This window comes from Hymenobacter polaris (genome assembly GCF_012927305.1).
Taxonomy (GTDB): Bacteria; Bacteroidota; Bacteroidia; order Cytophagales; family Hymenobacteraceae; genus Hymenobacter; species Hymenobacter polaris.
Window position 1 is genome coordinate 958,785 of sequence record NZ_JABBGH010000003.1, and the last position, 115,343, is coordinate 1,074,127.

The window sequence follows — 115,343 nt, forward strand, 5'->3', positions numbered from 1 at the left end:
GGGCCAGGGCCGCCGCGTTCACCTCAGCCTGAATGACCAGAACGCGCCCTAGGGCCTCAGTGCGGGCTTCGAGCGTGAGCGGGCCCATGCGCTGCTGGTTCTTGCTCAGCGTGCCGTCGCCGCGGCGCTCGCCGCCAGGCTGGCGCAGGCGGTTGGCCGGCTCACGCAGCCAGCGGTAAATCGGCTTGAGACCTTGCAGCGGGGCCAGGTAGGCCCACTGCGGCCGGCTCACCAGGTTGTCGAGCGCCGTATCGCGGCTAGCTAGCGGGCAGCCGGTGCAGCCGGTGCGCGCGTTCACTTCCTCGGCCTCGTCGCCCCCATAGGCCTCAGCCAGCAGCTTGGTGCTCCAGTCGCCAAACTCGGGCCTAGGGGCCCAGCTACGCAGCCACTCCCAGACGTGGCACACGCGCCAGTGCAGCAAGGGGGCCAGCGTATCGGTGAGGGCGGTGGGCAACGTTTGCTGGTACCAGCCCTGGCCGCACTCGGCCCCGTCCTTACCGCAGCTCATCACAATGCGCTGGTCACGCATGGCGCTTTCGCCCTGGCGCACGCCGGTAATGGTGAGCACCTTCTCGCCCAGGCCCCCGACCAGCTCGCGCAGAGCGGCTGTCATGGGGTCGATTTTAATCTGGCGCGTGCACCAGCGCAGCGTGTTGTTGTTGGGCGGGGGCACGCCGCGGCCCAGGATGTAGACTAAAAAACGCTTATCCAGCGGGGCCATGACGGTGCGCACGTCAATGCCGCGCGCCCGCAGGTCGTCGATGATGTCGCTGGCCGCCGCCATCAGGGGCACCAGCTCCATGCGCGTATCAGCAAAGAGCACGGTGAGCGTTTGCGGGCGCTGCACCTTGCCCGACTCGATGAGGTACACGAGCAGCGTGAGCGTGGCCGTGCTGTCCTTGCCGCCGCTCCAAGCCACGGCCCAATGCTTATGGGTAGGACCGTAGGCGTTCAGGCTTTGGGCCGTCAACTCAATGCTATCGGTCATCTGCAGCCGGCGCGTACCCTCAAAAAGATTGAATTGCTCGGTTTTCATGTTTCCAAAAGGAGAAATGTGGGTTTGGCAGGCAGCGAGCTCACCGAAGGCCACGCGGCCCAGCCCCTAGGGTGGCCCAGCCGCCAAGAGCAGCCGGGCCGATGGGTCGCCGTTACCGCAACCACGGGCGCGGGTTACCTGGGCGTTGCTGGCTGGCTTCCAAACCCTAGCGACCAGGTAAGTCGTGAGGTCCAGCCAGGTGCCCAGGCCGTACCTAGGACACGTAGATGACCGAGCAGCCGAAGCCGGTGAAGTACTCGACTTCCTGCTTGATGTACTCTTCCTTCTTGTCCAGCAGCAGGTCGAGCAGCTGCGGCGAGTCGAGGTAGAGCTTCACGCCTGCCGAGCTTTCGGCATCCACACCGAACTCGACTTCGAACGTCTCCTTGGGGTAGCCCTTGTAGATGGGCAGGTGTAGCTTGAAGGGCGCCGGGGCGCTGCCTTCGACCTTCACCGTGACGGCCCGGCGGGCGTTGCCATCCTGGTTGCTGGCTTCCTCGAAAAGCTTGTTTACCCCGATGCTCCAGTTACGTAAGCTGGTGATGAGGGCCACCTGCTGCTCCTGGCTGGCGAAGTAGGGCCGCATGCGCTTGACCAGCTCAATCAGCTGGGCCACGCCCCAGCGGTGGCCGGTGTTGAGCTTGAACTGCTCGATGGCGTCGCTGGGCGTGAGCGAGCCCGTAATGACGTCCGCCGACTCGTGGCTCTTCTCGGTGCCCACGAAGCGCACCTTGTTGTTCTCGGCGTCCACTTCGAAGGTGCACTGCAAGGGGTCGTAATTGTCTTCCTTGGGCGTCAGAAACAGGCGCGGCGTGTCCAGGCGGCCGGCGTAGCCGAGGCGGGCGGGGTGCTGCAGGGGCCTTTGGGCTTCGCCCGTGAGCAAGGTGTAGGTGCCGGGCGCTTCGGGCTTGAGCACAACGCCGGGGGTGTCGGTGGTTTTCATTGGAAATGAGTTAGTTAAAAAGTCGTTTGGCGGAATACAATTCGAGCACGAAGTGGGCGCGCTCACCCGGTTTGCCGATTTCCAGGCGCAGGCCGTTCCAGATGGCTAGGCAGGCCAGCAGGCCGAAAACCAGGCGGCAGAGCCAGATGAGGGCTACCAGCAGGTAGGCGAGCACGAGCACGGCCTAGGCGCTGGCGCGCATGTTGATGTGGCGCTGCGAATCTTCGGGGCCGGCGCTGCGGCGGCTGAGCCAAGTGCCGCTCTCGTTGTATTTGTCCACCCAGCGGTTGTCCTCGCTCAGGATGCTGTAGACCTTGCCGTACTCCTTCACCGCCTGGTGGGTGATGTCGTCGAGTAGGCCTTTGTTCTCCTTATTTAGGCGGGTGGCCTTGCCGTTGATTTCGGCCGTGACGGCCTTCTTTTCCTCGGCCAGCAGGTTCAGCGTAACCGAATTATCCACCAGCGTATTCTTGCGGGTCGTCAGCTCCTCCTCGCCCAGCGGGCGCATGTAGGGCTCTTCCTCGATAGTATGGGCCAGGGCTTCGAGGTTGTCGGCGCGCTCCTTGGGGGAGAGGCCCTGGAACAGGTCGGCCTGCCCATCGGGCGGGGCGGCGGTAAGCAGCACGGCTTCTTTCATAAAAAGAGGGGGAATTGTGGCCCTAGGGCCGGGTGAAGAATTAGGCCGCAATGGCCGTGAAGAGGTTGGGCAGGTGCCGGCGCAGCTGGAGCCGGTTGGCGCGCAGGCGCTCGGTTTCTTGCAGCAGGTCCTTGAGCGCCGCGGCCAGCTTCTCGGGGCACTCGCTTTTCAGGGCCCGCCACGCGGCCGAGGCGTAGATGGGGCGGGCGTTCAGGCCGGGGTAGTGCAGCAGCACCCGCAGCTGCTCGGCCGCGGGCAGCTTGCGGAAGTCGGCCGAGGCCCAGGCGCACATGGCCAGGCGCTGGGCGTCGCTGTAGCGCGGGGTCAGCAGGTGCGGTAGAGATGCTTCGGCAGGCTCCTGGGCCGGCCACTCGGCCTGGGGGCTGAGCACCGAGCGCTGGGCGCGAAACGGGCTGGGGGTGGTGAGAAAGTTGCGCGTGGCCATTAGCTTTGCAAGCAGAAAGCAGGGTTGAGTAATCAGCCTACAAGCCAGGCCATGGGGGTGCGACCCTAGGGCCTGGCTTTCTTGTTCACTGGCGAACCAGCAGCTGGCCGCCGGCCGTGAAGCGCCCCGAGCAGGGCTTGGGCTGGCCCAGGTAGTGCTGGCAGAGCTCGCCCTCGGCGTTGAGCACCAGCTCCTCGGAGTAGTCCAGGCAGGCGGCCACGTCCACGGCCGGCACGGCGAAGGGCAGGTGCCGCACGGGCTGCTCGTGCTCGTCTACTTCAGTCGCCGTAGCCAGCGCGTGCAGCAGCCAGCCGCCTACCAGCAGGCCCACCAGCACCAGCCCGAGGGCAACGAGCCGGTAGGTGCCCAGCCAGGCGGGTAACGCATCGGCGAGAAGCAGCGGGCTCATAGCTGGCAGCAGTTACCGGTGAAGGCATCGGCCGCGCGCTGCAGCCGCTCTTCCAGCACGCGGGCGAAGTCGGCCGCGCAGGCCTCGGGGCGGCTGGCCAGCACGTAGGTGTGGAAGTCGGCCGCCCCGAGGCAACCGTAGGCCTGGTAGCGCGGGGCGGGCCCCAGGCCTACTTCCAGCGTAAGCGACAGCCGCTCGTGGCCGGCCTGCTGGGCCAGCGGCAGCAGTCGAGCGTGCAGGGCCACTAGGTCCAGCTGCTCGGGGCTGGGCGGGGTCACGAGCGCCACCACTTTATAGGGCGCCGGCTCGTCGTGGGTGTGAGAAAGGCACATAGAAATCAGAAAAAGCGGGTGGGAGGGACGGTTAAGCGACTTTGCGCAGGGCCGGGCGCGTGAGCACCAGGGCTAGCTCTTCGGGGTGCTGGGCGAGGTTGCGCGCCTGCCAGGCCTGGATTTCCGAGAGCGGGATGCGCCAGCCGTGGGCCGTGCCGGTGGTGTCCACGTAGCGCAGCCGGCGGGTGTGGCTGGGGGCCAGGCGCAGGTAGGCGCGCACGGTGGCCGGGTCCAGGCTCAGCAGCTCGGCCACTTGCGGCACGGTGTACTGCGGGTCGGGCTGGGGCAGGGCGGCCGCCGCTTGCTGGGCGGCGCGCTCGGCGGCGTCGCGCACCAGCTGGGCCACGTCCAGGTTGTCGGGTAGCTGAAGGGAGAGCAGCATGAGAAAGAGGATTAGGCTTGTTCGAGCACCCGCACCGGGTTGCCGGCCAGCAGCAGCGGCTCGGCGTAGTCGCGCTCCTGGCTGTAGTCGATGTCGAGCAGGCACCCGGTGGCGACGATGCTGGCCAGGATCGTGCGCAGGCAGGCGCCGGGGCGCCAGGCCCGGCGCACGGCCCGTAGCAGCTGCTCCAGCTCCTGCGGGTTGACGGGCTCGGGGGCGGGGGGAGGCGTGGTATCGACCTGCATGAGTTTAGGCCGCTTTGCGCAGGTGCTGGGCCTGCTGGTTGGCGGGATACATGGGCACCACAATAGCTTCGGTCTGGCGCTCCAGGGCCAGGCACTCGGCCGAGTCGGTGAGGTCGATTTCGGTGAAGTAGCCCAGCGGAATGCCGGCAAACCAGCGCTCCACCTGGCCGGCCTCCGGAAAGCGCCGCGCCTGCCGTCCGGCGTAGGTGGTGCACTCGCTGGGCGAGGCCGGCACGTAGGCCAGTAGGCGCCAGAGCTGGCCCCGCGCGTCGAAGCAGGCGAGTTGGCCCAGCACCGGCAGCACCGTCCCGGCGGGGCGGCCGGCAAGGGGCTGCAGCAGGTGCAATAAGTCGGCTTCCTTAAAGCCATCTTGCAGATTATGAGACTCTTTGGGGTTGAGCGCCCCGCGAAGTGGAGGCAATAGGGTTTCAGCCATCGTGCGAATGGTGGAGGTGGTTGGTAGGAAAGGGAGGGGAGGAATGCGGGGGCTAGGCGGCTTGCAGTTGGACCAGCGATTCGAGCACTTCAGTTACTGCCAGGTCCGAGGAAGCCCCGTTGAGCACGTTGTGAATCTTCTTGCTGCCCTTGGCCGTGTCGTACTCGGGTAGCTTTTGGATGACGAGCTGGGCGACGTCCTTCGGCAGCCGGCTCCGGATAGCCAGCACGCGCAGTTTGAGGTCGGTGGGGGTCGGATTTGGGGTCGGTGCCATAAAAAATCTGGTGTACCTTTCTGTTGTTAGTGCTAGTGCTAGCAAATGTAGTCAACTATTACTCGTCTAGTCAATAGATGGTTGACTTTTTAAGTACTAATATTGACTAGATGTGTATAAATGACTGAGATAGAATCTTTTAAAATTCGCTTGGCACTTCTGCGCAAATCACGTGCAATTAGCCAAGAAGAATTAGGGGCTCACTTGGGTCTCACTAAGAGCGCTATCTCATCTTTTGAGAAAGGAAAAAGCTTCCCAGCTCCGGAGAACTTATTGAGGTTAGCGCGTCGATTTAATGTCTCGGTAGACTACCTGTTGACTGGTAAGGAGTCGGTTGTAGACAGGAATTTGATTGACACGGAGGGCCAAGAAGAAAATGACCAAAATTTTTCTTCGTATAAGGAGCCCACGTTAATAACTGAAGCTGCTAAGCCCCCTGTGACAGCCGAGCGCGGCGGGCGGCTGGAGGTGCTCACCGTGCAGGTGGGGCCCGATGGGGAAGAAAACATCGAGGTAGTAAACACACGGGCGGCCGCCGGCTACGCGCAGCACCGCGTGGAGCGGGAATACATCCGCAAGCTGCCTAGCTTCCGGCTGCCGGGGGCTCCCTATAACCAAGGCAGCTTTCGGGCCTTCCAAGTGGCCGGCGACTCCATGGAGCCCACCCTACGCGACGGCGACTGGCTTATCTGCCGGGCGGTAGAGAACTGGGGCCGCGACATGCGCGATAACCGGGTGTATGTGGTAGTGACCGAAGAAGACGTACTGGTAAAGCGCGTCATCAACCAATTCAACGAACGTGGGCAGCTGACGCTTGAATCCGACAACCGGGCCTTCGGGGTGCGCTTCCTGGATGGAGCGCTGGTAGGGGAGGTGTGGGAGGGCGTGGCCCGGCTCACGCGCAGCCTGGCGGGCCCTAGGGTCGATGTGCCCGACGAGCTGGCCCGCCACCGTGCTGATATAGCGGAACTCTTTGAGCGCCTTACCAAAGCCGGACTTTAATTATGCTGACCGCACCTGCTACGCCACTGCCCGCCTACGACCAAGCCCAGGTCGATAAACGCTTCCTAGTCGAGCTTGACCGCCTACTCCAGGCCGGCGCCTTCACCTCCTACCGGGAATGGGGGCTGACGCTCGGAGTAAACCCGAACTACGTGGCCGCCATCGCCGCGGGCCGCTACCACTGCAACCTGAAGCTGCTCTACGACACGGTGCGCCACTTTCCCGGCTGCGACTTCAACTACGTGGTGTTCGGCTCGGCCATCTACGCCCGGCCCGAGCCGAAGGAGGCGCCCAAGCGGGCGCTCGGGCGCCGGACGAAAGCCCCTATTTCAACTTAAAAAACGGCGCGCTCCCTGCCTAGGGACCGCGCTACAGGGAGCGGTGGCCGCCGGCTGGCTCCCGACCTGGCTGCCGCCCAAAACCGACCCCAAAAATCATAAAATACCAATTATGAACAAGTTGCGCAAAGCTAAACGCACCCAGGAGGGAGCGCTAATACTTAAGAGTGCCCGCCCTTACCGGCGGGCATTCTTTATTTATGATACCCTAGATGCCTTACCCGCCAGAAGCCAGTCCAGACCTATATTTGCAACCATTGGGGGATTAGCTCAGCTGGCTAGAGCGATTGCTCCGCAAGCAATAGGTCATCGGTTCGACTCCGATATTCTCCACCAAAAAGGCCTTGCCGCTTGCGGCAAGGCCTTTTTGGTGATAATGACCCCTAGGGAAGCCCGCTAGCAACTAGCTAGCTAGCGACCCACGGAGTACATTTTATGCTGCGGGCCGGCCCCGGTAATCTTGACGGACTGCCAGCCGGTGGGCAGGGTGGTTTTGCGCTGCACGAGGCCTAGGGGCGTGATGTCGAGCCCGCCGAAGCCCATGAGCACGGCCTGCAATACGCCGCCCGCGCCAGTGGCGAAGTAGGGATTGGTGCCGCCTTTCGTTTCGGCCAGCACGCGGAAGGGCGGGAGCAGGTTGGGCAGGTAGGCATCCTGAAAGAAATGCTGGGCCTTGTCGCCGTTGCCGAGCCGGGCGTAGAGCAGCGCGAAAATGGCCTGCGTCATGGCCGGCGTGCCCTCGTTGGGTACCCGCGTTTCGTAGTACGTCAGGTCTTTGCGAATTTGGGCGGGGTCGGTAACCACCCCTAGGGGGTAGGCCAGCAGGTTAACGTCGCCCTGCTTGATGCCCTCGCCGTGGTAGGTAGCGTGCTCCTGAATGGTACCGTCGGGTAGGCGCAGAATTGGGATGTTCTGCGCCACCAGGGCCCAGTCGGGGTTGGCAGGCAGGCCCAGCAGGCGGGCGGCGGCGGCGGCGTTCTGCAGGTTTACGCGGGCGGCGCCGTTGGTGAAGGCATCGTTGTCTACGTTCTCGGCCCACTCGTCGGAAGCCACCACGTTCTTGATGTCGTAGTGGCCGGGGCCGTTGCGCTCCACGCGGCTGGCCCAGAAGTCGGCCGTAGCCTGCAGAATGGGCCAGCCGGTCGAGCGCAACCAAGCTTTGTCTTGGCTCACGCAGTAGTATTGCCAGGCGGCCAGGGCCACGCAAGCCGAAATATGGTGCTCGAACGGGCCGCTGAGCGCCCAAACCGGCGTTTCCTCCACGCCCGTATCGGCGCTTTCCCACGGAAACATGGCGCCCTGGTAGCTGTGGGCCAGGGCATTGGCGCGAGCAGGCCCTAGGCGGCGGAAGCGGTATTCCACCAGTGACTTGGCGATTTCGGGGTGTAGCACCAGCAGGGCCGGGAACATCCAGGTGTCAGCATCCCAGAATACGTGGCCATTGTAGCCTAGGCCCGACAGGCCCATGGGCGAGGGCGAAAAGTCGGTGCCCGCCCGGCTGAAGCTGTAAAGGTGGTAGAGCATGCTGTGCACGTCCTGCTGGGCCTGCGCGTCGCCGGTTATCTGAATGTCACTTTTCCACAAGTCCTGCCAGGCCCGGCGGTGAAACTCCAGCAGGCGCTGCTTGCCTTCGAGGCGGGCAAAGATGGTCATGCGCTCGGCGGCGTTCAGCGGGTCGGGGTCGTGGGCCGAGGTGATGGTGGCGCCCGTCACACCGTAGCCGTAGGTCTGGCCCGCCTTCAACATTTTGCTGAACTTCATCAGGTGCATGTTGCTGTCCCACATCTCGTGGATGATGCGCGGTTCCTGGCCGTGGGGCTCCTCAAACAGGAAGCTGGTGCTGGCGCACAGCTGCAGCTTGCCGGTAGGGCTATTGGCCGTAGAGGTGAGCAGGCTAAGCGTGACGTGCGGGCGGTCAATCTCGTTGTAGTAGTTCTGGGCCTCGCGCAGGGCGTCGGGCGCCTCCATTACGCTGGCGGCCGTCAGGGCCAGGTCTTTCTTCGCCGCAATACTGATATCGAGCAGTACCGTGAAGGGCAGGTGGCGCAGGGCGTAGTAGGTGTAGGTAATGGTGGCCTTGTCCTGGTAGTCGAAAGTGGTGGTGAAGGCCGCCTGCTGCATATCGAGCTGCTGCCGAAAGTTGCGGGCGTCGCTGGCATTGAGGCGGTGGCCATCTATCTCCAGGTACATATTCAGCAGGTTGAAGCCGCTGAGGAAGTTACTGACCCGGCCGCGCCCATACTGGTCGTAGGCGCCGGCCAGCACCACGTTCTTCACCTTAAACGGCTCGGGCGACGACACAATACCCAAAATGCCGTTGGCTACCGTCACGCCGTAGTAATTGGCGGGGTCAATCTTATCGGCCGTGAGGCGCCAGGGGTCGGGTGCCTGCGCCTGGGCGCCTAGGGGCCAGCTAGCCAGCAAGAGCAGGCCAAGGTAGAGTAGCTTTTTCAACGGGCTGAGGGGTGGGAAATAGAAAGTAAGCAAGTGGGCAGCTGGGCGATTAGGCAGCTAAGTAGCTGCGGCTAAAATTGATAAGCAAGTAAAATGCAACTACTTGCCAACTAGCTTCTTAATGCCTTGAATAGGCAGTGGCAGAGACCCTAGGGCCTAGGCTGCCTGGATAGCCAGCACCCGCGCCTCAAAGGCCTCGTTGGGCAGGAAGGAGCGGTTTTTGACGCGAGTTTTGTAGGCGTACACGGTGTGGATGGAGTAGCCCAGGATGCGGCTAATCTGCTCGCTGTCGCTCACGCCCAGCCGGATAAGGGCGAAGATGCGCAGCTCGGTAGTCAGCAAGTTGTCGTCGGCCAACTGAATGCGGTCGGGCTCGGAAAACAGGGCGTTGAACTCGCGCACGAAGTTGGGGAACAAGTGAATAAAAACCGTGTCGAACCCTTTGAACAACTCGGCCCGCTCGGCCTTGATGTCGATGGCCTTTACCAGCTGCTGAGCGGCATTCAGCTGCTTGGTAGCCAGCAGGGTGCTCATCTTCTTCTGCAAAGCCTCCAGCTTGTCGAGGTAGCGCGAGGTATTGCTGAAGTAGTAGCCGATATACTCCTCTTTGATATGGTTGGCTTCGTTGAGGCCTTGATTTAGCGTTTGCAGCTGCTGGTTTAGCTCCTGCTGGCGAGCATTCAGACTCTGCTGCTGCTGATTAGTTTCGTGCAGCTCCTGGTTGGTGGCGGTGAGCAGGCGCCCCGCCTTTTTTAGGCGCTGCAATTGCACGTAGATAATAAAAGCAAAGGCCAGCAGCAGCGCAGCCAGCACCCCGATGGCCAGGGCATAGTGCTTGGCCTGCTGGCGCTGGCTTTCCACGATGTTGATTTTCTGGCCGTCGATGCGGGCCGTAAGGCGCGACATCTGCACCAGCCGCTGCCGGGCCTTGAAGAAGGTGGCCATCTTGCGCGCCTCCGTGATGTAGTAGTAGGCGCGCTGCAAATCGCCTTGCTGATAGCAAAAATCCGAAATTCGAAATAGTGCAATTCCCTCTTTAGTAGCCGATTCTAGGTCGCCAATGGCCGCGCGCAGCATCAGCTGCCGCGCTATGTCGCGCTGGCCGGCCTCGTCGTAGAGCTTAGATAAACCGCTGGTATAGAGGGCCACTGCGTGCGGCGCTAGGGGCAGCTGCACCAGCAGCGCGTAGGCCTGCTGCCCGGCGCGCAAGTCGCCGCGCTGCTTGGCCTTGAACAGCTGCAGGGCCAGGTACGCCTCGGAGCCGGGCGGGTAGTACTGCGCTGCGCTATCGGCATAGGCCTGCGACTTGACCACGTAGAACCGCTGAAAATTCGTGTCAATCGCAAAATCAGCCAGCTCAGCATAGGTCATGCTGCATAGCTCGTAGTACTCGGCTCGGTTGCGCGCCGCTAACTGTCGCGGTCGAATAGCCTGTAGCGTGTCGAAGCATTCTTTAAATAAACCTGCCGAGCGCAACGTAAAGGCCAATTTCATGCGGGCAAGCTGTAGCTTGTCGGGACTGCGCAGCCGCCGCGCTAGCAGGCCCATCTGCTGCGCATACGCAAAAGCCGAATCGTACTTGAATGTCTTGTATTCCTGGTGAATAAGTAAGGCTAAGTGGAAGCGCGCATTGTTGTCGGCTTCGGGCGAGTGAAACTCGGCAGTCAGCGTAGCTAGGCGGTCGAGACGCTGCCGGTCGAAGCTAGCTTGATGCGCCAGCGTTTGGTCGAGCACCAGCAGTAAGCTGTCGGTTTTGGCATCGAAGGACAAGCCAGGCCGCGCACTTAGTAGACAGCAACAGGCAACAAGGAGCCGCGCAACCGGCAAAGGAAGGGTGAACGACACGGGTGGGAAACGGCAAGAGTGGCAGGTACCGGCCTAGGGTAGGGGCGAAGCTCTACGCTAGGCGATGCTACAAGTATAGCGAATATAAGTGGGATAAAATGCAGTGTTTTGCCAATTTAATGCTTCTGGGTGCTTGATACTAAGCTGATATTATTTGGCTTAGTATATTGCATAGTATGCTGAATATCAGAAATTTTAATATTATAAAAATTAATATTTTTGATGCGGTGGCTGATATGGCCCGTGGAGAATCGGAAGCGCCGAATTTCTTTGCGGCTACTAGTAGGTGCAATCGTTTGCAGTTTGTCCTAATCAGGCTGCTTTCTAGAGTCATTGTACTAGTAGTCTTACCACGCGCTTTTTTCCCCACCCATGACCAACTGCCGACTCTGGCTAGTAAGCCTGTTGCTGGCCGGCCTAACGGCCGCCTGCGGTCAGAACGCTAAGACGGAGGCTACTGCTACGAGCGGTAGCCAGGCGGCCGCTGGCCCGGCTGCGCGTGCGGCGGGCGACACAAGTGGGCTAGGCAAGAAGCCCGGTTGGTGGAAGGAAACGGTGGTGTACCAACTGTATCCGCGCAGCTTCCAAGACAGCAACGGCGATGGCATTGGCGACCTCAAGGGCATCACGTCGCGGCTGGACTATCTCAAGAGCCTAGGTATCGGCACGGTGTGGCTGAACCCGATTTATGGCTCGCCCAACGATGATAACGGCTACGATATCTCTGATTATCGGGCTATTATGACTGATTTCGGCACGATGGCCGATTTCGACGAGCTACTACAGGGTATGCACGCACGGGGCATTAAGCTGGTGATGGACCTGGTGGTGAACCACAGCAGCGACGAGCACGCCTGGTTTAAGTCGGCGCGGGCTTCGCGCACCAGCCCCTACCGCGACTACTACTACTGGTGGCCCGCCGAGAAAGGCACACCGCCCGCTCGCTACAGCACTTTCGACGTGAAGAAGAATGCCTGGCAGTACGACGCGCCTACCAAGAGCTACTACCTGCACTACTTCTCAAAAAAGCAGCCCGACCTGAACTGGAACAACCCGAAGCTGCGCCAGGAAGTGTACAATATCATGCGCTTTTGGGCTGATAAGGGCATCGATGGCTTTCGCATGGATGCCTTCCAATTCGTAGCTAAGGACCCCACTTTTCCGCCCATGCCGGGGCTAACCGAGAGCAACTACACCAACGCCTATAACCACGGCCCGCATCTGCACGACTACCTGCAGGAAATGAACCGCGAGGTGCTCAGCCACTACAGGTTGATGACCGTGGCCGAGGGCGCGGGCCGCAACCCGCAGGAAGCCATGCTGTTTGTGGACCCCGCCCGCCACGAGCTGAACATGACCTATCACTTTGATGCGGTAGGCGTGGGCGACAAGCGCCAGGGCGGTTACAAGCTGAGCGAGCTGAAAAACGTGTTTGGGAAGTGGGAGCAGGAGTTTGCCACCAAGGGCTGGCAGTCAATTTACCTAGGCAGCCACGACCAGCCGCGCATCGTGAGCCGCTTTGGCGACGACCGGCCGGCCTTCCGGGCACCGTCGGCTAAGCTCCTCACTACCTTCTTACTCAGTATGCATGGCACGCCCTATTGCTACTACGGCGACGAGCTGGGCATGACTAACATCAACTTCACCAGCATGGCCGACTACCGCGATGTGGCGGCGCGCAACGGCTACCAGTTGGTAAAAGACCAAAAGGGCGATACGGCAACCTATCTGAAGTTCCTAGCCCACTTTTCGCGCGACAACTCGCGCACCCCTTTCCAGTGGAGCAGCGCCCCCAATGCCGGTTTTACTACCGGCACGCCCTGGCTGAAAGTGAATCCTAACTACTTGACTGTTAACGAAGCGGTTGAAACGAAAGATTCTAACTCGGTGCTCAATCATTTTCGGCGGGCCATAGCTATGCGCCAGCAGCACAAGGTGCTGGTGTACGGCCAATATGAGCTGCTGGATAAGGCCAATCCGCACATCTGGGCCTACACCCGCACCCAGGGGGCCGATAAAGCGCTGGTGGTACTCAACTTCTCGGCCACGCCGCAGCGCTGGCCCCTGCCAACCGGGCTAGCCGTGGCCGGCGAGCCCTGGCTAAATAACTATCCAACTTTTGCGGCCGGCCCCACCCTAGGCCTGCAACCCTGGCAGGCCCTGGTGCTACCGCTTAAGTAACTTGTTGAATAACAATTGATATTGTAGAGTATTTCTTGCCATTCACTTTTTTCAAGCTATGAAATACGCAGCTTCTTTCTCCCACCCTTCAGCGGCTTGGCGCGTCGTCCTCCAGTTCTAGAATTCCCCCACTTTTACTCTTTTCACCCATGAACAAAAATTTGTACGCACGGTACGCAGCGGGCGGGCCGCCGGCACCAGCCGCGGCTTTTGCTTTGCAAGCACTAGCAAAGAAGCTGCTCTTCTTTAGCCTATTGTGCCTGTTATTCCCGATGATGGCGCTGGCGCAAACCCGGCCGCTGTCGGGCAAAGTAACAGATACGAAAGGTGCCGGCCTGCCCGGCGTAACGGTAGTAGTGCCGGGCACCACCATTGGCGCCGGCACCGATGCCGACGGTAATTTCCAGCTGCAAGTGCCGGCCACGGCCACTTCCATCACGGTGTCCTTTGTAGGCTATGCCAAGCAAACGGTGAACATCACCGGCAAAACGACGGTGAACGTGACCCTGCAAGACGATGCGCAGGCCCTAGGCGACGTAGTAGTAGTAGGCTACGGCACAGTGAAGAAAACGGACCTAACCGGAGCGGTTTCGGCGCTAAATCCCAAAGACTTCAACAAGGGTACTTTCACCTCTCCCGACCAGCTCATCCAGGGCCGGGCCTCGGGCGTGCAGGTGACGCAGAATAGCGGCCAACCCGGCGGCGCTACTACCATCCGCATCCGTGGCAACTCGGCCGTGACGGGTACCGGCCAGCCACTATATGTAGTAGATGGTGTGCCGCTGGATGGCCGCTCGGCCACGCCTGGCTCCTCTACCGCCTTTGGCGATAGCCCTGGTAGCAACCCGCTCAACTTCCTGAACCCGGCCGATATTGAGAGCATCGACATTTTGAAGGATGCGTCGGCGACGGCTATTTACGGCTCGCGCGCCGCTTACGGCGTGGTTATTATTACGACCAAGCGCGGCAAGATAGGTGAGGCCCGGCTGGAGTTTGGCGTTTCGGGTGGCTTCTCCAAAATTCTGCGCCGCATCGACATCCTCAATGCCGACCAGTTCCGGCAGGCGCTCTCGTACTACGGCGCGCCGGCCACCAACGACAAAGGCCAGAACAACGACCCGCTGGGGGCGATTTTGCAAACGGCCCCTCTGCAGAACTATAACCTGGCGGCCAGCGGCGGCAACGAAAACGCCCGCTACCGCCTCTCCCTAGGGTACCTCAACCAGAAAGGTATCATCCGCACTTCGGGTATTGAGAAGTACACCGGGGCGTTTGCCGGCAACTACAAGTTCTTAGAAAACAAGCGCCTAGGCCTGGACCTCAACTTGAAGGTGACCCAGGTAGTCGAGCAGCTGGCCCCCGTCACCAACAACGGTGACTTCCGCGGTAGCATCATCGGCCAGGCGCTGCAGTGGAACCCTACCGACTCGCTCTACAGCGCCAACGGTCAGCCGGTGTCGCGCCTGGGTAGCACCACCATCAACCCGGTAGCTACGCTCAACTACTACCACGACCGCGCCCGCACTACCACGGCCCAAGTGTCGCTCTCGCCCTACTACAAGTTTACTGACTGGCTGGAGTACCGGGCGTTGTTTGCCGGCACTTACAGCACGGGTATCCGTCGCACCAGCATCGACCAGCGCCTCAATATTGCTGACTACCAGCAGTTAGGCTACGCAGCCATTAATACGGCCGAGCTGCTGACCCAGCAGATGACCCACACCTTGAACTTCAATAAGAAGCTAGGTAGCAACTTCAACGTGAATGCGCTGCTGGGCTACGAGTACCAGAAGTTCAACAACTCTACCAGCTCCCTCAGCGGCCGCGGGCCGGTGAACACGACCACGGGCGCCCCCATTGGCTTTGGTACCTACGGGCTGGACTACACCAACTACCTGCAGTTCTCCAACCCTTCGGGCCGCAACATCTCCTCGACCATAGACCCCGTGACGGAGCTACAGTCGTTCTTCGGCCGCGTAATTTTGAACTACAAGGAGCGCTATCTGCTGACGGCTACGCTACGCGCGGACGGCTCCACCAAGTTTGGTGACAACAACAAATACGGTTATTTCCCGTCGGTATCGGCGGCCTGGGACATCAGCCAGGAAGAGTTCTTCAAGGTGCAGGCCATCAACCAGTTCAAGCTGCGTGCTGGCTTCGGTGTAACCGGTAACCAGGAGTTTCCGGCTGGTGCGGCCCGTTCGCAGTACGCCTTTCTCAACAACAACGGCGGTATCAGCCAGATTACCAACGCCAACCCCAACCTGAAATGGCAGTCGGACGAGCAGTTTGACGTGGGTGCCGACTTCGCGTTGTTCAACAACAAGGTGACCCTGACGGCGGACTACTTCTACAAGAAGACTACCAACCTGCTGTACCCCAACATTCCGGGCTTCCCGGCTGCACCGGGTGGCAGCAGCGTAATCTGGTCGAACCTGAACGGGGAGATTGTAAACAAGGGCGTAGAACTCATCGCCAACGCCTCGATTTTTGACACCCCGGGCTTCGGCTTCACCATCGGCGGCAATGCCACCTTCGTGCGCAACTCGGTAGGCGGCCTGCCCGACGCCCTCATCATCCAGACTGGTGGCCTGAGCGGGCAGGGCCTGAGCGGAGTACTGGTAGAAACCATTCAGAACGGCCAGCCGCTCAACGGCTACCAACTGCCTGTCTACAACGGCCTCAACCCCACGACGGGCCTCTACAACGACTTTGGGGCTCGCCAGTACGCCGGCAACCCCAACCCCACTACGCTGGTAGGCTTCAACACCACCATCCGCGGGGGCAAGCTCTCGCTCACGGCTAATTTCACCGGCGCGTTTGGTAACATGCTCTACAACAACACCTTCAACAGCGTGCTGAACGTGAGCCAAATTCGCTCTGGCAAAAACATCGCCTTGGCCGAGTTCCAGTCGGGCGTAAAGGAGTCGCTCTCGAACGCCGTAACGCCTTCGACCCGCTACCTGGAAAGCGGCAACTACGTGAAGCTCTCGAACCTGACGCTTTCCTACGCCTTCGGCGACATAGCCGTGTTTAAGGGCCTCAACCTCTTCGCCATCTCCCAGAACCTGTTCCTCCTCACCAGCTATCGCGGCTTCGACCCCGAGGTGAACACTAACAAGGCCAACGGCGTGGTGCCCTCGGCTGGCATCGACTACACGGGCTACCCCCCGGCCCGAACTTTCACGTTCGGATTGAATGTATCGCTGTAATCCCACCCAAGCCTTTATCCTGTATATGAAAAAGATTTTAAGTGCGGCGGCGATGCTGGCCGTAATGCAGCTGGCCAACAGCTGCAAGATTAACGAAGAGTTTCAAGGCACCCTTACCCCCACGCAGGTAGCCGGCGGCACGGCCTCCTCGCTGCTTGATGGCGTGTATAACTCTATGCGTTCACCTTTTCAGGGAGCTACTCAGGTATTTGCCCTCTCGGAGGTAACTACGGATGAGCGCCTGATGCCCACCCGCGCCGGCGACTGGGACGACAACGGCGTGTGGCGCCAGCTGCACCTGCACACCTGGGATGCCAACCACAGCCAGGTGCGCGATGCTTTTGCCAACCTGGGTGGGGTAATATTTGCGGCTACCGACATGCTGCAGGCTCAGTATAATGCCAACACGCAGCAGCAGGCCGAAGCCCGCTTTTTGCGCGCCTTCGCCATGTACTGGACCCTCGACCTCTACGACCAGGTGCCATACCGCGAACCAGGTGAGCTAGTATCGAACAACGCACAGGTGCGCAAAGGCACGGCGGCGCTCGACTACATCATCTCGGAGCTGACGACGGTGATGCCTAACCTGCCCGACGCGCCTGCCTACCGCGCTACCAAGGATGCCGCTCGCTGCCTGCTGATGAAGTGCTACCTCAACCGCGGAGTGTACGCCAACCGGCAGGCGCCGACCTTCGCGGCTGCCGACATGAACTTAGTTATCGGCCTGGCCGACAACATTATCAACAGCGGGCGCTACAAGTTTGCCAATAACTACTTCGATAACTTCGCTCCCGACAATACCAACATCGGCACCGAAAATATCTTCACGGAGCTGAATATTGGGGGTGTAAGCAGCGGGGCTCAGTACGACCTGTGGCGCTTCATCTCGCACTACAACATGAATCCTTCGGGATATAACGGTCCCTGCGCCCTGCCGAGCTTCTATAACAAGTACGAGGCCAGCGACCTGCGCCGCGGCCAAGTATATAAATACACCAACGGCCCGGCTAACCCCGGCAACCGCGTAAACGTAGGTTTCCTTATCGGCCAGCAGTACAGCTTGATTAACGGTAATGCCCTAACGGACCGCCTTGGTAATCCCTTGGCTTTCACGGCAGCCGTAAACATCATTGAAACCGGCTCGAACCTGGAAGTGACCGGTATTCGGCCCATGAAGTACCCACCCGACTTCACCAACAACTCGGCGGGTACCATCGACAACGATATGGTGCACTTCCGCCTACCCGACGTGCTGCTGATGAAGGCCGAAGCCATTATGCGCGGTGGTACGGGCACTACGGCCGGCTCGTATGGCAGCACCCCGCTAGCCCTGGTCAACTCCATTCGCACGAACTCGACGCGGGCAGCCAGCGCCTTGAGCAGCGTGAGCCTCACCAACATCTACGATGAGCGGGGCCGCGAGCTATACTTGGAGCTGTGGCGCCGGCAGGATATGGTGCGCTTTGGCACCTACTTAGGGGCCATTGAGCAAGGCCCCACGAGCAGCGACCCCAAATACCTCATCTTCCCCATTCCAAACCAGCAGCTAGCCGTTAATCCCAACCTGACTCAGAACCCAGGATACTAGGTTCGGTAGCAGCAACAAAAAGCGGCTAGCTACGGCTAGCCGCTTTTTGTTAGCGCGCACTTGGTTGGTTTGCTAGCGGTATTTAGCCCGTAGCGGGCAGCGCAAGCGCGTGCGAGCCCAGTACAGGGCCTAGGGTAACGCTACGGCGCCACAGGCTAGGTGCCGGGCTTGCTTGGGCTGCGGGCAGCGCAGCGTTGGGCGTGGCCAAGGCTGGTAGTAGCCACCACTTAAACCACACTTTTGGCCCTAGGGCAGCTGCTAGGTGCTGCTCCAAAGCAGGCGGCTCTATATTAGCGAAACTGTGCTACCCCTTTAAAAGAGGCATACTATCCAGTAACTACCTGTATTTCAAATAGCGACATGCCAGCTCGCCGCGTTTCTATTGGCGATATCGCCAGCCAGCTTAAGCTGTCGCCTTCCACGGTGTCGCGGGCCTTGGCGCACAACCCCGACGTGAGCGAGACGACGCGCCAGCGGGTGCAGCAGCTGGCGCAAGAGCTAGGCTACCAGCCCAACCAGGTGGCCGTGGCCCTGCGTCGGGGGCATAGCAACACGCTAGGCGTGCTGGTACCACACCTGGCGGGTACGTTTTTCCCGGAGGTGGTGGATGGCATTACGGAAGCCGCCAGCCAGGCGGGCTACAACGTCATGATTTGCCAGTCGCGCGAGGATGCCGAGCAGGAGCGCAAAAACCTGGAACTGCTCATGAACGCGCCCGTGGCGGGCCTGCTGGTGTCGCTGGCCAGCTCCACCCAAAACTACGCGCCCTTCGAGGCGGTGCGCACGGCCAACCTGCCGCTGGTGTTCTTCGACCGGGCCATCGAGGGGCTTACGGGCGAGCACATTAGCTCGGTGGTGATTGACGACTACGCGGGGGCGTACATGGCCGTTTCGCACCTGGTGGAGCAAGGCTGCCGCCGCATTGCCCACCTGGCGGGGCCGCCGCATCTGGCCATTTATGAGCAGCGCCACCGCGGCTACGAGCAGGCCCTGCACGACCACGGCCTGCCCTACCGGCCCGAGCTGGTGTGCCCCATCGGCCAGCACCAGCCCGACGGGGCCGCCGCCATGCGCCAGCTATTGCAGCTGCCTTGCCCTCCCGACGCCGTATTCTCCTCCGGCGACTCGGCCCTGGTGGGGGCGCTGCAAGTATTGAAAGAGCTGGGCTACCGCGTGCCCGACGACGTGGCGCTGGCTGGCTTCAGCAACGCCGAGTTTACGGCCCTGACCGAGCCGCCGCTCACCACCGTTGACCAGCATAGCCACCAAATGGGCCGCGAGGCCGTCAACCAGCTACTGCGGATGCTGCACACCGCCACCCCCACCGCCGTGGTGCTGCGGCCCCAGCTACTGGTGCGAGCCTCCTCGCAGCGGGTGGGCCAGCAGCAATCGCTGGCGGGCTAGTAGCCCTAGGGCTGTACGCTGCCTATGCGCGTGTACCTACCAAAAAGCGCCGTTCCTGCATAGCAGGAACGGCGCTTTTTGGTAGGCATGCAATAACAATGCTGAACCTAAAAAGCGTTGCTAAGCCGCTTGCAGGTCCATGAGCCCGGTTACATCGGTGGGCGTGATGGCGGGGGTGGCGCCCTGGTGGGTGGCTACCAGCGCCCCGGCCGCGCAGGCAAAGCGCAGCATGGCGCCCGGCTCGGTGCCCGCCAGCCAGCCCCGCAGCAGCGCCGCCAAAAAGGCGTCGCCGCTACCGATGGTGTCGCGCACCTCTACTACCAGGCCGGGTGCTTGGTAAAGCTGCCCGCCGGTGTACAGCAGGGCGCCCTCGGCCCCGCAGGTAACGCATACGGCTTGCAGGCCGAAGCGCTCGATGAGCCAGCGCATGGCGGCGGGGCGGTCGGCGCTGGCTTCGCCCTGGCCAAACCAGCCCATAATTTCGGCTAGCTCGTGGTGATTCATCTTCACCAGGTGGGCCTTGCCCAGCAGGTACTCGGTCACTTCTTGGGTGTAGTGCGGCGGGCGTAGGTTCACGTCGAACACCCGGAAACGGGCGTGCTCGAGCAGGCGGTAGAGGGTTTCGCGGGTGCCGGCCTGGCGGGCGGCCAGGCTGCCGTATACCAGCATGGCTGCGCCGTCGAGGAGGTCGGCCAGCTCGTCTTCGTACTGAATATAATCCCAGGCTACGGGCTGCACTATCTTGTATACCACCTCGTTGGCGTCGTCCACGTTGGCCTTTACCACGCCCGTGAGGTGGGTTTTGCCTTGCTGCACGTACTGCGTGCTCACGCCCTTCGAGGCGATGAAGTCGAGCAGCTCGCGGCCCAACTCGTCGTCGCCCACGCGGCTGATGAGCTGCACCGGCTGCCCCAGCTGATGCAGGTGCACGGCCACGTTGAAGGGCGCGCCCCCCGGCTGCTGCCCGGTGGGCAGGATGTCCCAGAGTACTTCTCCAAAGCAAACAACTGGCTTCATGAGAGTTATGAATAAAAAGTTATGAGTTGGGGGGCCTAGGGCCGTGACAATAGGAAAGAGGAAATAGCAATGCACTAGGGTTACTTCCCAGCAACTCATGGCTTTTAACTCCTAATTCCTAATGCAGCACCAGCACTTTATCGGCGTCTTCCAAGGTTTTGCCCTTGGTTTCGGGCATCAGCTTCCACACGTACAGTAGCTGCAGCACCATCATGCCCGCGAAGATGGCAAAAGTGGTGCCGCCGCCCAGACTTTTGGCGATGGGCGGGAAGACGAACGTGACGATGGCCGCCATTATCCAGTGCGTGCTCGACCCCAGGGCCTGGCCCTTGGCGCGCACAGCGCTTGGGAAAATCTCGGAGATGAACACCCAAATAACGGCGCCCTGCGAAAAGGCAAAAAAGGCAATGTATACGAACAGCAATATCGGCACCGGCCCAAACTGCTTGGTATAGAAGGCGCGCGCCACCAGCCCTAGGGTGGCAATGAGGCCCACCGAGCCGATGAGCATCAGCTTGCGCCGCCCAAACTTGTCGATGATATTGACGGCCAGCAGCGTAAAGCAAAAATTGACCAGCCCAATGCCGGCGCTCGAAAGCAGCGCCGCCGCCGCGCCGCGCCCGGTCATCTCAAAAATGCGCGGGGCGTAATAAATAATGGCGTTGATGCCCGCCAACTGGTTGAACATGGCAAACAGGATGGCCAGCATGACCGGCCGCCGGTACTGCGGGTTCCAGAGCGACTCGCCGGGGCCCTGCTCGGCGGCGTTGGCCACCAAGATGGTGGCCACGTTTTGCTCGGCCGTGGCCGGGTCGATGCGGTTGAAGACGGCGCGGGCCTCGTCGGTGCGGCCGCGGCGCAGCAGCCAGCGGGGACTTTCGGGGATGCGGAACAGCAGCAGAAAAAACGCCAGGGCCGGGAAAGCCTGCACGCCCAGCATCCAGCGCCAGGCATCGGGCCCGACGTTTTTGAGCAGGTAGTTAGATAGATACGCCAGCAGAATGCCGAACACGACATTGAACTGGAACATGCCCACCATGCGCCCCCGCGACTCGGGTGGCGATACCTCCGAGATGTAGAGCGGCGCCGTGACTGACGAGGCGCCCACCCCTAGGCCCCCCAGAAAGCGGAACAGCATAAACGGTACCCAGGCCGGCGACAGCGCCGCCCCCACCGCCGACACCAGGTAGAGCACCGCAATCCAGCTCAGCGTAGCGCGGCGCCCCAGGGCATCGGACGGGACGCCGCCGAAGATGGCCCCAATGACGGTGCCCACCAGGGCAATGGAAATGGTGAGGCCCTGCTCGTAGTCGCTGAGCTGCCACACCTGCTGGATGGCCTTCTCAGCCCCCGAAATCACGGCCGTATCGAAGCCGAACAGCAGGCCGCCCAACGCCACGACGATGGACCAGAAAAAGACGTTTTTTTTCACGAGAATGGTGGGAAGGAGGAGATGGCAGGTAAGATAAGCAAGCGCCCATAAAGTGGTAGAAATACCTTGCCTAAATACTTGGTGGGCAGATTGCCTAAGCGGCTCTTCCTAGGGTGGGCGCACGAAAAAAGGCTGCCAGAATCTGGCAGCCTTTCACGTTCAGCTCTCCCTCATGATAGCACTTTTTTCACTCACTCCATAATTTGCCTAATCACTTATCTTTTAACTAATACCTCTAGCCTAGCATTCCTTACTTAACATGGATACCTCACTTGTTGCACTTGTTAGTTATAAAGGTGACCTACTCCAGACGCCCTCGCGGCGGCCCTAGGCCTAGCGGGGCGCCGCCCCTAAGTAGGGCGGCGCCAGTTGCTGACTAATTGGATAACTCACCTAACTCTGTAATCTTAACTATAGCGGATACTGCAGATAACCTCCCCCGACGTTATCTTTTATTATCACCACAATAATAGCTTAGTACTCGTTTTATTCCATATATAATACAATAATTTGGTGGCTGAACCTGCGACAAATATAGGGGAGTAATTTTTGAAAGTGCAAATTTATTTTGCACTTTTTTATTTATATAGTTTTCGAAGACTACTGCTTTTTGCCAGGTATTCCTGCGTTTTGAGCGTTGTCTGCATACTAATAGTTTTGACCGTTTAGTGCTAATACATTGCTTTACAGATGTCTAATTGATTGTATCGTTAGTCGGCCTGTAAAAGGTAGCCGATGGGTAGCAGTTTAGCATTGTGCCTGGGGCAGCACACAAAAAAGCCCCGCCAAATGGCGGGGCTTAAAAGTGGACAGTGCAAAAGCCAACATTTTCATAGCTCGTTACAATCTACGCAGCCGGGCGGCGAGCGGATTGCGGAGCTACGAGTTTTGGGCTCGCACCTGAGCGCGCAGCTGCTGCACTTCGCGCTCCAGCTCCAGGTTGCGGAAAATGACTTTCTGCTCCAGCTCGCGGTAGGCCTCCTGTAGCTGCTCCTGCATATTCTTCTGGGGCGTGATGTCGGTGATGGTCCCAATGAAGCGTTGCGCTTTGGTGCGGCCGGCATCGAAAAAGGCGCGGCCGGTGGCGCGGGCCCACAGCAATATTTGGCCGGTGGCGGGCGCGTAGGTGCGGTACTCAATGTCGTAGGTGCCGGGGCCGGCGGGGTCGTAGGCGGCAGCCACGGCAGCCTCGGTGGCTGGCCGGTCGGGCGGGTACAGCAAGGCCAGGAAGTCGTCGTAGGTGACATGGGCCGTGGGCGGCAGGCCGAATATCTCCTTGCAGCGGTTCGACCAGGTGAGGGTATCGGCCAGCAGGTCGTAGTCCCAGGTGCCTACGCCGGCGGCATCCACCGCCGTTTGGAGGCGCTCAAACGAAATTGCGTCGGGGGTCATGGATAGTGCAAAAAAGGGCCGGGTCCGCGCGGCTTTAACACCGCCGCGGCCCGGCCCAAAAATAAGCGTTAGTCGGTACCCGGCCCTAGGCTACCACAGCGTAGCGTAGAGAGCCACCACAATGCCTATTATAAGCAGAGCACCCGCCGTGAAAGTGGGGTTGGGCCGGAACAGGCTGGTATCTACTTCGAGGCCGCCGGTGCGGGTGCCGCGCTTGGCCTCTAGCAGGCTGATGATGACCATGCCCACGATGCAGAAAATAAACACGAAGCCCATGCGGTCGAGGAACGGAATCTCGTACACCCCGTTGACGGGTACCGCGAACCCTAGGGGGGCCAGGAACGACAAATCGACGAAGCCCGGCAGAAACTTGAACACCACCGACAGCAAAAAGCCGCCAATGGTGGCAAACATGGCCGCCGTGGAGGTGGCTTTTTTCCAGAAGAAGCCGAGGATGAACATGGCGAAAATGCCCGGCGACACGAAGCCCGTGTACTCCTGAATGTAGGTGAAGCCGCCCTTCTTATCAATGCCTAGGTGCGGGGCAATGAGGGCCCCCAGAATCATGGCCACGATAACCGCGATTTTGCCGGTGTTTACCAGCGTCTTTTCCGAAGCCTGGGGGTTGATGGCTTTCTTGTAGATGTCGAGCGTGAATATGGTGGCAATGGAGTTGGCTTTGCCGGCCAGCGAGGCTACCACCGCCGCCGTAAGGGCCGCAAACGACAACCCTTTGAGGCCCACCGGCAGGATATTGAGCAGCACCGGGTAGGCGCGGTCGGGGTTTACTTCGCCGCCCTGCATAAACTCGCCGGCCCCAAATACGTCCTGCTTATACAGGATGTAGGCCGCAATGCCCGGCAGCACCACGATGATGGGCATCATCAGCTTGAGGAAGGCCGCGAACAAAATACCGCCGCGGGCCGTGGGCAGGTCGGCCCCTAGGGCCCGCTGCGTAATGTACTGGTTGCAGCCCCAGTAGTTGAGGTTCACAATCCAGAGGCCGCCGAGCAGCACCGTCATGCCCGGCAGGTCGATGTAGCTCGGGTTGTCGCGCTTCAGAATCAGGTGGAAGTGGTCGGTGGCCTGGCTGTACATCAGGTGTAGGCCGTTGAGGATGCCCGTTTGGCCGTAGTGCTCCGATACTAAATTAATAGCCAAGTATGTGGTAGCCAGGCCGCCCAGGATGAGGAAAAACACCTGAATAACGTCGGTGAAGCCAATTACCTTCATGCCCCCTAGGGTGATGATGACGGCGCAAATGGCCAGCCCGTACATGCAGAAGTTGAGGTTGAGGCCCGACACGCTGCTAGCCGCAATAGCTCCCAGGTACAAAATGGAGGTCAGGTTCACAATCACGTACAGCAGCAGCCAGAACACGGCCATAATCATGGCTACCGTGCCGTTGTAGCGCTGGTGCAGAAACTGGGGCATCGTGAAGATGCGGTTTTTCAGGTACACCGGGATGAAGAACACGGCTACAATCACGAGCGTGACGGCCGCCATCCACTCGTAGGCCGCGATGGCGAGGCCCATCTTGAAGCCCGAGCCGGCCATGGCCACAAACTGCTCGGCCGAGATGTTGCTGGCAATCAGCGACGAGCCGATGGCCCACCACGTCAGCGAGCCCTCGGCCAGAAAGTAATCCTTGGAGTCGCCCTCCAGGCTACCGTCGTGGCCGGTTTTGCGGCGGTACACCCACAGGCCATAGCCCGCCACGATGATGAAATAAACGAAGAAGACGATGTAATCTAATCGGGCCAGCTGGTGCATGGGGCGGGAAAAAGGGGAAGGAGTAGCGAAAGTAGGGCAAAGATGAGCGTATCCGACTACATAATCGTTTGTGTAGTTTTTTTTGCCGATTATACCCCCTTGCTGCCTTCGATGCTGGCAGCCCCAGGGCCCTGCGGAGGTGGGGGCATCCTAGGGGCCCTGGGCGCCCCGGCCCTGGCGCGGCCACCAAGTGGCGGGCCGTCTTAATTTTGTAGGTATACCTACTAGTTGTTTGTGAAAAAAGCGCTTTACCTCGTCGGCTCCCCCAACCAAACGACGCAGATGCACCAGATTGCCGACCTGCTGGCCGACGAGTACGAGCCGTACTACAGCCAGCTGTACTACGATGGCTGGATGCGCGGCTTCTATAAATGGCTGCTGCGCAATAAGGTGCTTGATAAAACCATCGTGACGGGCCTGGTGAAGGAGAAGGCCGACCGCTACATTGCCGAGAAGCAGCTGCGCCGCGACTTCGAGAACCGCGAGCTGGGCCACGACTACGACCTGGTGGTGTGCTGCTCCGACATTGTGGTGCCCTGGCCGCTGCTGGCCCGCACCAAGAGCATCTTCGTGCAAGAGGGCATGACCGACCCGCTGCATTTGTGGGCGCGGCTGGTTAAGCGCTTCACCCGCTTTCCCATCCTGGCCATCGGCACCTCGCTCAACGGCATGAACAACTGCTGCGACGTGTACTGCGTGGCCAGCCAGGGCTACGCCGAGCACTTCGAGATGATAGGCGTGGACAAGGACAAGCTCATCGTGACGGGCATCCCGAACTTCGACGACGTGCAGAAGCTGCGCAACAACTCGTTTGAGCACCGTGGCTACGTGATGGTGGCTACCACCGACATGCGCGAAACCTTCCGGCCCGACAACCGCAAGAAGTTCATTAAGGAGGCCACGCGCATTGCGGCCGGCCGCCAGATGCTGTTTAAGTTTCACCCTAACGAGGAGATGGGCCGCGCCGTGGCCGAGGTGAAGCAGTGGGCACCCGCCAACGCCCTGATTTATACCAGCGGCAACACCGAGGAAATGATTGCTAATTCGGTAGAGCTGATAACCCAGTACAGTACAGTAGCTTACGTAGGGCTGGCCCTAGGCATTCCCACGCACTCCTACTTCGACGTGAACGACCTCAAGCGCAAGCTCCCCATCCAGAACGGAGGCCAGAGCGCCCGCCGCATTGCCGATATCTGCCGGCAGTTTGGCCGCTTCCAGGGCTCGGGGCCGGCTTTCTTGCGGCAGTATTGGCCGGCGGTACCCCTCACGGCCGCGTCGCAAGTGGCCGAAACCGCTTCCTAGGTTCCTGCGAAACTTTAAAGCGCCCGTTGTTACGGTTTGTACTGCTGGCGTTACACTTTGTACTACTGCTTATGCTCACCCTTATTCAAGCCCGGCGCGGGTCGTCACGCCTCCCCGATAAAGTCAGCCTCGACCTGTGCGGGCAGCCGCTGCTGGTGCGGCAAGTCGAGCGCGTGCAGCTGGCCACCCAGGCGGGTCGCGTGGCCGTCATCATCACCGACGAGCCCGGCGACGACCCGCTGGCCGACCTCTGCCAGCAGCACAGCATCGAGGTGTTCCGGGGCTCGGCGCTCGACCTGCTCGACCGCCACTACCAGGCGGCGCGGCACTTTGGCGAAAAGGAGGCCGTGGTGAAAATTCCGAGCGACTGCCCGCTCATCGACCCGGCGGTTATCGACAAGGTGCTGGGCTTTTTTGTGCATAACCTGGGCCAGTACGACTTCGTGAGCAACCTGCACCCCGCCACCTACCCCGACGGCAACGACGTGGAGGTAATGACCCTAGGGGCGCTGGAAACCGCCTGGCGCGAGGCCCGCCGCCCGCTGGAGCGCGAGCACACTACGCCCTTCTTCTGGGAAAACCCCGACCGCTTCCGCCTAGCCAACGTGACCTGGGAAACCGGGCTAGACTACTCGATGTCGCACCGCTTCACGATTGACTACCCGGCTGATTACCAGTTTATCAAGGCCGTGTACGAGGCGCTGTACCCCGGCAATCCTACCTTTAGCCTGGGCGATATTCTGACTTTATTAAAACAAAGGCCGGACATTTACGGCTTGAATGCCGACTTGGCCGGCGTGAACTGGTACCGCAACCATCTGGACGAGCTGCGGACGGTGGACGAAACGAACACGAAACAACTATAACCAGAACGTCATGCTGAGCTTGCCGAAGCATCTCTACCACGCCGCTGACCCTAGGTGTTAGCATTACTTGCGCGGTAGAGATGCTTCGACAAGCTCAGCATGACGTTCTATAAGCCCCTTATGACCCCTGAGAAAAAACAAGAACTGCAGGAGCTTGCCCTGCGCGTGCGCGAGCACATCGTGCGCTTGAGCACCGATGGTGGCTGCTTCACGGGCGCCTCGCTGAGCTGCACCGACCTGCTGGTGTACCTCTACGCCGACTTTTTGAACGTGCACCCCGGCAACCTGCAAGACCCCGAGCGCGACTACCTCTTCCTGAGCAAGGGGCACGACGTGCCGGCTCTTTACGGCGTGTTTGCCGAGCTGGGCTTCATGCCCAAGGAACGCCTAGATAACCACCTCAAAACCAGCGACTCCATCTACTGGCACCCCAACCGCAGCGTGCCGGGCGTCGAGTTTCACTCGGGCTCGCTGGGCCACCTGCCGAGCGTGGCCCTAGGGGTGGCGCTGGATGCGCGGCTGCGCGACCAAAACCAGAAGGTAATCGTGATAACCGGCGACGGCGAGTTGAACGAAGGCACCTGCTGGGAAGCCGTGCTGGTAGCCAGTGCCCACAAGGTCAACAACCTGACCTTCGTGGTGGACCGCAACCACTTCCAGGCCAACATCGCCACCGAGGAGCTGATTCCGCTGGAGCCGCTGGCGCCCAAGTTCGAGGCCTTCGGCGCCGCCGTGCGCCGCATCGACGGGCACGACTTCGCGGCCCTGGATGAGGCCTTCCGCGCCCTGCCCTTCGCCGACGACAAGCCCTCGGTTATCATCTGCGACACGGTGCGCGGCAAGGGGCTGCCCAGCATCGAGCGTCGCGCCGACCGCTGGTTCTGCAACTTCTCGGCCGACGAGGTGACCGAGCTGCTCAAGGAGCTGCACAGCCAGGAAGCTACCACCCTCACCAGCGAAACCCTCACCGTCCGTTAATCGCAGATTTAACGGATTGCGCAGCTACGCTCGCCTGCCTGCGGCGGCGAGCTGACTACGCGGACGTTAGCCGTTTTAGCTGCCTTAGTTACGTGGGTAGGGGAGCCATAGGAGCAGCCATATAGGCTCCTGCCAATTGTCGCCTCTACCAATCCAATAATATCGTCTAGTATCGTCCGCGTAGTCAGCTCGCCGCCGCAGGCAGGCGAGCGTAGCTGCGCAATCCGTTAAACCCGTTAAATCTGCGGTCATGAACTACGAACAGCTTATCCACGAAACGGCGCTGGCCGACGAGCGGCTCATTGTGATGACGGCCGAAAACCGCGCCCTCATCCGCAACCTACCGGGCCCCCTAGGGCGCCGCTTTATCGACACGGGCATCACCGAGCAAACGATGATTGGCGCGGCGGCCGGCCTGGCGCTGCGCGGCCGCGTGCCGGTGGTGCACGCGCTGGCCACCTTCCTCACGCTGCGCGCCTTCGAGTTTATCCGCACCGACGTGGGTATTCCGCACCTGCCGGTGAAAATCAGCTCGTTCGTGCCCGGCTTCTTGTCCGACGGCAACGGGCCGACGCACCAAGCCATCGAGGACATCAGCCTGATGCGCGGCATTCCGGGCATGACCGTGTTTGCCGCCGCCGACGAGCAGGATATGCTGGCCATGCTGCCCGCCATCTGGGCCTCGCCCGACCCGGCCTACGTGCGCGTGAATACCCGCCCCGCCACCTACCAGCACGCCCCCTTCGAAATGGGCAAGGCCGAGGTAGTGAGCGAGGGCAAAGACGTGACCATCCTCACCTACGGTATGCTATTCGAGCAGGCATTGGTAGCCAAGGACCTGCTAACGCAGGCCGGCCACTCGGTGGGCCTCGTCAACCTGCGCAGCCTCAAGCCGCTCGACACCGAGGCGGTGCTGAAGGTGGTGCGCGGCGGCAGCCTGGTAGTGACGCTGGAGGACCACTTCCAAACCGGCGGCCTCTACAGCATCGTGGCCGAGCTGCTGCTCGAAAATGAGCTGACCGCCAAGGTGCTGCCCCTGGCCCTGAAGGAGAAGTGGTACAAGCCCGGCCGCCTAAGCGAAGTGCTGGAGTACGAAGGCTTTACCGGCCAGCATATTGCCCGCCGCATCGGCGAGAAGCTGGGCGACCGCGCCGAGCAGTTTGCTGAGAAGACGAAGGTGCAGGAGAATATTTTTGCTGAGTAGTAATGCTTCCTTTGTAGCGTAAAACCCAAAAGGCGGTCATGCTGAGCTTGCCGAAGCATCTCTACCGAACGATACCCTAGGGGCGCGGTAGAGATGCTTCGGCAAGCTCAGCATGACGTTCTTTTTTAGTTTTTAGTCACCCGACAATTCCCATGAATTTCCCTAAATCCGACGACCTCTACGCGCGGGCCCAGCGCATCATGCACCCCGTGACCCAGACCCTGGCCAAGGGGCCGGGCCAGTACACCAAGGGTGCCTCGCCCAAGTACGTGAAGCGCGGCCAGGGTGCCCACGTGTGGGACGTGGATGGCAACGAATACATTGACTACCAGATGGGCATCGGCCCCCTGAGCCTGGGCTACGCCTACCCTAGGGTCGATGAGGCCATCAAGGCGCAGCTGGCGGACGGTATCACGTTCTCGATGATGCACGAGCTGGAAGTGGAGCTGGCCGAACTGGTGCACGAGGTAATTCCGAATGCCGAGAGCATCCGCATCAGCAAGACGGGCGCCGACGTGACCTCGGCTGCCGTGCGGGTGGCCCGCGCCTTCACCGGGCGCAGCCACGTGCTGTGCTGCGGCTACCACGGCTGGCACGACTGGTACATCGGCACCACGAGCCGCGATAAGGGCATTCCGGCCGAGGTGAAGGAGCTGGTAACGGCCTTCGAATACAACAACCTGGAGGGCTTTAAGGCGCTGCTGACGCCCGACGTGGCTTGCGTGATTCTGGAGCCCTTTATCTACGATGCGCCCAAGGATAACTTTCTGCACGAAGTGGCCCGCCTGTGTAAGGAGAACGGCACGCTGCTGATTTTCGACGAGATGTGGACCGGCTTCCGCGTGGCCCTAGGGGGCGCGCAGGAGTATTTCGGTATCAAGGCCGACCTGGCTACCTTCTCGAAAGCCTGCGCCAACGGCATGCCTATCGCGCTGCTCACGGGCCGCGAGGACGTGATGCGCCTGTTCGAGCAGGACGTATTTTTCTTCACCACCTTCGGCGGCGAGGCCCTGAGCATGGCCGCCGCCATGGCCACTATCCAGGAACTGCGCGACCAGAACGTGCCCGCCCGCTTGGCCGAGCAAGGCAAGAAGCTCAAGGACGGCTACAACCAGCTGGCCGCCGACCTGGGTTTGAGCGACTACACCAAGTGCTACGGCTACGACTGCCGCACGCTAGTCACCTTCGACCCCAAGGGCGGCAATCCGCTCGAAATCAAGGCCTACGTGCAGCAGGAGCTGTTTAAGCGCGGCATTATGTGGAGCGCCTCGCACAACATGAGCTTCTCGCACACCGACGAGGACATCGCCAAAACCCTGGCCGCCTACCAAGAGGTGCTGACGCTGCTGAAGGACGCCATCGACAAGCAGGACGTGGCCAGCCGCCTCGAAGGCGAGCCAGTAGAAGCCGTGTTCCGCAAAGTGACCAACGCCGCCCCGGCGCGGAAGTAGGTTATTAGCGCCTGCTCCGGCGTTGGCCTCACCCCTAGCCCCCCTCCGAAAAAGAGAGGGAAACTAGCTTCTAGTTTTAGCTCTAGCCTTTTTTTAAGTTCTGCCTAGTGGCTCACTGCTGGTTTCTAGAAACTAAAACTAGAAGCTAGCTCCCTTCTCTTTTTCGGAGAGGGGCTAGGGGTGAGGCCAACGCCGGAACGACAACCAAATGAATTATTTCGACCTCACCCACAAAACCGCCATCGTCACCGGCGCCTGCGGGCTTATTGGCCAGAAGCACTGCGAGGCGCTGGCCGAGGCCGGCGCCAACGTCATCGTGGCCGACCTCCACCTCGACAAAGCCCGCACGGTGGCCCTAGGGCTGCCCGGCGCCGAGCACCTGGCCCTGGCCGTGGACGTAACCTCGCCCGAATCGCTGGCCACCGCGCGCGACGCCATTCTGGCCCGCTTCGGCCACATCGACGTGCTGGTGAACAATGCTGCCATCAACGATATGTTCGAGAACCCCGCGCTGGCGGCCGACCTCAGCAAGTTTGAGAACTTCCCGGTCGAAACCTTCCGGCAGGTGCTGGAAGTGAACGTGACAGGGCTGTTTCTGGCGGCGCAGGTATTTGGCACGCCCATGGCCGCGCAGGGCAGCGGCTCCATCATCAACGTGGCCAGCACCTACGGGCTGGTGGGCCCCGACCAGAGCATTTACCGCAACGAGGCCGGCGAGCAGACCTTTTACAAGTCACCGTCTTACCCCACCACCAAGGGCGCGGTGGTCAACTTCACGCGCTACCTGGCCGCCTACTGGGGCGCCAAGGGCGTGCGCGTGAACACGCTCTCGCCGGGCGGCGTCGAGAACAGCCAGGACGCCTTCTTCATCAAGCAGTACAGCGCCAAAACGCCCCTAGGGCGCATGGCCGCGCCTACCGACTACCAGGGCGCGGTAGTGTTCCTGGCCTCCGAGGCCTCGGCCTACATGACCGGCGCCAACCTGGTGGTAGACGGCGGCTGGACGGCTATTTAGTCTGTAGCGCGGCCTTTGAGTCCGCGAGTGAGGCAGCTACCTATGTTGGCTGTTCAACTGGCGGACTGAAAGGCCGCGCTACAGCTGTACTGCCCGTCGGGCAGTAATTTAGCGTAAATTTTCAGTGAAATTTACTATATGAAACACGCCGACTTAACCGCTAAAGCCCGCCGCATTAAGCTGCTGCTGACCGACTGCGACGGGGTGCTGACCGACGGGGGCGTGTACTACGGCGAGAGCGGCGAGGTGCTCAAGCGCTTCAATATCCGCGACGGCATGGGCGTAGAGCGCCTGCGCGCCGTGGGTGTCGAAACCGGCATCGTGACTGGCGAGCGCTCGCCCTCGGTGCAGAAGCGCGCTGAGAAGCTGAAAATCAATGAGCTGCACTTGGGTATCAAGGATAAGGCCACGCTGCTAGGCGAGATTACCGCCCGCCTGGGCCTAGGGGCCGACGAGGTAGCCTTTCTCGGCGACGACACCAACGACGTGGAAGTGTTGGGACTGGTAGGCCTGGCCGCCTGTCCCGGCGACGCCACCCGCTTTGCCCGCGAGGCGGCCGACTACCGCTGCCGGGCCCGCGGCGGCCACGGCGCCTTCCGCGAGCTGGCCGAATTAATTATCAGCGCCCACGGCGGCAACGCACCCGACGAAAAGACTTCGGAGTAGAGTCCCGCGCTCAGCTTGTGCGCCTTGAGTGCTACCTTTCGTAAGGTTCGCCCCCCTAGGGCCCGGCTGCCGGCGGGGCCGGGCGCCCACCTCCTTAAAATAAACTGCTGCTACGGGCGTCGACTAGATGCCACTCCCGCTTACTTCCTTTTTTCTCACCCGTGCCGCTTCCCCACCTGAAACGGCACATAGCTAACAGCCACCACCGGCAAGCTACTAGCTTACAACTCTATGTCAGTAGTTCAAATCAAGAAAAACCGCGCCATCGGCCCCGGCCAGCCGTGCTACATCATTGCCGAAATCGGCATCAACCACAACGGCTCGCTCGACATTGCCAAGCAGCTGATTGACGCGGCCGTAACGGCTGGCTGCGATGCGGTGAAGTTCCAGAAGCGCACGCCCGAGCTGTGCGTGCCCAAGGACCAGTGGGAGAAGATGCGCGAGACGCCCTGGGGCACGATGAGCTACATCGACTACAAGCGCAAGACCGAGTTCGGCCAGAACGAGTACCAGGTAATCGACGACTACTGCAAGGCCAAGGGCATCGACTGGTTTGCCTCGTGCTGGGATGAGCCGTCCGTAGATTTCATGGAGCAGTTCCAGCCCGTGCTCTACAAGATGGCCTCGGCCTCGCTCACCGACAAGCCCCTGCTCGACCGCGTGCGCGCCACCGGCCGCCCCCTGATGCTGAGCACCGGCATGAGCACCCAAAACGAGATTAACGACGCCGTGAAGTACGTGGGCCTCGACAACCTGATGATTGCCCACAGCACCTCGGCCTACCCCTGCCCGCCGCAGGAGCTGAACCTGCGCATGATTCAAACTCTGATGCAGCAATTTCCGGGCACGCCCATCGGCTACTCGGGCCACGAAACCGGCCTGAGCACCACCGTAACGGCCGTGGCCCTAGGGGCTACGTTCGTGGAGCGCCACTTCACCCTCGACCGCGCCATGTGGGGCTCGGACCACGCCGCCAGCGTGGAGCCGGGCGGCATGGCCAAGATGGTGCGCGACATCCGCGACACCGAAGCGGCCCTGGGCGACGGCGTGAAGGTGGTGTACGAGAGCGAGAAGGAGCCCCTGCGCCGCCTGCGCCGCGAGGTAACCGCCGCCTAGGTTTACCTGGCACCTGAGCTGACGCTTACCTAAAAGAACGTCATGCTGAGCTTGCCGAAGCATCTCTGCCGCGCCACATGGGTTGTTCGGTAGAGATGCTTCGGCAAGCTCAGTATGACGTTCTTTTTTGCTATTCTGTTACCTGCATCCCATGCCCCAACACCTCGCCCTCGTTACCCTGGTCGTGCGCGACTACGACGAGGCCATTCGCTTCTATACCCAGCAATTAGGCTTCGAGCTATTGGAAGACACCCCCCTAGGCCCGGCTAAGCGCTGGGTGCGGGTGGCGCCGCCCGGCGCGGGGCCGGGAGCGTGCGGCCTGCTGCTGGCGCGGGCCGCCACGGCTGCCCAGCGCCGCAGCGTGGGCCGGCAGGCGGGCGGCCGGGTGGGCCTGTTTCTGTACACCGACGACTTCTGGCGCGACTACCACCAGCTACTGGCGCGCGGCGTGGTGTTCGAAGCGCCGCCGCGCGAGGAGCCCTACGGCACCGTGGCGGTGCTGCACGACCTGTACGGCAACCGCTGGGATTTGCTGGAGCCCCGCCGGGTGGCGGAGTAAGCTGCTGCCGGCTCCGAGGTAAAGGTGACCCCTAGGGGCCGGCCACGCGCAAAAGCGCCCGCCACCTTGCGGCAGCGGGCGCGTTCTCATAGCTCTCGGATAGAGGTGATTACAGCTTAATAGTTTTGCGTGACAGCACCTGGCCGCCCACTTCCACGTTGGCGATGTAGAGGCCGGGGACTAGGGTGGCGGCGGGCACGGTGAGGGTGTGGGTACCTGCCGGGTAGGCTTTGGCTTCCACCACCGAGGCTACTTTGCGGCCGGTTTGGTCGTAGAGCAGCACGCTGACCGGGCCGGCGGTGGCCAGCGTAAACGAGAGGTCGAACTGCTGCTGGAACGGTACCGGGCTTAGCTGCAAGCCGCTCATTATCTCAGGATTGGCCGCGCGAGCACTTAGGGTGGTGGCGTACTGCGAAAGGCTCAGGAAGTCGGCCATGAGGGGCGTCACGGACGTGTTGTCGAGCAGGCCGCGGCCGGTGAGCTGCTGGGCGTGGGTGCCGGTGTTGTCCTCGGCACCAATCCAGATATCCTGGGGCGTGTGGTTGCCGGGGGTGCTGCCGGCCGCGCCGCCGCTGCCGTTGGTATTGGGGTTGGAGGCGTAGGCCACCACAATGCGCCGGCCGGTGGCCGAGGTGGGGCTAGGGTAGTCGCGGCCCTGGAAGCTGCTGATGGTGTAGTCGGGAAACCAGCCGTTGTTGCCGCCGTCGCCGCGCACCAGGTTGGTGGGGGTGGCGTAGCCCGCCTCGGCCACGGCCGACTTGGTAATCTGGCCGGCGTAGGTGCGGATTTTGGTGCCGTTGCGCTGGGCGTCGGCCTCGTCGTGCAGGCCCGTCACGGCAAAGCCGCCGCATTCGTGGTCGCTGCTGCTGAAGATGAGCGTCTTGCCGTTGCCGCTGTTGTTCAAGAAATTGCGGCCCTCGCCCACGGCGTAGTCGAAGCTCAGCACCTCCTTAATCATATAGTCGGAGCCGTACACGTTGGCCTGGCGGGCGGTGCTGGGGGTAGCCGCGTACACGCCCTCGCCGCCGCCCACGTAGCTGGGCTTGTCGGCATCTACCACGTACTGGTTGGTGCTGCCCGAGCCGGCCACCACCGAAATGCCACCCGAATTGGCGTGGGCCAGGTGGTCGATGCGGCCGCCCTCTACCAGCAGGAAAAAGCCTTTGCCGTTGCTCTTGGCTTGCAGCACTTGGATGGCCACGCGCGTCATGTCGGCCAGCGAGGGCTCCCAGGGCGCGTCGGTCTGGCGGTCCTGCTCGTAGTTGTTGTGCGAGGCGTTGAAGAGGCCCAGCAGCTTCTTGCCGCCCGGCCCAAACTGCGTCAGGTCGAGGCCCAGCAGGGCGTCGCGGCTGTTCACGAACTTGTAGCCCCGCTGCTTCACGGCAAAATCTACCAGGTCCACGTCGTCCACGCGCTTGCCGCGGCCTAGGGTCACGGCCGCGCCCGCCGCGTTGGTAATGGGCTGGCCGGTGGCGTTCACGATGGCCTCGTAGGGGCTGGCCACGTTCTTGGGCAGAAACTGGCGCGAGCCGCCGCCCAGCAGCACGTCCACGTCCACGCCCACCTTGGGTGCCGGCAGCTGCCAGTCGCGGGTGGCCGAGTAGCGGTAGCTGGCCGTGGGGCTACTGTTGTAAATGGCCTCATACTCGCTTTCGGTCGAGGCAATGAACTGACTGGCAATGTAGTCCTCGAGGTCGCGGAACCAGATGTGGGTGGCAAAAGCGGCCGGCGTGGCGTGCGTGATGCGCGTAGTCGTGACCAGGCCCACGGCGTAGCCCTGCTTCTTGGCCGCCTCCAGGATGGTTTCGATGGGCTGGCTGGTGCTAGCATCCATCGAAATCACCTCGTTGTCTTGCTTGCCACGCTTGCCGCAGGCATACACCGAGGCGCCGGGCGCCGAGTCGGTAATCCAGGAGTTGAGCGAGTGCGTGGTGACGGTGGCGTTGTATTTGAGTTTGTCGAGGGCCAGCACCTGGAAGTTAACGTCGGTGGCGTAGCGCTTGCCGTCGCGGCCCTGGCCCATGGCCATGCGGGCGGCCGTCTTGGGCGCCAGCCCGAAGCCGTCGCCGATGTACATAATCACGTTCCTGTTGCTGGCTGAGGCCTGGGCCCAGCCCACGGCGGGCGCGCCCAGCGCCGCCAAGCACGTTGCGCTTAGGAGTAAAGAATTGACATTCATATAGGTTTGGTTAGGGGAGGAGGGGTTAGCCAGTCGCAAAGGTGCCCGGCCCACATTGCCCTGAGATGTGCCATTCATGAAGTTGCTGTTAACTCGCGTGGCGGCTCTAGGGGACGCACCAGATACCAAGCTAAAGGGCAGCGGTGCGCGGGCTCACTGCCATAAGAACCAGGCGCTGCCCGGCGTGCGTAGGGACGCGGCCCCACCGCCGGATGACTTATTTGGTAACCTGGGCGTCACGCTGCCGCAATGGCGCGGCCGGTACTTTGTGGGTATGCTTCGCGTGTTCTCTCCGGCCCCTGCGGCTATGTTGGTTGCTATTTGCTGGCTGCTGGGCCTAGGGCCCGCCCGCGCCCAAACCCGCTACGCCCTGCCCGAACCAGGCGGCGCGCCCGTGGCACTGCTGGCAGTTGGGAGCCATCGCTACCTCGTGGCCGAGCGCGGCGTGTACGAGCTGGCTGGCCGCCGCCTGGTGGGCCGCTACCGCAGCCCTAGTCCCATTCGCTGCGCCGTGGCCACCGACACGGCCCTGTGCCTGGGCACCGCTGCGGGCGGCGTTAGCATCAGCTGGCGGCGCTGGGCGGCGCACCCCCTAGGGCTGCCTGCCGAGGCGGCCGCCGCCCCGGTGGTGGCGCTGGCGCGCGGCGCGGCGGGCGAGCTGTGGGTGGGTGCGGCGGGCTACGGCGCCTACCGCGGCCGGCCGGGCGCCTTCGAGCCGGTGCTGCGCATACCCGGCATCAGCGCCGCCGTGGCTACCCCCGATAGCGCCGTGTGGCTGGGCACTAACCTAGGCCTGCACCGCTACCACCGCGGCCGCTGGACGCGCTACAACGAGGAGGGCGTGGCCAACTTCGAGATACCCGACAACCTGGTGGAAAAGCTGCTGCCTGACCACGCCGGCACCACCTGGGTGGTGATGTCGGACGCCGTGTGCGCCCTGCCGGCCGGCCCTAGGCCCCTGGAGCTGCCCACCGCCACCTACCTGGGCCGCCCCGGCAGCGAGCTGCTGGCCGCGGCCTACCTGCCCGGCGCGGGCCGCCTGTTTGCTACCAGCCTGGGGCTGCTGCTGCTGCCCGCCGCCTCGGCCGGCGAGTTTGGCAGCTTCGAGCCGGCCCCCGCTACCGACGTAGTAGCCGCTAAGCCGCTGCTGCGCCCCCTGGGGCTGCCCGGCCTGGCGGCCCCGCCCAGCATTGCGCAGCTCGATGGCCGCCAGCGCCTGTGGCTGGCCGATGCGCAGGGGCTACTAATGCTCACGGCGCGGCAGTGGCGCCGGGCGGCGGCGGCCAGTGCGGGTCCTTTGGCGGTGGCGCGGCCCTAGGGGGCTGAGTTGAGGCGGCGCCTAGTTTGTACTTTAGTGGTAGCGAAAAGCTCCTGGGCGCCGCGCTTGGCTGAACATTCGGCCGCGGCGCGTAGTTAGGGGAGCCATCACTAGTACTAACGCTACGCTATGCTGGAGTCGGTAAGCACGTTTTATCACAGCCTGGATGCGGTGGGGCGCACCACCCTCATTACCACGCCTATTCTGCTGCTGGCCGTGGCGGTGCTGCTGGTGCTGGAGCGCAAGTTTCCGTACCGCAAGGGGCTGCCGTTTTTCCGGGAGGGGCTGTTCGTCGATTTGTTCTGGTACACGCTGGTGCAGAGCTACTTCCTGCAAATCCTGATTTTTGGGTTCATCATCGCGCCGCTGGCCGCGCACTTCGGGGCCCGGTTCCACTTCGTGAGCAGCTGGCCGGTGGTGGCGCAGGTGGGCTTCTTCGTCATCACCCACGACTTCTACATCTACTGGTTTCACCGCTTCCAGCACAACAACGCCTTTTTCTGGCGCACCCACGAGGCGCACCACTCGGGCAAGCAGGTGGACTGGCTGGCCGGCTCGCGCTCACACTTCATGGAGATTGTTATCAATCAAACCATTGAGTTTGCGCCCATCATTCTCCTAGGGGCCAATCCGGTGGTGGTGCCCATCAAGGCGCTCATCGATGCGGTGTGGGGCATGTATATCCACGCTAATATCGACGTGAAATCGGGTAAGCTCCAGTACGTTATCAATGGGCCCGAAATGCACCTCTGGCACCACGCCGACCACGAGGAGGTGTACTACGCCAACTTCTCCACCAAGTTCGCCGTCTGGGACTGGCTGTTTGGCACCGCCTTCCGGCCCGAAAATCGCAAGCCCGAGCGCTGGGGGCTGCCCTACGCCTTCCCCAAAGATTACTTCGGCCAGCACGTGTTCTCGGCCTATCGCTACGACGAAAAAGCCCTGGCCGAGAAGTCGGCCGCCTTTCGCTACTACCACGGCCTGCGCTGGCGGGTGCTGAGCTGGGTGGCCGGGCGCGTGCCCGCCGCCAAGCACCTGCAAGGCTGGGAAGTGCCCGAGGAAGTGGCCGAAACCGTGCCCGCCCCGCGCCCCGGCGGCAATCCCGCGCCCGAAGCGGCAGTACCTTCGGCCGCCGCTGCCGAAACTAAACAACCCGCCCACGTCGCTTGAACCTGAGCTTTAACCCCGCCTGGCTGTACTTGCTGCTCGCTTCCGTGATGGAAGTGTGCTGGAACTACAGCCTCAAGTACACGAGCATCGCCAAGCTGCGGGCGCTCGATTGGTCGCACTTCTTCGCCAGCTCGGCGGGCTGGCAAACGCTAGCGCCCGCCGTGGGCTACATTGCCTTCGGGGTGGGCAACGTCATCTTCTTCTCGAAAGCGCTGAGCGTAATACCCGCTTCCACGGCCTTCGCCATCTGGATGGGCCTGGCCCTGGTGGGTATCAAAATCGTGGATACGCTGGTGCTGAAAGAAGCCTTCCAGTGGGTGCACGTGCTCTACATCGGGTTCATCCTAGCCGGCATTATTGGCCTGAAAACCAGCTCGAAGCCCGACGCCGCACCGCAGGAAGCCGCCCAGGCCGTGCACAACCAGTAACCAGCAGCCTAGAAGAGAAAACGTAAACAGGCGGTCATGCTGAGCTTGCCGAAGCATCTCTACCGAACAATAGCCCTAGGGGTCGTTCGGTAGAGATGCTTCGACAAGCTCAGCATGACCGCCTGTTTACGGTCTTTAGCTATTCAGCCCTGCGCTGCCCTAGGCGGCAGCTACTTCGGCTTGCTTAGCCAGTTGGATGTTGAAGATGAGCTTCACATCCTCGCCCACCACAATAGCGCCGGCTTCGGTGACGCCGCCCCAGGTGAGGCCGAATTCCTTGCGGTTGATTTTGCCGGTAGCCTCGAAGCCGGCCTTGGTGTTGCCGTAGAAGTCAACGGCCGTGCCGCCGTGCTCCACGTCGAGGGTTACGGGCTTGGTGATGCCCTTGATGGTGAGGTCGCCGCTGAGGGTATACTGCTCGTCGCCGCCTTTTTTGGTGAAGGACGTCGACTTGAATGTGATAGTCGGATACTGGCCCGCGTCGAAGAAGTCCTCGCCGCGCAGGTGCTGGTCACGCGTATCCTGGCTGGTGTTCACGCTGTCCACCTGGATGCTTACTTCCACCTGGCCGTTCTCAAAGCCGTCGCCCTCGGTTAGGGCCGAGCCAGCGAACGAGTTGAACGAGCCCGTAACGGTGGAGATAACCAGGTGCTTCACTTTAAATTGCACTTCGGAGTGCATGGGGTCGATGAGCCAGGTGGTAGCCATAGGAGAAAGTTGTTGAATGGAAAGGTGATGCCGCCGGTTGCCGGCCGCGCAAAGATAAACAGTGTACCTACATTAATTGTTGCGTGGCGCTTAAAATAATTGTTAAGCCCGCCGCCGAAGCCGCCAGTACCCGCCGCCGGAGTATCTTCCGGCTACCTATGCCCCGCCCGCTTTTCCTGCTGCTTGGCCTGCTGGCCAGCGCCGCCGTAGCCCGCGCCCAAAGCCTGCCCGTCATCACCCAAAACCCGCCCGGCCTGCGCTGGCAGCAGGTGCAAACGCCGCACTTCCGCGTCCTTTACCCCCTAGGGCTCGATACGGCCGCCCAGCGCACGGCCGCCCGCCTGGAGGCCCTGCACCAGGCCGATGGCCAGACGCTGGGCGTGGAGGCGCACCCGGTGGCGGTGGTGCTGCAAAACCAAACCACCGTCAGCAACGGCTTCGTCACGTTTCTGCCGCGCCACGCCGAGTTCTTCACCACCCCCGACCAAACCCAGGGCCTGGGCACCGTGGACTGGCTCGACGGGCTGGCGGTGCACGAGTTTCGGCACGTCAACCAGTTTGATAAGGCGCGGCAGGGCTTCGGGCGGGTGGTGGTGCCTTTGCTGGGCGAGGGGGGCCTAGGGGTGGCGGCGGTGGGCGTGCCGCAGTGGTTTTTTGAAGGCGACGCCGTGGGCACCGAAACCGCCCTCACGCGCAGCGGGCGCGGGCGCATCCCCCTGTTTGGGGTGGGGCTGCGGGCCAACCTGCTCAGCGGCCTGCGCTACGGCTACCAGGAGGCCGTGAACGGCTCCCTGCGCGACAACGTGCCCAACTGGTACGTGCTGGGCTATTACCTAACATCCTATGCCAAAGCCCACTACGGCGCCAACGTGTGGCGCCGCGCCCTCGACCAGTACTACCGCTTTCCATTCTACCCGTTTTCGTTCTCCAACGGCCTGCGCCGCACCACCGGCCTGCGGGTCGAGGACCTGTACCAGCGCACGATGGCCGAGCTGGACTCAACCTGGCGCGCCGAACTGGCCGCCCGGCCCGCGCCCACGCCAGTAACCGAGCTGGCCGGGCAGCCCGCCAGCCGCGTGTTCACGCAGTACCAATTTCCGCAGTACGTGAGCGATAGCACCCTTTTGGTGCTCAAAAGTGGCCTAGGCGATATTCAGCAACTGGTGCTGCTGTCGCGCCGTCGCCCGCTGTCCGCTCATCTAAATATTGTTGACTCGGTTGCGGCCGATTCGATAAAGCGACACTTGCCAGATAGCTTGGCGCGGCACGTGTTCACCCTAGGCCCCCTCAACCTGCCCGACATGCTGAGCGTGGGCGGCGGCCGGGCTGCATGGGTGGAGTTTCGGCAGCAGCCGCGTTGGGGCCAGGTGGTGTACTCGGAGGTGAAGGTGCTGGATTTGGCCACTGGCCGGGTGCACCGCCTGGCGCGGGGCACGCGCTACACGGCCGCCGCGCTCTCGCCCGACGGGCGCCAGCTGGTCGTGACGCAAACCAGCCCCGGCTACCACCACGCCCTGCTGGTGCTGGATGCCAACACCGGCCAAGTGCTGCACACCCTGCCCAACCCGCGCAACGACTTCTACCAGCAGCCGCGCTTTTTGGCCGATGGCCGCCTGGTAGCCGTGGCCCTGAGCGCCGCCGGCAAAACCCTGCAGCTGCTAAACCCCGCCACCGGCCAAACCCAAAACCTGCTGCCGGTAGCCAACGTGAACCTGGCTAATCCGCAGCCCTGGGGCGACTACGTGCTCTACAACTCACCCCAAACGGGCGTGGATAACGTGTTTGCCGTCAGCCAAAAAAATGGGTTGACTTACCAAGTGACCAACCGGCCCTACGGCGCCTACCACGCTACGGTGAGTCCCGATGGGCGGCACCTCGCCTTCCACGACTACCGCGCTACCGGGGCTAGGGTGGTGGAAATGCCCCTGGACCCGGCTACTTGGCTGGCCCTGCCCACCCCCGCCCGCCAGGATGCGCCCGCCGGCCCCTACGCCGAAAAGCTGGCCGCTGGCGAGCCCGCCGCGCCGCACATCACCGCCCTGCTGGCCTCGCCCGACTCGGTGGGGCCGCGCTACGGGGTGCGGCGCTACCGGCCGCTGGCCCACGCGTTTCGGCTGTTCAGCTACGGCGTGGTGCAAAGCCCCGACGGCGCCAACGTGAGCCTGGGCGTGCGCTCGCAAGACTACCTGAGCACCACCCAGGTTTTTGCGGGCCTACTCTACAACCAAACTGAGCGCACTCTAGGGGCCACCGGCGCGCTCAGCTACCAAGGCCTGCCGGTGGTGCTCGATGCCGAAATCAGCTACCAAGGCCGCAACGCCGCCCGCTACTTCGACCGCGCCCGGCCCCTCGATAGCCTGCGCCTCACGCAGTGGCAGGTGGCGCGGGTGCTCCTGGGCGGGCGCCTGCCGCTGGTGCTCACCCGCGGCAAGTACCTGCAAGCCCTGACCCTAGGGGCCTACTACCTGGGCGAGCAGGTGTACAACTACGTGGCGCCCTCGCGCAGCCTCTACGAAACCGGCCCCACCGCCCCGCTGCACGCCGTGCAAACCTACCTGAGCTACGCCAGCCAGCTCAAGCAAAGCGCCCGCGACGTGGCCCCGCGCGGGGGCGGCACGCTGCTAGCCACCTACCGCACCACGCCATTCGGCACCGCCTTGCAGGCTACGCAGGTGGGGGTGCAGGCGGGCCTGTACCTGCCCGGCCTGGGCCGGCACCACGCCCTGCGCCTGCGCGGCGGCTTCCAGTACCAGCAGCAAAGCCAGTACGCCTTTGCCTCAGCCATTTCCTTTCCGCGCGTCGAGCCCGACTACCTCAGCTTCGACCGCCTGGCCGTGGGCAGCGCCGACTACAACCTGCCGCTGGCCTACCTGCACGCCGCCCTGGGCCGGGTGCTCTACGTGCAGCGCCTGCGGGCCACCGCGTTTGGCGACTTCGCCCGCGGCAGCAACCTGCTGGCCGTGCAGCAGGGCCGCCAGCTGGTCAACCAGCGCTTCCTCACCGATTTCTACAATGCGGGCGTCGATTTCTGGGTCCTCTTCAACGTCTTTCACCTGCGCACCCCCCTAGAGGCCGGCGTGCGCATCGGCTACAGCAGCCTGCGCCAGCAGGTGCTAGTGCAGCCGCTGGCCTTCAGCGTGCGGCTGTAGGGTGGGGGCTGCACCAGCATCTGCCCTAGGCCCCTAGGCGCTGCAAAAGCTGGTTGCAAAATAGTAAGCTGCCTTGCGCCGCCTCGCGCAGTATACGGTGCTTTGAGGCGGTCTTACCAAGCAAAACGCCGTTTAAAGCGGCTGGCCCACCATGCCGGCGCAGCAGGGCACGTAGTGCAGAAAATCATCCATCTCCTCCAGCGTCTGGCTGGGGGCGGTGAGGTGAGCGCAGTGGCCGGGCGTGTCAATTACTACCAGCTGGCTATCGGGCAGGTGCTCGTGCAGGTAGGTGCCCACGGCCAGGGGCGCAATCACGTCGTGGGCGCACTGCAAGATGAGCGTGGGCGTGGTGAGCAGCGGCAGGTCGGCGCGGTGGTCGGAGAGGAAAGTGGTGCGGGCAAAGTGCTGCGCAATGGTGGGGTTGGTGCGCATGAAGCTGTTGCTCAGCTCCGCGATGAGGGCGGTGTTGCTGCTGCCCATCATAAGGGGTGCTACGCCGCCTATCCAACCCTCGTAGTTCTGCTCCATGGCCGTCAGCAGCTCCTCAATATCCTTTTTAGCAAAGCCCCCAGCGTAGCCTCCTTCGTTGACGAAACGCGGCGAGGGCGCCAGCAGCACCAGCCGCCCAAAGCGGGCGGGCTCGCGCACAGCCGCCAGCACCCCAATAATGGAGCTAATGGAATGCCCCACGAATACAACGTCGGTGGCGGCCAGCGCGCGCAGCACGTCGAGCAGGTCGTCGGCGTGGCCGTGTAGCGAGCCGTGGCGGGCGTAGTCGTAGGCTTCGGGCGAGGAGTTGCCCGCCCCAATCAGGTCGAGCAGCACCACGCGGTAATTGGCCTCAAACGCCGGGGCTAGCAGGCGCCACGAGCTTTGGTCGGCGCCCAGGCCGTGCAGGAAAACGATGGTGGGCGCGCCGGGGTCGGTAAGGCCCGAAATGGTCACGTTGCTGCGCTGCAGAATAGCAGTGGTATCCATAAAAGAGGAGAGGTAGAAAATGAAAAGAGAAAAAAGAATGCTTAACCTTCGTAAAAAACCAACTAGCCGGATTGCAGTATGCTCAAAGCGTTAAATTTTTGTATTTTTTAAGTATAATATCAATTGTGTAGCCTGTAAAGATTAGTTAGATGGGATTTTTTTATAAAGAAACAAATTAAAAAACCTCCCTTGCAAAAGCAAAGGAGGTTTCTAGTAATAATACTTTAGCTCATCCGTATAAACCGCAAAACAACCCGTAAAGATTGGGCCGCTAGCGCCGCCGAGCCGCTACAGCGTGCGGTACTCAAACTTGACCCGGCCCACGCCGCCGCTGGTGCTGGCCCGCGTGCCTAGAATGCGCAGCAGGGCGTAGGTGCTAGCCCCGCGCAGCCGCACCGCGTACACGTCGCCCGCGGCGGGGGTGCCCAGGTCGGCGCTGGCCGTGTTCTGGTACAGCAGCAAACCCACCTGGTTGGCGGTGGCCGTGGCGTAGGGATTGGCCGCGAGCTGGCTGCTGCTCAGCTTGTAGTAGCGCGTGGTGTTGGGCGCGCTCAGGGTGAGGGCGCCGCTGCCAGCGGTTGAGAGGCCGCTTACCTGCAGGTCTTTGCCAGTACTGGCGTTGGCGGCCGGCTCGGGCAAGCCCGCGCTCAGGTTAAAGGCCAGCGAGTCGGCGCTGCTGCCCCCGCCAAAGCTGACGGTGCCGCGCCGGGTGGTGGCCAGTGGGGTGCCGGCTGCCGCCACCGGCACCAGCGCCGAGGTGAGCGTGGTAGAGGTAGTTTGGGCGAAGGCCGTGAACACGAACTGCGCGCCGCCCGCCGCCGCGCTACCGCTCGGAATGCGCACGTCGATGGTGCGGCTGTTGACCACGCCCGCCGTGGGGGTTTTAATCACGCCCTGCCGCTGCAAGGCGCCGGTGGTGCCGGTGCGGGCGTAGTACACCAGGCTATCCACGTTCTTAAACAAGTTGCTCGGCGGGGTGGTGGCCCCGGTGGGCACTGTCGAGATGCCGCCCGCGTTCAGCGTAATGGCGTAGCCAAGTACGTCGCCGTTGGTTTGGGCGCTGGCCCCTAGGCCGTTGCGGTAGGTGAGGGTGGGCGTGCCATTAGTGAGCGTGGGCGAGCTGGCCACCGTGTAGGTAATGCGCCGCAGCCGCTGCCCACCATCGGCGAAGTTGAGCGTCACATCGACTCGCACGGCCGTGCCGATGGCGTAGGTGGTGGGCACGGTGTAGGGCACGGCCTGGGTGTTCACGGCCAGCGTCTGGTTGAACGTGCCGTTGACGGGATAGCTGCCCACCTGCGCCGAGTCGGTTTTGGTGGCTTGGAAAACGGTGATGGTGGTGGGATTATCACCCTGGTAGTACCCTAGGGTGAGGGGAATACTCTCGCCGGGGGCATACTTGGTAACCAGGGCGGTGGTATTGGGCAGCGCCAAGTTGGCGTAGCCGCCGGTGGGCGGGCCGGTGTAGGGGGTGGGCAGGTTGGTTTTGCAGCTGGCCAGCGCTCCCAGCCCTAGCAGTCCCAGCAGGCAGTAATGCGAAAGTTTCATGGCAGATAAGTCGGGAAGTGGAGGGGAGGCGGGCCCTAGGGCATGTCGAACCACAAAGGCTTGAGCACGTAGTCGTTGATGACGCCATTAGCCACGCCCGCGTCGCTGTAGAGCTTGGCCACGTTGGCCGGATTGTAGAGCACCTCGGTGGCGCCCGGCGCCAGGCGGCGCGGGTAGCGCAGCTTGGTATCGGTGGCGGCCAGCGAGGAGGGGTTGACGCCGCTGCCCACGGGGAAGGCGAAGTTGACGTAGATGCTGGGGTCAAAATCGAGGCGGCGCAAGTCCGACCACGAATCGGGGTTGAGGAACATGCCCAGGTACTTCTGCTCCATGATGCTGCGCAGCGTGACGGCGCCCGCCGTTTGGGGCACCGCCGCCGAGGCCAAATAGGCGTTTATCTGGCTGCTGGAAATGGTGGGGAACGTAACGGCCGGCAGGGCGTTGGTGCCGCCCTGGCCCACCTTGGTCATGTGCGCCGTAATGGCCGTGCGCAGCGCCGTGAGCGCCCGGCTGGTGTTGCCGGCCCGAAAGGCAGCCTCGGCCTCGATAAATTTCAGCTCGTGGTAGGTCAGCACCTCGAAGTACCCAAGGTCGCGGGCGTACCACGAGGCGTAGAAGTCGGTGTACGAGGGGTTGGCCGGCGGGAAGTAGCCGGGCGCGTAGTTGACGGTGGTGCTGGCGCCCACGCCAGGGTCGGCACCCACGCTGGTGGTAGGCACCAGAATGCCCCAGCGCGGGTCCGTGACGCCCGCGAAGGTGGTGCCGTTCAAGTACTTCACCACGTTGCTCGAAAGCACGGCCGTGCCGAAGTTCGAGCGCGTCACCCCAAAGATGTTGGTGGTGTTGGCCAGCGGCGCCACCGCCACCTGAAAGTTAATCTGCGCGTCGTCGGCACTGCTCGTAAAGGCTTTGTCGCACAAGGCCAGCACAGCGGCGGGGTCGTAGCTGCTCTTCTTAGTGAGGTGCTGGGCCTGGCGCGCCATCAGGGCGTAGGCCAGCCGAATCCACTTGCCGGTGTCGCCCTTATATAGGATGTCGCCGCTCTCGCTGGGCGAGCTGCTGTAGAGGGGCCGAAACTCGGCGCTGCTCGGCTGCTGCAGCTGCGCAATGCCATCCAGGCACAGCTGGTTGATGGTGGCGTAAAGCTGCTGCTGCGGGTCGTACTTGGGCGTGTAGTTGGTGCCGCCCTGGTAGGCCTCGGTGTAGGGCACGTCGCCGAGCATGTCGGTGGCGTGGGCCAGAATGATGGCTTGCATAATCTCGCCCGCTCCCACGTAGTAGGGCGAGCCCTCGGCCTTGGCCGCCGCAATCATGGGCGGAATGTTGCCGCCCGATTGAAAGTAGCTGTAGTTAAACGTGTTGGTGCTCTGGGCGTTGGTGAGGATGTACTGGTCGTTGCCACCGCTGTTGGCCGTGCGGCTCACCACGTACTGCGTAATGTAGGGCGTGCGCAGGGCCGTAAACATCTGCGTCTGAATACCATTGGAGATGATATTGGGCAGCAGGAAGTTGGGCGTAGTGGTAGACGGGTTGTTGGGGTTGTTGTTAACGTCCAGGAAGCTCTGGCACCCCGGCAGCAGCCCTAGGGCCCCCGCCAGGCTTAAAAGAAGATATTTTTTCATAAGGAAAAGCTAGTTGGAAAAGAACGTCATGCTGAGCTTGCCGAAGCATCTCTATCACGCCGTTTGCTAATCGTTGGCTAGGGCGCCTTGCGGCCCGGCCGAAGCGGTAGAGATGCTTCGGCAGGCTCAGCATGACGTTCTAGCGTAAGCGCTGACTAGCAGATGATTAAAAATTGACGCGCAGGCCCATGTCCACGCCGCGGGTGGCCGGGATGTTGCCGTAGTCGATGCCGCCCGAGCCGCCGCCGCGCACGCCGGCGCCGGCGCTGGCCGTTTCGGGGTCGGCGCCGCTGTAGCGGGTCAGCAGCACCAGGTTGCGGCCGGTTACGCTCAGCTCCAGGCTTTTGAGGAAGGAGCTGGGGCCGCCCAGCCACTTGGTGGGCAGCGCGTAGCTCAGGGTCACGTAGCGCAGGCGGGCCCACGAGCCATCCTCAATGAAGGGCGTGCCCACCTGGGCCAGGTTGCCGGTGTAGTAGGCCTGCGTAAGCTCGGCGGGGCGGGTGTTGGGGGTGTAGGTGGTGTTGCCGTTGGCGTCTTTGCCGCTGGCCACCACGCCGTCAAACGTCACCGTCTTGTAGCGGTCGAGGGTGCGGGTGCTGGTGCCCACCCCCGTCTGGTAGTAGTCGTTGCCGTTCACCACCACGCCGCCCACCCGGAAGTCAAGCAAGCTGGTGAAAACCAGCCCGTGGTAGCTGAACGTGTTGGTGAGCTGGGTGGTGAAGCGCGGCGCCCGGTTGCCGGCGTACACAAACGCCGAGCTGAACGTGGGCAGGCCCGTAGCGGCGTTGATAATCACCTGCCCGTTGTAGGGGCTGCTGGGGTCGGCCACCCGCACGTAGTCGGTGGAGGCGATGCCCGAAATGGGATGGCCGGGAAAGGCGCCGCCCTCGTGCACGTTGGTAATGAAGGTGTCGGACTGGTACACCACCGTCAGGGGCGAGGGCAGGCTCTCCACGTTGTTGGTGTTGTGGTAGAAGTTGGCCAGCACGTCCCAGTTGAAGCCCGAAGCCGTGCGCACCGGCGTGCCGCTGAGGCTGATTTCGACGCCCCGGTTGGTAACCGTGCCGCCGTTGATGTACTGCAGAATGAAGCCCGTGGCCTGGCTCACGCGGGGCGCGATGAGCTGGTCGGTGGTGCGCGAGGCGTAGTAGTTGAAGTCCAGCGACAGCCGGTTTTGCAGGAACTGCAGGTTGATGCCCGCCTCGTAGGTGCGGGTGCGCTCGGGCTTCAAAATGGGGTTCGAGCCATAGAAGTCGTTGCGAAAGCCCCCGCCGATGTAGGTATTGGTGGTGAGCGGCGACTGCACGCGGTAGGGCCCGGTGTCGCGGCCCACGTCGGCCACCGAAGCCCGGATTTTACCGTAATTCAGCACCGGGCTCTGGTCGAGGCCCAGGATTTTGGTGAACTCGTAGCCCGCCGCCGCCGAGCCGTAGAAGAAGCCTTTGCCAAAAATCTTGCCTTCGTCGGGCCTAGGTAGCGTCGACGACTGGTCGTAGCGCCCCTGCAGCTCGATGATGAGCTGGTTGAACAAGGTGAAGTTGAGGCGCCCGAAGTTGCCGATGAGGCGGCGCAGGGCGTCGCGCTGCAAGGCGTTGCGGTTCACCGTGTTGTTGAGGCCGATGAAGTCAGGATTCTGGAAAATTAACCCCACGTAGTCCACCGCCTGGTCGCGGTTTTCCTCAATGGTATTGCCCAAGATGAGCGAGCCGGACAGGAAGGTGCCAAACGACTTGTTGAACGTGGCCAGGGTGGTGGCCGTCAGCACGCGGTTCTGGTCCACGGTTTCGGCCAGGCCGCCGTTCTGGTTGCCGGGCAGCGAGGTGCCCACCGCCCGCACCGACGTATTGCGCGAGGTGTACACGTCTACCCCAATGTTATGGCTCAACGTCAGCCACTTGGTGGGCGAGAAGCTGAGCAGCGTATTACCAATAAAGCGGTTGGTGCGGTCGCTCTGCGGGTTTTTGGCGGCCGTCCAGTACGGGTTGTCGGCGTCGGCGTCCACGGCGGCGCCGCTCAGCGGCAGCAGGCGGCGGCGGCTGCCGTCGGCGTTGAGGTAATTGCGAGCGTCGTCGTTGCGCGGCCAGTTCAGCAGGCTCAGTAAGAAGCCGCCCGACCCTAGGGTGCCCGAGGTGCTGATAAGCCCCGGCCCCTGCACCGGCCGGGTGGCGCCCGAATTGAGGTACTGCGCCGAGCCCGTGATGCTGAGCTTGGGCGAAATCTGGGCCGAGCCCGAGATGCGCACCGTCGTCTTGTCGTAGCGGCTGCCGGGCGTTACGCCGCGCTGCACCAGGTTGGAAGCCGAGGCGAAGAAAGTGGCCTTGTCCGAGCCGCCCGACATGGTGAGGTAGTTCTGCGCGGCGTAGCCCTTCTGGAAAAAGTTGCCCAGGTTGTCGTACACCGGCTGGCCGGGGGCGAACTGCGGCCCAAACGAGCTGCGCGTAGTGGCGTCGTACACCCCGTTCGAGCCCTGCCCGTAGAGGCCCTGCATCTTGGGTAGGCGGTTCACCTCATCCACCGAAAACTGGGTGCGGTAGTTGAGCTGCGTGCGCCCGGCCGTGCCTTTCTTGGTGGTGATAACCACGGCGCCATTGGCGGCGCGCAGGCCGTAGAGCGCGGCGGCGGCCGGGCCCTTCAAGATGGTCATCGAGGCAATGTCCTCGGGGTTGAGGTCGCCGGCCCGGTTGGCGGCGCCCACCGAGCGGCCCAGCAGTCCGTTGAAGGCCGAGCCGCCACCCGGCGCCGTGCTTTCCTGAAACGACGAGTTATCCATTATCAGCCCGTCGATGATGAACAGCGGCTGGTTGTCGCCGTCGAGCGAAGTGCCGCCCCGGATAACGATGCTGGCGCCCTCGCCCGCCCCGCCGCCCGAGGACGTGATGTTGACGCCCGCCACCTTGCCCTGCAAGGCGTTCACCACGTTGGTTTGGCGCGAGTCCACAATCGACTGGCCGGTCACGGTCTGGGTGGCCGTCACCAGGTTGCGCTGCTCGTCCTTGATGCCGTAGCCCAGCACCACCACCTCGTCGAGGTCGCTGGCGTCGGCCCGCAAGCTTACGTCGAGCGGCCCGCTGCCCGCGCGGCGCTCCACGCTCACGTAGCCCACAAAGCTGAACACCAGTGTAGCCCCCGCCGGTACGTTGGTCAGCGTAAACTTGCCGTCGGCGTTGGTAGAGGTACCGTTGCTGGTGCCCTTCACCAGCACGTTCACGCCCGGTAGGGTCGTGCGGTCCGACTCTTGGCGCACCGTGCCCGTGACGGTGCCCACGGGGCTAGGCGTTTGGGCGGTGGGGGAGGTTTGGGCCAGGCCGGGCGGCGACAGGAGCACCCCCGGCAGCACGGCAAAGGGCAATAAGTAGCGTTTCTTCATGCAGCTGGAAAAAAGGATAATGCAAGCACAAAGCCCGAAAGTATCAATTTTTCCTGAATAATGCTACGCGGAGTTCGTCAATTCTTCAGGCAGCTAGCCTAGGCTGCGCCGCCCCTAGGCCCCTGGCCGGCGCCCACCCGGCCGCCCCTAGCCCTGCCCTAGCAGAAACTGCGTTTCCTCGCGCACGTCGGCCACCGCCAGGCGCGACTCCCGAATCAGTAACAAGCTGGCGTACAGCAGTAAGGAGGCGCCCACTACGCTTAGTAAGGCAATAACCCAGGCCGCCGAGCTGTTGGTCAGCTCGAAGAGGCCGATGGTGAATACCGTGCCCACAAACATGCCGAGGGCCAGGTGCAGCATGGTCATCACCTGCTGCAAAAGCTGCGCGCGCCGCGCCGCAAAGTGCAGCTGCGCCAGCAGGTGCGCTTTGGGCAATGCTTCGGGGGGCGGGGAAGGCTGATGCAGCAGGCCCGCCACCTCGCGCTGCCGGTCCAGGCTACGGCTCAGGCGCTGCGAGGTGGTCAGGATGAGCGAGCCGCAGGCCGACACCAGCACTGCCGGCGTAAACATGGCCGTGAGAATGCCTAGGGTGCTGCTGAGGGTGATAGTGGCCATAGGATTGAATCTGGCTAATACATCAAATAAAAACGTCATGCTGAGCTTGTCGAAGCATCTCTACCGCACGACGCTCTAGGCGGCGTGGTAGAGATGCTTCGACAAGCTCAGCATGACGTTGTAATAAGCTAGGATGAATAAGTAGCCGAGTTGCCCCCACTCACACCACTGCTTTCACGTCTACCTCCTTTTCCTTGAGCGGCGCCTTCACCTTGCCGATGATGTAGCGCATGCCTTTGTCCTGGGTCACGTAGTTCCAGGCCCAGGTGAGGAACACGGTGAGGCGGTTGCGGAAGCTGACCAGCGCCAGCACGTGCACCAGGCTCCAGCCGAGCCAGCCCAGCCAACCCGAAATGTGCAACTGCTTGCCAAAGAGCATGATATCGCCCACTGCCCGGTGCCGGCCAATGGTGGCCATCGTGCCCTTGTCGGCGTAGCGGAAGGGCTCCATGGCTTGCCCGGCCAGCAGGCGCATGAGGTTGGCGCCCAGCAGCTCGCCCTGTTGAATGGCGGGCTGCGCCACCTGCGGGTGCCCTTCGGGGTAGTCGGGCGTGGCCATTTGGGCAATGTCGCCCAGCGCAAAGATGTTGGCGTAGCCCGCCACCTGGTTGAACTCGTTGACTTGGTAGCGGTTGCCCTTCAGCAGCGCCTCGGGGGCTAGGCCCTGCACGGGCGCCCCCGTCACGCCGGCCGCCCATATCAGGGTGCGCGTTATCAGCTGCTCGCCCGTGTTCAGCGTCACCGTGTAGCCGTCATACGACTTCACCCGGCAGTCGAGCCACACCCGCACCCCCATCTTGCGCAGGTAGTTGAGGGCGTGCTCCGAGGCGTCGGCCGACATGCCCTTGAGCAGTACCGGCCCGCTCTGGATGAGGTGGATGTCCATCTGCCGGAAATCCAGCTCCTTGTAGTCCCTAGGGAACACGTGGTCGCGTAGCTCGCTCAGGGCGCCGGCCATTTCCACACCGGTGGGCCCGCCGCCCACAATCACAAAGTCGAGCATGCTGTTAAGCTGCTCAATATCGCCGATTTGGAGAGCCTGCTCGAAGTTGGAGAGCAGCGTATTGCGCAGCATAATGGCATCGGGCACCGTCTTGAGGCTGATGGAGTTGCGCTCCATGTCCTTATCGCCGAAGTAGTTACTGGTAGTGCCGGTGGCCAGCACCAGGTAGTCGTAGCGAATGAGGCCGATGCTGGTTTCGACCACCTGCGCGGTGGGGTCCACGGACTGCACTTCGGCTAGGCGGAAGTAAAAGTTGTCCTGCCCCCCCATAATCTTGCGAAACGGCGACACGATGCTGTCGGGGTCGAGGCCGGCGGTGCCTACCTGGTAAAGCAGCGGCCAGAAACCGTGGTAGTTCTGCTTGTCGATGAGTAGCACTTGCACCGGCGCATCGGCCAGGCTTTTGGCCAGGGCCAGGCCCCCAAAACCGCCGCCCACAATCACCACGCGCGGCTTGCCCAGCTCTTCAATCTTGGTAAGTCCTTCCATATCGATAAAAAGGTGGGCCGTTGCGCCCGCGTTAAGCACGTAATATCTAAGCTGCCTTAACGTAAAATACGACCGGGCGGCGGTACTGAGGCGTGAAGTAGCGGCACCGGGCTCGGCGTTGCGGGCCTAAAAGAAGCCCCGCCCCGCCCAGCCTGCCGCCCCCAAATAATAACGCCGAACCACTCCTAAGAGCAGCCCGGCGTGTTACTAGCCTAAACCCAACTTCTACTTGCTGTCCGTGTCCAGGCTCTTCATATAGGCTACCAGGGCGGCCCGGTCAGCAGGCGCCACCACGTAGAAGGGGTGCGGAGCCTTGGCGCCCCGCTTAGGGTCGAAGAGGGCGTCTAAGCCCTTTACCTCGTCGTCGTGCAAGAACACCGGCTTGCGGGCCAAGTCCAGCAGCAGGGGTAGGGCGTTGCCGCGGATGCCGCCGCCCGGGCTGGCGTCCACTACTATCATCTTGTCGTCGAAGGTGCCGGGTGCGTTCTGGATGGGCGAGAGCGGGGGCTGACGCATGGCAATGACCTTGGGGGCGTAGCCGGGCCAGATGACGTTCATCGGAATCAGGCGGCTCTGTACCGGCTGGCCCTGGTTGGTATTGTGGCACTGGGTGCAGTTCTGGCTCACAAATAGCGCCCGGCCTTTGGCCACTAGCGCGGCATCGGTAACGACGCCCTTGGGGGCGGGCAGCTGGTTGAGGTAGGCCTGCAGGTCGCGCAGCTTCTGCTCGTCTACGCGCTTGCCGGTGGGGGTAGCCAGCTCGCCGGCCTTGCCCTGCATGTGGGCCGTCACGAAGGGAATGCCCTGCACGCCGGTGGCCGCCAGCACCCGCTTGTAGCCCGCAATGAGCGAGTCGCCGGCCGTGCCGCCCAGAATGTGAATGAACGTGGCTCCGCCGGGCGTGGTAAGGTTGGTTTGGTCGAACAGCGCCGTGTACACGGTGTTGTTGAAGTCATTCAGGTCGCCGTTTTGGCCCGACGAGCCGTAGGGCGCGGCCAAATCCTGCCGGAAGAAAGGCGCGATGTGCACCGGGTTGCCATTGCCATCGGGCGAGTCGTCGAACATGCCCAGCGGGTAATACTTGGGATTGCTGAAGTAGGCGTCAAACTCGGCCTCGGTCGAGTTAGCCGTCAGGCCCTTGGGCGCGCGGCCGATGGTGCTGCCGTCGGGGTTTTGGAGCTGGGCCACCGGCATTAGGGCGCGGGTGTTGGCGCCCGTGGCCAGCAGCTTGCCTACGTTGAGCTGGTGCGGCGTAGGCCCGTCGATGCGCTTACCGATGGTGCCGCGGTCGCCGCTCAGCGCGAACATGGACTTGTCGGTAATGCCGTGGCACAGCGAGCAGCTGACGCCCACCATGTTGCCCTTAGGCACCATGCCAATAACCGCGTTGGCCTTCACCAGCTGCGTCATCACGGCGGGGTCATTGAGCCTAGGGGCCTTGCCGGGCGAGAGGTCGGTGCGGACCTCGCTCATGAAAGCCGTCTTCAGGTCGGCCGGAATGGCATCCACGTCGAAGCTCACCCCGGCTTTTAAGGCGTCCAGCACGGTCAGCTTGGCCTGGGCCATGCCCTGGGGCATGCGCACGGCATTGGTCCAAAAGCCCTCGGTGCCAAAGGTTTCGAAGCGGTACACGTCGCGCCCGGCCTCCACGCTGCCCGGCCGTAGCGCGGCGCTGGTGGCCGTCGCACCGGTTTTGGTAGTGTCGCCCACGGCCTCGTGGGCGGTGGTGGGCGAGTCGGCACTTGCGGTAGTGCTAGTGTTGGTGCTGCCGCAGGCGGCGGCCGCCAGCAGCGCCGCGCCCGATAGCGCCAGCGCCGGAAATCTAAGGTGGTGTAATGAAACCATCAGAATGGGAAGGGTTTGAGGAAAATAACCACCCTAGGGATTAGCCGAAGCTGGCTTTTCTAAGCCTACGTGCTCCGTACCGTGCGAGTTGTAAGGCTAGTGCCTACGTATTAGTACTTACGCGGCTAACTCAGCCAGCGCTGGCCAAAATCAAGATAATCAGTAAGCTATTTTAAAAAATAAGTTACGAATTAACTGGCGGCGTTTCTTCACCGCTCGGAGCTAAACTCGCCCGCGCCGCCCGCCGGCCGGGCCCGCAGCTCGACGCGCCGAATCTTGCCGCTGATGGTTTTGGGCAGCTCGGCCACCAGCTCGAGGCGGCGCGGGGCCTTGTAGGGCGCCAGGTGCGCGCGGCCGTAGGCCAGCAGCTCGTGGGCCAGCGCGGCCGTGGGCGCGGCGCCGGCCGCCAGCACCACAAACGCCTTCACCTCGTGGCCCTTGATGGGGTGCGGCACGCCCACCACGGCCGCTTCCACTACGGCCGGGTGCTCGAGCAGTACGCTCTCCACCTCGAAGGGCCCAATGCGGTAGCCGCTGGATTTAATCACGTCGTCGTCGCGGCCCACAAACCAAAAGTAGCCGTCCGGGTCGCGGTAGGCCTTGTCGCCGGTGTAGTACAGGCCGTGTTGAAACACGCTGGCCGCCCGCGCCGGCTCGCCGTAGTACTCCTTAAACAAGCCATTGGGCCGGCCCGTGTCGGTGCGCACCACGATGTATCCCTCGGTGAGGGCGGGCAGCTCGGCGCCCGCGTCGTCGGCAATGGCCACGTCGTACATAAACGAGGGCTGGCCCATGCTGCCCAGGCGCAGCTCGGCGCCGGGCAGGTTCACGAGCATGGCCGTGCTCTCGGTTTGGCCGTAGCCGTCGCGCAGCCAGTGGCCGGTGCCGCGCTGCCAGGCTGTAATCACCTCGGGGTTAAGAGGCTCGCCGGCGCTCACGCACTCGCGCAGGGCGGGCAGCGGGTAGGCCGCCAGGTCTTCGAGCACCAGCAGGCGCAGCACCGTGGGCGGCGCGCAAAACGTGCTTACCCGCTCGCGGGCCAGCATGGCCAGCAGCGGCCCCGCCGCAAAGCGCCCGCTGCCCTGGTAGGCCACTACGGTGGCCCCTATGCTCAGGGGCGCAAAAAAGCTGCTCCAGGCAAACTTGGCCCAGCCCGGCTGCGCCACGTTGCAGTGCCGGTCGGTGGGGCGCAGGCCAATCCAGGCGGCAGTGCTGAGGTGGCCCACCGGATACGAGAAGTGGGTGTGCGTCACCACCTTGGGCAGGCCCGTAGTGCCCGAGGTGAAGAACAGAAATAGTGGGTCGTCGGCGCGGGTGGGGGCGGGGGCGGCCTGGGTGCCTAGGCCCGCCAGCGCCCCAAAGCCAACCCAGCCGGGCCGGCTGGCGGCAGGGTCGCCCACCAGCATCTTCAGCCCGATGCGCCCCCCTAGGGCCTGCTCGGCCTCGTCAATCTTGGCGGCGTTCTCGGCGTCGGCCAGCACCACGGCGGGCAGCAGCGTGCCAAAGCGGTAGGCTAAATCCTGGGCGGTGAGGATGCTGGCGGCCGGTACCAGCACCTGCCCGCCCTTGATGCCGGCCAGGTACGCCGGCCATAGCTCGGCGCACACGGGCACCATCAAAAACACGGCCTCGTGGGGCTGCACGCCCCGCTGCCGCCAGTAGTTGAGCAGCTGGTTGGCCTGGCCCAGCAGCTCGGCGTAGCTGAAGGTGCGGCTACCGGCATCATCGGCCAGCACCAGGGCGGGCTGGTCGGGGTGGGCGGCCAGGTGCAGGCCCTCCACAATGTCGGCCGTCCAGTTGAAAAACTCGGGCTTGGGCACCGGGCGCTGGGTGAGGGCCTGGTAATTGCCGGCGGCGGCCAGGCGCTGAAACTCGCGGAAGTAGGCTTGCATAGGATAGGGTGGGAGGGTAGCAGCGAAAGTAGCGCCCGGCCAGTTGGCACCGGGTGGCGGCCTAGGGGATAGGGTCGAGCATAAGGTGAGTAAATAGCAGATAATCAGCTAGTGCCTGGTGGCTATTCAACCCGAAGCTCCAAAAGCCAGTAAACAAGCTACTTAACCACCCCTTTCCATTGACCATGAGAAGTTTTCTGTTTTTGGCCGTGTTAGCGCTGTTAACTGGCCTTAGCTCCTGCGCCCCCCGCGTGAACGTGGAGCAGCGCGCCAACGTCGATTTTAGCCGCTACCGTACCTACGCCTGGGCCGATACCAAGGTGAAAACCACCGGCGACGCCAACCCCGTCTACCACGACCCCATCGCCCAGGACCGCATCCGGATGGCCATCAGCAACGCGCTGGCCCAGCGCGGCCTGCGCCAGGTAACCAGTGGCCGGCCCGACTTCTACGTGAGCACGCACTTCTACATCGACGAGGCCGAGCGCACGGTGGCCAACCCGCCGGTGGGCGGCTTTGGGGCCGGCTACGCCTACCCCTACTCGCTGTCCTACGGCGGGGGCTTTATTCCCGTCAACTACGGCTACTTCTACAACCCCGGCTACTACCAAACCTACCGCACCGAGCAGTACAAGCAAGGCACGCTCATCATCGACTTTATTGATGCGCGCACTAGAAACCTGGTGTGGCGCGGCTCACTGGCCGACCCGGTGGACGACCCCGACCGCATTGGCCGCGAGTTTGCCCAGAATGCCAAGGATATTCTGGATAAGTTTCCGGTAGAAAAGAAAGGCTAGGACTAGGCCTGAACGACTTGCCGCGGGTTGGGGTTGACAAGTTTATCTTGCCGCCCCAACCCGCTTTGCTTATGACTGCTTTGCTGCTGCCCCTGCTGCTGTTTCAAGCGGCCCCGGTTATTACCGCTTCGGCTCACCCCGGCCCCGCGCGCCCGGCAGCGGTGCCCGTCACGGTAGTGGTGTCGGCGCTGGCCTCGACCCAATCGGTGGTAAAGCTTAATTTCTACAACACGTCTGACACCTTTTTGAAGGACGGCGGGCAGGTGATGCGGCTGCTGGTGCGCCCCGCCGGCAAAAACACCATCACGGTGCCCGTGGAGTTGCCCCCCGGTGAGTGGGCCGTGGCCCTAACGCAGGATACCAACAACAACGATCTGCTGGACAAGAACTTCCTGGGTATTCCCACCGAGCCCTACGCCTTCTCCAACAACGTGCGCCCGCGCTTCGCCGCGCCCAAGTTCGAGGAGTGCAAGTTTATGGTGAGCGAGCCCGGCATGGTCATCAATATCGCCTTGAAGGAGAAGTAATAACGAGTGCCACTATAAGAGCCGCGCCTACCGAGTAGGCGCGGTTTTTTTGTGTACCTTGGCTTGCATGAAACAGACAGGCCTAGGGGTAGTTGTGGCGAGTATATTGGGCTTGGCGGCCTGCGGGCCAGGGAGCACCACGCAGGGGGCAGCCGCACTGGCTGCGGCCGAAAAAGCGAAAGTGGACTCGCTGACCCACGATTTTAGAACTTGGTATGAGTACGCCTACTATCAAGTGCCGTTGGGTCAGCCTTTTGTAGGGCTCGACACGGCGGCTCGGCCCCTGGCGCGCCCGGCATTTCTGGAGCGGCTGCGCACCGGCCGGTTTATTGCCTTGCAGCTAAAAAAGCCCGCCGGTTCGCCCACGCTCACCCTCAAGCTGTGCCCGCTGCCGGCCGGCGCCGACCCGGAAATTGCCGCTACCAGCAAGCAACTAGCTGACATCGAGCTGGACCACTACCTGCTGGAAGGCAAGCTGCTCCCCGCCTTTGACTTTCGCGACCTCAACGGCCGGCGCTACACCCCCGCCAATACGCGCGGCAAAGTGCTGGTGCTCAAGACGTGGTTTATCAACTGCACGGCTTGCGTCAAAGAATTTCCAGAGGTGAACGCGCTGGCCGACCAATACAAGGCTAATCCCGACGTGGTGTTCGTGAGCCTGGCGCTGGATAATGCGGATTACCTCCAGGCTTTTCTGACCAACCAGCCGCTGCGTTACGCAGTGGTGCCTAAAAGCGAGGACTATATCGCAGGCTCGCTACGCCTGAGCGCTTACCCAACCCACTTGGTGGTTGGCAGAGACGGCAAAGTGGTGAAGGTGTCAGACCGCGTGCCCGACCTCGTGACGGCCCTGGCGCGCGTGGTGCCGCCGCCCGGCCGCTAGCCCCTAGGCCCCTACCCAGCCCGGAAAGGGTGGCTGCCCCGCGCCAGACGCTCGGTCAGCTCCACGGCGTAGCGGGCGCGGGTTTCGGGACGCTTGGCGTCGGCCACTTTGCGCGCCATGGCCCGGCGCATGGCCCCGGTGTGGGCCAGAAAGGCGGCCTCGGCTTCGGGCCAGGCGCCCAGGGCTTCGGCTAGCTCATTGGGCAGGTCTACGTAATCGGGGTGGGGGTCGGGTGCTAGGCTCACGGTCAACTCCTGGCCGATACGCAGCCCTAGGGCCTGGCACAGCGCCTTGCGCAGCAGTAGGTGCCGCCCGCCGCCGGGCAGCGGCAGCAGCCCCAGCCGCTCGGTGCGTTGGTCGTTGAGGGTAGCCAGCACGCGCTTGGTGCGGGGCCCTAGGGCCGCCAGGGCGTCGGCCGGCACCACCACAAGTTGGGTGGGCATGAAGCTGGGGCCGCCGGCTTCGAGCACGGCCCTAAACGTGGCGGCAACGGCGGGCGTATCGGCGGCGGGCATGGTGAACAGCAGGGGAGATGCGGGAGAGTAGGCGGCCTCTTACCCCCTAGGGGCCGGCCACCAAGATACTTAGCGCGCGGCGTACCTTGCCCCTTCTTTTTCCCACCAACTCTGTATTTTATGCATTGCATTGCGCTACGCAACTGGGCCAGCCGCCGACCTACCACCTGGCGCTGGCTGGCGGCCCTTTTACTGCTCGGCACCCTAGGCAGCTGGCCGAACCCAGCGCGGGCCCAAACCAGCCAAACCCTGCTGCAAGCCAACGGCCCCAAAATAGTAAATGCCAGCGGCCAGGAGGTCATTTTGAAAGGCATGAACCTGGGCGGCTGGATGCTGCAGGAAGGCTACATGCTAAAGCCCGGCTTTGGCGGCACTCAGGGCGCCGTGAAAAAGCGGCTCTACGATTTCGGTTACACCGACGCGCAAGTGGAGGCGTTTTACCAGGGCTGGCGCGATAACTTCATCACCAAGGCCGACATCGACTACCTGGCGGCCAAGGGCTTCAACTGCGTGCGCCTGCCGCTGCACTACGAGCTGTTTCTGACGGCCCGCCAGCGCGCCCTGCGCACCCAGGTCAGCAAGGGCACCGTCACCTACGCCGCCTACCTCGACTCGCTCACGAGCTGGCACGTGAACAACCGCCTATTCACCGACCCCAGCACCCTGGAGGGCATCCGGCTGGTAGATGAAGTGCTGAGCTGGTGCGGCGCCAACGGCCTGTACGTGGTGCTCGACCTGCACGCCGCGCCCGGCGCCCAGGGCAGCGACACCAACATCTCAGACGCGCTGCTGCCCAGCGGCAACGGCTTCTGGACCTACGCCACCAACCAGGAGGTCACCAACCGCTTGTGGCAGGCCCTGGCTACCCGCTACCAGGGCGACCCGCGCATTGCCATGTACGACCTCATTAACGAGCCCAACAACATCCCCAACGTGGGCAGCCAAAACGGCAACCAGCGCCTGCACGACGTGCTGCAGCGCCTCATCAATACCGTGCGGGCCACCGGCGACCAGCACCTGCTTTTGCTGGAGGGCAATGGCTACGGCAACAACTACGACTACATGGAGAAGCGCACCTTCACCAATACGGCCAACCTGGTGTATAACTCGCACCGCTACGATGCGCCGGCCTACCCGCTCAGCAACGACGTGAACGCCAGCGGCGGCAGCGCCAACCAGCTCAGCCTCATTGGCAACCTCACGCGCTTTCGCACCGATAATAACGTGCCCATCTGGGTGGGCGAAACCGGCGAAAACACCGCCGCCTGGATGCGCGAGGCGGCCACCAACCTGCTGAGCGTGGGCATCGGCTACTGCCACTGGACGCTCAAGCGCTTCGAGAACGGCCCCAACGCGGCACTTTTCCACATCAACCCGCCCTACATCGTGGACTACGGCACCAACCTGAGTCAGGTGCTGGAAAACGTTAAATTTGCCAACTGCCAGCTCAACGATGGCACGCTGAGCGCCGTGGCGCCCAACATCACCGGCACGGTGCGCGCCGCCCAGCCCCCCCTAGGCAAGGTCATCACCCTCAAGGCGGTAGATGGCGGCGGCTACCTCTCGGGCGAGAATGGCCAGCAGCCGATGAACGCCAGCCACGCTACGGCCAGTGCCAGCGAGCAGTTTGCGGTGCTGAGCGCGGGCAATGGCAAGGTGTACTTGCGTAGCCAGAGCAAGTACGTGAGCAGCGAGAACGGCCAGCAAGCCATGACCTGCACCCGCGCCACCGCTGGCTACTGGGAGGCCTTCGACTGGATTGTGAACGCCGACAGCACCATCACCCTAGGGGGCTTCAACGGCCGCTACGTGGCCAGTGGGGGCGGCCAAGCGCCCGCCAACTGCAACCAATACGTGGTCAGCTCCCGCGCGGCCTTTACCGTGCGCACCGTAGGCACCGCCCTGGCCGCCAAGCCCAGCGCCGCCCCAGCCGGCACCGCCTACCCCAACCCCGTGGCCGACCGCCTCACGTATGCGCTGCCCACTGGCACCCGCGCCCACACGGTGGAAGTAGTGGATGCCACTGGCCGCGTGGTGCTGGCGCGCAGCTACGGCGATACGGGCGCGCAGCACGCCCTCGACACCTCGGGGCTGCCTAGGGGGATTTACGTAGTGAAGCTGGTAGGCGAGGGCTTCGCGCAGTCATTTAAGGTGGCGAAGGAGTAGCCTTAGTCCGAGGCAAAACAGGCGGTCATGCTGAGCTTGCCGAAGCATCTCTACCGAACAATAGCCCTAGGGGTCGTTCGGTAGAGATGCTTCGGCAAGCTCAGCATGACCGCCTGTTTTGCCTCGGACTAAGGCTACACCAGCAAACTCAGGAAATCCTGCTGCCCGTTCAGGTACTCGTAGCCGAAGCCCTCGGCGGCCATGCGGGCCATGATGCCGGCCTCGTCGCCGGGCTGGCGCACCTCTACGCCGATGAAAACGGGGCCCTTCTCCTTGTTGTTCTTCTTAATGTACTGAAACTGGATGATGTCCTCGCCCTCGGCCAGCACGTTGTTGACGAAGCGGCGCAGGGCGCCCGGCGCCTGATTGAAGGTGACCAGGAAGTAGTGCTTGCGGCCCTGGTGGCGCTGGGCCCGCTCCTGGATGTCGGCCATGCGGGTGATGTCGTTGTTAGAGCCGCTCACCACGCACACCACCGTTTTGCCGCGTATCTCGGCGGCGTAGTCGTGCAGGGCCGAGATGGCCAGTGTGCCGGCCGGCTCCAGCACCATGCCCTCCTCGTTGTACATCTTCAGCAAATCCACGCATACCTGGCCCTCGGGCACCAGGTGCACCTCGTCGAGCAGGGCCTGGCAGATGCTGAAGGTCAGCTCGCCGGGGCACTTCACGGCCGCGCCATCCACGAAGGTATCGAGGGTGTCGAGCGCTTGTCGGCGCCCGGCCGCAATGGCTTTGTGCATGCTGGGGGCCCCTAGGGGCTGCACCCCCACCAGCCGGGTGTGGGGGCTGAGCTGCCGAAACACGCTGGCCACCCCCGACGCCAGCCCGCCCCCGCCGATGGGCAGAAAGCAGTAGTCAATCGGGCTTTTGGCGGCCTTCAGTATCTCCAGCCCCACCGTGGCCTGCCCCTCCACGATGGCCAAATCATCAAACGGCGGCACAAAGGTGGCCGCCTGCGCCTGGCAAAACGCTTGCGCAGCGGCGGCGCACTCGTCGAAGTTGCGCCCCGTCAGGTGCACCGTCACCCACTCGCCGCCGAAAAGGCGCACCTTATCCACCTTCTGGGCGGGCGTTTGAGCGGGCATGAAGATGTCGCCGTACAGCCCCAGCAGCTGGCAGGCATAGGCCACGCCCTGGGCGTGGTTGCCCGCGCTGGCGCACCCAATGCGCCGCGCCGGCTCGGTGGCCGCCAGCGCCGCCATCTTGTTGTAGGCCCCCCGAATCTTGTATGAGCGCACCACCTGCAAGTCCTCGCGCTTGAGCAGCACCGTGGCCGCGTAGGCGCGCGACAGCCCTAGGTTCTCAATCAGCGGCGTTTTGGCAATCACGCCCTTGAGGCGGCGGGCGGCCGCCTCCACTGCTTCGAGGGTAACGGGGGTGGCGGTGGCTAGGTCGGGCATGGGTTTTCTGTAACTGATTATAATAGAACGTCATGCTGAGCGAAGTCGAAGTATCTCTACTACGCCGTCAGGGTATCGTTCAACGATGCGGTAGAGATGCTTCGACTTCGCTCAGCATGACGTTCCTTTTTGCTTATTTCCCCTCCTTCACTCCGCCGGCCGCTCCGCCACGATGCGCAGCCGCTTGTAGTCGGCCACCCAGCGGCCCTCGTGCCACAGCGCGGGGCGCAGCTGCTCCACGGTAGCGGCCAGCACGGCGGCGCGCTCGGCATCGGAGAGGCCGGCGAAGAAGTAGCCGCCGAATTGATTAAGCCAGTCGGCCAGGCCGGTTTCGGGGTCGGCCAGCGGGGTGGGGCGGTCGAAGTGCAGCGCCAGCCGCACCCGAAAGCCCTGGTGCTCCAGCAGCGAGGCGTACTCGCCCACCGAGGGGAAGTACCACCAGTCGGCCCCCTGGGGCCTAGGGTGCCCGTGCTGGCGCAGCTGGTGCAGGGTGGCCGCCACAATCTGCGCCACGTTGCCCCGTCCGCCCAGCTCGGCTACCAGGCGCCCGCCCGGCCGCAGGTGCTGGTACACGCGCTGCGCTACGGCGGTGGCGGCCGGCATCCAATGCAGCGCCGCGTTGGAGAACACGGCGTCGAACTGCTCGGCAAAGTCGAAGGTGGTGGCGTCGGCCAGCCGGAAGTCGAGCGCCGGAAACTGCTGCCGGGCCAGCGCCACCATCTCGGGCGAGGCGTCCAGCCCCACCACGGCGGCACCCGCCTGGCCAATCTGCTGCGTCAGCTCGCCCGAACCGCAGCCCAGGTCCAGGATGGTTTCGCCCGGCTGCGGGGCCAGCAGCGCCACCACGCTCTCGCCGTAGCCGAAAACGAAGTTGTGCTGTTGGGTGTAGGTAGCGGCGTTCCAGTGCATGGTAAAATGTATCGTGGACTCTGTGAGTCCGCGCGTTTGAGTGGTTGAACGTTCATCCGCGCGGACTCACAGAGTCCACGGTACTGCTTACGCCTCCACGCTCTCGCCGGTGCGGGAGCGCAGCTCGCGCACGGTGGCGCCGGTGGCCCACAGCTCCGACTCGCGCACTTCCTTCAGCTCGGCTTCCAGCTCCTGGCGGTAGTTGGGCGTGCTGCCGCGCTCGATGGTGCGGCGGGCTTCTTCGCCGCTGGCTACGCTGTCGTACAGCTCGTTGAGCACCGGCAGGGTGGCCTCGCGGAACTTGCCCTTCCAGTCGAGGGCGCCGCGCTGGGCGGTTACCGAGCAGTTGGCAAACATCCAGTCCATGCCGTTTTCGCCTACCAGCGGCACTAGGCTCTGGGTCAGTTCCTCCACCGTTTCGTTGAAGGCCTCGGAGGGCGAGTGACCGCGCTGGCGCAGCACCTGGTACTGGGCCTCGATGATGCCGGCCAGGGCGCCCATTAGCACGCCGCGCTCGCCGGTGAGGTCCGAGTATACTTCCTTTTTGAAGTCGGTCTCAAATAAGTAGCCCGAGCCCACGCCGATGCCCATGGCCACGGCCTTCTCGAAGGCCTTGCCGCTGGCATCCTGAAACACGGCGAACGACGAGTTGAGGCCGCCGCCGGCCACGAACAGGCGGCGCAGGCTGGTGCCGCTGCCCTTGGGCGCCACCAGAATTACGTCGATATCCTTGGCGGGCACGATGCCCGTTTGGTCGTTGAACGTGATGCCGAAGCCGTGCGAGAAGTACAGCGTCTTGCCCGGCGTGAGATACTTCTGCAGCGTGGGCCACAGCGCAATCTGGCCGGCGTCGCTCAGCAGGTTGCAGATGATGGTGCCCTTGTCGGCTGCCTCCTCGATGCCAAACAGCGTTTCGCCCGGCACCCAGCCATCCTTGAGAGCGCGCTCGTACGAAGGCGTGCCCTCGCGCTGGCCCACAATCACGCGGAAGCCGTTGTCGCGCATGTTCAGCGCCTGGCCGGGGCCCTGCACGCCGTAGCCGATTACGGCAATGGTTTCGTCCTTGAGCAGGTTGAGGGCTGCGGAAAGGGGAAATTCATCGCGGGTGATAACGGTTTCGGGTACGCCGCCAAAGTTGATGGTTGCCATAAGGTTGGGTTGTATCGTGGACTCTGCGAGTCCGCGCGTGAGTTGAAAAAGGTGTGAAAAATCTAGCTAACTCGCGGACTCACAGAGTCCACGGTACTTTTTACATCGTGAACACGTCTTCGCGCTCGTTCAGGAACTCGTTTTCGGCCACGTCCTCGCTGGGCTCGCGGCGCTCAAACTCTTGAAGCTTGCGGTGAAAGCCGTCGCTGGCCTTGATGATGGCGATGCGGGCCGAGCGCACAAACTCGATGAGGCCGTAGGGCTGCAGCACCTGCACCAGCTTGTCGGTTTCCTCGCGGTGGCCGGTGGTTTCGAACACCGTGTAGTCCTTGCGGATAACCACGGCCCTAGCCCCGTGCTCGCGCAGCAGGCGCTCCACCAGGGCCTTCTCGGCAATCACGTCGGTAGGCACTTTGTAGAGGGCCATCTCCTGCCACACCACGTCGGCGTTGGGGTTGTAGTACACCTTGAGCACCTCCACCTGCTTCTCAATCTGCCCGGCCAGCTTGCGCACCACCTCTTCCGTCTCGGTAATCACGATGTTGAAGCGATGGATGCCCTCCACCTCGGAGGGCGAAGTGTTGAGGCTCTCGATGTTGATTTTGCGCCGCGAGAAGATGATAGCAATGCGGTTGAGCAAGCCCACCTGGTTTTCGGTGTACGCGGTGATGTTGTATTCCTGGCGTTCCATAAAGATTGAGAACGAGAATGTTATGTTTTGGAAGGCGGTCATGCTGAGCTTGTCGAAGCATCTCTACCACGCCACCTAGGGGCCCGGCCGGTCGGCAACCAACGAAGCGCTAGAGATGCTTCGGCTGCGCTCAGCATGACGTTCTTCTTGGAAGCTTTAGCGAAGCCGTATCTCTGCCACGCTGCACCCCTGCGGTACCATGGGGAAGATGTTGTTTTCCTTGGTCACCATCACTTCGAGCAGGAACGAGCCGGGGTGCGCCAGCATCCGCTCTAGCGCCGGGCGCAGGTCGGCGCGGGCATCCACGCGCTGGCCCTGGATGCGGTAGCCGGCGGCCACGGCCACGTAGTCGGGGCTTTGGATGTCCACGAACGAGTAGCGGCGCTGGTGGAATAGCTCTTGCCACTGCCGCACCATGCCCAGAAACTGGTTGTTGAGCACGATAATCTTCACGTCCACGCCCGTTTGCATGATGGTGCCCAGCTCCTGAATGGTCATCTGGATGCCGCCGTCGCCAATCACGGCCACCACCGGCCGCTCGGGCGCGCCAAACTTGGCCCCGATGGCAGCGGGTAGCGCGAAGCCCATCGTGCCTAGGCCCCCGCTCGTGACGTGGCTGCGCGACTGGTTTTGCAGGGCGTAGCGGCAGGCCACCATCTGGTGCTGGCCCACGTCCGACACGATTACCGCGTCGCCGCCCGTCAGCTCGTTGAGCTGCTGCAGCACCTCGCCCATCGTCAGCTCCTCGGAGGTCGGGAACAGCTCTTCCCGGATTACGGCGTCGATTTCCTGGGCCGTGTAGTCCTGGAAGCGGGCCAGCCACGCGGAGTGCTGCTTCGGCTCGACCAGGGTCGTGAGCAGGGGTAGGGTTTCCTTGCAGTCGCCCCACACCGGCACAGTGGTTTGCACGTTCTTGTCAATCTCGGTGGGGTCGATGTCGAGGTGAATAACCTTGGCTTGCTTAGCGTACTTGTCGAGGCGGCCGGTTACGCGGTCGTCGAAGCGCATGCCGATGGCAATTAGCACGTCGCACTCGTTGGTGAGCACGTTGGGGCCGTAGTTGCCGTGCATGCCCAGCATGCCCACGTTGAGGGGGTGGCTGGTGGGCAGCGCGCCCACCCCCAGGATGGTCCAGGCCGCCGGAATGCCCGACTTCTCCACAAACTCCTTGAACTCTTGCTCGGCCTGGCCCAGCACCACGCCCTGTCCCCACAAGATGAACGGCCGCTCGGCCTGGTTGAGCAGCTCGGCCGCCCGCTCGATGTACTCGCGGCGCACCCTAGGGGCCGGCAGGTAGCTGCGCACGTGGGTGCACGGCCGGTAGGGCGGCGCCTCAAACGTCTGCATCTGCGCGTTCTTGGTAATGTCCACCAGCACCGGGCCCGGCCGCCCGCTGCGGGCAATGTAGAAGGCCTTGGCCAGCGCCTCGGGTATCTCCTCGGCCTTGGTTACCTGGTAGTTCCACTTGGTAACCGGCGTCGTAATGTTGATGATGTCCGTCTCCTGGAAGGCATCGGTGCCCAGCAAATGCGCAAACACTTGGCCCGTGATGCACACCAGCGGCGTGCTGTCAATCTGGGCATCGGCTAGGCCAGTCACGAGATTGGTAGCGCCCGGCCCGCTGGTGGCCAGCACCACGCCCACCCGGCCCGAACTGCGCGCATAGCCCTGCGCCGCGTGGATGGCGCCTTGCTCGTGGCGCACCAGCACGTGGTTGAGCTGCTCCTGAAAGTCATAGAGCGCGTCGTACACCGGGATAATGGCCCCGCCGGGGTAGCCAAAAATCGTGTCCACGCCCTCGGCTACCAGGGCTTGCAGCGTGGCTACCGCGCCCGTGGTGGGGGCGGTTTCGGTAGCGGTGGGGGCAGAAGCGGGTTGAGTTTGCATGGCGTTGTTCTGCTGGTAAGGTGACCCCTAGGGGGTTAAGCGGAGGCTAAGGCAGCTTGGGAAACCACGGTAGTGGGCAGCTCCACCTGGCCGTTTTCTTCGATGAGGTCCGTCACGCAGCCGTGGCTGGCGTCGCTCACGGTACGGATGTACTTGAGCAGCACACCCTGGCGCACTGGCAGCGGCGGCTGGCGCCAGGCAGCGCGGCGGGTGGCCAGCTCCTCGTCGGATAGGCGCACGTCCATGGTGTTTTGGGCCGCGTCCAGCACTATCCAGTCGCCGTTCTCGACCAGGGCCAGGCCGCCGCCGTCGTAGGCCTCGGGGCACACGTGGCCAATCACGAAGCCGTGGGTACCGCCCGAGAAGCGGCCGTCTGTTATCAGCGCCACCTTATCCCCCAGGCCCGCGCCCATGATGGCGGCCGTGGGCTTCAGCATCTCGGGCATGCCGGGGCCGCCTTTCGGGCCCACGTAGCGGATAACCACCACCTGGCCCGGCTGGATGCGGTGGTCGGCAATGCCTTGGTTTAGCTCGGCTTCGGAGTTGAACACGATGGCCGGGCCCTCGAAGCGCAGGCCTTCCTTGCCGGTGATTTTGGCCACCGCGCCCTTGGTGGCGAGGTTGCCGTACAGCATCTGGATGTGCCCGTCGGCCTTAATGGGGTTGCTGAGGGGGCGCAGCAGGTCTTGCTCGGGGCCTAGGGGGCGCACGCCGGCCAGGTTCTCGGCCAGGGTGCGGCCGGTCACGGTGGGCAGGTCGCCGTTGAGCAGGCCATAGTCGAGCAGGGTGCGGAACACGGCCGGGATGCCGCCGAGCTTCGAGAGGTCCTCCATCAGGTACTTGCCGCTGGGCTTGAGGTCGGCCAGCACCGGCACGCGGTTGCTTACGGCCTGGAAGTCGTCCATGGTCAGCTTCACGCCGGCCGCGTGGGCGATGGCGATGAGGTGCAGCACGGCGTTGGTGCTGCCGCCGAGCACCGTCACCACCACCAGCGCGTTCTCGAAGGCGGCGCGGGTCATGATGTCGCGGGGCTTGAGGTCCAGCTCCAGCAGGCGACGCAGGTAGGCGCCCGTGTCGAGGCACTCCTGCACCTTGGCCGAGCTTTCGGCGGGCAACGACGACGAGGCCGGCACCGTCATACCCAGCGCCTCGATGGCCGAGGCCAGCGTATTGGCCGTGTACATGCCCCCGCAGGCCCCCGGACCGGGGCAGGCGTTGTGGATGATGCCGCGGTAGTCCTCGTCGGAAATCTGCCCATTCACCTTTTTGCCGTAGGCCTCGAAACACGATACTATGTTGAGCTTCTGACCCTTAAACTCGCCGCCCCTGATGCTGCCGCCGTACACCATCAAACTCGGCCGGTTCAGCCGGGCCATGGCCATGAGGGCGCCCGGCATGTTCTTGTCGCAGCCCACTACGCAGGCCAGCGCGTCGTAGTAGTGCGCCCCGGCCATGGCTTCAATCGAGTCGGCGATAATCTCGCGGCTCACCAGCGAGAAGCGCATGCCGTCGTTGCCGTTGGTGATGCCGTCGCTCACGCCGATGGTGTTGAAGCGCAGCCCCACCAGCCCCTGGGCCGCCACGCCGCGCTTCACCTCGTCGGCCAGCCCGTTGAGGTGCATGTTGCAGGTGTTGCCCTCGAAGCCGGTCGAGCAGATGCCCACGAACGGCTTGCGCAAGTCGGCATCCGTCAGCCCCGCCCCGATAAGCATGGCTTGCGAGGCCGGTAGGCTGTCGTCCTTGGTGTAGATGCGGCTATATTTATTGAGAATCATGGCGTTGGAGTAGTGCGGCGCGGGGCCCTAGGGTGTAAAAAAACCTCCCTGGCGCTCGGCTCGGAAGGCTTTTTCGGGTAGCAGTGCGCTGCCGTCAGCCTTCTTGGCGCGGAATAAGGACCGGAGAAATGACGAGTAGGGGAGCGGACATTGCTGGCGGTTGACCCCACCCCCGGCCCCTCCCCAAAACGGAGGGGAGCCACGGCGGCGCGGCTGCTTATTGCTGGTAAGTAATCGTTAATCGTCCGGCTCCCCTCCCTTTTGGGGAGGGGCCGGGGGTGGGGTAATCGTTAAATAATCGTGCTCGACCCGATGGCCACGTTGTGCGCGTTCCACTGCTGCTCGCTGCTATCGCGCACCCAGAAGGCGATGTAGCTGCCCACCTGCTCGGTGGTGTAGGGCGCCTTGGGATTCAGCTCGGGCGTCAGGATGTTGTTGTGCAGGGCCTCGTCCACGCCTTCGCGCACCAGCGCCGCCTCGTCGTTCATGCCGAAGTGCTCCAGCATCATCGCGGCCGAGAGGATGGTGGCGATGGGGTTGGCGATGCCCTTGCCGGCCGCCTGCGGGTACGAGCCGTGGATGGGCTCGAACAGCGCCGCCTCGCCGATGCTGGCCGACGGCAGCAGCCCTAGGGACCCGGCAATGACCGAGGCCTCGTCGGAGATGATGTCGCCAAACATATTCTCGGTCAGGATTACATCGAACTGCTTGGGGTTCAAGATAATCTGCATGGCCGCGTTGTCCACGAACAGGTAATCCACGGCCACCGTGGGGTACTGCGCGGCCAAGCCCTGCACCACTTCGCGCCACAGGCGGGAGGTTTCGAGCACGTTGGCCTTGTCCACCAGCGTCAGCTTCTGGTGGCGGCCCTCGGCGGCGCGGAAGGCGAGGTGGGCAATGCGCTCAATCTCGGGCTTCGAGTAGGTGCAGTTGTCGTAGGCCGAGTCGGCATCGCGGCGGCCCTTCTCGCCGAAGTAGATGCCGCCCGTCAGCTCCCGGAAAATCAGCATGTCGGTGCCCTGAATGCGCTCGGCCTTGAGGGGCGAGTGGGGCAGCAGCACGTCGTAGGCCGTCACGGGGCGGATGTTGGCGAACAAGCCCAACTCCTTGCGCAGGCGCAGCAGGCCCTGCTCGGGGCGCACCGGGGCGGCGGGGTTGTTGTCGTACTTGGGGTCGCCGATGGCCCCTAGGAGCACGGCGTCGGCTTCGCGGCAGCCGGCCAGCGTCTCGTCGGGCAGGGGGTTGCCGGTGGCGTCGATGGCGCAAGCGCCCATTTGGTAGGCCGCGAAGCGGAAGTCATGCCCGAAGCGCTCAGCCACGGCTTCCAGCACCTTCACGGCCTGCCGACACACCTCCGGGCCGATGCCGTCGCCCGCCAAAACGGCTATTTTCTTGCTTACCATACCCATGCGCGCTGTTTTTCAAAGGCCTCAATAGCCGGTTTTTGATTTACTAAAAAGTCGATGTCATCGTACCCGTTTATCAGGCACTCCTTCTTGTAGGGGTCGATGGCGAAGCTGAACGTCTCGCCCCAGGCCGGCACCGCCAGCGTTTGGCTGGGTAGGTCCACCACCAATTCTAGCGCCGGGTTTTCGTGGATAGCCGCCAGCAGCCGCCCGAGGGTTTCGTCGCTCACTTGCAGTGGCAAGAGGCCGGTGTTGAGCGCGTTGCCACGGAAGATGTCGGCGAAGTAGCTGGAAATCACCACCCGGAAGCCGTAGTCGTACAGGGCCCAGGCGGCATGCTCGCGGCTGCTGCCGCAGCCGAAGTTCTTGCCCGCCACCAGCACCTGTCCGCTGTAGCGCGGGTTGTTCAGCGCAAACTCGGGCTTGGGCGAGTTGTCGGGGTTGTAGCGCCAGTCGCGAAACAGGTTGTCGCCGAAGCCTTCGCGCGTAGTCGCCTTCAGAAACCGCGCCGGAATAATCTGGTCGGTATCAATGTTTTCCAGCGGCAGCGGGACGGCGGGGCTGTGCAGGGTTTGGAAGCGTTCCATTGGTTAGAACTTAGAGCTTAGAGCAAAGAGCTTAGCGAATTATGCAGTGGTACTGAATGAAGCGTTTGTCTACATTCTAAGCTCTCATTTCTAAGTTCTTATTTAATTCAAATACTCGGTAATATCTACAATCCGCCCCTGCACGGCCGTGATGGCGGCCACCAGCGGCGAGGCTAGCAGCGTGCGCGAGCCGGGGCCCTGCCTCCCCTCGAAGTTGCGGTTGGAGGTGGCCACGCAGTACTTGCCAGCGGGTATCTTGTCCTCGTTCATGGCCAGGCAGGCGCTGCAACCGGGCTCGCGCAGCTCGAAGCCCGCGGCGGCCAGCACCTTGTCGATACCCTCGGCAATGGCTTGCTGCTCTACCTGCTTGGAGCCGGGCACGATGATGGCCTCCACGTGGCCGGCCTTGCGCTTGCCCTGCACGTAGGCCGCCACCGTGCGCAGGTCTTCGATGCGCGAGTTGGTGCAGCTGCCGATGAACACGTAGTCAATCTGCTTGCCCAGCAGCGACTCGCCCCGCTGCAAGCCCATGTACTTGAGCGACTTGTCGAAGCTCTCGGCCTCGGTGGTGGGCACCTCGCTCGGCACGTGGCCGGTGATGGGAATGCCCATGCCGGGGTTGGTGCCGTAGGTAATCATGGGCGCGATGTCGGCCGCCTGGTAGGTGTACTCGGTGTCGAAGGTGGCGCCTTCCTCGGTGTAAAGCGTCTGCCAGTACCCTAGGGCCGCGTCCCAGGCCTCGCCCTGCGGCGCGAAGGGGCGGCCCTGCACGTAGGCGAAGGTGGTGGCATCGGGGGCGATGAGCCCGCCGCGGGCGCCCATCTCGATGCTCATGTTGCAGATGGTCATGCGCCCCTCCATGCTCAGGGCCCGGATGGCGCTGCCCGCGTACTCCACGAAGTGCCCGGTGGCCCCGCCGGTACCCAACTGACTAATAATGTAAAGGATAATGTCCTTGGCCGTAACGCCCGGCCGCAGCTCGCCTTCTACTGAAATGCGCATCCGCTTGGGCCGGCTCAGCAGCAGGCACTGCGAGGCCATCACCTGCGCCACCTGGCTGGTGCCGATGCCGAAAGCCACCGCGCCAAACGCGCCGTGGGTGCTGGTGTGGCTGTCGCCGCATACCATCGTGAGGCCCGGCTGCGTGAGGCCCAGCTCCGGCCCAATCACGTGCACGATGCCCTGGCGCTGGTGGCCCAGGCCGTATAGCTCGATGCCGTACTTCTGGCAGTTCTCGGTCAGCTTATCCACCTGCGAGCGCGAGAGCGGCTCCTCGATGGGCAGGTGCTGGTTGAGGGTCGGCACGTTGTGGTCGGCCGTGGCGATAATCTGGCTGGGTCGAAACAGCCCGAGGTCCCGCGCCGCCAGCTCGTCAAACGCCTGGGGGCTGGTGACTTCATGAATCAGGTGGCGGTCGATATACAGCACGTCCTGCCCGCCCTCGATGGAGCGAACGACGTGGGCATCCCAGATTTTATCGAATAGCGTGCGGGGCATTATTAATAGGATAGTCTATGTGTAGAAGAACGTCATACTGAGCTTGCCGAAGCATCTCTACCGCGCCGCCTAGGGTCGTATTAGGCTGTTAACCAACGAAGCGGTAGAGATGCTTCGGCAAGCTCAGCATGACGTTCTGGATACATAAAAACAGCCAAGGAAACGAAGCAACAGGGGGAAGTTTTGGTCGTGTTAAGGGTGTGAAAGAATGGCGTTGTTGGGATTTTAACCCGACCCCCTGACTTCCCTGCTCCCACCCACTGGCAGCGCCTGCCGCCCCGCTTCCTTGGCTGGTTATGAATGAATTAAGCGTTTACTGCTTCGGCTACGTTGCGCACCTCGATGGCCAGCAGGTGCAAGTCGTCGTCGATGACCTCGCGCTGGCGGTCGGCCAGCTGCAGGAAGCTGGCGTAGGCGGCGTTCAGGGCCGGGCGCTCCAGGTGGTAGCCCAGCTTCTGGAGGCGGTAGGCCAGGGCGGCGCGGCCCGAGCGGGCGGTGAGCACGATGCTCGAATCGACGGCGCCCACCTCTTTGGGGTCGATGATTTCGTAGGTTTCGCGGCACTTAATCACGCCATCCTGGTGGATGCCGCTGCTGTGGGCGAAGGCGTTGGCGCCCACGATGGCCTTGTTGGCTTGCACGGTCATGCTCATCAGGTGCGATACCAGGGCCGAGGTTTCGGTGAGCAGCTGGGTGCGCACGTTGGTGTGCAGCCCTAGGCCGGGATGCTGGCGCACTATCATCACCACTTCTTCGAGGGCCGTGTTGCCGGCGCGCTCGCCCACGCCGTTGATAGTGCACTCAATCTGGCGCGCGCCGTTGCTGACGCCCGCAATGGAGTTGGCGGTGGCCAGGCCCAAGTCGTTGTGGCAGTGCGTGCTCAGGGTGGCGCGCTCGATGCCGCGCACGTTGTCGGCCAGGTACTTAATCTTGGCGCCGTACTCGTGGGGCAGGCAGTAGCCGGTGGTGTCGGGGATGTTGAGCACGGTGGCGCCGGCGGCAATGGCCGCCTCGCACACGCGGGCCAGAAACTCGTTGTCGGTGCGGCCGGCGTCCTCAGCGTAAAATTCCACGTCCTCCACAAAGCTTTTGGCCAGCTTCACGGCGGCCACGGCGCGGGCCAGCACGTCCTCGCGGGTGGTGCGCAATTTTTGCTGCACGTGCAGGTCGGAGGTGCCGATGCCGGTGTGAATGCGCGGGCGGCGGGCCTGGCGCAGGGCGTCGGCGGCCACCCGGATGTCGTTTTCGACAGCGCGGGTGAGGCCGCAGACAGTGGCGTCCTTGGTTTGGGCGGCGATGGCGGCCACCGCGGCAAAGTCGCCGGGGCTGCTCACTGGGAAGCCGGCCTCAATCACGTCCACCCCTAGGGCTTCGAGCTGCCGGGCAATAACGAGCTTTTCCTGTTGGTTTAGCTTGCAGCCCGGTACTTGCTCGCCGTCGCGCAGCGTGGTATCGAAAATCTGAATTTTTTGCGTCGCCATGAGGTAGAGAAACTAGGCAGAAGCCCCGCGTGGCCGGGCGGCAACTGGATTTGTGCTGCAAGTAGCAGCACTTTAGCAAGGCGCGAAAACAAAAATGCCCGGATTCTATTATTTCCAAGCCCCGCGTTTTGAGTAGCAATAGGCTGTAAGTAAATAAGTTAATTAGTAAGTTTTTACAATGCCTAACCGCGCCAGCGACCCCGTTTTTCAGCTCCTCAAGTCGCTTACCCAGTCCGAGAAGCGGCATTTTCGCCTCTACACCAGCCGCCAGGGCGCCACCGAGGGCCTGAAGTTTCTGCAACTCTTCGACGCCTTCGACGCCCAGGAGCAGCCCGACGAGGAGCGGGTGCTAGCGCAGGTGCCCAGCCTCAAGCGCGCCCAGCTCGCCAACCTCAAGGCCAACCTCTACAAGCAGCTGCTGGCCAGCCTGCGCCTCTACCACGCCGGCCAAAACCTCGATATTCAGCTGCACGAGCAGCTCGACTACGCCCGCGTGCTCTACAACAAGGGCTTCTACCAGCAGGCCCTGCGGATGCTGGCCCGCGTGAAGCAGGCCGCCCACGCCGCCGAGCTGCCCCACGTGGCGCTGCTGGCCATCGACTTCGAGAAGCTCATCGAGTCGCAGTACATCACGCGCAGCCTGCAGGGCCGGGCCGAGTCGCTGGCCGAGGAGGCTTCGGCCACCGCTACCCACCTCGGGCGGCAGCACGAGCTGTCCAACGCCTCGCTACGCCTCTACGGGTTGTATTTGCAGGCCGGCCACGCCCGCAACCAGGCCGACCACGAGCAGTTTACGGCCTATTTCCGGGCCCACGTGCCGGCCCGGCTGGCTGCCGGCAGCGGCTTCTGGGAGAAGCTCTACTTCTACCAGGCCCACGTGTGGTATCACACCATCAACCAGGATTTTCGGGTCTGCTACCGCTACGCCCAGAAGTGGGTGGACCTGTTTGAGGCCCAGCCCGACCAGCAGGAAAGCCAGACCATGCTATACATCAAGGGCCTGCACAACCTGCTGGCTTCCCTCTTCAACCTGCTCTACTACAGCAAGTTCATGGAGGTGCTCAAGGTGCTCGAAGACTTCGCCGCCAACCAGACTCGCCGCGCCACCCCCAACACCGACACGCTGCTCTTCCAGTACATCTGGACCAACCGGCTGAACGCGATTTTCCTCGAAGCCCGCTTCACCGAAGGCGTGGAGCTGATACCCGAATTGCTGGAGCAGCTCGGCGAGCACAAAAGCCAGCTCGACCTGCACCGCACGCTGGTGTTCTACTACAAAATCGCCTGCGTGTACTTCGGCAGCGGCCACTACCAACAAGCCATCAAGTACCTCACCCGCATCATCGACCACAAGGACCTGAGTTTGCGCGAGGACCTGCAATGCTTCGCCCGCATCCTCAACCTAGTAGCCCACTACGAGGCCGGCGACGACGCCGAGCTGGAGCACCAGGTGCGCTCGGTGTACCACTTCCTGGGCAAGATGAACGACCAGCAGCCCATGCAGTTGGAGGTGCTGCGCTTCCTGCGCCGCCTAGGCCACTTCGAGCCGGCCAGGCTGCGCGAGGAGTTCGCGCGCCTGAAAACCAAGCTGGAAGAAATCGCCGCCCGCCCCTACGACCGCCGCCCCTTCCTCTACTTCGACATCATCTCCTGGCTGGAAAGTAAGGTGTCGGGTCGCTCGGTGCAGGACGTGATGCAGCAGAAGTTTCTGGGGCTGAAGTAGGTTTGGGCGGGCGGGGTGCCCCTAGGGCCCGCGCCTCCACCAAGCGGCTTTACCCGCCGCCGACACGCGCCAGCAGCCCCGCGCCACTAGCCGTCCAGCCCCGGCAGGCCGAGCAACTCCGCGGCGCGGCGCGCCCCGGCTTTGACGCTGGCGATGTCCGGGCCGGTGATGGTTAGGTGGCCCATTTTGCGGCCCGGGCGCGCCTGCAGCTTGCCGTAGAGGTGCAGGTGCGTTCCCGGCAGGCGCAGCACGGCAGACCAGTCTGGCTCCCGCAAGCGGCCAGCGGCGTCCAGCCACACGTCACCCAGCAGGTTGAGCATGATGGCGGGGGAGTGCTGGCGCGGCTGGGGCAGGGGCAGGCCCGCCAGGGCGTGCACCTGCAAATCGAACTGCGACGCGTCGCAGGCGTCCAGGGTGTAGTGACCGCTGTTGTGGGGACGGGGGGCCATTTCGTTGACTACCAGGCTGCCGTGCTCGCTGCCGTCGTCCACCACAAAAAACTCGACGCACAGCACCCCCACGTAGCCGAGCTGCCGGGCGATGGCAATGGCCGCCTCGCGCGCCCGCTCGGCCAGGGCCGGGGGCAGCGCCCCAGCGTAGGCGTGGGTAACGGCCAGAATGCCCGCCACGTGCACGTTGCGCTGCGGCGCGAAGCTGACCACCTGCCCGTCCCAGCCGCGGGCCACCAGCACCGAGCACTCGGCGGCCAGCGGCAGCTTCTTTTCCAGCACGCAGGCCACGCCGCCCAGCTCCGCCCAGGCGGCGGCCAGCTCCGCGGCGTTCTCAGCCCGGACCTGGCCCTTGCCATCGTAGCCCAGGCGGGCGGTTTTGAGGATGCCGGGCAGCAGCTCCGGCCGCTCGGCCTGCACGGCTTGCAGCTGGGCTGGCGTTTCAAGCACCGCGTAAGGCGCGCAGCCCACCCCTGACGTGGCCGCGCAGGCCGCGAAGTGGGCTTTTTCCTCGATGCGATTTTGAGCAATGCCCACTACGGCCGCGCCCGGCGCCACGGGCCGGGTCAGGGCCAGCGTTTGCAGTACCTGGGCCGGCACGTTCTCAAACTCGGTCGTGATGGCCTGGCACAGGTAAGCCAGCTGCGCCAGCCCCGCCGGGTCGTCGTAGCCGGTTTGGATGTGGTGGTGGCTCACCTGCCCGGCCGGGCTTTGCGCGTCGGGCTCCAGCACGGCCGTGAAGTAGCCCAGGCGCTGGGCGGCCTGCACAAACATGCGGCCTAGCTGGCCACCCCCCAGCACCCCTAGGGTAGCCCGCTGGCCCGCGGCGTCTACACTGCCAGGAAAAATCGGGGCCATGGCGGCAACGTGGCTATCGGCACTCATACGGGCAGGGTCATGGCGCGGGCGGCCTCGGTTTGGGCGGCGCGAAACGCCTGCAGCTTGGTAGCCAGGTCGGGGTCGTGCAACGCCAGCAGGCTGACGGCGAACAGCGCGGCATTGGCCGCCCCGGCCGTGCCAATCGCAAACGTGGCCACCGGTATTCCCTTGGGCATCTGCACGATGCTGTGCAGCGAGTCGACCCCCTGTAGGTGGCGGCTGGCCACCGGCACTCCCAGCACGGGCACGGTGGTTTTGGCGGCCAGCATGCCCGGTAGGTGGGCCGCGCCCCCCGCGCCAGCGATGATGGCCTGCAAGCCGCGCGGCCCGGCCTGCTCGGCGTAGGCAAACAAGTCGTCGGGCATGCGGTGGGCCGATACCACCCGCGCCTCGTGGGCCACGCCAAAGTCCGCCAGCACCTGCACGGCATGCTGCATGGTGTCCCAGTCGCTGCTGGAACCCATCACGACGCCAACCACTGGCTTGCCTGGGGTAGGGCTAGGGGCGTCGGAGGGGGAATAGGTACTCATAAAAAAGCTTGGTCGTAAGGGCAGGAATGCCCTGGAATATCGAGAACAGGATGGCAAACGGCCGCGCCCGCACCGCCGGCTAGGTAGGGGGCGGTGCGCCGTGCCGCCACCAAAGCGGGCCCTCGCTCAGCAAGCGGTTGCCACGGCCGCAAATTTAGGGTGGCATTCTACGACTCGAGCGAATCCAAAAAATTACGGGTGCCCGCCTAGGCCATGCCCCTACGGTACCCGGACCCTGCCGCAGCATAAGGCAGTTGGTAGGGGTGGATAAGGCTCCCGGCCGGCTGCGCCTGCGGGCGCTACTTCCTACAAGCTCAAAAACGGCTGCCGGCGCCTCCCTGCTCAGCGGCTCGCCTTGGCTTTACTGCGCCGCCAGTAGTTGCTGGATGCCCTGCCGGAAGGCTTCATCACCGGCGGCCAGGCGCTGAGCGTACATGGCTTTTACGTCCTCGCCGCAAACGTAGCGCAGGGTGTTGGTGCCGTCGGTGGCGGCTTCGTACACCACCTGCGCAATCTGCTCGGGGGTGGATACCACGTTTGCAGGGTTGCTGATGAAGGCGAAGAACTTGCTGGCCAGCGCCTCGTAGGCCGGGTGCGCCACGAATACCGACCGCTGCGCGGCGTCCGTAGCCACCAGGCCCGGCTCGATATTTTTGATGCCAATGCCAAACTCGCGCAGCTCGTAGGACAAGCTTTCGCTCCAGCCCTCGAGGGCCCATTTGCTGGCATCGTACACCGAGCTGACCGGAAACGCCATCAGCCCTGCCGATGAGGAAGTGGTGATAAACAACCCCGCCCGCCGTGCCCGAAAGGCCGGAATAAAGGCCTGCGTTACGCGCACTACCCCTAGGAAATTGGTTTCCAGCTGGCGCACCAGCTGCTCGTCGGTGGTGGCTTCCAGGGGCCCCAGCAGGCTGTAGCCCGCGTTGTTGAACACGACGTCAACGGGCCCTAGGGCCAGCGCCTGCTGCACGGTAGCGGCAATCTGCGCCGGGTTAGTTACGTCCAGGGGCAGCAGGCGCACGCGTTCTAGCTGGCTAAGCTCGGTTTCGTTTTCGGGCCTGCGCATGGTGGCCAGCACCTGCCAGCCCTGGGCGGCAAACAGCTTGGCGGTGGCTTTGCCGATACCGGCCGACGCGCCGGTGATAAAAATAGTCTTGCTCATCTTGCAGTGGGTGAAATTTCTGGCAAAACTGCCGGGTAGTCGCTTTACCTTTACTATCCATTACCTTTAGGAAAGCGACTATTTATGGCGGCCACCGTGCACTGCGAACAAGACCCGGCGCTGCACCAGGAGCGCCTGCGGGCCCTGCGGGATGCCACCGAGCTGGTGAGCGGCAAGTGGAAATTCGGCATCCTGCTGAACCTATACAACTACGGCGCCATGCGCTTCAAGGACTTGCAAGCCGCCTCGGCGGGCATCACCCCCAAAGTGCTGTCGAAAGAGTTGCAGGACCTGGAAGACAACCAGCTCATTACCCGCACGGTAAATGCCACCAAGCCCGTGACGGTTTCCTACGCCCTCACGCCCCACGCGCTCGAAATCCAGCCTGTCATCAACGCCCTGGTCGAATTCGGACTAAAGCACCGCGTGAAAATTAAGGAGCAGCTGGCACTGGCTGCGTAGCTGCCTGCCCGGCCCGCTAACCTCCTCTTCCCAAGGGAAGGAAACGCCTGCTGATTGTAACGCCAAACTTCTGCTTAGCAGCCCGCAACGAGCGACTCGTCTTACCGAGGCACTAAGCAAGAGCTTAGTAGTCCAGCCTACGCCGCCCGCCCACTAAAAAAGCCCACCCGGCAACCGGGTGGGCTTTTGCGTGCCAAAGGGCCCTAGGGCTACTGGCCCAGCTTCTTCTTCAGGTTCTCGTCGATGGCCTCCAGAAACTCCTCGGTGTAGAGGTAGTCGCGGCCGTGCTCCACCTTGTTGCCGTGGATGCAGACGGCTAGGTCCTTAGTCATCTTGCCGCTTTCCACGGTTTCGATGCACACCTGCTCCAGGGCCTTGCAGAAGTCGATTAGCTCCTGGTTGCCGTCGAGCATACCGCGGAATTCGAGGCCGCGGGTCCAGGCGAAGATACTGGCGATGGGGTTGGTGCTGGTGGGCTTGCCGGCCTGGTGGTCGCGGTAGTGGCGCGTGACGGTGCCGTGGGCGGCCTCGGCCTCCATCGTTTTGCCGTCGGGCGTTACCAGCGTGCTGGTCATCAGGCCCAGCGAGCCGAAGCCCTGGGCTACGGTGTCGCTCTGCACGTCGCCGTCGTAGTTTTTGCAGGCCCACACGAAGTTGCCGTTCCACTTCAGCGCCGAGGCCACCATGTCGTCAATCAGGCGGTGTTCGTAGGTGATGCCGGCAGCCTTGAACTTGTCCTGGTAGTCGGCTTCGTAAATCTCCTGGAAAATGTCCTTGAAACGGCCGTCGTACTTCTTCAGAATCGTGTTCTTGGTGCTCAGGTACAGCGGCCAGCCCTTCATCAGGGCCTGGTTGAAGCAGGCGTGCGCGAAGCCGCGGATGCTCTCGTCGGTGTTGTACATAGCCAGGGCCACGCCGTCGCCCTTAAAGTTGTACACCTCAAAGCTTTGCGCCTCGCCGCCGTCCTCGGGCGTGAAGGTGATGGTGAGCTTGCCCTTGCCCTTAGTCACGAAGTCGGTGGCGCGGTACTGGTCGCCGAAGGCGTGGCGGCCGATGCAGATGGGGGCCGTCCAGTTGGGCACCAGGCGCGGGATGTTGCTCATCACGATGGGCTCGCGGAACACGGTGCCGTCCAAGATGTTGCGGATGGTGCCGTTGGGCGACTTCCACATCTGCTTCAGCCCGAACTCCTCCACCCGCTGCTCGTCGGGGGTGATGGTGGCGCACTTGATGCCCACGCCGTACTGCTTAATGGCGTTGGCCGAGTCGATGGTTACCTGGTCGTTGGTCTCGTCGCGGTACTCGATGCCCAGGTCGTAGTACTTGATGTCGACGTCGAGGTAGGGCAGAATCAGCTTGTCCTTGATGAATTTCCAGATGATGCGGGTCATCTCGTCGCCGTCCAGCTCCACTACGGGGTTGGCTACTTTAATCTTGCTCATGGGCGTTGGTGGGAAAGTGAAAAACCGGGTAAAACGGGGTGCAAGCTAGCAACCCGCCCCCTCTAAACTAGCTGGTCCCCACTTGTTCCCGGTAGCGGCCCAGCCCGGCCGGCCCCTAGGGCCCGCGGCCGCTTCTGCCCAAAGTAGTATCCGTTAGCGTTTGCGCTAGTCGTTTTTCTGCGAAAAATGCTACCAGGCGCCGGATAGCTAGTGCATGGTCATCCAGGCAAAAAAGTCGCGGGCCACCCGGTCCCACTGCCCTTTTTCGTAATCGATTTTGCCGTTGGTGAAGCCGAAGAAATTGTGCTCTACCTCGGGGTAGGCGTGGAAGGCGAAGTTGGTTTTGCGCCGCCGAATGGCTTCTAGCCGCAGGTAATCGTTGAGCAGCGCCGAGCGGTCGCGGGTGCCGTAGCCCACGAAGATGGGCAGGCGGCTGTGCAGGAGGTCTTCCAGCGGAGTTGACGGCGTCGAAAGCGAATAAATCAAGCGGTTGCTGTCGCCGTGGCAATCTACCTGGCTGGGGGCGGCCACCACCTGCTGCCAGCGGTTGAATAAGCTTTCCGCCGTGGCCGAGTCGACCTCCAGCCGCGCGCCCGAAACCTGCGTGAGCATGCGCCCTAGGGGGCTGCCCGCCAAATAAATAACGCGCCGCAGGTGGTGCGAATGGCGCGCCATGCGGGCTACTACGGCGCTGCCTTCCGAGTGGCCCATGGCCGTGATGTCGTCGGCTTGCACCCAGGGCTGGCGGCTGAGGTAGCGCAGCACAACCCGGTTGCGCCGCACGTAATACTCCAGGTAGTTGTGCTGGCAATACTTAGCAGGCAGTAGCCCGGTTTTGGTATCCAGTACGTAGCCGCCGGGGCCCAGCTGGCGCAAGTCGCCCACCAGCGGCAGGCCGGGCTTGGCTACTACCACCAGGTGGCAGCGGGCCAATAAGGAGTCCATCTTGATAGGAATCAGCCGGTAAGCGCCTTGCTCGTCGTAGAGTATTACGGGGCTAGGGGAAGACCCTTGGGCAAAGAAGAACACTGGCTTGCGCTTCAGCTCCTCCCCTTTTTTGGAGAGCACCAGCACGTTCACAGTGTCCCCTTTGTAGCGCATTTGCAGGTGGCGGTAGCCAAAGTCGGCGGGGGTTTTAGGCTGGGCGTGGGTTAGCCTCGGGCTCAGCAGAACCCCTAGGGCCAGCAGGCGGTACAAAAGGCGCATAAGCAGTAGGAGCCGCCCAAAAGGGGCCGGCCGGCTATGGACTAAGGCCTTCCTGCGTAAGTTGCGCCGTGCCGATTCTGTCTTTCTCCACTCTTGCTGCCGGCCAGTTGCGCTGGGCTGTTTGGCTAGCCCTGCTGCCGCTCACCTCTGCCTGCGGGCAAGCTACCACTTCCCAGCCGCCCGTGCCGGCGGCCATCGTCCTCGATTCGGCCACGGGCAAGGTCGATATGCCCTGGCTGCGCCAGCGCCTCGATAGCAGCCGGGCGCTGCGCCGCCAGCAGGTGGGCGTGGCCCTGGCCGATGCCACCACCGGCGAGCTCCTCTTCGGCTACAACGCGGGCAAGGACTTCACTCCGGCCAGCACCCTAAAATTATTTAGCCTCTACGCCGGCCTCACGCTGCTCGGCGACTCGCTGCCCAGCCTGCGCTACTTCTCTAGGGGCGACACGCTCTTCTTCCAGGGCACCGGCGACCCTACGCTGCTGCACGGCGACGTGCCCTCGCGGCGGGCCTACGCCTTTTTGGCCGGCCGGCCCGAGAAAGTGCTGGCCTACTGCGACATTGCCTGCGTGCCCGCCTACGGACCCGGCTGGACCTGGGACGACTTTAACTACTATTTCCAGCCCGAGCGCACGGCCTTCCCGCTCTACGGCAACACGGTGCGCTTCTATGGCAGCGCGCCGCAGCTGGCGCGCCCTAGGCCCGGCGCGCCACTGCAGCCCCTGCCGCAGCGGGTGCGGGTGGCGCCTCGCGCCTTCGCGCCCCTCACCGCCAAGGCCGGGCCCGACTTTCGCCTCTCGCCCGACCAGGACCACGAGGAGCACGTGTTTCGGGCGCAGCTCGACAACCGCTTCACCTACCTGCCGGCCCCCAAGAAGTGGGTGGATGAAATACCCTACCGCACCAGCCGCCAGCTGCTGCTGCGCCTGCTGGGCGACACCCTACGCCGGGCCGTGGTCGGCATTGGCCCCTGGCACCCTAGGCCCGGCCAAGACAGCATTCGCACCCTGCACGGGCTACGCGCCGACTCACTCTACCGCCGCATGCTGCGCGTGAGCGACAACTTCCTGGCCGAGCAGCTGCTGCTGATGGCCAGCACCCAAGTGGGCTACCGCGACTCGCTGAGCGGGGCGCGCACCATTCGGTATTTGCTTAAAAACCAGCTGCGCACCCTGCCCGACCGCCCCGACTGGGTGGACGGCTCAGGGCTCTCGCGCTTCAACCTGCTCACGCCGCGCACCCTCACGGCGCTGCTGGTGCGCCTGCACCAGCAGCTGCCCGAGCCGCGCCTGCTGAGCCTGCTAGCGGCCGGCGGCGGCCAGGGCACGCTGCGCAAGCGCTACTTCGAGCCTGGCCCGCCCAAAGTGACCTGGTTTTGGGGCAAAACCGGTACCCTCACCCATACCTGCAACCTGGCCGGCTACCTGCGCTGCAAGAGCGGCCGGCTGGTGGCCGTTACGTTCTTCAACAACAACATCTTGGGCGACGACCAGCGCACCCGCGACGCCATGCAGTGGACGCTGAGCGAGGTGCGGCAGCGCTTATAAAACAGGATGTTATCAAGAAAATATAGCGGCGCTTAAAAAAGTTTTACAACTTTAAAAGCTTAATAGTCAATCGTCCCTGTATGGTCGAGGTAAAAAGTGCGTTTTGTTAGTAGGCTTATTGTTGGGCTTAGTTAGATATTTTTGTGATGCTTCCGCAAAAAATTCTACCTACTCTTCTTTAAGCGCTACTTCTATGATAGAAACTTTTACCAAGCGTTTCGCAGCCCTGGCGCTGCTCGGTTTCGGGCTGCCTGCGGCCGCCGCGGCCCAAACCATCGTGGGCTTTGCCCCCGCCCAAGCCGCGCCGGGCGCTTCCGTTACCATCACGGGCACGGGCCTGAACAACTTGAAATCGGTGATGCTCAACGGGCTGCCCGTGAAGGTGCTTAGCTCCTCGGCCATCGCCGTAGTAGTGGAGGTGCCGCGCGCCGCCGCCACCGGCCGCCTGCGCCTGACCACGGCCAAGGGCACGGCCCTCACGGCCAATAAGCTGGGTATTACCCGCCAGTCGTCGGCCGTGAGCTACGCCCAGAAGTCAAACAGCGTGGTAAGCACCCTAGCCAGCGGCAATTTCTCGACCCCCACCGTGGGTGACCTCGACGGCGACGGACTGATTGACCTGCTGGTGGGCCAGGGCGATGGCACCATTAAAGCCTTCGAGCAAACGCGCACGAATGACACCAGCTTCGGCGCGGGCACGCTGCTGAAGAATGCCGATGGCACCACCCTGAACGTGGGCGCGAATAATGCCAACGGCCACTACGCCAAGCCCACCCTAACCGACCTCGACGGCGATGGCCTGCTTGAGTTGCTGGTGGGCGAGGAGCTGGGCTCGGTGCTGCGCTACGAGCAAACCGCGGCTTCGGGCCCTGGGGCACTGCTGTTCAACCGCAGCCCCCTCTTTGCCAACCCCTACAGCGGCAGCAGTGCGGCCAGCGGCTACTACCCGCGCCCCACGCTGGCCGACCTGGATAACAACGGCTTGCTCGACGTGCTGGTGGGCAGCAACGACGGCACGCTGCGCCGCTACGAGCAAACCGCCCCCAACGCCGTCACCTTCAACATCCTAGGGCAGATGAAGGACGAGAAGGGCGTTGTCATCGACGCTGGCAGCGTGGACAAGCCCCTGCTGACCGACTACAACGGCGATGGCTACCTCGACATGCTGCTCGGTAACCAGGCCGGCGCCATTGTGCTCTACACCCAGACCGGCACCAATGCCGTGACGTTCAAGTCACTGGGCAACCTGACCACCGATGGCAGCACCGCCATCAGCATGAGTGGGGCCAATGGCTTTGCCGCGCCTGCCGTCACTGACCTCGACGGCAACGGCCTGCTGGATTTGTTTGTGGGCAATGGTACGGGCAGCGTCTACCGCTTCGAGCAGAGCCAGTCGGCCACGATTCCCACGCTGGTAGCCCCGCTGCCAGTGGTGCTGGTGGCCTTCAGTGGCCAGGCCCTAGGGGGTGGCAACCAGCTGAGCTGGACTACGGCCTCGGAAATGAACAGCGCCTATTTTGGCTTGGAGCGCAGCCCCGACGGGGTGGCATTTGAGCAGGTGGGGCAGGTGGCGGCGCTGGGCAACAGCGCCAGCGCTCACCAGTACCAGTACCTGGATGCCGCGGCCCCGGCCGGCACTAGCTACTACCGCCTGCGCCAGGTGGACCAGGACGGCACCCTGGCTTACTCGGCTACCGTGGCCTTGAGCCGCGCCGAGGGCCTAGGCGCCGCCACCCAGGTCCAGGCATTTCCCACCGTGTTCGGCGCCGAGCTGAACGTGGCACTGCCCGCCGGTGCCGCGCCGCAAACAGCTACCGTAGTCCTGCTCACCACCGAAGGCCGCCCCTTGTATAGCCAAGTGGTGCAGCTTGGGGCCGCGCCCCAAGCCTTGCCCGCGCTGCCGGCCCTGGCCCCCGGCCTCTACCTGCTGCGCGTAGCTACGGCGGCCGGCACCAGCACTCAGCGCGTAGTGCGCCAGTAGGTAGCCCGCGCTACTCCCGCAAAAAGCCCCAACCGACTACGGCTGGGGCTTTTTGCGGGAGTAGCGCGGGCAATAAGGCCTAGGGCCGCCGACCCGGCTTTGCCGCTTCTACCTTTGCGGCTTCCACTGCCTTCCCGAGCTACCATGGCTACTCTGCCCCGCCTGCGCCAGCTGCGCCGCGACAAAACCCTGTTTGCCCTCGCCCTGAATACTGTTCGGCTGCACCTAGAAGAGGAAGCGCGCACCAGCCAGCAGCCCCACCTCCGCGAAGCCCCTGATGCCGACCTGCTGTTCATTCAGCAAAGCATTGACCAGTGGGTGAGCCTGGCTGCCAGCTACATGGTGCGTAAGTTTCACTGTCCGCTGGCGTCGGCCCTGTCCTTGATAGGCGAGCTGCAAACCGAGCTGAAGCGCGGCATCCCGGTGGAGGAGCTGTGGCAGATACCCCTGGAGCAAGTACTGAACCTGCCGCCCAAACTGCTGCAGCGCCAGCCGGAAACCACCCCCGCCGAAAGCCAGCAAGCCGCCGATGCCGAGTAGTAGCCCAGACTACAAAGTCCAGGCTACTTTTTAATACAATACCCGGAACTTGATGGTGTGCTCCACCTCGCGCAGGGCCTGAATCACGTCCTGGTCGTAGGCCTTGTCGATGTCGGTGATGACGTAGCCCACCAGCTCGTTGGTTTTCAGGTACTGGCCCAGGATGTTGACGTGGTGCTGGGCCAGCACATTGTTGATGCGGGCCAGCACGCCGGGCACGTTGGCGTGAATGTGGATGAGGCGGTGCGCCTGCTGCTGGGCGGGCAGCAGGATGTTGGGGAAATTGACGCTCTGCTGCGTGTTGCCGCTGTTGATAAACTGCATGATGCGCTCGGGCACGAACTCGGCGATGTTGCGCTGGGCCTCGGCCGTGCTGCCGCCGATGTGGGGCGTGAGCAGCACGTTGGGCAGGTGGCGCAGCTCGCTCTCGAAGGCCTCGGCGTTGGTCTTGGGCTCGTGCGGAAACACGTCTACGGCCGCGCCGCCCAGGTGGCCGCTGCGCAGGGCGGCGGCCAGGGCCGGCACGTCCACCACGTGGCCGCGGGCGTTGTTGATGAACAAGGCGCCGGGCTTCATCAGGGCGAAGTGTTGGGCGCCGAAGAAGTCCTGGTTTTCGGGCCGCCCATCGATGTGCAGCGTCACGATGTCGGCCTGGGGCAGTAGCTCCTCTAGGCTGACGGCCTTGTGGGCGTTGCCAAGCTGCAATTTTTCGGCAATGTCGTAGTAGATGACCTTGAGCCCTAGGGCCTCGGCCACCACTGAGAGCTGCGCCCCGATGTTGCCGTAGCCGATGATACCCAGCGTCTTGCCGCGCACCTCGAAGGCGCCCTTGGCCGACTTGTCCCACTCGCCCTGGTGCATCTTGGGGTTTTTCTCCGGGATGCGGCGGGCCAGCACAATCAGCTCGGCCAGGGTCAGCTCTACCACCGAGCGGGTATTCGAAAACGGCGCGTTGAACACGGCCACGCCCCGGCGCATGGCCTCGGGCAAGTCAATCTGGTTGGTGCCGATGCAGAAGGCCCCGATGGCGATGAGGCGGTTGGCGGCGGCCAGCACCTTTTCGGTCACGTGCGTTTTCGAGCGGATGCCAAGGATGCTCACGCCCTCGATGCGGGCCAGTAGCTCGTCCTCGTCGAGGGCGCCGGCCACCAGTTCCACCTGGTAGCCTTCCTGGCGAAACAGCTCGGCGGCGCGGGCATCGGGGTTTTCGAGCAGCAGCACCTTAATGCGGTTTTTGGGGTAGCTCAGGGTCATGGGGAGTTTCAGTTGGTATAAGAACTCGTCGAAGGTGGGCAGCACCTGGTCGGCGTGGGCCACCACGCTGGGGCGGCTCACGTTCTCGGTGTAGGCGTAGAAGCGCTTGGCCAGTCCGGCCTCGCGGATTTGATAGTCGGTGTAGCCGTCGCCGAGCACGTACACCGGCCCGTCGAGCTGCAAGTCGCGCAGCTGCTGAATCTTGCCGCCGTCGCGGCTCAGCACGTTGCTGGCATCGCAGCCGGTGATATTGCCGGCATCGTCGAAGGTGAAAGTATTGGCCAGCACGTGGTCGGGCCGCACGCCGTAGGCGGCCACCACGGGCTCGATAAACTCGCGGAACCCGCTGCTCACCACGTAGATGCGGTCGGCGTAGCGCCGGAAGAAGTCGCCGTTGCGCCGGATGCTCTCGCTGACCTTGCCCTGCAGCCGCGCCACCAGCGGCGCCAGGTGCTGCCGCTGCGCCCCCAGCAGTGCCAGCCGCCGCGCCAGCGACTCCTGAAAACCGATTTCGCCCGCCATGCCCTGGTCGGTCAGGGCTTTAATGGCGGCTACTTTTTCCGCCTGGTCGGGCCGGCCGGTGAGGGCGATTTCGGCCAGCTCGTCCAGGCCTTCGACTTGCGTAAAGGTGGAGTCGAAGTCGAAGACGAAGTAAGGGAGGGGGGCGGCGAGGTCGGGCATACGGGGGCAAAGATGGCTCCGGCCGCCCCATTAAGCTTGGTACTGCGGTGGGGCGCCAGTAGCGGTTGTGCCTTGGCCAGCTGGCCAAGGCTAGCGGAAAACAGGCCCCCACAGAAACGCAAACGGTGGCAAAGTGTGGAGCGTGAGGTTAGGAATTGCGACCTGACAACTACTTGACATGGGGGCGCAGCTGCTGGGTTGCTACAGGAGCTTCGTCCAATCCCGGGCCAAGTCCTGGTCTTTCATGCACTTGAAATGCCCTAGGGGGCACTGCGCAAAACCAATCTTGGAGCACGGCCGGCACCCTAGGCCCGCTACCGCCAGCACCTCGAAGGGCGCGCGGTAGGGATACATGCCAAACTGCGGCACCGTGTTGCCCCACACGCTGAAAATCGGCTTTTTAAACGCCGCCGCTATGTGCATCAGCCCCGTATCGTGGCTGACTACGAACTGCGCCTGCCGCAGCAGCGAGGCCGACTGGTGCAGCGAAAACTGCCCGCACCCGTTGAAAATGGGCGAGCTGGCTGCTAGCTCAATGACGTGGCCAGTGGTTTCGTCTTCGGGGCCCCCCAGCAGCACCACCGGGCGCGGGGCCAGGCGGCCCATCAGCTCAATGAGCTTCTCGACGGGCAGGCGCTTGGTGGCGTGCTGCGCCCCAATGGCCACGGCCACGTAGTGCCCCGGCCGAAAGCCGGCGGGCAAAGTAGCTGGCACGTTTACCTGCTGGCCAGGCGGAATGAAATAATCCAAGCCCCGGCCATCGTCCACCACCCCTAGGGGGGCGGCCGCCGCCCGGTAGCGGTCCACGATGTGCACGGGAGGCAAGCGGTTGATTTTGAAGCGCACCAGCAGGTACTTCTGCCAATTAAGCTTATCGAAGGCCCGGGCCGGCACGCCCGGTAGCTGCAGCCGAATAAGCCGCGTGCGCAGGTTATTGTGCAAATCGACGATGAAATCAAACCGCTCAGCCCGCAGCTCTTGCACCAGGGCTCCCAGGCTACCGCGCAGCAAGTGCAGCTTGTCGACGTAGGGACTGGCTTCGAATAGCGCGGCGTAGGCCGGCTTGGTGGCGTAGTGAATGGCCGCGCCCGGCACCTGCGTCTTCAACTGCCGCACCACCGGCGTCGTCAGCACGATGTCACCGATGGAGGAAAAGCGCAGTACCAGAATTTTCATAAATTTTTGAATGTGAGAACTCTGATAAATGTGGAAATGTAAAAATTAAATAATCAATTAATTAAATATAATTTTCACTTGCTAATTTTCCCATTTTCCATATTCCTCACATTTTTACATTCCTCACTTTTTAACATTAAAATTTCGCTTTGCGCGCGGCAAAGTAATTGGCAGCTTCCTCCGCCGATTTGGCGTTGAACGTCATCTCCTTCGTGAGCATACCCTTGCGGCCGGCCAGTACGCCGTAGCGCATGTCGGCGTAGCCGTTGGTGTGGTGGGCATCGGGGTTGATGCTGAGCTGCACGCCCTGGCCTAGGGCGTAGCGCACCCAGCGCCAGTCGAGGTCGAGCCGCCAGGGGTTGGCGTTGATTTCAATAATAACCTGGTGCTGGGCGCAGGCGTCAATGACGGCCTTGAAGTCGATGGGGTAGCCGGCGCGGCGCAGCAGCAGGCGGCCGGTGGGGTGGCCCAGCATGGTGCAGTGCGGGTTGGCAATGGCGGCCAGCAGGCGCTCGGTGGCGCGCTGCTCGTCCATCTTCAGGTTGGAATGGATGCTGGCCACTACGAAGTCAAACGTGTCGCGCAGCTCGGCGTCGTAGTCCAGGCTGCCATCGCCCAGGATGTCGGCCTCAATGCCTTTGAAGATGCGGAAAGGGGCCAGCTCCTGGTTCAGCTCGTCAATTTCGCGCTGCTGCTGGCGCACGCGCTCCGGCCCCAGGCCATTGGCGTAGTGCGCAGCCTGCGAGTGGTCGCAAATGCCGAGGTACTCGTAGCCCGCATCGCGCAAGAAAGTAGCCATCTGGCGCAGCGAGTGGCTGCCGTCGGAGTACGTGCTGTGGTTGTGCAGCGAGCCGCGTAGGTCGCCGTCTTCCAGCAGGCGCGGAATTTTATGCTCGGCCGCCAGCTCAATTTCGCCCAAGCCCTCACGCAGCTCGGGCACCACGTACTGCAAGCCGGCCGCCGCGTACAGGTCGTCTTCGCTGGCGAAGCGCTCGCGCTTGAGCCACTGGCGCAGCGTATTGGGCTTGCCGGGGGCGGGGTGGGGCAGGGGCGCGTCGAGGTGCGCAGCGTTGCCGGTTTCGCTGGCCAGCTGGTTCGCAAACTCTGTTGCGGGCACCACGCGCACGGCCACGGCCACGCCGCCCTCGGCCGTGGTGCCGCGCCAGGCCCAGGGTCCCGAGCGGCGCGGGTCGGCGCGCAGGCCGGGCGCTGCATTCAGCAGGTCGTGCACGGGGCCGGGGTCGGGCGCGGCTACCAGCAGGGCCACCGTTTCCACTACTTCTAGGGCGCGGCGCACCTCGCCCACGGCCGCCACCTCGCTTACGCCCGGTAGCGGCTCTAGGCGAGCGCCCAGGTCGAGGGCCAGCTGCTCGGCCTGCGAAAACAGCAGCTTGCCCGCGCTCTGGTCGGTAAAGTCCAGCGCCGTCAGAATAGCCTCCTGGGTTTTGGCCCCGAAGCCCTTGAGCTGCGCCACGCGGCCCGCTTCGGCCGCTTCGCGCAGCTGTTCGGGGCCTTCAATGCCCGCGTCGCGCCACAGCGCCCGTACTTTTTTGGGGCCAATACCCTTGATACCCAGCAGCTCTACCACGCCAGGCGGGGTGGTGTCGAGTAAGCGCTGCAGCTCCTCGAAGGTGCCGGTGTCGAGCAGCTCGGCTACCTTGGCAGCCTGGGTTTTGCTCAGGCCGGTGCGGTCGGGCAGGCCGGGGCGCTCTACCTCGGCCACCGGAAATTCCAGCTGCTCCAGGGCCGTGGCCGTGCCCTCGTACGCACGAATCTTAAACGGATTTTCGTCGTGCAGCTCCAGCAGCTGGGCCGTTAGGCGAAAGGCTTTTATCAGGGCGCGATTGTCCACTTTTCCAATTATTCAGGTTATGCCCGGCAAGGGGCGACTGGGCCCTAGGCCCCGCCGCGCGGCTTGCCAAAAGTACGGCCAGCAGCAAGCTACGGGCGCTGGTTTACGTACAAGGTGCGTTATGCGCCTAGCTTACGTTGCCTGCTTACTGCTACTAGCCGCTTGCCAGCCGGCCGCCACCAGCGATAAAATAGCCGCTGACGTGCCTACAAGCCAACTTGCGGCCTTGCGCGGCACCTGGCTGCTGCTGCCCGAAGCCAGCCGCGCCGACACCCTCGTTTACCGCCGCAACACGTACCGCTTTCGCTACCTGCCGGGTGGGCGGCCGGGCTTTTGGCTGGGGCCCGCCGGTCGTTTTACGCGCTACGACCTGGCGCCGGGCGGGGGCCTGCAGGCGCAGGAAGGCACTTGGGTGGAAGCCAGTCCCGGCCGTTTGCGCATTCATTTGCCCGCGGCCGAGCCAGCCGAGCCCGACTATACCCTAGAGCTGCTAAGCTATCGGCAAGGCGTATTGAAGCTGTATGCTCGGCAGTATGGGGCTAACTAAATTTGGTGAATTTAAATAGCATTACTGCTTGATGTTTAGATTTTTAAATAAGTAAGCTGGCATTTGCTGGCACCACTTTTGCCTTACAGAATACAATAATTACTGAGGTAATTTATAAGCTCAACTTTTGAAATAGAATTATTCTTATAGTATAAGCCTAATTCCCAGCTTATAATTATAATAATCAAATTATTTCTAAATTTAACACCAAGGAATGAATCTGTGCCGTATTAGCCTCGCGTATCTTTAAGCATGAAAACAACATTCGGCTACGCCTCCCCCATCCTTGAATGGATTAGCCGATAACCAAACTACTATGGTACTCTATAAGCGTAGAATCTACTTCAACCAGCTCATCCTACTTATGGTAGATGTGCTGCTCATCTTCGGAGCTTTTCGCCTGGTGCGCTACTACCAGCGGAGTGACTGGCAATTTGACAGCGAGGACGCCATGTATTTCGCCGTCTTCGCGCTGCTTTGGTGGATTGTCGCCGGTCAGTTTGCGAGCACTGCCGCCGCCGACCGCCTGAGCACCTACGCTGAAAAAGCGTGGGCCCTAATGCGCACCCTTGTGCTGCACTCCATTGTGCTGACGGCGGGTACCGAGCTGCTGCGCGTGCGGCCTTTGCCGTTACGCTACGTGGCCTTACTGTACGTGGTAGCAGGGGTAAGCATTATTGTCGCCCGGTTGGGCATTGCCTTTATCCGGCGCACGTTCCGCTACCGCTGGGCCCGGCCCCAAAGCCAGTACGTGGTGCTGGGGGCTGGCCGCAGCGGGGTAGACCTGTACCGCTTCTTGGAAGTGCACGACTCGGTGGGCAATAACTGCCTGGGTTTTTTCAGCGATGAGCCCGTGCCAGCCGAAGTAAGCCACCTGTACCTAGGCCGCCTGGAGGAGTTGAAAGCCTACTGCGAGCGGCAGCAGGTAGACGAGATATACTGCGCGCTGCCCCTCAACCAGGGCGAGTACATGCAGCAACTGGCCAGCTTTGCGGATGAAAACTTCATTGCCTTCCGCATTGTGCCTGACTTTGAAGGCACGCTGCACAAGCACGTCAATATCCACTACCACGCCCACGGCCCTATCCTCACGGTGCGGCGCCACCCGCTCACCTTCCGGCCCAACCAAATTTCCAAGCGGGTATTCGATTTGGTTTTCTCCGGTTTGGTTATCGTAGGAGTCTTTCCAGTGATAATGCCCATCCTGGCTTTAATTATCAAGCTGGATTCGCCCGGCCCCATATTCTTCAAGCAGATGCGGCCCGGTAAGCGCAACAAGCTGTTTCCGTGCTACAAGCTGCGCACTATGCGCACCGACACGGGCGGTACCGAGCTACAGGCCACGAAAGGCGATGCACGCATCACCCGCGTAGGCCGGTTCTTGCGCGCTTCTAGCCTCGACGAGCTGCCCCAGTTCTTTAACGTGTGGCTAGGGCACATGTCGGTGGTTGGCCCTCGGCCCAATATGGTCTCGCAACTGGAAGAATACTCCAAACAAATCCACGCCTACCCGCAGCGCCACGCCGTTACGCCCGGCATTACGGGCTACGCCCAGGTGAACGGCTACCGCGGCGAAACCCGCGCCAGCGGCGCTATGGAGAAGCGCGTGGAGTACGACCTGGAATACGTAGAGAACTGGTCGCTACTGCTCGATTTGCGCATCATCGCCAAAACCGTGAAGAACATGGTGATGGGCGAAAAGAACGCCTACTAAGTTAATCGCGTAAAACCCTTTTGCCCGCCATTGCTGCCTTAGGGTGGTAGTGGCGGGCATAGTTTTGTATTCACACCGCTAATCTTTCCAAACCTGGCTCTATGCTAGCGAAGCAGCAGGTACTTGACACCTTTATCACAACGGGCCCCTTCGAGGAGTTTGTAGATACAATTCTACAGTTGGGCGCCGCCCGCCGCTCGGCCTACGTATGCTGCGCCAACGTGCACATGCTGGTCGAGGCGCACCGCGACCCAAGCTTTCGGCACATCCTAGCGGACGCCGACCTGGTGACGCCCGACGGGGGGCCGGTGGCCAGCGTTGCTGGCTGGCGCGCTGGCTACGCCCAAGGACGCGTGGCCGGCATGGACCTCGTGCCCGCCCTGATGGCCGAAGCCGCCCGCCGCGGCCAGTCGGTTTATTTCTACGGCACCACCGAGGCGGTATTGCAAGCTATTGTGGCGCGGGCGCAGCGCGAGCTGCCCACTCTGCGCATTGCCGGCACCTGCGCCCCGCCCTTCCGCCCTCTTACGCCAGCCGAAGAAGCAGCCCACACGGCCGCCATTGCCGCCGCCGACCCCGACCTGCTCTTTGTAGCCCTAGGGTGCCCGCGCCAAGAAAAGTGGATGGCGGCCCACCGCGGGCAGGTGCGGGCATGCATGCTGGGCGTAGGGCAGGCCTTTTTGGTATACGCTGGCTTAGAGCAACGCCTGCCGGTGTGGGCCCGGCGCCTGTGGCTGGAATGGGCCTACCGGCTGTGGCTGGAGCCTCGCCGCCTGTGGCGGCGCTATCTGGTCACCAACACCCGGTTTTTGTATTTGCTGGCCCAGCAAACGCTGCGCCCGCGCAAAGCCCTTGGCTAAGGCCGGCCACTAACGCAAAAAAAGCCCTGGCCTAGGCCAGGGCTTTTGGTTTGATTAGGCACACACCCTAGTGAACTACTGCCAGGTTCAGGACCTGCACGGGCTGGCTGCTGCTAACCACCCGCAGCGTGTAGGTGCCGCTGGGCAGGCTGCTGGTATCGAGCGTGAACTCATTGCTGCCGGCTACGGCCGTGCGCTGAAACTGCGCCAACTGAGTGCCCTGGTAGTCAATGACCGTGATGGTGACGTTATCATTCTGGGCAAAAGTGCCCGTAACGGAAGTCTGACTGTTCGCCGGGTTCGGATACAGCCCTAGGCCACTGGCGGCCGGGTCGCTGCTGCTCATCAGCAGGTTGTCGGCTGGCGAGCCGGCATCCTGACGCGTCAGCTCTACGTCGTCAAAATACAGCCACTGCCCACCGGGCCCGTTGGAGTAAAAGCCAACCTCGCACTGCCCGTTGCTAACGGTGATACCCAGCACGCTTACCTGCACCCAATCAGCCGAGCTGGCAATATCAGCGGCGAGCGTCGGGCCTCCGTAGTTGCTGGCCCGCAGCTGCGCCTTGTAGCGAATATCTCCTTTCACCCAGGCCTTGAGGTTATAGGTACCGTTAGGCAGTTTTTTAACTCCCTGATTGGTGTATATCTCGTAGGGCAGCAGCGAATAGTGCGTGCCGTGGTAGGTGCCCGTGTGCGCGCCGCCGTATGATTCGGTGTAGCTAACCCAGGGGCCATTTAGGCTACCCGTTTGCACCTTCCACTGGCGCGGGCTTAGCACGGCCGCTTGGTCGTCGTCGAAGCTCGCATTCAGCACCGTGTTGGCAGCAGTGGTGGGGGTGGGGGTGGCGGGCAAGGCCACCAGCTCCACGTCATCGAAGTAAATCCACTGATTTTTAGAGGCTTTCGAGTAGAAGCCAATCTCGGCCGTGCCACTGGTTACGTTGATGTTAGTAATCTCGATTTGCTGCCAATCGGAGATACTAGCGCCGATGGGCGTGCTGAGCTGGCCACCACCGTAGTTCTTGGCCAGCATAATGGCCGTTGCCTGGCCGCCGCTGCCCCGCACCCAGGCGCGCAGCCGGTAAGTGCCAGCGGGCACGTTGTTGATAACCTGGTAGGTATACACCTCGTAGCCCTCGGGGCGCCACTGCGTGCCGTGGAAGCTGCCGCTGTGCGAGCCGCCGTAGGCCTCGCTGTAGCTAGAGTGGTTGTCGGTGCCAGGGGCCAACGTCTTTTGCCAGCCAGTAGGGGCGTCCATCTCCTGGCCGTCGGCCTCAAAGCTGGGGTTCACCACCAGGTTGCCACCCACGGCTACCGGTGCTGGGGTAGGCGCCGGGGTGGGTGCCGAGGCGGTAACCGTAACGGTAATGGCACCCGAAGTGGTGCTGGCGCCGGCATCGTCGGTGGCTATGGCCGTGAGCGAGTAGGTGCCCGCCGCGGTGGGCGTCCAGTTCAGGACGTAGGGCGTGGCAGTGTCTTCGCCCAGCTTGGTAGTGCCGTTGAAGAATTCCACCTTGGCTACGCTGCCATCAGCATCAGCGGCGGTGGCAGTGAGGGCGGTGCCTTGGCCCAGCGTCAGGCTGGTGCTGGCTGCCGCCAGTGATACGGTGGGGGCCGTGTTCTGCGTGGCTACCAGCGTTACGTCGTCGAAGTAAATCCACTGGCTGGAAGTGGCTTTCGAGTAGAAGCCAATCTCGCACTGCCCGTTGCTAATCGCAATGTTGCCGAGGCTCACTTGCACCCAGCTGTTGCCAGGGGTAGCGCCGATGGCAGTGCTTAGCTGCGCGCCGCCGTAGTTTTTAGCTTGCATTTGGGCGATGGCCTGCCCGCCGCCGCTCCGCACCCAGGCCTGCAGGCGGTAGGTACCATTGGCAAGGCCCGTTACTACCTGGTAGGTATATACTTCGTAGGGCAGTACGCTGTAGTGGGTGCCGTGGTAGGTGCCGCTGTGAGTAGTGCCGTAAGTCTCAGTGTAGCTCGGGTTGCCGATACCGGCAATAATCGTTTTCTGCCAGCCCGTGGGTGAGGCAGTTTCCTTGTTATCCGCCTCAAAGCCTGGGTTGGCTATCGTGCCCGCCGTGGGGGTTGGCGTTGGCGTAGGAGCCGGCGTGTTGCCCGCATTCAGCGGCCCTAGGGTTACGTTGTTCTGCTGCACCTTGGCCAGCCAGCTAAGCCACTCCTGGTTTTCCGTGTCCAGGGTAATGGGGTTGGGCAGGTGAATGGTGGTGGCGGCGCAGGGGGCGCAGGCATCGGGAGCTAGGTCCTGGCGGTCGTCATAAGGGTCGTGGCCGCCCCAGCGCACGTAGCCGATGGTATTGTTCTCCACCCGCTGGTTGAAAAATACGCTTGCCAACTGCTGGTAATAGTTAAATACCCCAATGCCCGTGAAGCCAGCGTAGAAGCGCTGGCCATTAGGCAGCAAGCCGCTGCTCACGAGTCGGTTGTCGTGGTAGTAGATGTCGTGGCCAGCGGCAATGTTCATGGCCGCGTTGCCCACGCCCACAAACTGGTTGTGGTCGGCTTCGAGGTAGGCCGAGGCCGTGGCAGCCGTGTTGGCATCGCCGTCGGTAGTCAGGCCCGAGCCGGTGTAGCCCGCCGCAGTAGCGGGCACGGGGTAGCCACCACGCACGAAGTTGTCGTGCACGTGCAGGGGGCTGCCGGCCGTGCCGCTCGAATTGTAGAAGTTGATATTATCCTCAACACGGCTCTTATCCGGGGTGTTGAGCACCTGGTTGAAGGCAATATCCACGTCCGCCAGGCCCAACACTGTATTAAGCTGCAAGAAGCTGGCGCGCGTAAAGCCCTCGCCGCCGCTGCTAGTGCCATTGCGCCAGCGCCCGTCAATGTTGGTAGCCACGTTGTAGCGCACCGTCAGGGTGCCTCCTGTACCCGTATTCTGCCAGCGGTTCACAACAATGCCCGTCGTGCCGGTGAGCGTGTTATGCTCCACTACCAAGTTCCGCGACTGATAGGTATCGAGGAAATGGCCGGGCGGGGTGTTGTCGGTCGAGGGCGTGAGTGCCACCCCCGTGCAGTTGCGCACCGTAAGGTTGGCCCCCGAGCCCGACTGAATCAGGTGGCCAGCCCCCGAAAGGTTGCAGCCGTCGAGGATAACCGGCTGGTTGGTATTCACCAGGATGCACGGCACATCAGACGACAAGCTTTGGTAATTACCCGTATAAGTGCCGCCTTTTGTAATCACAAGCGGAGCCGAGTAAGTTATTGCCTGAGCCTGCGCAAAAGCCGGTACCAAGCAAGCAGCCACGGGCAGCAGCTGTCGAGGTGTAAGCGAGGTGCGAACCCGTAGCAACCAACCTAAAATAGAAATGTTTCCTATCATAAATCGAATGTGAAGCTTTGCGTGTTGATTAAAAATATTACAATCTATAAAGTATGCCTTAGCAAATATAAGGACTAGAGTTATTTCATAAGTCGTTGAATCAGTAAGGGGTATGAAAATAAATTGTGAAGTTATTATGTACTATAAAAACCAGATATACTGATAAAAGCCAAATTGCTCGATTATAATAAGCTGTACTTTAACGCGCCAGGCAACTAACAATCAGTGAGTAGCTGCCTAGGCGGCCTCGCTTGTTTGAAATGGCAAAACCTAGCCTCACGCCCGACAAATGCCAGAGCTTGCTCAAAACGAGAATTTAACTTATTCAGAAAGGTTTAAACTTAATCTTGGTATTATCCTGCTTAAATTACACGATGGGTTTTTCATTAAAGAAGGTATTTAATCACTTCAGCGAGCAGGTATCGCTAGCCAGTTTGGCGGTGATACCAGAGCGCCCGGCGCTTTTGGTTTTTATGTTTCACGTCCTATTTGAGGATGAGGCCGCCATGCTTCGCCACGAGGTAGACCCTCAGCAACGCATTACCGTCGAGCTGTTTGCGCAGTTCGTGGCCGATTTTCTGGCCCACGGTTACGTTTTTGTGACGCCCGCCGACGTGCTGCGCGGCCTGGACCCCGCCGGCCGGTACGCGCTCATCACCTTCGACGATGGCTACTACAACAACCGCCTGGCGCTGCCTGTGCTGCGGCGCTACGGGGTGCCGGCCACCTTCTTCATCTCGTCCGACCACGTGCTGAGCGGGCACGCCTTTTGGTGGGATGTGGTGTACCGCGGGCGACGGGCGCAGCCCCTGGCGCCCGCCGCGCAGGCCGCCGAATATGCGCTGCTGCAACGCTTGCACCACCTCGATATTGCCGAGTACCTGCGGGCGCAGTTCGGGCCGGCCGCCCTGCTGCCGGTGGGCGACTTGGACCGGCCTTTCACGCCTGCCGAGCTGGCCGCCTTTGCTGCCGAGCCGGAGGTGGTGCTGGGCAACCATACGGCGCATCACGCCGTGCTTACCCACTACGCCTCCGCCGACGCCAACCAAGAGCTAGCTGCCTGCCAGCACTACCTAGCCCACCTCACCGGTGAAATACCCTGCGCCGTAGCCTACCCCAATGGCAACGTATCGGCGGTGGTGCGGGCGGCCGCGGCTACGGCTGGGCTAGAGCTAGGCACCACCGTAGCGGCCGGTAAAAACTATCTGCCCTTTGCGCAGCACGGAGTAGATATGCTGCTGCTTAATCGCTTTCTGCTCTGGGGCAACCGCGACGTAGCGCGCCAATGCGCGCTCTTCCGCACTGATTTTCAGCCCAAGCGCTGGCTGCAGCTCCACCGCCGCCGGTTGGCCGCCTAGGCCCGCCCGCCACGGCTAGGCCTAACCCCCTACCCAAGCGTTACGTTAGGTTACCTTTAGGGCCGCTTAGCCACGTAAACCCTATGGCACAAGTAGCGAGCCAGCAGCTAGCAACGTATGCTTTCTTTACAAGATTTGTCACGAGTGGGAATGGGTACAAGCCACTCGGCTTCCTTAGGAAACCGGCTGTCGGCCACAGCGTTCACCCAGATGCTGCAAGCGGCCGCCACCCAAGGCGTAAACCTGCTGGATACTTCTGATTTTTACGGCTCGGGCGATGCGGAGCGGCTCATTAGCAAGTGCTTAAAGGCCACCGGGCTGTCATTTTTTGTGGTTACCAAAGCGGGTCTGCCTAGGGTGCACGCGCCTGGCTGGCTCTCGCCCCTCAACCAGCTAGCCAAAAAGGTGAAGCAGCGCGCTGGCGCCCGGCCCAACTATTCGGCGGCTTACCTCGTGGATAGCGTACAGAAAAGCAACCGGCGCCTGGGGGTGGAAGCCGCCGATGCGCTGCTGCTGCACGAGCCCACCTGGGACGATGTAGCCAACTCTGACTGCTGGGAAGGGCTAGCGCAAATTAAGCAGCGCGGCTTGGCTCGCTACACCGGTGTGTCAGCCAATGACTACCGGGTGGTAGAAGCCGGTTTGGCCAGCGGCCAGGTACAGTTGGTGCAGTCGCAAGCTGCCTGGGGCGCTACTAGTCCTGCTGCCGCCCTCTGCCGTAGCCACGGCATTCCGTTCATTGGCAACCAGGTGTTGCGCGATTATCGCGCTCTTACCCCCAAATTTGCGCAGCAGGCCGCTGCTATTCATCAGCTGCCGGGGCTGGCGGGGCTCTCGCTGGCGCAACTGCTGATTGGAGGCGTGCTGGCCCAACACCAAGCCGACATAGTACTATTTGGCACTGGTAGCTCTAGCCACCTTACCCATAATATCGACGCGCTACGCTACGTGCCCAGCTTGTCCGCGGCTCAGCCGATGCTCACCCAACTGCTTGCATGATTATTACCGATAATTTCGCTCAGCTCGACAAAGTCTTGACGGCCGATATCTGCCTCATTGGCAGCGGACCGGCCGCCATCTCTTTGGCGCTGAGCCTGAATAATACGGGCTTGCGCGTGCTGATGCTAACCGGCGGCGGCTGGACGGAAAGCGTGGCCAGCCAAGACCTTTACCGTGGCAGCGCGTGGCCGGCTGGCTCGCACGAGCCGCTAGAGGAAAACCGCCGCCGCCAGTTTGGGGGCACCTCGGCGGCCTGGGGCGGGCGTTGCATTCCGTTCGAGCCACTCGATTTTAAGCGCCGCGACTGGGTGCCCAACAGTGGCTGGCCCTTCACCTACGATGAGTTGCTGCCGTATTATCAGCACGCTGCCGAGCTGTGCCAGATTGGTGATTTTGAGTTTGATGCCCGTCGAGCTTTCGCGGGCAACCCAACCGAGATTGTGGCCGGACTCGACTCGGCCGAGCTAGTGTCGTACCCGCTCGAGCGCTGGAGCCCACCTGTGCACTTTGGCAAGGAATACCGCGCCACTCTCGAGGCCAGCCCCAACATTCAGGTGCTATTCGATGCCCACGCTATTGCCCTGCATACAACTCCCGGAGCCGACGAGGTTAGCCAAGTGGACGTGGACGTGCGGGGCTTTCGGCTGCAGGTGCGGGCCGGCCGGTTTGTGCTGGCCACGGGCGGCATCGAAAATGCCCGACTGCTGCTGGCTTCAACCAGCGAGCGCTTCCCAACGGGCCTAGGCAACCAGCACGACAACGTAGGGCGCTACTACATGGTACACCTCAGCGGCACCTACACCGATGTGAAACTGCACGATAAAAGTCAGCTCTGGGGCGGCTTCGAGCGCGATGCCAATGGCGTGTACTGCCGCCGGCGCTGGTGGTTTTCCGAGCCGGCACAAGCCGCGCATAAGCTGTTCAATACCATCTTTTTTCTTTACCACGCCAACACTGATAACGGCCACCGCGATGTGCTATTTTCGACGCGCTTCGTGGCCAAGGCAGTGCTGTCCATTGTGGGCCAGCGGTCGATAAGCCAGATGATTCGGCAGGCTAAGCAGGTGCTGCCCGACGCCCGCGAGCACTTCCTAAACATTCTGAAAAATGGCCTGCTGGAAATTCCCGACTTGGTACGCCTAGGCTTCCAGCGCGCCGCCAAGCGCCGTCTGCCGTTCCTGCTGCCCTCGCGGCGCAATGCCTACTGGGGCTTGTATTTCCAGGCCGAGCAAGCGCCCAACCGTGAAAGCCGCGTTGGCCTGTCGCCTACCGAGAAAGACGCTTTTGGTATGCCTCGCGCCGAAGTGCGTCTCGCTTTCATCGAGGCCGACGTCGATTCAGTAGTCGAAGCCCACCGCTTGTTCGTAGCGCAGTTCCGGGCCAATAATCTGGGCGAAATCACCTACGACGAGGCCGAACTACGCCGGTACCTGGGTCGGCGGGTAGCCGCCTACAACTCGACGGCGCATCACATTGGCACCACCCGCATGGCCACCGACCCTAGGGTGGGCGTAGTAGATGCCGATGCTAAAGTGCACGGCGTAAGTAATTTATACGTGGCAGGTTCGTCTATCTTCCCCACCGGGGGCCACGCCAACCCTACGCTCACCATTGTGGCCCACGCCCTGCGCTTGGCCGAGCACCTCAAGCAGGCCTAGGGCCGGGCTGGGTGGCCAGGCCGGGCTACGGGCCCCAGCACCACCCGGTGCTGGCGCACTTTGGCCAGCCAACCGAGCCACTCCTGATTTTCGGTGGCTAGGGTAATGGGGCTGGGCAGGTGGATGGTGGCAGCGCAGGGGGCGCAGGCGTCGGGAGCCAGGTCCTGGCGGTTGTCGTAGGGCTCGTGGCCGCCCCAGCGCACGTAGCCGATGATGTTGTTTGCTACCCGGTGGTTGAAAAATAAAGCAGGCTTTTGCTTGTAGTAGTTGGCGACCCCTAGGCCCGCGAAGCCGGCGAAAAACGGCTGACCATTGGGCAGCAAGCCGCTGCTCACGAGGCGGTTGTCGTGGTAGTAGATGTCATGGCCGGCGGCGATGTTCATAGCCGCGTTGCCGATGCCCACAAACTGGTTGTGGTCGGCTTCGAGGTAGGCCGTAGTGGTTTCGGACGTAGTGGCGTCACCATCGGTCGTCAGGCCCGAGCCGGTGAAGCTGTCTTTGGCGGTGGCCGGAATGGGGTAGCCGCCGCGCACAAAATTGTCGTGTACGTGCAAGGGGCTGGCGGCCGTGCCGCTCGAATTGTAGAAGTTGATATTGTCCTCGACGCGGCTTTCACCGGGTAGGTTAAGCACCTGGTTGAAAGCGATATCTACGCCTGCCAGGTGCTGCACCGTGTTGAGCTGCAAGAAGCTGGCGCGCGTAAAGCCCTCGCCGCCGCTGCTAGTGCCGTTGCGCCAGCGCCCGTCAATGTTGGTGGCCACGTTGTAGCGCACCGTCAGGGTGGGGCCTGGGGCGCCGGGCGTGGCTGGGCTTTCAGCGGGCGTCCAGCGGTTGACTACAATGCCGCTGGTTTGGGCAAACTGGTTGTGCTCGATGGTGAGGCGCTGGGCCTTGTAGGCATCCAGGAAGCGGCCGGGCGCCTGCTTGTCGCGGGTGGGCGGCAGGCCCTGGCCGCGGCAGTTGCGCACGGTCAGGTCGGCGCCTTCGCCAGCCTCAATCAGGTTGCCGGGGCCGCGCAGCTGGCAGCCGTCCAGCACTACCGGCTCGCGCGTGGCCACCCGAATGCAAGCCACCCCCGATTCGGTGCTGGCGTAGGTGCCCGAGTAGGTGCCGCCGTGGGTGATAACTAGCTTGGCCTCGCCGGTGGCGTGGTGGCTGGCGCAGGCCAGCAGCCCAGGGCTGCTGCCCAGGCTCAGTAGCCAGCAGCTGCCGGCCAGGAAGCGGAAAAAGGCCGGCATCTAGTGCAGAAAATACCCCACCAGGCGGCGCGCGTAGCCGTTGAGCAGGAAGTAGGGCAGGTAGGGTCTAGGGCAGTTTTTGAGCGCAAAGTGCGTGAAATTGACCATGTTGCCGCCTCCCCGAATGCCAAACAGGTGTTGGAAGTAGCCCTTCAGGCTGCGCTTTTTGCGCGTCAGGGTCTGGCCGCTTTCCTCAGGGTAGGTGCTCAGGTGCGCGGCGTAGTTGCAATACACCGGGAAGCCGGCTCGGCGGGCCACGCTGGTATAATCGAAGTCGGCCAGGTAGTGGGGCAAGCGCTTCTCATCAAATAGCCCAATCTTATCGATGACGGCCTTGGGAATGAGCAGCCCGCGCCCCGGCAGGTACGTGACCGGGTGCAGCCCCGCACGGCGCTGGTCAGCCGGCACTTCGTGCAGCAAGTCGTAGCGGGTATTGGTGCGGAAATCGAGGCGCTCACCCCCGTAAATAGCCTCGCCGGTGTTGGCGTCAAACTCCAGCGCGCCCAGCACGGCGGTGGGGTGCTCGGCGGCGGCAGCCAGCATTTGGGCCACAAAGTCGGGCGCCGTCACCACATCGTTGTTAAGCGTCATGATTTGCGTGGCCCCTAGGGCCAGCGCCCGCTCGATGCCCCGGTTCACGCCGGCCGTCCAAAACAGGTTGCCGCTGCCGGTTACCACCTCTACCTCGGGGTAGTCGCGGGCCAGGGCAGCGGCCGTTTCATCGGTCGAGCCATCGTCTACGACTACCGTGCGAAACGCCTGGGTAGTTTGCGCCCGCAGCGACTCGAGGCAGGCGCGGGTGTACTGCCAGCGGTTGAAGACGGGGATAATAATGTATAACATAAGGGGTTATAAGATGTAAAGCAACAGTTGCGAGTTAAGAAATGAACGGTAGCAATTGGAAGAAGACTCCCACGTCTGCCGTTCTTTGCTTGCGCACTGTTAACTCCGCACCCACTCGGGGGCTAGGCTAGCCAGCGTAGGCCTGATGGCTGCCGCCCGCCGGTAAAGGTCGGCCAGCAAAAAGCCCACGTTGAATTTGCTGGCGTAAGCGAAACCTGCGCGGCCCATGTGCTCCAATTCAGCGGGGTGGTCGTAGAGGTATTCTACGGCCCGCGCCAGGGCCGCCGTGGTAGCCTCGGCCGACTGCACGGGGACTTTGATGCCCGCGTCGTCGGGGATAAAATCGGTAGCTCCGTGGTGGTCCAGCGTCAGAATGGGCAAGCCCATAGCCATCGATTCCAGGTACTGGTTGGCGTAGGTATCGCGCAGGCTGCAAAGCATAAACAAGTCGTGGCTGAGGTAGGCGGCGCGGGTGGCCTCGTAGGGCACGCTGCCGTGCCAGGTTACGCGGTCGGTGAGGCCAGCGGCGGCTATCCAGCCCGGCACTAGTGGCCCCACCGGGCCATCGCCCATAATGTCGAGGTGAAAAGGTATTCGTTTATCTACCTTCCCTAGGGCATCCAGCACCAGCGCCAGCCCTTTGCGTGGGTATAGCCGGGCCAGCCACAGGATGCGCAACGGGCGGCCAGCCAGCGCCGGGCGAGGCGGGTAAGCGGCCGGCCGGTACTCAGCGGGCAGCGCTACGCTCATCACCAGCTCGACGTGGCGCGCACCCAAGCGGCGCGCTAGGTTGGCGGTGTCGCGGTTAGCCGCAAATACTAGGGCCGCGTGCCGCAGCGACTGGCGTACGTTAGGGTCGAAGGTGGTGAGCAAGCTGCTGATAGCATTACGCACGGTTTCAGTTTTAAACCAATCGGGCAGGTAGCAGCGCAAGGAGGCTGGGGCAGTCATGCCGCCGCCTAGGGGGCCTAGCAATAGCGGCTTGCCCAGGCGCCACAGCCACGAAGCCATCTGCAAGCTGTTGTAGGTGACGTGGTGCACCACATCAAAATTGACTTGCGCATCAAGTCGCTGGGCTACGCGCCAGGCCTGGTACTGCCATACCACGTAGTGCAGGTACACGCCCGGCTGCCAGCGGTAGGCGTAGTTAACGGCCCTAGGCACATCGACATATATCGGGTGGATGCGGGCCGCGATGGGGTTGGCGGCACGCTCGGCCAATACCTGAGTAATATTAGCGCGGCCGCGTGGGGTGGTCAGGCACCACACCTCGTGGCCTAGGGCGGCGGCCTGCCACAGCCAGTTGAAGCCCGACCCCTCTTCACTGCCGCGGGAAGGGTCGCAGGCGTAGGCCGATAGCAGAAGTCTCATAAATGCAAAAAGCTAGTTGGGCTGCGCAGCAGCCTGGGGCTGGCGCGACTTAGGGTTCTGGGGGCTTTGCAGGCCAGCCGCCACGGGCTTCTGGCCGGCCAGCACGCGCCGCACAATGGCCTTCACACGGCTCAGTAAAAACTCGTTGAAGCGGCGGCTGTCGCGGCGGCGGTCCTGCACCACGCGCGCCGGGTGGCGCAGCGGAAAGGCGAGGTTGCCGGCCGGCACGGCGCCCTGGTTGTCGCCGCTGTCGTGGGTGTGGGTCGAGTCGTGGCCGAAGCCAATGTTGCCCACCAGGTTCACGGCGGGCACAATATAAAGCCCCTGGTGCCGGGCAATGGTGTACTCCCACTGGTAGTCCCACACGTCGGGCGGCTGAGGTAGGGCCAGCACGCCGGCCATCTTGCCCAGGCGGTAGCGCCTTTCGAGGGGACCGGTAAAGGTGTCGTTTAGCTCGCCAGCAGCCACCACACGCTTAAAATCGGTGAGATGGTAGTCGTAGAGCTGCCAGGCCCGGCGCCAGGTGGCCCAGCCCCAGCTGTTGCGCTGCGTCGAGAAGTGGTACGAGGGCTCGCCGGGGCCTAGGGGGCGCTGCGCCTCCGAGCCAAAGTTGTTGCCCCCGATGTGCATCACGCGCGCATCGTGGCGGTAGCGGGCCAGCAGCTCGGCGCAAAACCGGTAGAAGCTGGGCGAGGGCACGCAGTCGTCTTCTAAAATGATGCCCTCGGTTTCGTGCGCAAAAAACCAGTTCATGGCCGTGACCGGCCCTAGGCCACAGTTCAGGTTGTTTTCCTGAAACAGCGTAAATACCTCGCAAGGCCAGTCTACTTCCTCCACCACGGCGCGGGTTTGGGCGCAGCGCACGGCATCGGTGGGATGGCCGGGGCGGGGGCCGTCGGCGGCCACGTACAGGCGCGTAGGCCGGGCCTGCCGAATGGTTTCGAATACGCGCCGCGTGGTATCGGGGCGGCTAAAAATGAGCAGCAGCACCGGCGTGGTGAGGGCACCGGGCGCCGGGGCCGCCCCGGCAGGGCGCGTTGGCGAAGGGGCAGCAGTTGTTAGCATAGCATTGGCTTACAGAAGAACGGGACTCTAGCAACTAAGATAGTAGTGCAAGCCAGGGTTTCCAGCTTCCTTACGAATAGTGGAGCTATTCGGCTACCAGCACTGGCGCGGCCGCAGCCGCGCGCTGGCCGGTGGGCGCCGCCTGAACGGCGCGGTAGGCCGCCAGCGTGCGCTGAAGAATGGTGTCGGGATTGTGGCGCTCTAGCGCCAGTGCCCGGCCCTGCTCGGCAATACGCTGGTGCAGGGCCGGGTCGCGGTGCAGGCGGATGGTTTGCCGGGCTAGCGTGCTGGGGTCCAGGGTGCACAGCAGGCCGGTTTCGCCCTCGGTGATGAGCGAGCCCACGCCCCCCACGTCCGACGCCACCACCGGCAGGCCCATCAGCTGCGCCTCGCACACGCTGTTGGGGCTGTTGTCGATGTAGGACGGGTGTAGCAGGCAAAACGACTCGCGGTAGAGCTTGGCTAGGCCCACGCCGTCCTGGAACGGCCGGCATTCTACGTTGTCGGGGCCCACGTGGCGCAGCTGGTGCTTCTCGGCCACGGCCGTGATGTCGGCCGGCTGCAAGCGTCCCACTATCACCAGCTTCAGGTTGGTGTGCTGTGCAATCTCGTTGAAGCCAATAAGTAGCTCCTTGAAACCCTTAACTATTTGGTTGCCCCCCACAAACAGGGCCTGGGGCCGCGGCAATGGGGCCGGGGCCGGCTGCTCGGCGGCCGTGAAAAAGTCGGGCCGAATGGTTTCCCAGTTGTGGAAGATGGTGCAGCCGGGGCTTAGCTTGGCCGTGAGGGCTTTGTCCCAGGTAGTGCGGCAAATGAAGTTGTGAATGGTGGGCAGGTAGCGCTTTTCGTAGTAGCCGGCCAGCGTCCACAAGAATTTCAACATCGAAAACCGCTTAGGCACCACCCGCGCGTAGTCGGACACGATGCCCTGCACCGACAGAATTTTGGGCACGCGCAAGCCTGCCGTCATAGCGGGCAGCTGCAATTCGGAGCCGTGCAGGTGCAGCAGGTCGTACTGATGAGCGTGGGCCCGCAGGTACTTGCGCACGATGGCAATGCGCCACTGGTACAGCGTCAGGATGTCAGTGCGCACTTTGGGCGTCTTCAAGTAAATGAAGTGCATGCCGTCGCGGTCAAACTCATCCACTGGCTGGGCAATGCGGTGCGTCCAGTTGAGCACCGTCAGCTCGACGCCCGGCACCTGCTTCAGCAGATTGGCCAAGGTGCCTACCCACGGCACCGGGTGGGCCGCTGGCTCTAGCGGGTGCGGGTAGGGGGCAAGCCACAGTATTTTCATAGCAAACAGGGAAAGGAAGGCCTAGGGGTGAAAAAACGGCCAGGGCTAGGCCGGCGCGTAGGTGCGCGGCTGAACCAGCGGTTGCCGGGCAGGGGCCTCGTTGGCTGCCTCCGCATCTTCGGCGGCCACGTCGCTTAGGAGAGGCTCGGGCTCGGCAATGGCGGCCAACATCAACCCCAGCAAGGCAAAATGGTAGGTCGACCAGTCGTAAGAAGCCGAAAACACCAGCAAGGAAATGAAGTAGGCCATGAGCAGGGCCGTGTCGGTGCGCAGGGGCCCGCGCTGCAGCAGCCGCTGCGCCACCCGAATAACGGGCACCAGCAGCACCAGCAAAATGCCCAGAATGCCGAAGTAAAAGGCTCGGTCGAGGTAAAAGTTATGGAAGTGGTGGCCGGTGCGGTCGGCCCACATTGGCTGGTCGTTGCTAGGGTCGTAAAACTGCATGGGCACCTCAAAACCCTCGAGGCGCCAGCCGGCAATGGGCCGCTCATACACCAGCGGCAGGTACGACTCGAGCTGCTTGAGGCGCCAACTGCCGGTGCCCTGCTTGTCGGCGTTGGCCATGTCCTCCACGTTGGTTTGCATGCGGGTTATCACCTCGGGGTTGTTGAGCACGATGGCCCCCACGCCCAGCGAGCCCAGCCCGACCGGCAGGGCTATCAGCAGCAATATCTTATTGAAGGAAAACCGAACGCCACCCGCTCGGCGCAGCAGCAGCAAGTCGATGGGCACGGCAATGACAGTGGCAATCCACACCGAGCGGTGCTGCAAGAATAGGATGAATACCAGGCTCATGAAAAAGCCCAGCAGCAGTAGCAGGCTGCCCTTGGCCAGGTAGCGGTTGAGGCAATACAGCGCCACTGGCAAAAATAGGTAGGCCGACGACGAGGCAAAGCCCCGCTCATTTTCGGCGAAGGCCGAGAGGCTGAGCGAGTCGCGGTGAAAAACCAGTAGGTTGGCAATGAGCACCAGCACCAACACGCTCACTACCTGCCCGAGGGAAGGCAGCCCAAAGCGCCGGTAAAAGGTATAGGTGCCGAGCAATATAAGCAGCATAAAGAGCTTGCTGAATACGTGCGGATAGGCCAGCCACGAGCCCTGGTTGGCATACGACTCCAGCATCAGCCCCCCGATAACGGCCAGCACCACCCACAGCCAGCCGCGGATAAGTGGCTCCATGCTGCGCCCGTAGAGAAACAGAAACGCCGTGAAGCCCGCAAACAGCCCGTACGTGTAGAGCTTGATGCCATCGGGCTCCTGGTCAATCTGGGGCCCGTAAATAAATTCCCAAAAGGCCGCATTGGTGGCCAGCACCGCCAGCAGCGGCATAATAAGCAGAAAGTGCAGGCGAAATTTCATAGAAGATAAGGCAGCGGCGAACGAATAAAGCTAGCTACGCAGGATGCGCCGCGTGGGCCGGCCGCGGCGAGGTAGGCCGCGGGGCTTCGGGCGGGGCCAGGCCCCTGGCCTGCTGGTAAAAAGCCAGCGTGCCCCGCGCCATAGCAGCGGTGTCGAAGCGGGTGCGGGCGTAGGCATACTGGCGCTGCTGCAAGCTGCGCCGGGCCGCTGGGTCGGCCAACAGCTCGGCCACTTGCTGGGCTAGCGCTGCTGGCGGGGTGCTTTGCGGCAGCGAGGCTTCGGGGGTGCCAGCCAGTAGCTCGGGGCTGCCGCCAGCGGCCAGGGCTAGGGCGGGGCAGCCAGCCGCCATCGCTTCAATCACCACGTAGGGGCAGTTTTCGCGGGTGGCCGTATGCACGTACAAATCGGCCGCGTGCAGCAGGGGCGCCACCTGCGAATGATAGCCCAGTAGCACCACGTCGTGCTCGAGGCCATGCTCGGCAATGAGCGCGCGCAGCATGGGCTCGTCCTCGCCCTTGCCCACCAGCACCGTGAGGCAGCCGGGGTGCAGCTGCCGCAGTTCGCTGGCCATGCGCACCATATACTGCTGATTTTTGCGGGCCTCCAGCTGGCCAATATTCAGCACAATGGGCCGGCCGGGGTACAGGGCGCGCAAGTTGGGCCCGGCGGCCGGGGGCCTAGGCCCCTTTGGGGGGGCAAAGGCCGCCATATCCACGCCGTTGTGCACGATGGTGGTGCGGGTGGCGGGTGGCAGCAGGGTCCGGGTCATGCGCAGGGCGTATTCCGAAATACTTAGGAAAAACTGCGTGCGGCTGAGTAAGAAATTAAACCAGCGCAGTTCAAACCGGGCGGCCAGGCTTTTTTCGGGCAGGCGCAGCTGCTTGATTACTTCCTCGCCAGGATGGTCGTTATAGTGCCCCGTTACTACGACCGGCACCTGGTCGCGCAAGGCCAGGCGAGCGGCCCAGCCGCTACCCACATCCTGGGCATTCACCACGTCGTAAGCTTGGTGGCGGTCGATGGCAAAGTAAATCTTGGCTATTTCGCTAAGCTCGATGCCCAGGCGCTCGCCCAGGCGGCCCGGCAGCAGCCCTAGCGCGTGGCGTAGGGAGCCAATGATGCGACTGGGCACCGGCCGGGCGTCAGCCAGCGTCACTACCGTTACGGTGTGGCCTTCTGCCCGCAGCAAAGCCGCCAGGCGCTCGTAGTGCACCCGCACTCCGGAGGCTGCTCCTGGCACTTGCGTTGAAGTTAGCAGAATGTTCATAGCGATAAAAAAGCGAGCGGCCTGGCTACCCCAGGTGGAGCGCCCCTAGGGGCATACATGTTTGTACGTGAGTTGGCGCTGGATGCGCTAGCGGTGCGCTACCGGCTCGGGCTCAGCCACCAGCTCGGGAGGCAGCCCGCTGCTTTGCTCGGCAAAGGCGTCGAAGCTGCCAAATAAATTGGCGCTTGCCTCTAAAAAGCCAGCGTAGCGGGTGAGCGGGGCGCGCAACCCAGCGGGCAGCCCTAGGCCCTGGGCGCGCCCCACGGCCTGGCGCAGCAGCGGGTGCAGCTCGGCCGTGGGCCAGCGCAGCACCACTAGGCTCAGCACCAGCGCGCCGGTAGCCATCAGGGCCAGCAGCGTGAGCAGGGTGGGCAACTGCCAGGGGCGCAGCAGCGTGGCCACCGCCAGTAGCCCTAGGCCCACCGCCGCGGCATTGAGCAGCCCCGGCCGGTAAATGGCCAGCAGCCGCCAGTATGGAATAGCAATGTCGCGGTGCGTAATGCGCATGTAAAGGAAGGTGCGCACGACCTCACCCAAGCCGATGGCGGCCGCAATGCCGGTCAGGCCGTAGCCCTTCAGGCTCCAAAACAGCCCCGTGAGCAGGGCCATAAAGGTGAGGTTGAGCACGACTTTCTGGTGCAGGTTGGCGCGGGCATCAGCCACTACGCCCGCTAGCAAGGTGGTCATGCTGAGTGGAATGGCCACGCACAACACCCGCAGGATGGGTACTGAGGCTTGCCAGCGTGGCCCCAATAGCACGCCCACCAGCTCGGGCGCCGCCACGGCCACGCCTGCGCACAGCGGCAGCACCAGCGTGGCAATGAGGGTGCTGCCCGCCAGGTACAGCGCCCGCACCCGCGGCAGGTCTTCCTGAATTTTGCTGAACGCCGGAAAGGCTACCCGCGCCAAGCTATTGGTCAGGAAGTACATTGGCAGGTACAGCAGCATGTAGGCCCGGTTGTAGATGCCCAGCAGCGCCGAGCCCAGCAGCCGGCCAATCAGTAGCGTGTCGAGGTTGCCGTTGATAAACTCTAGAAAGCCAACTAGCGACGTGCGCCCGCCGTAGCTAAGCAGCCGGGCGTAGGGCGCCCAGTCGAAGATGAACCGTAGCGAGTGGCGCACTACCAGGTAGTTGAATAGGGCCGCAAAGAACTGTTGGGCCAGGCTAGCCACTACCAGGCTCCACACCCCGGCGCCCTGCCAAGCCAGCATCACGCCCACGCCGCCGTAGCCTAGCACGTAGGCCACCACCTCCACCTTGGCAATGGCATCGAAACGCATTTCGCGGCGCAGCAGGCTGGTAGCCGTAGCACCCAGGCCCACCAAAATGAATCCTAGGGCCTGCACCCGCACCAAAGGCAGCACCGCCTCGTTCTTCAAAAAGAAAACGGCCAGCGGTGCCCCCAGCCAGGCCAGGCCCGCCACGGCCAGCCCAAGGGCCAGCGAGGCCGTGAAGGTGGCCCGCACATCCGCAGTATCAATGCTTAGGCGCTGCACCAGGGCGTGCCCCAGGCCCATCTCGGCAAAGTAGCTGCCGAAGCGCAGCACCACCCCCGTCATGGCCACCAGCCCGAAGGCGGTAGGCGGCAGCAGCCGGGCCATAATAGCAGTGTAGCCAATCTGCATCAAGGCCGTGAGCACCGTGGCCGCTGTCGTCCACTGCATGCCGCGCACGGCGGTAGAGGTAAGATTTTGCGTGGTAACGGCCATCAGGTTCGAGCTAGGTGCAGCAGCGGCGAATGGTAAGTGCGTGAAAAAGTAACGATTAGATAATGAACCTTGTATCCCCTGTAAGACCCTAGGGCCCGCTGGTGGCTACACGCCGTACTTATAAGCGTTGGCCTTGTGGCGGTACTCGTAGGTATTGGCAAACTGCACGTCGTTGATGACCATGTAGAGCTGCTCCATCTTATGGTCGCGGTGCATCTCGTTTATCTGGCTCACCAGCGTGCGGTCGGTGTAGTTCTGGCGTACCACGTAAATCTTGGCGTCCAGGTGCTGAATCAGCACCAAGAACTCTGACACGTAGCCCAGCGGCGGAATATCCACCAGTACGTAGTCGTACTCCTCGCGCAGATGCGTCAGCAGCTCACCCAGCAGGGGGCTTTCGAGCAGGCGGGTGGGGTTTTGGGGCAGCGGGCCGCAGCATAGCACGTCGAGGCCGCCGATGCTGGTGGCGTGGCGGGCTTCCTCCAGGGTGCTATCGCCGGCCAGGTAGGTGCTCAGGCCGTGCGGCGCGCGGGTGTCGATGTTGAAGTAGCCGGCCAGGGTGGGGCGGCGCATGTCGCACTCCAGCACCATCACGCGCCGGCCGCTCTGGGTCAGCTCGGCCGCCAGATTCACCGTGCAGAAGCTCTTGCCCTCGCCGGGCACTGACGATGTGACGCCGATAACGCGCTTGTCGAGGCCCGCGGCCAGGTATTGCATGTTTACCCGTACCGCGCGGAAGGCCTCGGCGATGGGGCTGCGCGGGTCGTGCAGCATAGTTTGCTTGTCGGCCGTGCTGCCATGCGGAATCACCCCTAGGAGCGGAATCTTGGTGAGGCGCGCCAGGTCTTCCTTGCTTTGCACCCGGCGGTTCACTTTGTCCTGCATCAGCACCAGGCCCGCCGGCAGCAGCAGCCCGGCCAGCAGCGCCACCAGGCCCACCAGCAGCGGCTTGGGGGCGGCGGCCCCTAGGCCCTGCTGCTTGGCGGGGTCCACCACTTTCTTGTCGGTACTGTTGGTAGCCAGCGCAATAGCCGCTTCGTTGCGCTTCTCTACCAAGAAATTGTAGTTCTTGTCGTTGAAGGAGCTGGTGGTCGTCAGGTTGTTCAGCTGCCGGTCGTTTTCCGGCATCTGGCTGAGCTGCTCGCGCACGGCGCCCAGCTGCTGCTCGGTCGCGCTCAAGGCGTTCGACGACGAGTTGACCAATCCCGTCAGGGTTTGGATGAGCGATTCCTTGGTGGCGTTAATCTTCTCGTCTAGCACCACTACCAGCGGGTTTATCTCGCTGGCGCTCACAATGAGTGAAGCGCGCTGGTTGTTCAGGTCCGACAGCTGCTGAATGAGTCCCGTAGTGGCAGGGTCGTCAATGCCGGCGCTGCTGATGGCCGATAGCTGTCCCGCCCCGCGGTGCGTTTTCAAGTAGTTCAGCAAGCTTTGGTACTGGCGACGGCTACTGGCTAGCTGGGCGCGGCTGGCGCTCAACTGGCTCTGCTGCTGAATACCTATCCCCGACTGGGCGCCTACATCTACCACTCCGCGCGAAGTGCGGAACTGTGTTAGGTTGCGCGAAGAAGAGTTCTTGCTGGCGGCCAGCTTGTTAATCTCGTTGTCGAGGAAAGCGACCGTCTTGCTGCCCACTTGGTTTTTCTGGTTGAGGTCGTCCTGCACGTAGGTCGCCATCAGCGTATTCAGAAACTGCGTTTCCTTGGCCGGCACCGAGCCGCGGGTGCTCAGCTCCAAAATGCGCGACTCGTGGTCGGTAGGCTTCACCTTGAGGCTGTTCTGGTACTCGCCCACCAGGCTGGTCAAGTCGTTGAGCTTGAAGAAGAACTTGGCACCCTGGTCGCCGCCCAGCTGGTCGGGCTCGGGGCGCACTACCACCGTCAGCAGGTTGCTGCGCAGCGTATCGCCGGCCGCAATGGTTTTGTCGAAGCTCACGTCCTGCACCTCACGCACCAACTCACCGGTGGCCAGCTGGCGCAGTTCGCCGCGCTTGGCCTGGGCGTGCAGCCGAAACTTATTGCCGGGCAGCGGCTCCACGTAAATGGGCACCCCCGTCAGCTGGGGCCGGCCGGGCACAGCCGTTACCCAAAAGGGCATGTCGCCGGTGGCCCGCTCACGCACTTGCAGCGGCCGCACCCAGTTCAGCCACGAGCCGGGCTCCACGTAGTAGCTCACCGTGAAGGGCAGCTGCGCCAGGGTACGTCGCAGCATGTCAGACGACGTAAGCAGGCCTACCTCATCCTCTAACTTCAAGCCTTTGGGCTTACTATCAAGTAGTTGCAGTAGTTCCTGGGCCTGCTTCGAGCCCGTCGACTGGTCGCCGATAAGCAGCGTCGACTTGAAGTCGTACACTGGCGACTTTACTTGCAGGTATATCCAGCCTAGGGCCAGACTCGCCACCAATGCCACTGCGAAGACTCGCCAGCGCCGGCGGAAATTAAAAAAAATCTCGTGCAAGTCTACTTCTGCCGAGAAGGCATTTGAACGTGTTTCCATAGTATCAATAGGAAGAAAGAGCGCGGCAAGCCTTGGATGGAGGCCTGCTTATCGATAACGAATATAGCTCAACAGCAAAACGATTGCTGAGATACCGGCAAAAACTATTCCCAAATTATTGGCATTGCCCCGAGCCGCGCGTGCTTTCAGTGGTTCCACGTACAGGGCATCGTTGGGCTGCAGGTAATAATAAGGCGATTGCAGCAGATTGGGGTCGGTTAGATTCAGAATTACGACTTCCGAGCCCTTATCGGTTTGTCGAATCAGCTTTACATTTTCGCGGTTTCCAAATTCATTAAGGTCGCCCGCCAGGCCTAGGCCCTCTAGTATCGTGGCCTGGGTGTTGTAAATAAAGTAGCGGCCGGGCTGCCGCACTTCGCCTAGCACCGTCACCTTAAAGCTCAGCAGCTTCACCAGCACGTTGGCATCGCGCACGTAGGCGCTCACCTTCTGCTGCACCAGCGCTTGGGCCTGGTCGAGCGACAGCCCCACCACTTTTATTTTGCCCACGGTAGGCAGCGTAATGGAGCCCGTATCGTCGAGGGGGTAGCCCGTGAGGTAAAGCACGCTCGGGTCGCCGGTGGTGACGGTTTGCGGGCCCGGCACGTTGAAAATATCGCTCAGCACGGGCTGCACGCTCTGCACCCGAATGTTGAGCACGTCGCCGTTGTGCAGCAAGTAGAGGGGGCGGGCGTTGGTAACTTCCGTGGGCTTAGCCGTCGAAAAATTGCCGCCCTGCAAGTACGAAAGCTTGCGCTGCGACACGCAACTGCCTAGCCCAATCAACACTAAACTCAGCAGTAGTAAGGATGCGCGGAAACGTAAACTCATCGAAGAAAGCAAAAAAAGGTGATAAACAGAGCGCGTGGATGACGACCTTACGCTAAGCTAAGTTAGCCAGTAAGAGCGTTTTAGTCAGCAAATTGGCTGCCCGGCGTAGGCGGGTGGCCAAGCCAGCCGTAAAGCTTGCGCCGCAGGGGCCGACTGCCAACCAGATAAGTTGGGGCCTCCTACGGATGGGGTGGGGGCGAGGTTCGTCAAAATTACGGCCAAGGCGCCGTAGTATAACCTCGGCAGCACTAACCCCGGCTACCCGGCTCGCGTACAGCACAGGTCGGTGCCAAGGCTGCCGCAGCCCGCGCATCGCTAAGTGGGCTGGTCGCTAATAGTGAAATAATCAGTAAGTTGTCCTTTGTTTTCTGCCTTTTGGCTGCCTCATGAAAAATTTTCTCCCCCTAGGGCTGCTCGTGCTGGCCGCTGGCTGCAACCCGTCGGCGCCTACTACCTCGGCGCCTGCCGCACCAGTTGCCCCTGCCACCCCCGAGCAGAAAGCCGTTGTGAGCTACGTGCAAGCCCACACCGCAGCCTTTCCCGATTACCAGCCCCTAGGCTGGGGGAGGCCGGTGGTGTATACCAAGG

92 protein-coding genes, 1 tRNA gene and 1 pseudogene (2 of these 94 cut by a window edge) are annotated in these 115,343 nt (G+C 62.7%); 37 read left to right on the plus strand and 57 right to left on the minus strand.

Annotated elements, in window-relative coordinates:
* The 11 genes from HHL22_RS20720 to HHL22_RS20770 all read right to left on the minus strand — a co-directional run.
* A protein-coding gene (locus HHL22_RS20720; protein ID WP_169533285.1) for a phosphoadenosine phosphosulfate reductase domain-containing protein crosses the window boundary here: on the minus strand, positions 1 to 1,036 show its 5' portion. The gene continues 191 nt to the left of window position 1, outside the view; 1,036 of the gene's 1,227 nt are visible here — the first part of the coding sequence; it begins with the start codon at positions 1,034 to 1,036; its stop codon lies off the left edge, out of view.
* Between the two features lie 214 nt (positions 1,037 to 1,250).
* Positions 1,251 to 1,979 (minus strand): hypothetical protein, encoded by a 729-nt coding sequence (locus HHL22_RS20725; protein WP_169533286.1) that lies wholly within the window; start codon positions 1,977 to 1,979, stop codon positions 1,251 to 1,253.
* Positions 1,980 to 1,989: 10 nt separating this feature from the next.
* Positions 1,990 to 2,160 (minus strand): hypothetical protein, encoded by a 171-nt coding sequence (locus HHL22_RS20730; protein ID WP_169533287.1) that lies wholly within the window; start codon positions 2,158 to 2,160, stop codon positions 1,990 to 1,992.
* A gap of 3 nt (positions 2,161 to 2,163) precedes the next feature.
* On the minus strand, positions 2,164 to 2,616 hold the full coding sequence (locus tag HHL22_RS20735; RefSeq protein ID WP_169533288.1) for a hypothetical protein: 453 nt from the start codon (positions 2,614 to 2,616) through the stop codon (positions 2,164 to 2,166).
* A 40-nt stretch (positions 2,617 to 2,656) separates the two neighbouring features.
* Entirely contained in the window at positions 2,657 to 3,061 is a 405-nt protein-coding gene (locus HHL22_RS20740) for a hypothetical protein (protein WP_169533289.1), read from the minus strand.
* Between the two features lie 85 nt (positions 3,062 to 3,146).
* Positions 3,147 to 3,470 (minus strand): hypothetical protein, encoded by a 324-nt coding sequence (locus tag HHL22_RS20745; protein ID WP_169533290.1) that lies wholly within the window; start codon positions 3,468 to 3,470, stop codon positions 3,147 to 3,149.
* Positions 3,467 to 3,802, minus strand: a complete 336-nt coding sequence (locus HHL22_RS20750; protein WP_169533291.1) for a hypothetical protein — start codon at positions 3,800 to 3,802, stop codon at positions 3,467 to 3,469. Before HHL22_RS20750 ends, HHL22_RS20745 begins: the two co-directional genes overlap by 4 nt.
* 31 nt (positions 3,803 to 3,833) lie before the next feature.
* A complete protein-coding gene (locus tag HHL22_RS20755) occupies positions 3,834 to 4,184 on the minus strand; it encodes a helix-turn-helix domain-containing protein (RefSeq protein WP_169533292.1) in 351 nt (116 codons plus the stop codon).
* Between the two features lie 11 nt (positions 4,185 to 4,195).
* Positions 4,196 to 4,429, minus strand: a complete 234-nt coding sequence (locus HHL22_RS20760; RefSeq protein WP_169533293.1) for a hypothetical protein — start codon at positions 4,427 to 4,429, stop codon at positions 4,196 to 4,198.
* Between the two features lie 4 nt (positions 4,430 to 4,433).
* Positions 4,434 to 4,865: a hypothetical protein gene (locus HHL22_RS20765; protein ID WP_169533294.1), complete on the minus strand. Its 432-nt coding sequence runs from the start codon at positions 4,863 to 4,865 to the stop codon at positions 4,434 to 4,436.
* Between the two features lie 52 nt (positions 4,866 to 4,917).
* Entirely contained in the window at positions 4,918 to 5,139 is a 222-nt protein-coding gene (locus HHL22_RS20770; protein ID WP_169533295.1) for a hypothetical protein, read from the minus strand.
* Positions 5,140 to 5,259: 120 nt separating this feature from the next.
* On the opposite strand from HHL22_RS20770, the pseudogene HHL22_RS24525 reads away from it, so the two are divergent.
* From HHL22_RS24525 to HHL22_RS20785, 4 genes and pseudogenes are all read left to right on the plus strand, one after another.
* A pseudogene (locus tag HHL22_RS24525) lies at positions 5,260 to 5,460 on the plus strand (helix-turn-helix domain-containing protein); the annotation flags it as partial.
* Positions 5,461 to 5,577: 117 nt separating this feature from the next.
* Complete coding sequence (locus tag HHL22_RS24415; protein WP_317172712.1) at positions 5,578 to 6,141, plus strand: S24 family peptidase; 564 nt, start codon at positions 5,578 to 5,580, stop codon at positions 6,139 to 6,141.
* Between the two features lie 2 nt (positions 6,142 to 6,143).
* Entirely contained in the window at positions 6,144 to 6,479 is a 336-nt protein-coding gene (locus HHL22_RS20780; protein ID WP_169533297.1) for a hypothetical protein, read from the plus strand.
* 259 nt (positions 6,480 to 6,738) lie between these two features.
* Positions 6,739 to 6,815, plus strand: a tRNA-Ala gene (locus HHL22_RS20785).
* A 75-nt stretch (positions 6,816 to 6,890) separates the two neighbouring features.
* Here HHL22_RS20785 and HHL22_RS20790 read toward each other — a convergent pair.
* Together HHL22_RS20790 and HHL22_RS20795 are read right to left on the minus strand one after the other, a co-directional pair.
* Positions 6,891 to 8,933, minus strand: a complete 2,043-nt coding sequence (locus HHL22_RS20790) for a glycoside hydrolase family 65 protein (RefSeq protein WP_169533298.1) — start codon at positions 8,931 to 8,933, stop codon at positions 6,891 to 6,893.
* A 156-nt stretch (positions 8,934 to 9,089) separates the two neighbouring features.
* Positions 9,090 to 10,703: a DUF6377 domain-containing protein gene (locus tag HHL22_RS20795; protein WP_169533299.1), complete on the minus strand. Its 1,614-nt coding sequence runs from the start codon at positions 10,701 to 10,703 to the stop codon at positions 9,090 to 9,092.
* Between the two features lie 447 nt (positions 10,704 to 11,150).
* On the opposite strand from HHL22_RS20795, the gene HHL22_RS20800 reads away from it, so the two are divergent.
* The 4 genes from HHL22_RS20800 (at position 11,151) to HHL22_RS20815 (ending at position 19,163) form a co-directional block, all read left to right on the plus strand.
* Positions 11,151 to 12,959, plus strand: coding sequence for a glycoside hydrolase family 13 protein (locus tag HHL22_RS20800; protein WP_169533300.1), 1,809 nt, complete (start codon positions 11,151 to 11,153; stop codon positions 12,957 to 12,959).
* Between the two features lie 215 nt (positions 12,960 to 13,174).
* Positions 13,175 to 16,171 (plus strand): SusC/RagA family TonB-linked outer membrane protein, encoded by a 2,997-nt coding sequence (locus HHL22_RS20805; RefSeq protein WP_206680748.1) that lies wholly within the window; start codon positions 13,175 to 13,177, stop codon positions 16,169 to 16,171.
* 25 nt (positions 16,172 to 16,196) lie between these two features.
* Positions 16,197 to 17,759, plus strand: coding sequence for a RagB/SusD family nutrient uptake outer membrane protein (locus tag HHL22_RS20810; RefSeq protein WP_169533301.1), 1,563 nt, complete (start codon positions 16,197 to 16,199; stop codon positions 17,757 to 17,759).
* A gap of 360 nt (positions 17,760 to 18,119) precedes the next feature.
* Positions 18,120 to 19,163, plus strand: coding sequence for a LacI family DNA-binding transcriptional regulator (locus tag HHL22_RS20815; protein WP_169533302.1), 1,044 nt, complete (start codon positions 18,120 to 18,122; stop codon positions 19,161 to 19,163).
* 120 nt (positions 19,164 to 19,283) lie between these two features.
* On the opposite strand, the gene HHL22_RS20820 is transcribed toward HHL22_RS20815, so the two are convergent.
* From HHL22_RS20820 to HHL22_RS20835, 4 genes are all read right to left on the minus strand, one after another.
* Positions 19,284 to 20,180, minus strand: coding sequence for a carbohydrate kinase family protein (locus tag HHL22_RS20820; RefSeq protein WP_169533303.1), 897 nt, complete (start codon positions 20,178 to 20,180; stop codon positions 19,284 to 19,286).
* Positions 20,181 to 20,298: 118 nt separating this feature from the next.
* On the minus strand, positions 20,299 to 21,618 hold the full coding sequence (locus tag HHL22_RS20825) for a sugar porter family MFS transporter (protein WP_169533542.1): 1,320 nt from the start codon (positions 21,616 to 21,618) through the stop codon (positions 20,299 to 20,301).
* Positions 21,619 to 22,491: 873 nt separating this feature from the next.
* Positions 22,492 to 23,004 carry a PAS domain-containing protein gene (locus HHL22_RS20830; RefSeq protein WP_169533304.1) on the minus strand — a complete coding sequence of 171 codons (513 nt, stop codon included), beginning with the start codon at positions 23,002 to 23,004 and terminating at the stop codon, positions 22,492 to 22,494.
* A gap of 90 nt (positions 23,005 to 23,094) precedes the next feature.
* Entirely contained in the window at positions 23,095 to 24,777 is a 1,683-nt protein-coding gene (locus HHL22_RS20835) for a sodium/sugar symporter (RefSeq protein WP_169533305.1), read from the minus strand.
* Positions 24,778 to 25,011: 234 nt separating this feature from the next.
* Here HHL22_RS20835 and HHL22_RS20840 point away from each other — a divergent pair, with 234 nt between their 5' ends.
* From HHL22_RS20840 to HHL22_RS20880, 9 genes are all read left to right on the plus strand, one after another.
* The gene (locus HHL22_RS20840; RefSeq protein ID WP_169533306.1) at positions 25,012 to 26,079 is read left to right on the plus strand and encodes a hypothetical protein; all 1,068 of its coding nucleotides are present in this window, start codon (positions 25,012 to 25,014) and stop codon (positions 26,077 to 26,079) included.
* Positions 26,080 to 26,150: 71 nt separating this feature from the next.
* Positions 26,151 to 26,945 carry a cytidylyltransferase domain-containing protein gene (locus HHL22_RS20845; protein ID WP_169533307.1) on the plus strand — a complete coding sequence of 265 codons (795 nt, stop codon included), beginning with the start codon at positions 26,151 to 26,153 and terminating at the stop codon, positions 26,943 to 26,945.
* A 120-nt stretch (positions 26,946 to 27,065) separates the two neighbouring features.
* Positions 27,066 to 27,923, plus strand: a complete 858-nt coding sequence (locus tag HHL22_RS20850; RefSeq protein WP_169533308.1) for a transketolase — start codon at positions 27,066 to 27,068, stop codon at positions 27,921 to 27,923.
* Between the two features lie 250 nt (positions 27,924 to 28,173).
* Positions 28,174 to 29,127 carry a transketolase family protein gene (locus HHL22_RS20855; protein WP_169533309.1) on the plus strand — a complete coding sequence of 318 codons (954 nt, stop codon included), beginning with the start codon at positions 28,174 to 28,176 and terminating at the stop codon, positions 29,125 to 29,127.
* Between the two features lie 152 nt (positions 29,128 to 29,279).
* Positions 29,280 to 30,578 carry an aminotransferase class III-fold pyridoxal phosphate-dependent enzyme gene (locus HHL22_RS20860; RefSeq protein ID WP_169533310.1) on the plus strand — a complete coding sequence of 433 codons (1,299 nt, stop codon included), beginning with the start codon at positions 29,280 to 29,282 and terminating at the stop codon, positions 30,576 to 30,578.
* A gap of 208 nt (positions 30,579 to 30,786) precedes the next feature.
* A complete protein-coding gene (locus HHL22_RS20865; protein WP_169533311.1) occupies positions 30,787 to 31,593 on the plus strand; it encodes an SDR family oxidoreductase in 807 nt (268 codons plus the stop codon).
* A gap of 138 nt (positions 31,594 to 31,731) precedes the next feature.
* Positions 31,732 to 32,259: a KdsC family phosphatase gene (locus HHL22_RS20870; RefSeq protein ID WP_169533312.1), complete on the plus strand. Its 528-nt coding sequence runs from the start codon at positions 31,732 to 31,734 to the stop codon at positions 32,257 to 32,259.
* Between the two features lie 231 nt (positions 32,260 to 32,490).
* Positions 32,491 to 33,375 (plus strand): N-acetylneuraminate synthase family protein, encoded by an 885-nt coding sequence (locus HHL22_RS20875; protein WP_169533313.1) that lies wholly within the window; start codon positions 32,491 to 32,493, stop codon positions 33,373 to 33,375.
* A gap of 151 nt (positions 33,376 to 33,526) precedes the next feature.
* Positions 33,527 to 33,934, plus strand: coding sequence for a VOC family protein (locus tag HHL22_RS20880; RefSeq protein ID WP_169533314.1), 408 nt, complete (start codon positions 33,527 to 33,529; stop codon positions 33,932 to 33,934).
* 109 nt (positions 33,935 to 34,043) lie between these two features.
* Here the strand turns inward: HHL22_RS20880 and HHL22_RS20885 are convergent, their stop codons facing one another.
* Entirely contained in the window at positions 34,044 to 36,113 is a 2,070-nt protein-coding gene (locus HHL22_RS20885; RefSeq protein WP_169533315.1) for an alkaline phosphatase, read from the minus strand.
* Between the two features lie 307 nt (positions 36,114 to 36,420).
* Here HHL22_RS20885 and HHL22_RS20890 point away from each other — a divergent pair, with 307 nt between their 5' ends.
* From HHL22_RS20890 to HHL22_RS20900, 3 genes are all read left to right on the plus strand, one after another.
* Positions 36,421 to 37,431: a hypothetical protein gene (locus tag HHL22_RS20890; RefSeq protein ID WP_169533316.1), complete on the plus strand. Its 1,011-nt coding sequence runs from the start codon at positions 36,421 to 36,423 to the stop codon at positions 37,429 to 37,431.
* Positions 37,432 to 37,560: 129 nt separating this feature from the next.
* On the plus strand, positions 37,561 to 38,601 hold the full coding sequence (locus HHL22_RS20895; protein ID WP_169533317.1) for a sterol desaturase family protein: 1,041 nt from the start codon (positions 37,561 to 37,563) through the stop codon (positions 38,599 to 38,601).
* A complete protein-coding gene (locus tag HHL22_RS20900; protein WP_169533318.1) occupies positions 38,598 to 39,029 on the plus strand; it encodes a DMT family transporter in 432 nt (143 codons plus the stop codon). Before HHL22_RS20895 ends, HHL22_RS20900 begins: the two co-directional genes overlap by 4 nt.
* Before the next feature lie 159 nt (positions 39,030 to 39,188).
* Here HHL22_RS20900 and HHL22_RS20905 read toward each other — a convergent pair whose 3' ends face one another.
* Entirely contained in the window at positions 39,189 to 39,737 is a 549-nt protein-coding gene (locus tag HHL22_RS20905) for a YceI family protein (protein WP_169533319.1), read from the minus strand.
* A gap of 158 nt (positions 39,738 to 39,895) precedes the next feature.
* Here HHL22_RS20905 and HHL22_RS20910 point away from each other — a divergent pair, with 158 nt between their 5' ends.
* Positions 39,896 to 42,886 carry a hypothetical protein gene (locus tag HHL22_RS20910; protein ID WP_169533320.1) on the plus strand — a complete coding sequence of 997 codons (2,991 nt, stop codon included), beginning with the start codon at positions 39,896 to 39,898 and terminating at the stop codon, positions 42,884 to 42,886.
* Positions 42,887 to 43,018: 132 nt separating this feature from the next.
* Here HHL22_RS20910 and HHL22_RS20915 read toward each other — a convergent pair whose 3' ends face one another.
* The 8 genes from HHL22_RS20915 to HHL22_RS20950 form a co-directional block, all read right to left on the minus strand.
* The gene (locus HHL22_RS20915; protein ID WP_169533321.1) at positions 43,019 to 43,864 is read right to left on the minus strand and encodes an alpha/beta fold hydrolase; all 846 of its coding nucleotides are present in this window, start codon (positions 43,862 to 43,864) and stop codon (positions 43,019 to 43,021) included.
* Positions 43,865 to 44,152: 288 nt separating this feature from the next.
* On the minus strand, positions 44,153 to 45,412 hold the full coding sequence (locus HHL22_RS20920; protein WP_169533322.1) for a hypothetical protein: 1,260 nt from the start codon (positions 45,410 to 45,412) through the stop codon (positions 44,153 to 44,155).
* 35 nt (positions 45,413 to 45,447) lie between these two features.
* Complete coding sequence (locus HHL22_RS20925) at positions 45,448 to 47,034, minus strand: SusD/RagB family nutrient-binding outer membrane lipoprotein (protein WP_169533323.1); 1,587 nt, start codon at positions 47,032 to 47,034, stop codon at positions 45,448 to 45,450.
* Positions 47,035 to 47,200: 166 nt separating this feature from the next.
* Positions 47,201 to 50,401, minus strand: a complete 3,201-nt coding sequence (locus HHL22_RS20930) for a SusC/RagA family TonB-linked outer membrane protein (RefSeq protein ID WP_169533324.1) — start codon at positions 50,399 to 50,401, stop codon at positions 47,201 to 47,203.
* 147 nt (positions 50,402 to 50,548) lie between these two features.
* Entirely contained in the window at positions 50,549 to 51,016 is a 468-nt protein-coding gene (locus HHL22_RS20935; protein WP_169533325.1) for a DUF2721 domain-containing protein, read from the minus strand.
* Between the two features lie 160 nt (positions 51,017 to 51,176).
* Positions 51,177 to 52,508: an NAD(P)/FAD-dependent oxidoreductase gene (locus HHL22_RS20940; protein WP_169533326.1), complete on the minus strand. Its 1,332-nt coding sequence runs from the start codon at positions 52,506 to 52,508 to the stop codon at positions 51,177 to 51,179.
* A 225-nt stretch (positions 52,509 to 52,733) separates the two neighbouring features.
* Positions 52,734 to 54,353 carry a c-type cytochrome gene (locus HHL22_RS20945; RefSeq protein ID WP_169533327.1) on the minus strand — a complete coding sequence of 540 codons (1,620 nt, stop codon included), beginning with the start codon at positions 54,351 to 54,353 and terminating at the stop codon, positions 52,734 to 52,736.
* Between the two features lie 209 nt (positions 54,354 to 54,562).
* Positions 54,563 to 56,245 carry an acyl-CoA synthetase gene (locus tag HHL22_RS20950; protein WP_169533328.1) on the minus strand — a complete coding sequence of 561 codons (1,683 nt, stop codon included), beginning with the start codon at positions 56,243 to 56,245 and terminating at the stop codon, positions 54,563 to 54,565.
* A 185-nt stretch (positions 56,246 to 56,430) separates the two neighbouring features.
* Here HHL22_RS20950 and HHL22_RS20955 point away from each other — a divergent pair, with 185 nt between their 5' ends.
* The 3 genes from HHL22_RS20955 (at position 56,431) to HHL22_RS20965 (ending at position 58,452) form a co-directional block, all read left to right on the plus strand.
* On the plus strand, positions 56,431 to 57,042 hold the full coding sequence (locus HHL22_RS20955) for a DUF4136 domain-containing protein (RefSeq protein WP_169533329.1): 612 nt from the start codon (positions 56,431 to 56,433) through the stop codon (positions 57,040 to 57,042).
* A gap of 71 nt (positions 57,043 to 57,113) precedes the next feature.
* Positions 57,114 to 57,569, plus strand: a complete 456-nt coding sequence (locus HHL22_RS20960; protein WP_169533330.1) for a DUF2141 domain-containing protein — start codon at positions 57,114 to 57,116, stop codon at positions 57,567 to 57,569.
* Positions 57,570 to 57,636: 67 nt separating this feature from the next.
* Positions 57,637 to 58,452 carry a TlpA family protein disulfide reductase gene (locus HHL22_RS20965; RefSeq protein WP_169533331.1) on the plus strand — a complete coding sequence of 272 codons (816 nt, stop codon included), beginning with the start codon at positions 57,637 to 57,639 and terminating at the stop codon, positions 58,450 to 58,452.
* An 11-nt stretch (positions 58,453 to 58,463) separates the two neighbouring features.
* On the opposite strand, the gene HHL22_RS20970 is transcribed toward HHL22_RS20965, so the two are convergent.
* Positions 58,464 to 58,967: a YdeI/OmpD-associated family protein gene (locus tag HHL22_RS20970; RefSeq protein ID WP_169533332.1), complete on the minus strand. Its 504-nt coding sequence runs from the start codon at positions 58,965 to 58,967 to the stop codon at positions 58,464 to 58,466.
* 120 nt (positions 58,968 to 59,087) lie between these two features.
* Between HHL22_RS20970 and HHL22_RS20975 the strand changes: the two genes are divergently transcribed.
* Complete coding sequence (locus tag HHL22_RS20975; protein ID WP_169533333.1) at positions 59,088 to 61,133, plus strand: cellulase family glycosylhydrolase; 2,046 nt, start codon at positions 59,088 to 59,090, stop codon at positions 61,131 to 61,133.
* A 134-nt stretch (positions 61,134 to 61,267) separates the two neighbouring features.
* Here the strand turns inward: HHL22_RS20975 and ilvA are convergent, their stop codons facing one another.
* From ilvA to HHL22_RS21025, 10 genes are all read right to left on the minus strand, one after another.
* Positions 61,268 to 62,533, minus strand: a complete 1,266-nt coding sequence (gene ilvA / locus HHL22_RS20980; protein ID WP_169533334.1) for a threonine ammonia-lyase IlvA — start codon at positions 62,531 to 62,533, stop codon at positions 61,268 to 61,270.
* Between the two features lie 147 nt (positions 62,534 to 62,680).
* Positions 62,681 to 63,442 (minus strand): methyltransferase domain-containing protein, encoded by a 762-nt coding sequence (locus HHL22_RS20985; RefSeq protein ID WP_169533335.1) that lies wholly within the window; start codon positions 63,440 to 63,442, stop codon positions 62,681 to 62,683.
* Positions 63,443 to 63,529: 87 nt separating this feature from the next.
* On the minus strand, positions 63,530 to 64,591 hold the full coding sequence (gene ilvC, locus HHL22_RS20990; RefSeq protein ID WP_169533336.1) for a ketol-acid reductoisomerase: 1,062 nt from the start codon (positions 64,589 to 64,591) through the stop codon (positions 63,530 to 63,532).
* Positions 64,592 to 64,691: 100 nt separating this feature from the next.
* Positions 64,692 to 65,282, minus strand: a complete 591-nt coding sequence (gene ilvN, locus HHL22_RS20995; RefSeq protein WP_169533337.1) for an acetolactate synthase small subunit — start codon at positions 65,280 to 65,282, stop codon at positions 64,692 to 64,694.
* A 156-nt stretch (positions 65,283 to 65,438) separates the two neighbouring features.
* Complete coding sequence (gene ilvB, locus HHL22_RS21000) at positions 65,439 to 67,169, minus strand: biosynthetic-type acetolactate synthase large subunit (protein WP_169533338.1); 1,731 nt, start codon at positions 67,167 to 67,169, stop codon at positions 65,439 to 65,441.
* Positions 67,170 to 67,204: 35 nt separating this feature from the next.
* The gene (gene ilvD / locus HHL22_RS21005; protein WP_169533339.1) at positions 67,205 to 68,944 is read right to left on the minus strand and encodes a dihydroxy-acid dehydratase; all 1,740 of its coding nucleotides are present in this window, start codon (positions 68,942 to 68,944) and stop codon (positions 67,205 to 67,207) included.
* Positions 68,945 to 69,234: 290 nt separating this feature from the next.
* Complete coding sequence (gene leuB, locus HHL22_RS21010; RefSeq protein ID WP_169533340.1) at positions 69,235 to 70,353, minus strand: 3-isopropylmalate dehydrogenase; 1,119 nt, start codon at positions 70,351 to 70,353, stop codon at positions 69,235 to 69,237.
* On the minus strand, positions 70,341 to 70,937 hold the full coding sequence (gene leuD, locus HHL22_RS21015; RefSeq protein ID WP_169533341.1) for a 3-isopropylmalate dehydratase small subunit: 597 nt from the start codon (positions 70,935 to 70,937) through the stop codon (positions 70,341 to 70,343). The genes leuB and leuD overlap by 13 nt, the downstream gene beginning before the upstream one ends.
* Positions 70,938 to 71,039: 102 nt before the next feature.
* Positions 71,040 to 72,434: a 3-isopropylmalate dehydratase large subunit gene (leuC, locus tag HHL22_RS21020; RefSeq protein ID WP_169533342.1), complete on the minus strand. Its 1,395-nt coding sequence runs from the start codon at positions 72,432 to 72,434 to the stop codon at positions 71,040 to 71,042.
* Positions 72,435 to 72,739: 305 nt separating this feature from the next.
* Positions 72,740 to 73,915, minus strand: coding sequence for a 2-isopropylmalate synthase (locus HHL22_RS21025; RefSeq protein WP_169533343.1), 1,176 nt, complete (start codon positions 73,913 to 73,915; stop codon positions 72,740 to 72,742).
* A gap of 178 nt (positions 73,916 to 74,093) precedes the next feature.
* On the opposite strand from HHL22_RS21025, the gene HHL22_RS21030 reads away from it, so the two are divergent.
* On the plus strand, positions 74,094 to 75,638 hold the full coding sequence (locus tag HHL22_RS21030) for a hypothetical protein (protein ID WP_169533344.1): 1,545 nt from the start codon (positions 74,094 to 74,096) through the stop codon (positions 75,636 to 75,638).
* An 86-nt stretch (positions 75,639 to 75,724) separates the two neighbouring features.
* Here the strand turns inward: HHL22_RS21030 and HHL22_RS21035 are convergent, their stop codons facing one another.
* From HHL22_RS21035 to HHL22_RS21045, 3 genes are all read right to left on the minus strand, one after another.
* Positions 75,725 to 76,972: a 5-(carboxyamino)imidazole ribonucleotide synthase gene (locus HHL22_RS21035; RefSeq protein ID WP_169533345.1), complete on the minus strand. Its 1,248-nt coding sequence runs from the start codon at positions 76,970 to 76,972 to the stop codon at positions 75,725 to 75,727.
* On the minus strand, positions 76,969 to 77,496 hold the full coding sequence (gene purE / locus HHL22_RS21040; RefSeq protein ID WP_169533346.1) for a 5-(carboxyamino)imidazole ribonucleotide mutase: 528 nt from the start codon (positions 77,494 to 77,496) through the stop codon (positions 76,969 to 76,971). The genes HHL22_RS21035 and purE overlap by 4 nt, the downstream gene beginning before the upstream one ends.
* A 361-nt stretch (positions 77,497 to 77,857) precedes the next feature.
* The gene (locus HHL22_RS21045; RefSeq protein ID WP_169533347.1) at positions 77,858 to 78,661 is read right to left on the minus strand and encodes an SDR family oxidoreductase; all 804 of its coding nucleotides are present in this window, start codon (positions 78,659 to 78,661) and stop codon (positions 77,858 to 77,860) included.
* A gap of 84 nt (positions 78,662 to 78,745) precedes the next feature.
* On the opposite strand from HHL22_RS21045, the gene HHL22_RS21050 reads away from it, so the two are divergent.
* Positions 78,746 to 79,123 (plus strand): winged helix-turn-helix transcriptional regulator, encoded by a 378-nt coding sequence (locus HHL22_RS21050; protein WP_169533348.1) that lies wholly within the window; start codon positions 78,746 to 78,748, stop codon positions 79,121 to 79,123.
* A 209-nt stretch (positions 79,124 to 79,332) separates the two neighbouring features.
* On the opposite strand, the gene HHL22_RS21055 is transcribed toward HHL22_RS21050, so the two are convergent.
* Together HHL22_RS21055 and HHL22_RS21060 are read right to left on the minus strand one after the other, a co-directional pair.
* On the minus strand, positions 79,333 to 80,565 hold the full coding sequence (locus HHL22_RS21055; RefSeq protein ID WP_169533349.1) for an isocitrate dehydrogenase (NADP(+)): 1,233 nt from the start codon (positions 80,563 to 80,565) through the stop codon (positions 79,333 to 79,335).
* 207 nt (positions 80,566 to 80,772) lie between these two features.
* On the minus strand, positions 80,773 to 81,771 hold the full coding sequence (locus HHL22_RS21060; protein ID WP_169533350.1) for a dienelactone hydrolase family protein: 999 nt from the start codon (positions 81,769 to 81,771) through the stop codon (positions 80,773 to 80,775).
* Positions 81,772 to 81,839: 68 nt separating this feature from the next.
* Here HHL22_RS21060 and HHL22_RS21065 point away from each other — a divergent pair, with 68 nt between their 5' ends.
* The 3 genes from HHL22_RS21065 to HHL22_RS21075 all read left to right on the plus strand — a co-directional run bounded on the left by HHL22_RS21065 (position 81,840) and on the right by HHL22_RS21075 (position 85,839).
* Positions 81,840 to 83,318 carry a D-alanyl-D-alanine carboxypeptidase gene (locus HHL22_RS21065; protein ID WP_169533351.1) on the plus strand — a complete coding sequence of 493 codons (1,479 nt, stop codon included), beginning with the start codon at positions 81,840 to 81,842 and terminating at the stop codon, positions 83,316 to 83,318.
* A gap of 193 nt (positions 83,319 to 83,511) precedes the next feature.
* On the plus strand, positions 83,512 to 85,299 hold the full coding sequence (locus tag HHL22_RS21070; RefSeq protein WP_169533352.1) for an FG-GAP-like repeat-containing protein: 1,788 nt from the start codon (positions 83,512 to 83,514) through the stop codon (positions 85,297 to 85,299).
* A gap of 144 nt (positions 85,300 to 85,443) precedes the next feature.
* Positions 85,444 to 85,839 carry a hypothetical protein gene (locus tag HHL22_RS21075; RefSeq protein ID WP_169533353.1) on the plus strand — a complete coding sequence of 132 codons (396 nt, stop codon included), beginning with the start codon at positions 85,444 to 85,446 and terminating at the stop codon, positions 85,837 to 85,839.
* A gap of 30 nt (positions 85,840 to 85,869) precedes the next feature.
* On the opposite strand, the gene serA is transcribed toward HHL22_RS21075, so the two are convergent.
* The 3 genes from serA to HHL22_RS21090 form a co-directional block, all read right to left on the minus strand.
* The gene (gene serA, locus HHL22_RS21080) at positions 85,870 to 87,774 is read right to left on the minus strand and encodes a phosphoglycerate dehydrogenase (protein WP_169533354.1); all 1,905 of its coding nucleotides are present in this window, start codon (positions 87,772 to 87,774) and stop codon (positions 85,870 to 85,872) included.
* A 201-nt stretch (positions 87,775 to 87,975) separates the two neighbouring features.
* Positions 87,976 to 88,950, minus strand: a complete 975-nt coding sequence (locus tag HHL22_RS21085; protein ID WP_169533355.1) for a glycosyltransferase family 9 protein — start codon at positions 88,948 to 88,950, stop codon at positions 87,976 to 87,978.
* Between the two features lie 136 nt (positions 88,951 to 89,086).
* The gene (locus tag HHL22_RS21090; RefSeq protein WP_169533356.1) at positions 89,087 to 90,802 is read right to left on the minus strand and encodes a helix-hairpin-helix domain-containing protein; all 1,716 of its coding nucleotides are present in this window, start codon (positions 90,800 to 90,802) and stop codon (positions 89,087 to 89,089) included.
* A 202-nt stretch (positions 90,803 to 91,004) separates the two neighbouring features.
* On the opposite strand from HHL22_RS21090, the gene HHL22_RS21095 reads away from it, so the two are divergent.
* The 3 genes from HHL22_RS21095 to HHL22_RS21105 all read left to right on the plus strand — a co-directional run bounded on the left by HHL22_RS21095 (position 91,005) and on the right by HHL22_RS21105 (position 93,923).
* On the plus strand, positions 91,005 to 91,349 hold the full coding sequence (locus HHL22_RS21095) for a hypothetical protein (RefSeq protein ID WP_169533357.1): 345 nt from the start codon (positions 91,005 to 91,007) through the stop codon (positions 91,347 to 91,349).
* A gap of 316 nt (positions 91,350 to 91,665) precedes the next feature.
* Positions 91,666 to 93,063, plus strand: coding sequence for an undecaprenyl-phosphate glucose phosphotransferase (locus HHL22_RS21100; protein ID WP_169533358.1), 1,398 nt, complete (start codon positions 91,666 to 91,668; stop codon positions 93,061 to 93,063).
* A 101-nt stretch (positions 93,064 to 93,164) separates the two neighbouring features.
* Entirely contained in the window at positions 93,165 to 93,923 is a 759-nt protein-coding gene (locus HHL22_RS21105; protein ID WP_169533359.1) for a WecB/TagA/CpsF family glycosyltransferase, read from the plus strand.
* A 67-nt stretch (positions 93,924 to 93,990) separates the two neighbouring features.
* On the opposite strand, the gene HHL22_RS24420 is transcribed toward HHL22_RS21105, so the two are convergent.
* Positions 93,991 to 97,125, minus strand: coding sequence for an Ig-like domain-containing protein (locus tag HHL22_RS24420; protein ID WP_169533360.1), 3,135 nt, complete (start codon positions 97,123 to 97,125; stop codon positions 93,991 to 93,993).
* Positions 97,126 to 97,736: 611 nt separating this feature from the next.
* Here HHL22_RS24420 and HHL22_RS21115 point away from each other — a divergent pair.
* From HHL22_RS21115 to HHL22_RS21125, 3 genes are all read left to right on the plus strand, one after another.
* Positions 97,737 to 98,621: a polysaccharide deacetylase family protein gene (locus tag HHL22_RS21115; RefSeq protein WP_169533361.1), complete on the plus strand. Its 885-nt coding sequence runs from the start codon at positions 97,737 to 97,739 to the stop codon at positions 98,619 to 98,621.
* Between the two features lie 150 nt (positions 98,622 to 98,771).
* Positions 98,772 to 99,620 (plus strand): aldo/keto reductase, encoded by an 849-nt coding sequence (locus HHL22_RS21120; protein ID WP_169533362.1) that lies wholly within the window; start codon positions 98,772 to 98,774, stop codon positions 99,618 to 99,620.
* Positions 99,617 to 101,278, plus strand: coding sequence for a GMC oxidoreductase (locus HHL22_RS21125; RefSeq protein WP_169533363.1), 1,662 nt, complete (start codon positions 99,617 to 99,619; stop codon positions 101,276 to 101,278). Before HHL22_RS21120 ends, HHL22_RS21125 begins: the two co-directional genes overlap by 4 nt.
* Here the strand turns inward: HHL22_RS21125 and HHL22_RS21130 are convergent.
* From HHL22_RS21130 to HHL22_RS21175, 10 genes are all read right to left on the minus strand, one after another.
* The gene (locus tag HHL22_RS21130) at positions 101,275 to 102,516 is read right to left on the minus strand and encodes a hypothetical protein (protein ID WP_169533364.1); all 1,242 of its coding nucleotides are present in this window, start codon (positions 102,514 to 102,516) and stop codon (positions 101,275 to 101,277) included. The genes HHL22_RS21125 and HHL22_RS21130 overlap by 4 nt on opposite strands.
* The gene (locus HHL22_RS21135) at positions 102,517 to 103,359 is read right to left on the minus strand and encodes a glycosyltransferase family 2 protein (RefSeq protein ID WP_169533365.1); all 843 of its coding nucleotides are present in this window, start codon (positions 103,357 to 103,359) and stop codon (positions 102,517 to 102,519) included.
* A gap of 99 nt (positions 103,360 to 103,458) precedes the next feature.
* The gene (locus HHL22_RS21140) at positions 103,459 to 104,730 is read right to left on the minus strand and encodes a glycosyltransferase family 4 protein (protein ID WP_169533366.1); all 1,272 of its coding nucleotides are present in this window, start codon (positions 104,728 to 104,730) and stop codon (positions 103,459 to 103,461) included.
* Between the two features lie 12 nt (positions 104,731 to 104,742).
* Positions 104,743 to 105,795 carry a nucleotide-diphospho-sugar transferase gene (locus HHL22_RS21145; RefSeq protein WP_195809341.1) on the minus strand — a complete coding sequence of 351 codons (1,053 nt, stop codon included), beginning with the start codon at positions 105,793 to 105,795 and terminating at the stop codon, positions 104,743 to 104,745.
* Positions 105,796 to 105,880: 85 nt separating this feature from the next.
* Positions 105,881 to 107,092: a glycosyltransferase family 4 protein gene (locus HHL22_RS21150; protein ID WP_169533367.1), complete on the minus strand. Its 1,212-nt coding sequence runs from the start codon at positions 107,090 to 107,092 to the stop codon at positions 105,881 to 105,883.
* Between the two features lie 45 nt (positions 107,093 to 107,137).
* Positions 107,138 to 108,451: an O-antigen ligase family protein gene (locus HHL22_RS21155; protein WP_169533368.1), complete on the minus strand. Its 1,314-nt coding sequence runs from the start codon at positions 108,449 to 108,451 to the stop codon at positions 107,138 to 107,140.
* 34 nt (positions 108,452 to 108,485) lie between these two features.
* On the minus strand, positions 108,486 to 109,718 hold the full coding sequence (locus tag HHL22_RS21160) for a glycosyltransferase family 4 protein (RefSeq protein ID WP_169533369.1): 1,233 nt from the start codon (positions 109,716 to 109,718) through the stop codon (positions 108,486 to 108,488).
* Positions 109,719 to 109,805: 87 nt separating this feature from the next.
* The gene (locus HHL22_RS21165; RefSeq protein WP_169533370.1) at positions 109,806 to 111,428 is read right to left on the minus strand and encodes a lipopolysaccharide biosynthesis protein; all 1,623 of its coding nucleotides are present in this window, start codon (positions 111,426 to 111,428) and stop codon (positions 109,806 to 109,808) included.
* Between the two features lie 105 nt (positions 111,429 to 111,533).
* Positions 111,534 to 113,924 (minus strand): polysaccharide biosynthesis tyrosine autokinase, encoded by a 2,391-nt coding sequence (locus tag HHL22_RS21170; protein WP_169533371.1) that lies wholly within the window; start codon positions 113,922 to 113,924, stop codon positions 111,534 to 111,536.
* A 48-nt stretch (positions 113,925 to 113,972) separates the two neighbouring features.
* Entirely contained in the window at positions 113,973 to 114,755 is a 783-nt protein-coding gene (locus tag HHL22_RS21175) for a polysaccharide biosynthesis/export family protein (protein WP_169533372.1), read from the minus strand.
* 386 nt (positions 114,756 to 115,141) lie between these two features.
* On the opposite strand from HHL22_RS21175, the gene HHL22_RS21180 reads away from it, so the two are divergent.
* Positions 115,142 to 115,343 carry the start of a hypothetical protein gene (locus HHL22_RS21180; protein WP_169533373.1) on the plus strand. Its footprint extends 332 nt past the window's final position, so 202 of the gene's 534 nt are visible here — the first part of the coding sequence; the start codon lies at positions 115,142 to 115,144; the stop codon falls past the right edge of the window.

Coding starts and splice junctions, on each gene's coding strand:
- HHL22_RS20725 (WP_169533286.1), bottom strand. CDS start 1,979: ATGAAAACCACCGACACCCCCGGCGTTGTGCTCAAGCCCGAAGCGCCC.
- HHL22_RS20735 (WP_169533288.1), bottom strand. CDS start 2,616: ATGAAAGAAGCCGTGCTGCTTACCGCCGCCCCGCCCGATGGGCAGGCC.
- HHL22_RS20740 (WP_169533289.1), bottom strand. CDS start 3,061: ATGGCCACGCGCAACTTTCTCACCACCCCCAGCCCGTTTCGCGCCCAG.
- HHL22_RS20745 (WP_169533290.1), bottom strand. CDS start 3,470: ATGAGCCCGCTGCTTCTCGCCGATGCGTTACCCGCCTGGCTGGGCACC.
- HHL22_RS20750 (WP_169533291.1), bottom strand. CDS start 3,802: ATGTGCCTTTCTCACACCCACGACGAGCCGGCGCCCTATAAAGTGGTG.
- HHL22_RS20755 (WP_169533292.1), bottom strand. CDS start 4,184: ATGCTGCTCTCCCTTCAGCTACCCGACAACCTGGACGTGGCCCAGCTG.
- HHL22_RS20760 (WP_169533293.1), bottom strand. CDS start 4,429: ATGCAGGTCGATACCACGCCTCCCCCCGCCCCCGAGCCCGTCAACCCG.
- HHL22_RS20765 (WP_169533294.1), bottom strand. CDS start 4,865: ATGGCTGAAACCCTATTGCCTCCACTTCGCGGGGCGCTCAACCCCAAA.
- HHL22_RS20770 (WP_169533295.1), bottom strand. CDS start 5,139: ATGGCACCGACCCCAAATCCGACCCCCACCGACCTCAAACTGCGCGTG.
- HHL22_RS20780 (WP_169533297.1), top strand. CDS start 6,144: ATGCTGACCGCACCTGCTACGCCACTGCCCGCCTACGACCAAGCCCAG.
- HHL22_RS20800 (WP_169533300.1), top strand. CDS start 11,151: ATGACCAACTGCCGACTCTGGCTAGTAAGCCTGTTGCTGGCCGGCCTA.
- HHL22_RS20810 (WP_169533301.1), top strand. CDS start 16,197: ATGAAAAAGATTTTAAGTGCGGCGGCGATGCTGGCCGTAATGCAGCTG.
- HHL22_RS20815 (WP_169533302.1), top strand. CDS start 18,120: ATGCCAGCTCGCCGCGTTTCTATTGGCGATATCGCCAGCCAGCTTAAG.
- HHL22_RS20820 (WP_169533303.1), bottom strand. CDS start 20,180: ATGAAGCCAGTTGTTTGCTTTGGAGAAGTACTCTGGGACATCCTGCCC.
- HHL22_RS20830 (WP_169533304.1), bottom strand. CDS start 23,004: ATGACCCCCGACGCAATTTCGTTTGAGCGCCTCCAAACGGCGGTGGAT.
- HHL22_RS20835 (WP_169533305.1), bottom strand. CDS start 24,777: ATGCACCAGCTGGCCCGATTAGATTACATCGTCTTCTTCGTTTATTTC.
- HHL22_RS20845 (WP_169533307.1), top strand. CDS start 26,151: ATGCTCACCCTTATTCAAGCCCGGCGCGGGTCGTCACGCCTCCCCGAT.
- HHL22_RS20850 (WP_169533308.1), top strand. CDS start 27,066: ATGACCCCTGAGAAAAAACAAGAACTGCAGGAGCTTGCCCTGCGCGTG.
- HHL22_RS20855 (WP_169533309.1), top strand. CDS start 28,174: ATGAACTACGAACAGCTTATCCACGAAACGGCGCTGGCCGACGAGCGG.
- HHL22_RS20860 (WP_169533310.1), top strand. CDS start 29,280: ATGAATTTCCCTAAATCCGACGACCTCTACGCGCGGGCCCAGCGCATC.
- HHL22_RS20865 (WP_169533311.1), top strand. CDS start 30,787: ATGAATTATTTCGACCTCACCCACAAAACCGCCATCGTCACCGGCGCC.
- HHL22_RS20870 (WP_169533312.1), top strand. CDS start 31,732: ATGAAACACGCCGACTTAACCGCTAAAGCCCGCCGCATTAAGCTGCTG.
- HHL22_RS20875 (WP_169533313.1), top strand. CDS start 32,491: ATGTCAGTAGTTCAAATCAAGAAAAACCGCGCCATCGGCCCCGGCCAG.
- HHL22_RS20880 (WP_169533314.1), top strand. CDS start 33,527: ATGCCCCAACACCTCGCCCTCGTTACCCTGGTCGTGCGCGACTACGAC.
- HHL22_RS20885 (WP_169533315.1), bottom strand. CDS start 36,113: ATGAATGTCAATTCTTTACTCCTAAGCGCAACGTGCTTGGCGGCGCTG.
- HHL22_RS20890 (WP_169533316.1), top strand. CDS start 36,421: ATGTTGGTTGCTATTTGCTGGCTGCTGGGCCTAGGGCCCGCCCGCGCC.
- HHL22_RS20895 (WP_169533317.1), top strand. CDS start 37,561: ATGCTGGAGTCGGTAAGCACGTTTTATCACAGCCTGGATGCGGTGGGG.
- HHL22_RS20905 (WP_169533319.1), bottom strand. CDS start 39,737: ATGGCTACCACCTGGCTCATCGACCCCATGCACTCCGAAGTGCAATTT.
- HHL22_RS20910 (WP_169533320.1), top strand. CDS start 39,896: ATGCCCCGCCCGCTTTTCCTGCTGCTTGGCCTGCTGGCCAGCGCCGCC.
- HHL22_RS20915 (WP_169533321.1), bottom strand. CDS start 43,864: ATGGATACCACTGCTATTCTGCAGCGCAGCAACGTGACCATTTCGGGC.
- HHL22_RS20920 (WP_169533322.1), bottom strand. CDS start 45,412: ATGAAACTTTCGCATTACTGCCTGCTGGGACTGCTAGGGCTGGGAGCG.
- HHL22_RS20925 (WP_169533323.1), bottom strand. CDS start 47,034: ATGAAAAAATATCTTCTTTTAAGCCTGGCGGGGGCCCTAGGGCTGCTG.
- HHL22_RS20930 (WP_169533324.1), bottom strand. CDS start 50,401: ATGAAGAAACGCTACTTATTGCCCTTTGCCGTGCTGCCGGGGGTGCTC.
- HHL22_RS20935 (WP_169533325.1), bottom strand. CDS start 51,016: ATGGCCACTATCACCCTCAGCAGCACCCTAGGCATTCTCACGGCCATG.
- HHL22_RS20940 (WP_169533326.1), bottom strand. CDS start 52,508: ATGGAAGGACTTACCAAGATTGAAGAGCTGGGCAAGCCGCGCGTGGTG.
- HHL22_RS20945 (WP_169533327.1), bottom strand. CDS start 54,353: ATGGTTTCATTACACCACCTTAGATTTCCGGCGCTGGCGCTATCGGGC.
- HHL22_RS20950 (WP_169533328.1), bottom strand. CDS start 56,245: ATGCAAGCCTACTTCCGCGAGTTTCAGCGCCTGGCCGCCGCCGGCAAT.
- HHL22_RS20955 (WP_169533329.1), top strand. CDS start 56,431: ATGAGAAGTTTTCTGTTTTTGGCCGTGTTAGCGCTGTTAACTGGCCTT.
- HHL22_RS20960 (WP_169533330.1), top strand. CDS start 57,114: ATGACTGCTTTGCTGCTGCCCCTGCTGCTGTTTCAAGCGGCCCCGGTT.
- HHL22_RS20965 (WP_169533331.1), top strand. CDS start 57,637: ATGAAACAGACAGGCCTAGGGGTAGTTGTGGCGAGTATATTGGGCTTG.
- HHL22_RS20970 (WP_169533332.1), bottom strand. CDS start 58,967: ATGCCCGCCGCCGATACGCCCGCCGTTGCCGCCACGTTTAGGGCCGTG.
- HHL22_RS20975 (WP_169533333.1), top strand. CDS start 59,088: ATGCATTGCATTGCGCTACGCAACTGGGCCAGCCGCCGACCTACCACC.
- ilvA (WP_169533334.1), bottom strand. CDS start 62,533: ATGCCCGACCTAGCCACCGCCACCCCCGTTACCCTCGAAGCAGTGGAG.
- HHL22_RS20985 (WP_169533335.1), bottom strand. CDS start 63,442: ATGCACTGGAACGCCGCTACCTACACCCAACAGCACAACTTCGTTTTC.
- ilvC (WP_169533336.1), bottom strand. CDS start 64,591: ATGGCAACCATCAACTTTGGCGGCGTACCCGAAACCGTTATCACCCGC.
- ilvN (WP_169533337.1), bottom strand. CDS start 65,282: ATGGAACGCCAGGAATACAACATCACCGCGTACACCGAAAACCAGGTG.
- ilvB (WP_169533338.1), bottom strand. CDS start 67,169: ATGCAAACTCAACCCGCTTCTGCCCCCACCGCTACCGAAACCGCCCCC.
- ilvD (WP_169533339.1), bottom strand. CDS start 68,944: ATGATTCTCAATAAATATAGCCGCATCTACACCAAGGACGACAGCCTA.
- leuB (WP_169533340.1), bottom strand. CDS start 70,353: ATGGGTATGGTAAGCAAGAAAATAGCCGTTTTGGCGGGCGACGGCATC.
- leuD (WP_169533341.1), bottom strand. CDS start 70,937: ATGGAACGCTTCCAAACCCTGCACAGCCCCGCCGTCCCGCTGCCGCTG.
- leuC (WP_169533342.1), bottom strand. CDS start 72,434: ATGCCCCGCACGCTATTCGATAAAATCTGGGATGCCCACGTCGTTCGC.
- HHL22_RS21025 (WP_169533343.1), bottom strand. CDS start 73,915: ATGGCGACGCAAAAAATTCAGATTTTCGATACCACGCTGCGCGACGGC.
- HHL22_RS21030 (WP_169533344.1), top strand. CDS start 74,094: ATGCCTAACCGCGCCAGCGACCCCGTTTTTCAGCTCCTCAAGTCGCTT.
- HHL22_RS21035 (WP_169533345.1), bottom strand. CDS start 76,972: ATGAGTGCCGATAGCCACGTTGCCGCCATGGCCCCGATTTTTCCTGGC.
- purE (WP_169533346.1), bottom strand. CDS start 77,496: ATGAGTACCTATTCCCCCTCCGACGCCCCTAGCCCTACCCCAGGCAAG.
- HHL22_RS21045 (WP_169533347.1), bottom strand. CDS start 78,661: ATGAGCAAGACTATTTTTATCACCGGCGCGTCGGCCGGTATCGGCAAA.
- HHL22_RS21050 (WP_169533348.1), top strand. CDS start 78,746: ATGGCGGCCACCGTGCACTGCGAACAAGACCCGGCGCTGCACCAGGAG.
- HHL22_RS21055 (WP_169533349.1), bottom strand. CDS start 80,565: ATGAGCAAGATTAAAGTAGCCAACCCCGTAGTGGAGCTGGACGGCGAC.
- HHL22_RS21060 (WP_169533350.1), bottom strand. CDS start 81,771: ATGCGCCTTTTGTACCGCCTGCTGGCCCTAGGGGTTCTGCTGAGCCCG.
- HHL22_RS21070 (WP_169533352.1), top strand. CDS start 83,512: ATGATAGAAACTTTTACCAAGCGTTTCGCAGCCCTGGCGCTGCTCGGT.
- HHL22_RS21075 (WP_169533353.1), top strand. CDS start 85,444: ATGGCTACTCTGCCCCGCCTGCGCCAGCTGCGCCGCGACAAAACCCTG.
- serA (WP_169533354.1), bottom strand. CDS start 87,774: ATGCCCGACCTCGCCGCCCCCCTCCCTTACTTCGTCTTCGACTTCGAC.
- HHL22_RS21085 (WP_169533355.1), bottom strand. CDS start 88,950: ATGAAAATTCTGGTACTGCGCTTTTCCTCCATCGGTGACATCGTGCTG.
- HHL22_RS21100 (WP_169533358.1), top strand. CDS start 91,666: ATGGTACTCTATAAGCGTAGAATCTACTTCAACCAGCTCATCCTACTT.
- HHL22_RS21105 (WP_169533359.1), top strand. CDS start 93,165: ATGCTAGCGAAGCAGCAGGTACTTGACACCTTTATCACAACGGGCCCC.
- HHL22_RS21115 (WP_169533361.1), top strand. CDS start 97,737: ATGTTTCACGTCCTATTTGAGGATGAGGCCGCCATGCTTCGCCACGAG.
- HHL22_RS21120 (WP_169533362.1), top strand. CDS start 98,772: ATGGGTACAAGCCACTCGGCTTCCTTAGGAAACCGGCTGTCGGCCACA.
- HHL22_RS21125 (WP_169533363.1), top strand. CDS start 99,617: ATGATTATTACCGATAATTTCGCTCAGCTCGACAAAGTCTTGACGGCC.
- HHL22_RS21130 (WP_169533364.1), bottom strand. CDS start 102,516: ATGCCGGCCTTTTTCCGCTTCCTGGCCGGCAGCTGCTGGCTACTGAGC.
- HHL22_RS21135 (WP_169533365.1), bottom strand. CDS start 103,359: ATGTTATACATTATTATCCCCGTCTTCAACCGCTGGCAGTACACCCGC.
- HHL22_RS21140 (WP_169533366.1), bottom strand. CDS start 104,730: ATGAGACTTCTGCTATCGGCCTACGCCTGCGACCCTTCCCGCGGCAGT.
- HHL22_RS21145 (WP_195809341.1), bottom strand. CDS start 105,795: ATGCTAACAACTGCTGCCCCTTCGCCAACGCGCCCTGCCGGGGCGGCC.
- HHL22_RS21150 (WP_169533367.1), bottom strand. CDS start 107,092: ATGAAAATACTGTGGCTTGCCCCCTACCCGCACCCGCTAGAGCCAGCG.
- HHL22_RS21155 (WP_169533368.1), bottom strand. CDS start 108,451: ATGAAATTTCGCCTGCACTTTCTGCTTATTATGCCGCTGCTGGCGGTG.
- HHL22_RS21160 (WP_169533369.1), bottom strand. CDS start 109,718: ATGAACATTCTGCTAACTTCAACGCAAGTGCCAGGAGCAGCCTCCGGA.
- HHL22_RS21165 (WP_169533370.1), bottom strand. CDS start 111,428: ATGGCCGTTACCACGCAAAATCTTACCTCTACCGCCGTGCGCGGCATG.
- HHL22_RS21170 (WP_169533371.1), bottom strand. CDS start 113,924: ATGGAAACACGTTCAAATGCCTTCTCGGCAGAAGTAGACTTGCACGAG.
- HHL22_RS21175 (WP_169533372.1), bottom strand. CDS start 114,755: ATGAGTTTACGTTTCCGCGCATCCTTACTACTGCTGAGTTTAGTGTTG.